At 47.9% G+C, this 110,738-nt stretch carries 101 protein-coding genes, 1 tRNA gene, 1 pseudogene and 2 riboswitches; of the genes and pseudogenes, 53 read left to right on the forward strand and 50 right to left on the reverse strand.

The window, feature by feature from the left end; all coding sequences use genetic code 11:
- Nucleotides 1-81: 81 nt before the first annotated feature.
- The 5 genes from Psfp_RS03760 to Psfp_RS03780 all read right to left on the reverse strand — a co-directional run bounded on the left by Psfp_RS03760 (nucleotide 82) and on the right by Psfp_RS03780 (nucleotide 9,465).
- Nucleotides 82-822, reverse strand: a complete 741-nt coding sequence (locus Psfp_RS03760; protein WP_134217220.1) for an RHS repeat-associated core domain-containing protein — start codon at nucleotides 820-822, stop codon at nucleotides 82-84.
- A gap of 246 nt (nucleotides 823-1,068) precedes the next feature.
- A complete protein-coding gene (locus Psfp_RS03765) occupies nucleotides 1,069-2,025 on the reverse strand; it encodes an RHS repeat protein (RefSeq protein ID WP_134217221.1) in 957 nt (318 codons plus the stop codon).
- A gap of 205 nt (nucleotides 2,026-2,230) precedes the next feature.
- Nucleotides 2,231-6,232 (reverse strand): kelch repeat-containing protein, encoded by a 4,002-nt coding sequence (locus Psfp_RS03770; protein WP_192895253.1) that lies wholly within the window; start codon nucleotides 6,230-6,232, stop codon nucleotides 2,231-2,233.
- A 5-nt stretch (nucleotides 6,233-6,237) separates the two neighbouring features.
- Nucleotides 6,238-8,316: a S8 family serine peptidase gene (locus Psfp_RS03775; protein ID WP_192895254.1), complete on the reverse strand. Its 2,079-nt coding sequence runs from the start codon at nucleotides 8,314-8,316 to the stop codon at nucleotides 6,238-6,240.
- Between the two features lie 333 nt (nucleotides 8,317-8,649).
- Nucleotides 8,650-9,465, reverse strand: a complete 816-nt coding sequence (locus Psfp_RS03780; RefSeq protein ID WP_134217224.1) for a hypothetical protein — start codon at nucleotides 9,463-9,465, stop codon at nucleotides 8,650-8,652.
- Between the two features lie 312 nt (nucleotides 9,466-9,777).
- On the opposite strand from Psfp_RS03780, the gene Psfp_RS03785 reads away from it, so the two are divergent.
- Entirely contained in the window at nucleotides 9,778-9,984 is a 207-nt protein-coding gene (locus tag Psfp_RS03785) for a hypothetical protein (RefSeq protein ID WP_153189494.1), read from the forward strand.
- 371 nt (nucleotides 9,985-10,355) lie between these two features.
- Here Psfp_RS03785 and Psfp_RS03790 read toward each other — a convergent pair whose 3' ends face one another.
- The 3 genes from Psfp_RS03790 to Psfp_RS03800 form a co-directional block, all read right to left on the reverse strand.
- Entirely contained in the window at nucleotides 10,356-11,819 is a 1,464-nt protein-coding gene (locus tag Psfp_RS03790; protein WP_134217226.1) for an ATP-binding protein, read from the reverse strand.
- Nucleotides 11,816-12,505, reverse strand: coding sequence for a response regulator transcription factor (locus Psfp_RS03795; protein WP_243120460.1), 690 nt, complete (start codon nucleotides 12,503-12,505; stop codon nucleotides 11,816-11,818). Before Psfp_RS03795 ends, Psfp_RS03790 begins: the two co-directional genes overlap by 4 nt.
- Nucleotides 12,506-12,647: 142 nt before the next feature.
- Nucleotides 12,648-13,469 (reverse strand): protein kinase, encoded by an 822-nt coding sequence (locus Psfp_RS03800; protein ID WP_134217227.1) that lies wholly within the window; start codon nucleotides 13,467-13,469, stop codon nucleotides 12,648-12,650.
- A gap of 92 nt (nucleotides 13,470-13,561) precedes the next feature.
- Here Psfp_RS03800 and Psfp_RS22115 point away from each other — a divergent pair, with 92 nt between their 5' ends.
- Nucleotides 13,562-13,753, forward strand: a complete 192-nt coding sequence (locus Psfp_RS22115) for a hypothetical protein (protein ID WP_243120461.1) — start codon at nucleotides 13,562-13,564, stop codon at nucleotides 13,751-13,753.
- Nucleotides 13,754-14,368: 615 nt separating this feature from the next.
- Here Psfp_RS22115 and Psfp_RS03810 read toward each other — a convergent pair.
- From Psfp_RS03810 to Psfp_RS03955, 31 genes and pseudogenes are all read right to left on the reverse strand, one after another.
- On the reverse strand, nucleotides 14,369-15,244 hold the full coding sequence (locus Psfp_RS03810; RefSeq protein ID WP_134217229.1) for a glycine betaine ABC transporter substrate-binding protein: 876 nt from the start codon (nucleotides 15,242-15,244) through the stop codon (nucleotides 14,369-14,371).
- Between the two features lie 93 nt (nucleotides 15,245-15,337).
- Nucleotides 15,338-16,180, reverse strand: a complete 843-nt coding sequence (locus Psfp_RS03815; protein WP_134217230.1) for a proline/glycine betaine ABC transporter permease — start codon at nucleotides 16,178-16,180, stop codon at nucleotides 15,338-15,340.
- Complete coding sequence (locus Psfp_RS03820; RefSeq protein ID WP_134217231.1) at nucleotides 16,164-17,366, reverse strand: glycine betaine/L-proline ABC transporter ATP-binding protein; 1,203 nt, start codon at nucleotides 17,364-17,366, stop codon at nucleotides 16,164-16,166. Before Psfp_RS03820 ends, Psfp_RS03815 begins: the two co-directional genes overlap by 17 nt.
- A 191-nt stretch (nucleotides 17,367-17,557) precedes the next feature.
- Nucleotides 17,558-19,543: an ATP-dependent DNA helicase gene (locus tag Psfp_RS03825; RefSeq protein ID WP_134217232.1), complete on the reverse strand. Its 1,986-nt coding sequence runs from the start codon at nucleotides 19,541-19,543 to the stop codon at nucleotides 17,558-17,560.
- A 288-nt stretch (nucleotides 19,544-19,831) separates the two neighbouring features.
- Nucleotides 19,832-21,418 (reverse strand): glycosyltransferase family 39 protein, encoded by a 1,587-nt coding sequence (locus Psfp_RS03830; RefSeq protein WP_134217233.1) that lies wholly within the window; start codon nucleotides 21,416-21,418, stop codon nucleotides 19,832-19,834.
- Complete coding sequence (locus tag Psfp_RS03835; protein ID WP_134217234.1) at nucleotides 21,415-21,831, reverse strand: GtrA family protein; 417 nt, start codon at nucleotides 21,829-21,831, stop codon at nucleotides 21,415-21,417. Before Psfp_RS03835 ends, Psfp_RS03830 begins: the two co-directional genes overlap by 4 nt.
- Nucleotides 21,812-22,795, reverse strand: coding sequence for a glycosyltransferase family 2 protein (locus Psfp_RS03840; RefSeq protein WP_134217235.1), 984 nt, complete (start codon nucleotides 22,793-22,795; stop codon nucleotides 21,812-21,814). The genes Psfp_RS03835 and Psfp_RS03840 overlap by 20 nt, the downstream gene beginning before the upstream one ends.
- A gap of 77 nt (nucleotides 22,796-22,872) precedes the next feature.
- Nucleotides 22,873-25,017, reverse strand: coding sequence for a glycosyltransferase family 39 protein (locus tag Psfp_RS03845; protein WP_134217236.1), 2,145 nt, complete (start codon nucleotides 25,015-25,017; stop codon nucleotides 22,873-22,875).
- 291 nt (nucleotides 25,018-25,308) lie between these two features.
- Nucleotides 25,309-25,968: a hypothetical protein gene (locus Psfp_RS03850; protein ID WP_134217237.1), complete on the reverse strand. Its 660-nt coding sequence runs from the start codon at nucleotides 25,966-25,968 to the stop codon at nucleotides 25,309-25,311.
- A 512-nt stretch (nucleotides 25,969-26,480) separates the two neighbouring features.
- The gene (gene trsS / locus Psfp_RS03855) at nucleotides 26,481-27,824 is read right to left on the reverse strand and encodes a radical SAM (seleno)protein TrsS (RefSeq protein ID WP_282434318.1); all 1,344 of its coding nucleotides are present in this window, start codon (nucleotides 27,822-27,824) and stop codon (nucleotides 26,481-26,483) included.
- A gap of 24 nt (nucleotides 27,825-27,848) precedes the next feature.
- Nucleotides 27,849-28,562 (reverse strand): annotated as a pseudogene (locus tag Psfp_RS22120) (DUF5714 domain-containing protein); the annotation flags it as partial.
- A 6-nt stretch (nucleotides 28,563-28,568) separates the two neighbouring features.
- The gene (gene trsM / locus Psfp_RS03860) at nucleotides 28,569-29,234 is read right to left on the reverse strand and encodes a DVU_1556 family methyltransferase (protein ID WP_134217238.1); all 666 of its coding nucleotides are present in this window, start codon (nucleotides 29,232-29,234) and stop codon (nucleotides 28,569-28,571) included.
- A gap of 53 nt (nucleotides 29,235-29,287) precedes the next feature.
- Nucleotides 29,288-29,680, reverse strand: coding sequence for a C-GCAxxG-C-C family protein (locus Psfp_RS03865; protein WP_134217239.1), 393 nt, complete (start codon nucleotides 29,678-29,680; stop codon nucleotides 29,288-29,290).
- A gap of 28 nt (nucleotides 29,681-29,708) precedes the next feature.
- Nucleotides 29,709-29,900 carry a DVU_1557 family redox protein gene (locus tag Psfp_RS03870; protein ID WP_134217240.1) on the reverse strand — a complete coding sequence of 64 codons (192 nt, stop codon included), beginning with the start codon at nucleotides 29,898-29,900 and terminating at the stop codon, nucleotides 29,709-29,711.
- 7 nt (nucleotides 29,901-29,907) lie between these two features.
- Nucleotides 29,908-32,211 carry a pyridine nucleotide-disulfide oxidoreductase/dicluster-binding protein gene (locus tag Psfp_RS03875; protein WP_134217241.1) on the reverse strand — a complete coding sequence of 768 codons (2,304 nt, stop codon included), beginning with the start codon at nucleotides 32,209-32,211 and terminating at the stop codon, nucleotides 29,908-29,910.
- 45 nt (nucleotides 32,212-32,256) lie between these two features.
- Nucleotides 32,257-32,649: a NifB/NifX family molybdenum-iron cluster-binding protein gene (locus Psfp_RS03880; RefSeq protein ID WP_134217242.1), complete on the reverse strand. Its 393-nt coding sequence runs from the start codon at nucleotides 32,647-32,649 to the stop codon at nucleotides 32,257-32,259.
- A 116-nt stretch (nucleotides 32,650-32,765) separates the two neighbouring features.
- Complete coding sequence (locus Psfp_RS03885) at nucleotides 32,766-35,618, reverse strand: molybdopterin cofactor-binding domain-containing protein (RefSeq protein WP_134217243.1); 2,853 nt, start codon at nucleotides 35,616-35,618, stop codon at nucleotides 32,766-32,768.
- Between the two features lie 255 nt (nucleotides 35,619-35,873).
- Nucleotides 35,874-36,779: a helix-turn-helix transcriptional regulator gene (locus Psfp_RS03890; protein ID WP_192895255.1), complete on the reverse strand. Its 906-nt coding sequence runs from the start codon at nucleotides 36,777-36,779 to the stop codon at nucleotides 35,874-35,876.
- Nucleotides 36,780-36,864: 85 nt separating this feature from the next.
- Nucleotides 36,865-38,208 (reverse strand): DVU_1553 family AMP-dependent CoA ligase, encoded by a 1,344-nt coding sequence (locus tag Psfp_RS03895; protein WP_243120462.1) that lies wholly within the window; start codon nucleotides 38,206-38,208, stop codon nucleotides 36,865-36,867.
- Between the two features lie 154 nt (nucleotides 38,209-38,362).
- Nucleotides 38,363-38,478, reverse strand: a riboswitch (molybdenum cofactor riboswitch).
- Between the two features lie 359 nt (nucleotides 38,479-38,837).
- Nucleotides 38,838-40,904 carry a sigma 54-interacting transcriptional regulator gene (locus Psfp_RS03900; protein ID WP_134217245.1) on the reverse strand — a complete coding sequence of 689 codons (2,067 nt, stop codon included), beginning with the start codon at nucleotides 40,902-40,904 and terminating at the stop codon, nucleotides 38,838-38,840.
- Between the two features lie 496 nt (nucleotides 40,905-41,400).
- Nucleotides 41,401-41,664 carry a hypothetical protein gene (locus tag Psfp_RS03905; RefSeq protein ID WP_134217246.1) on the reverse strand — a complete coding sequence of 88 codons (264 nt, stop codon included), beginning with the start codon at nucleotides 41,662-41,664 and terminating at the stop codon, nucleotides 41,401-41,403.
- A gap of 122 nt (nucleotides 41,665-41,786) precedes the next feature.
- Nucleotides 41,787-43,496: an aldehyde ferredoxin oxidoreductase C-terminal domain-containing protein gene (locus Psfp_RS03910; RefSeq protein ID WP_134217247.1), complete on the reverse strand. Its 1,710-nt coding sequence runs from the start codon at nucleotides 43,494-43,496 to the stop codon at nucleotides 41,787-41,789.
- Between the two features lie 46 nt (nucleotides 43,497-43,542).
- Nucleotides 43,543-43,659: riboswitch (molybdenum cofactor riboswitch) on the reverse strand.
- Between the two features lie 12 nt (nucleotides 43,660-43,671).
- The gene (locus Psfp_RS03915; protein ID WP_134217248.1) at nucleotides 43,672-44,274 is read right to left on the reverse strand and encodes a GPR1/FUN34/YaaH family transporter; all 603 of its coding nucleotides are present in this window, start codon (nucleotides 44,272-44,274) and stop codon (nucleotides 43,672-43,674) included.
- Between the two features lie 209 nt (nucleotides 44,275-44,483).
- Complete coding sequence (locus Psfp_RS03920) at nucleotides 44,484-45,638, reverse strand: iron-containing alcohol dehydrogenase (protein WP_134217249.1); 1,155 nt, start codon at nucleotides 45,636-45,638, stop codon at nucleotides 44,484-44,486.
- Between the two features lie 599 nt (nucleotides 45,639-46,237).
- Nucleotides 46,238-47,455, reverse strand: coding sequence for an ABC transporter permease (locus Psfp_RS03925; RefSeq protein ID WP_134217250.1), 1,218 nt, complete (start codon nucleotides 47,453-47,455; stop codon nucleotides 46,238-46,240).
- Nucleotides 47,452-48,207 (reverse strand): ABC transporter ATP-binding protein, encoded by a 756-nt coding sequence (locus Psfp_RS03930; RefSeq protein ID WP_134217251.1) that lies wholly within the window; start codon nucleotides 48,205-48,207, stop codon nucleotides 47,452-47,454. The genes Psfp_RS03925 and Psfp_RS03930 overlap by 4 nt, the downstream gene beginning before the upstream one ends.
- Nucleotides 48,208-48,313: 106 nt before the next feature.
- A complete protein-coding gene (locus Psfp_RS03935) occupies nucleotides 48,314-49,876 on the reverse strand; it encodes an efflux RND transporter periplasmic adaptor subunit (RefSeq protein WP_243120463.1) in 1,563 nt (520 codons plus the stop codon).
- Nucleotides 49,877-50,115: 239 nt separating this feature from the next.
- Entirely contained in the window at nucleotides 50,116-51,627 is a 1,512-nt protein-coding gene (locus Psfp_RS03940) for a HAMP domain-containing sensor histidine kinase (RefSeq protein WP_134217252.1), read from the reverse strand.
- The gene (locus Psfp_RS03945; protein WP_134217253.1) at nucleotides 51,624-52,307 is read right to left on the reverse strand and encodes a response regulator transcription factor; all 684 of its coding nucleotides are present in this window, start codon (nucleotides 52,305-52,307) and stop codon (nucleotides 51,624-51,626) included. Before Psfp_RS03945 ends, Psfp_RS03940 begins: the two co-directional genes overlap by 4 nt.
- 294 nt (nucleotides 52,308-52,601) lie before the next feature.
- The gene (locus tag Psfp_RS03950) at nucleotides 52,602-54,329 is read right to left on the reverse strand and encodes a glutamine--tRNA ligase/YqeY domain fusion protein (protein ID WP_134217307.1); all 1,728 of its coding nucleotides are present in this window, start codon (nucleotides 54,327-54,329) and stop codon (nucleotides 52,602-52,604) included.
- Nucleotides 54,330-54,618: 289 nt separating this feature from the next.
- Complete coding sequence (locus Psfp_RS03955) at nucleotides 54,619-56,010, reverse strand: stalk domain-containing protein (protein ID WP_134217254.1); 1,392 nt, start codon at nucleotides 56,008-56,010, stop codon at nucleotides 54,619-54,621.
- A gap of 655 nt (nucleotides 56,011-56,665) precedes the next feature.
- Between Psfp_RS03955 and Psfp_RS03960 the strand changes: the two genes are divergently transcribed.
- The 21 genes from Psfp_RS03960 (at nucleotide 56,666) to Psfp_RS04055 (ending at nucleotide 72,871) form a co-directional block, all read left to right on the forward strand.
- On the forward strand, nucleotides 56,666-57,220 hold the full coding sequence (locus tag Psfp_RS03960) for a hypothetical protein (RefSeq protein ID WP_134217255.1): 555 nt from the start codon (nucleotides 56,666-56,668) through the stop codon (nucleotides 57,218-57,220).
- Nucleotides 57,220-57,417, forward strand: coding sequence for a helix-turn-helix transcriptional regulator (locus Psfp_RS03965; protein WP_134217256.1), 198 nt, complete (start codon nucleotides 57,220-57,222; stop codon nucleotides 57,415-57,417). The genes Psfp_RS03960 and Psfp_RS03965 overlap by 1 nt, the downstream gene beginning before the upstream one ends.
- A 456-nt stretch (nucleotides 57,418-57,873) precedes the next feature.
- Nucleotides 57,874-58,452 (forward strand): helix-turn-helix domain-containing protein, encoded by a 579-nt coding sequence (locus Psfp_RS03970; protein WP_134217257.1) that lies wholly within the window; start codon nucleotides 57,874-57,876, stop codon nucleotides 58,450-58,452.
- A complete protein-coding gene (locus Psfp_RS03975) occupies nucleotides 58,445-58,993 on the forward strand; it encodes a helix-turn-helix domain-containing protein (protein WP_134217258.1) in 549 nt (182 codons plus the stop codon). The genes Psfp_RS03970 and Psfp_RS03975 overlap by 8 nt, the downstream gene beginning before the upstream one ends.
- 69 nt (nucleotides 58,994-59,062) lie before the next feature.
- The gene (locus tag Psfp_RS03980; RefSeq protein WP_134217259.1) at nucleotides 59,063-59,887 is read left to right on the forward strand and encodes an AAA family ATPase; all 825 of its coding nucleotides are present in this window, start codon (nucleotides 59,063-59,065) and stop codon (nucleotides 59,885-59,887) included.
- Nucleotides 59,808-60,779: a ParB/RepB/Spo0J family partition protein gene (locus tag Psfp_RS03985; protein ID WP_134217260.1), complete on the forward strand. Its 972-nt coding sequence runs from the start codon at nucleotides 59,808-59,810 to the stop codon at nucleotides 60,777-60,779. Before Psfp_RS03980 ends, Psfp_RS03985 begins: the two co-directional genes overlap by 80 nt.
- Nucleotides 60,780-60,865: 86 nt before the next feature.
- A complete protein-coding gene (locus tag Psfp_RS21465) occupies nucleotides 60,866-61,039 on the forward strand; it encodes a hypothetical protein (RefSeq protein WP_192895256.1) in 174 nt (57 codons plus the stop codon).
- 278 nt (nucleotides 61,040-61,317) lie between these two features.
- Nucleotides 61,318-62,028 (forward strand): Flp pilus assembly protein CpaB, encoded by a 711-nt coding sequence (cpaB, locus tag Psfp_RS03990; RefSeq protein WP_134217261.1) that lies wholly within the window; start codon nucleotides 61,318-61,320, stop codon nucleotides 62,026-62,028.
- On the forward strand, nucleotides 62,018-62,755 hold the full coding sequence (locus tag Psfp_RS03995; RefSeq protein WP_134217262.1) for a cobalamin biosynthesis protein CobQ: 738 nt from the start codon (nucleotides 62,018-62,020) through the stop codon (nucleotides 62,753-62,755). The genes cpaB and Psfp_RS03995 overlap by 11 nt, the downstream gene beginning before the upstream one ends.
- A complete protein-coding gene (locus Psfp_RS04000; protein ID WP_134217263.1) occupies nucleotides 62,752-64,143 on the forward strand; it encodes an ATPase, T2SS/T4P/T4SS family in 1,392 nt (463 codons plus the stop codon). The genes Psfp_RS03995 and Psfp_RS04000 overlap by 4 nt, the downstream gene beginning before the upstream one ends.
- Nucleotides 64,140-65,054 (forward strand): hypothetical protein, encoded by a 915-nt coding sequence (locus tag Psfp_RS04005; protein ID WP_134217264.1) that lies wholly within the window; start codon nucleotides 64,140-64,142, stop codon nucleotides 65,052-65,054. Before Psfp_RS04000 ends, Psfp_RS04005 begins: the two co-directional genes overlap by 4 nt.
- A gap of 16 nt (nucleotides 65,055-65,070) precedes the next feature.
- A complete protein-coding gene (locus Psfp_RS04010) occupies nucleotides 65,071-65,976 on the forward strand; it encodes a hypothetical protein (RefSeq protein WP_243120464.1) in 906 nt (301 codons plus the stop codon).
- Between the two features lie 111 nt (nucleotides 65,977-66,087).
- Complete coding sequence (locus tag Psfp_RS04015; RefSeq protein WP_134217265.1) at nucleotides 66,088-66,285, forward strand: hypothetical protein; 198 nt, start codon at nucleotides 66,088-66,090, stop codon at nucleotides 66,283-66,285.
- 80 nt (nucleotides 66,286-66,365) lie between these two features.
- A complete protein-coding gene (locus Psfp_RS04020) occupies nucleotides 66,366-66,575 on the forward strand; it encodes a hypothetical protein (RefSeq protein ID WP_099082892.1) in 210 nt (69 codons plus the stop codon).
- Nucleotides 66,576-66,622: 47 nt separating this feature from the next.
- The gene (locus Psfp_RS04025; RefSeq protein WP_134217266.1) at nucleotides 66,623-67,108 is read left to right on the forward strand and encodes a DUF4320 family protein; all 486 of its coding nucleotides are present in this window, start codon (nucleotides 66,623-66,625) and stop codon (nucleotides 67,106-67,108) included.
- Nucleotides 67,109-67,129: 21 nt separating this feature from the next.
- Nucleotides 67,130-67,615, forward strand: a complete 486-nt coding sequence (locus Psfp_RS04030; protein WP_243120465.1) for a hypothetical protein — start codon at nucleotides 67,130-67,132, stop codon at nucleotides 67,613-67,615.
- Nucleotides 67,612-70,734 (forward strand): hypothetical protein, encoded by a 3,123-nt coding sequence (locus tag Psfp_RS04035; protein ID WP_134217267.1) that lies wholly within the window; start codon nucleotides 67,612-67,614, stop codon nucleotides 70,732-70,734. The genes Psfp_RS04030 and Psfp_RS04035 overlap by 4 nt, the downstream gene beginning before the upstream one ends.
- A gap of 1 nt (nucleotide 70,735) precedes the next feature.
- Entirely contained in the window at nucleotides 70,736-71,149 is a 414-nt protein-coding gene (locus Psfp_RS04040; RefSeq protein ID WP_134217268.1) for an A24 family peptidase, read from the forward strand.
- 182 nt (nucleotides 71,150-71,331) lie between these two features.
- Nucleotides 71,332-71,940, forward strand: coding sequence for a hypothetical protein (locus Psfp_RS04045; protein ID WP_134217269.1), 609 nt, complete (start codon nucleotides 71,332-71,334; stop codon nucleotides 71,938-71,940).
- A gap of 4 nt (nucleotides 71,941-71,944) precedes the next feature.
- Nucleotides 71,945-72,571 carry a YodL domain-containing protein gene (locus Psfp_RS21470; protein WP_192895257.1) on the forward strand — a complete coding sequence of 209 codons (627 nt, stop codon included), beginning with the start codon at nucleotides 71,945-71,947 and terminating at the stop codon, nucleotides 72,569-72,571.
- Nucleotides 72,572-72,604: 33 nt separating this feature from the next.
- Nucleotides 72,605-72,871 (forward strand): helix-turn-helix domain-containing protein, encoded by a 267-nt coding sequence (locus tag Psfp_RS04055; RefSeq protein WP_134217270.1) that lies wholly within the window; start codon nucleotides 72,605-72,607, stop codon nucleotides 72,869-72,871.
- A gap of 631 nt (nucleotides 72,872-73,502) precedes the next feature.
- Here Psfp_RS04055 and Psfp_RS22125 read toward each other — a convergent pair.
- Complete coding sequence (locus Psfp_RS22125; RefSeq protein WP_243120467.1) at nucleotides 73,503-73,724, reverse strand: hypothetical protein; 222 nt, start codon at nucleotides 73,722-73,724, stop codon at nucleotides 73,503-73,505.
- On the opposite strand from Psfp_RS22125, the gene Psfp_RS22130 reads away from it, so the two are divergent.
- Nucleotides 73,723-74,064 (forward strand): TnpV protein, encoded by a 342-nt coding sequence (locus Psfp_RS22130; protein ID WP_243120468.1) that lies wholly within the window; start codon nucleotides 73,723-73,725, stop codon nucleotides 74,062-74,064. The two genes, Psfp_RS22125 and Psfp_RS22130, sit on opposite strands and share 2 nt — an antisense overlap.
- Nucleotides 74,065-74,153: 89 nt before the next feature.
- On the opposite strand, the gene Psfp_RS22135 is transcribed toward Psfp_RS22130, so the two are convergent.
- Nucleotides 74,154-74,315 (reverse strand): hypothetical protein, encoded by a 162-nt coding sequence (locus Psfp_RS22135; protein ID WP_243120469.1) that lies wholly within the window; start codon nucleotides 74,313-74,315, stop codon nucleotides 74,154-74,156.
- 3,924 nt (nucleotides 74,316-78,239) lie between these two features.
- On the opposite strand from Psfp_RS22135, the gene Psfp_RS22140 reads away from it, so the two are divergent.
- From Psfp_RS22140 to Psfp_RS04135, 16 genes are all read left to right on the forward strand, one after another.
- On the forward strand, nucleotides 78,240-80,750 hold the full coding sequence (locus Psfp_RS22140) for a DEAD/DEAH box helicase family protein (RefSeq protein ID WP_243120475.1): 2,511 nt from the start codon (nucleotides 78,240-78,242) through the stop codon (nucleotides 80,748-80,750).
- Nucleotides 80,751-80,831: 81 nt separating this feature from the next.
- Nucleotides 80,832-81,161, forward strand: a complete 330-nt coding sequence (locus tag Psfp_RS04065) for a hypothetical protein (protein WP_134217272.1) — start codon at nucleotides 80,832-80,834, stop codon at nucleotides 81,159-81,161.
- 75 nt (nucleotides 81,162-81,236) lie between these two features.
- Nucleotides 81,237-82,193, forward strand: coding sequence for a DUF3991 and TOPRIM domain-containing protein (locus tag Psfp_RS04070; RefSeq protein ID WP_134217273.1), 957 nt, complete (start codon nucleotides 81,237-81,239; stop codon nucleotides 82,191-82,193).
- A 53-nt stretch (nucleotides 82,194-82,246) separates the two neighbouring features.
- Complete coding sequence (locus Psfp_RS04075) at nucleotides 82,247-83,551, forward strand: hypothetical protein (RefSeq protein ID WP_134217274.1); 1,305 nt, start codon at nucleotides 82,247-82,249, stop codon at nucleotides 83,549-83,551.
- Between the two features lie 417 nt (nucleotides 83,552-83,968).
- Nucleotides 83,969-84,304, forward strand: a complete 336-nt coding sequence (locus tag Psfp_RS04080; protein WP_134217275.1) for a plasmid mobilization relaxosome protein MobC — start codon at nucleotides 83,969-83,971, stop codon at nucleotides 84,302-84,304.
- The gene (locus Psfp_RS04085) at nucleotides 84,297-84,641 is read left to right on the forward strand and encodes a hypothetical protein (protein WP_134217276.1); all 345 of its coding nucleotides are present in this window, start codon (nucleotides 84,297-84,299) and stop codon (nucleotides 84,639-84,641) included. Before Psfp_RS04080 ends, Psfp_RS04085 begins: the two co-directional genes overlap by 8 nt.
- Before the next feature lie 3 nt (nucleotides 84,642-84,644).
- Nucleotides 84,645-86,039, forward strand: coding sequence for a relaxase/mobilization nuclease domain-containing protein (locus Psfp_RS04090; RefSeq protein ID WP_134217277.1), 1,395 nt, complete (start codon nucleotides 84,645-84,647; stop codon nucleotides 86,037-86,039).
- A complete protein-coding gene (locus tag Psfp_RS04095) occupies nucleotides 85,990-86,802 on the forward strand; it encodes a PcfB family protein (RefSeq protein WP_134217278.1) in 813 nt (270 codons plus the stop codon). Before Psfp_RS04090 ends, Psfp_RS04095 begins: the two co-directional genes overlap by 50 nt.
- 153 nt (nucleotides 86,803-86,955) lie before the next feature.
- Entirely contained in the window at nucleotides 86,956-87,711 is a 756-nt protein-coding gene (locus Psfp_RS04100; RefSeq protein ID WP_243120470.1) for an ArdC-like ssDNA-binding domain-containing protein, read from the forward strand.
- A 12-nt stretch (nucleotides 87,712-87,723) separates the two neighbouring features.
- The gene (locus Psfp_RS04105; protein WP_134217280.1) at nucleotides 87,724-87,915 is read left to right on the forward strand and encodes a hypothetical protein; all 192 of its coding nucleotides are present in this window, start codon (nucleotides 87,724-87,726) and stop codon (nucleotides 87,913-87,915) included.
- Nucleotides 87,902-89,665, forward strand: a complete 1,764-nt coding sequence (locus Psfp_RS04110; protein ID WP_134217281.1) for a VirD4-like conjugal transfer protein, CD1115 family — start codon at nucleotides 87,902-87,904, stop codon at nucleotides 89,663-89,665. Before Psfp_RS04105 ends, Psfp_RS04110 begins: the two co-directional genes overlap by 14 nt.
- Before the next feature lie 21 nt (nucleotides 89,666-89,686).
- Complete coding sequence (locus Psfp_RS04115; protein ID WP_192895258.1) at nucleotides 89,687-89,995, forward strand: TrbC/VirB2 family protein; 309 nt, start codon at nucleotides 89,687-89,689, stop codon at nucleotides 89,993-89,995.
- Between the two features lie 237 nt (nucleotides 89,996-90,232).
- Nucleotides 90,233-90,490, forward strand: coding sequence for a hypothetical protein (locus tag Psfp_RS04120; protein WP_243120471.1), 258 nt, complete (start codon nucleotides 90,233-90,235; stop codon nucleotides 90,488-90,490).
- Nucleotides 90,491-90,554: 64 nt separating this feature from the next.
- Complete coding sequence (locus Psfp_RS04125; protein WP_134217283.1) at nucleotides 90,555-91,394, forward strand: hypothetical protein; 840 nt, start codon at nucleotides 90,555-90,557, stop codon at nucleotides 91,392-91,394.
- 20 nt (nucleotides 91,395-91,414) lie between these two features.
- Nucleotides 91,415-91,834 (forward strand): DUF4313 domain-containing protein, encoded by a 420-nt coding sequence (locus Psfp_RS04130; RefSeq protein WP_134217284.1) that lies wholly within the window; start codon nucleotides 91,415-91,417, stop codon nucleotides 91,832-91,834.
- A 39-nt stretch (nucleotides 91,835-91,873) separates the two neighbouring features.
- On the forward strand, nucleotides 91,874-92,461 hold the full coding sequence (locus tag Psfp_RS04135; RefSeq protein WP_134217285.1) for a hypothetical protein: 588 nt from the start codon (nucleotides 91,874-91,876) through the stop codon (nucleotides 92,459-92,461).
- Nucleotides 92,462-92,514: 53 nt separating this feature from the next.
- Here the strand turns inward: Psfp_RS04135 and Psfp_RS04140 are convergent, their stop codons facing one another.
- Nucleotides 92,515-92,925 carry a hypothetical protein gene (locus Psfp_RS04140; RefSeq protein ID WP_192895259.1) on the reverse strand — a complete coding sequence of 137 codons (411 nt, stop codon included), beginning with the start codon at nucleotides 92,923-92,925 and terminating at the stop codon, nucleotides 92,515-92,517.
- Between the two features lie 230 nt (nucleotides 92,926-93,155).
- Complete coding sequence (locus Psfp_RS04145) at nucleotides 93,156-93,404, reverse strand: helix-turn-helix transcriptional regulator (RefSeq protein WP_134217286.1); 249 nt, start codon at nucleotides 93,402-93,404, stop codon at nucleotides 93,156-93,158.
- Nucleotides 93,405-93,643: 239 nt separating this feature from the next.
- Here Psfp_RS04145 and Psfp_RS04150 point away from each other — a divergent pair, with 239 nt between their 5' ends.
- The 4 genes from Psfp_RS04150 to Psfp_RS04165 all read left to right on the forward strand — a co-directional run bounded on the left by Psfp_RS04150 (nucleotide 93,644) and on the right by Psfp_RS04165 (nucleotide 96,995).
- Nucleotides 93,644-93,841 (forward strand): hypothetical protein, encoded by a 198-nt coding sequence (locus Psfp_RS04150; protein ID WP_134217287.1) that lies wholly within the window; start codon nucleotides 93,644-93,646, stop codon nucleotides 93,839-93,841.
- 61 nt (nucleotides 93,842-93,902) lie between these two features.
- Nucleotides 93,903-94,268, forward strand: a complete 366-nt coding sequence (locus Psfp_RS04155) for a PrgI family protein (RefSeq protein ID WP_134217288.1) — start codon at nucleotides 93,903-93,905, stop codon at nucleotides 94,266-94,268.
- Entirely contained in the window at nucleotides 94,261-96,597 is a 2,337-nt protein-coding gene (locus tag Psfp_RS04160; RefSeq protein ID WP_134217289.1) for a VirB4-like conjugal transfer ATPase, CD1110 family, read from the forward strand. Before Psfp_RS04155 ends, Psfp_RS04160 begins: the two co-directional genes overlap by 8 nt.
- A 128-nt stretch (nucleotides 96,598-96,725) precedes the next feature.
- Nucleotides 96,726-96,995 carry a DUF6075 family protein gene (locus Psfp_RS04165; protein ID WP_243120472.1) on the forward strand — a complete coding sequence of 90 codons (270 nt, stop codon included), beginning with the start codon at nucleotides 96,726-96,728 and terminating at the stop codon, nucleotides 96,993-96,995.
- A gap of 98 nt (nucleotides 96,996-97,093) precedes the next feature.
- On the opposite strand, the gene Psfp_RS04170 is transcribed toward Psfp_RS04165, so the two are convergent.
- Nucleotides 97,094-97,438, reverse strand: coding sequence for a cupin domain-containing protein (locus Psfp_RS04170; protein WP_134217291.1), 345 nt, complete (start codon nucleotides 97,436-97,438; stop codon nucleotides 97,094-97,096).
- 303 nt (nucleotides 97,439-97,741) lie between these two features.
- Here Psfp_RS04170 and Psfp_RS22000 point away from each other — a divergent pair, with 303 nt between their 5' ends.
- Nucleotides 97,742-99,739, forward strand: a complete 1,998-nt coding sequence (locus Psfp_RS22000; RefSeq protein WP_205079460.1) for a peptidoglycan DD-metalloendopeptidase family protein — start codon at nucleotides 97,742-97,744, stop codon at nucleotides 99,737-99,739.
- Nucleotides 99,740-99,957: 218 nt separating this feature from the next.
- Complete coding sequence (locus Psfp_RS04180) at nucleotides 99,958-100,155, forward strand: helix-turn-helix transcriptional regulator (protein WP_134217292.1); 198 nt, start codon at nucleotides 99,958-99,960, stop codon at nucleotides 100,153-100,155.
- Between the two features lie 125 nt (nucleotides 100,156-100,280).
- Here the strand turns inward: Psfp_RS04180 and Psfp_RS04185 are convergent, their stop codons facing one another.
- Nucleotides 100,281-100,634, reverse strand: coding sequence for a helix-turn-helix domain-containing protein (locus Psfp_RS04185; protein WP_348981105.1), 354 nt, complete (start codon nucleotides 100,632-100,634; stop codon nucleotides 100,281-100,283).
- A gap of 200 nt (nucleotides 100,635-100,834) precedes the next feature.
- On the opposite strand from Psfp_RS04185, the gene Psfp_RS04190 reads away from it, so the two are divergent.
- The 7 genes from Psfp_RS04190 to Psfp_RS04220 all read left to right on the forward strand — a co-directional run bounded on the left by Psfp_RS04190 (nucleotide 100,835) and on the right by Psfp_RS04220 (nucleotide 106,673).
- Entirely contained in the window at nucleotides 100,835-101,218 is a 384-nt protein-coding gene (locus tag Psfp_RS04190) for a BlaI/MecI/CopY family transcriptional regulator (protein WP_134217294.1), read from the forward strand.
- Between the two features lie 238 nt (nucleotides 101,219-101,456).
- Entirely contained in the window at nucleotides 101,457-102,884 is a 1,428-nt protein-coding gene (purB, locus tag Psfp_RS04195; protein WP_134217295.1) for an adenylosuccinate lyase, read from the forward strand.
- A 65-nt stretch (nucleotides 102,885-102,949) separates the two neighbouring features.
- Nucleotides 102,950-103,291, forward strand: a complete 342-nt coding sequence (locus Psfp_RS04200) for a BlaI/MecI/CopY family transcriptional regulator (protein WP_134217296.1) — start codon at nucleotides 102,950-102,952, stop codon at nucleotides 103,289-103,291.
- A 461-nt stretch (nucleotides 103,292-103,752) separates the two neighbouring features.
- A complete protein-coding gene (locus Psfp_RS04205; RefSeq protein ID WP_134217297.1) occupies nucleotides 103,753-104,205 on the forward strand; it encodes a sigma-70 family RNA polymerase sigma factor in 453 nt (150 codons plus the stop codon).
- A complete protein-coding gene (locus Psfp_RS04210) occupies nucleotides 104,180-104,422 on the forward strand; it encodes a helix-turn-helix domain-containing protein (protein WP_134217298.1) in 243 nt (80 codons plus the stop codon). Before Psfp_RS04205 ends, Psfp_RS04210 begins: the two co-directional genes overlap by 26 nt.
- A gap of 563 nt (nucleotides 104,423-104,985) precedes the next feature.
- Nucleotides 104,986-105,219, forward strand: a complete 234-nt coding sequence (locus Psfp_RS04215) for a helix-turn-helix domain-containing protein (protein WP_134217299.1) — start codon at nucleotides 104,986-104,988, stop codon at nucleotides 105,217-105,219.
- 104 nt (nucleotides 105,220-105,323) lie between these two features.
- Nucleotides 105,324-106,673, forward strand: a complete 1,350-nt coding sequence (locus tag Psfp_RS04220) for a site-specific integrase (RefSeq protein ID WP_243120473.1) — start codon at nucleotides 105,324-105,326, stop codon at nucleotides 106,671-106,673.
- Between the two features lie 17 nt (nucleotides 106,674-106,690).
- On the opposite strand, the gene Psfp_RS04225 is transcribed toward Psfp_RS04220, so the two are convergent.
- The 5 genes from Psfp_RS04225 to Psfp_RS04245 all read right to left on the reverse strand — a co-directional run bounded on the left by Psfp_RS04225 (nucleotide 106,691) and on the right by Psfp_RS04245 (nucleotide 110,083).
- Nucleotides 106,691-106,778, reverse strand: a tRNA-Ser gene (locus Psfp_RS04225).
- Between the two features lie 210 nt (nucleotides 106,779-106,988).
- Nucleotides 106,989-107,495 (reverse strand): tRNA adenosine(34) deaminase TadA, encoded by a 507-nt coding sequence (gene tadA, locus Psfp_RS04230; RefSeq protein WP_206663747.1) that lies wholly within the window; start codon nucleotides 107,493-107,495, stop codon nucleotides 106,989-106,991.
- A 313-nt stretch (nucleotides 107,496-107,808) separates the two neighbouring features.
- On the reverse strand, nucleotides 107,809-108,123 hold the full coding sequence (locus Psfp_RS04235; RefSeq protein WP_134217300.1) for a DUF1294 domain-containing protein: 315 nt from the start codon (nucleotides 108,121-108,123) through the stop codon (nucleotides 107,809-107,811).
- Nucleotides 108,124-108,403: 280 nt separating this feature from the next.
- Nucleotides 108,404-109,219, reverse strand: coding sequence for an alpha/beta hydrolase (locus Psfp_RS04240; RefSeq protein WP_134217301.1), 816 nt, complete (start codon nucleotides 109,217-109,219; stop codon nucleotides 108,404-108,406).
- 309 nt (nucleotides 109,220-109,528) lie between these two features.
- A complete protein-coding gene (locus Psfp_RS04245; RefSeq protein WP_134217302.1) occupies nucleotides 109,529-110,083 on the reverse strand; it encodes a DUF3795 domain-containing protein in 555 nt (184 codons plus the stop codon).
- Nucleotides 110,084-110,738: the final 655 nt, after the last annotated feature.

Raw genomic sequence — 110,738 nt, forward strand, 5'->3', positions numbered from 1 at the left:
GCAAAACATATATTGTGCAATTTTTAAGTTTTTCCAAACAAAAATTGTGCAAATTTTGCAGTTTGAATAGAAATTTTAAGCCTAATTATTGTGCAAATCGCTAGGACAAAGATTCTGCAAAATTACAATATACCCATACCCATCCCTCGTCAAAAACCGCCCCAGTGTCGGGCTGTAATACCTGCTCTTGAGATAATACAACCCCGTCTCCTCATCATAATAGTAGCCTGCGTACCTGAAGGGCTGAGAAACACCGGTTGGCGTATTTAAAGGCTTGCCCCAGGGATCGTACTGATATTCGCTACGGGTAGCATTGTTATCACTCACCTCAACTATATCACCGCGTAAATTTTGATAGTAGAAGTAAGGACCGGATGATGGGGTTTTAAAAGTCAATAGGTTGCCATTCGGATCGTAATAGTATTCTCTCCGGATGGTTCCGTCGGCATTGCTTTCGCGTACCAAATTACCAAATACGTCCCAACTGAAATTTGTAACAGTTGCCTGTCCGCTTGTGTAAACGGTTTTACTGCGCCTCAGCCCGTTGTGGTTGTACGTATAGGTGGCCACCAGGCTGTTATCGGCAACCCTATTTACCTGAGTCAGTTGATTTTCCGCATTGTACGCGTAGGTATAAATCCTATCGCTGGTCATGTTCCCGTTGTCATCATAGGTGAATCCGGCGTTGGTAATCTCATTAGCGTTGTTGTAAGTATAGGCGCTGCTGCCTTTGGTTGTTAAATTACCTGCGGCATCGTAAGCATAGTTCTCTCTTAAAACTCCGTTATAAGACCAACTGTTCAACCTGTTATTATTTGTCATAAGTAAAGATGTCTTGGTTGGTTCTACTGGTGACTATTCTAACAATATTGCCGTTGTTATCGTATATAGCTGCATAAGGATCCGCTATAACGTATTTGCTCACACCAGCCATTTGGATAATAGCTAATTATCTTCCTTACCCACTCATAATTGTTATTGTCTTCCACATAAAAGAGCCGCCCGTTTTCATCATAATTATAATAAAGCCCAATATTGTTAGGTAAAAACACCTCACTGAGGATATTATTATTGTACTTGTAACTGGCTGAACCCATTGGAGGTCAGGTTGTTGCCCTTATCCCAGCGGTAACTCCTGGTAATATTAAAGGGGTCTGTGGAAGATGTAACCCTCCCAGCGCCGTCGTATACCCAAGAATAGCTCTTATTCAAATTATCAACGACACTGGTCAGGTTATTGTCGCCATCGTATCCATAATTGAAGTACCTGCCGCCGTCCAGTGTTTTTTTTGTAAGGCGGTTGGCATTGTCATACGTATAGCTAATGTTCTTACCGTTGGGCAATGATATATTTATTAAATGCCCTGAACGATCATAGGTATTAACTGTGTTTTCATCTTTGGGGTCGGTAATAGTTCCGGATTGGTTCAAAGCGTTAGGCGTGAATTGTGTTAAATATGTGTTGTCTGTACTATTTATGCTCCTGGGGTCACGGGAGGCTACCAGGTTGTCCACGGGGTCATACCCGTAATAGGCTGACTTCTGCGTCGGTTCCATGACTTGTATCAGCCGGTTTAAACTATCGTAATAGTAGTATTTATTGTATGAACGGGCGTCTGTGTATTGTGTTTCGTTGCCGGTGTTGTTATTGTAATAATGACGCGTCCGATGTAAAAGACTATCCTCAGTAGCAGTCAGGTAATTACCCTGAGAGTCATAATCGTACTTATCGGTCATGCGAGGGACCAGTTTGACATTGTCGAAACTTGCCGCGCCGGATCCGTTGAGAACGCAGGTTACCCGTCCATATTTGGCTCCCGCCGGAGCGCTTGCCAGACAGCTAAGCCTGGTCCAACCATGGGTACCGGTCAGATAACCCGTCTGAATGCTGCCAATAAGCTGAGATGAATTATTATAATAGTCTATTTTGTAGTAAGCTCCGTTGCCGGCAGCCACATTTGATGTCGCGGCCATCCCGGATAACGTCAACGGCTCACCGGGGTAAACCGGTACATCCTGGTACAATGTCGCCGTACCGCTTGTCGTAAGCGACCATATTTCAGGTGCTGTTGCCCAACTACTATAATAGCCACTTCCACAATACAGTAGTCGCGCGACTGACTGGTACCGTTACCGTACCCGCTGTGAAATCGGCTAATGATTTTGTTGGTCTCGGCACCCGTACTTTGGGAACCGGTTCCCGAACCTATCTGGATAACCCATATTTCCCTTAATTGGAATTTTGGTTGTCCGGTGGTTCTAATACTATTATACGAGGGGTAAAGGCATGTGAAGAACCATCACCCTGCTTAAGTACAACATGTCCGTTACTGTATTCGGTTAAGCTTGTATCAGTAGCCAAGCGCCAGCCAGTACCGAGAACGCCGCTTTCTTTACATATTGAGTTATAAGTGATTCCTTCACTGATGGGAATACCACGGCCAGGAATATAGAATAAGGGTTTATTTACAACCATATTCAAGTTCCAGGTATTGCTCGAAACGCTCCAACCACCACCTAGATTAGCTGTGGTATAATTCCAATATGGGACAACCCCAACACCGTCTGTATAATAGGGAATGTATTCTTCCACACTATTAAGGCTTCCGGTACTGTTGCAACCGCCTGCCAAATAAATCTTATCCCCCAGTAAGAGCGAACCGTAATACGCTCTGGGGCTAAGTACACTGTTCTTGGTTGACCAGATATTGTTTACAGCATCATATTCCTCCACTATGCTAAGGTAGTTGCTTCCGTTATATCCGCCTATAGCATAGACTTTTCCGTTAAAAGCTACTGCTTTCAAAGCATACCTGGCCGTTGGCATACTCAAACCCGTTTGCCATATATTAGTTGTCGGGTTGTATTTTTCGACAATGCTCAATCCTGCGCTGTTTTTCCCTCCTATGGCATATATCAATCCGTTTAGATTGGCTGTACCGAGATCATACCTTGCCGTAGGCATACTCGCTTTAGTGGTCCAGGTATTGGTAGCCGGATTATATTCTTCCACAGTCTTGAGGGAACCCCCGCTGTTGGAACCGCCAATGATATAGATTTTACCATTTGCAACAGTAATTCCAAAACCAGACCTGGCCGTTGGCATGTTTGCTTTACTTGCCCAGGTGTTCGTTGCCGGATCATACTCCTCGACGGTATTTAGATAATTACCGTTAAATCCTCCAACAGCATAGATTTTACCGTTTACAGCAGCAACACCCAAATCTTTCCTGGCAGTTGGCATGGCCACCTTGAGGCTCCATATAAAACCGTCATATTCTTCTACAGTATTAAGATACGTACTGCCATTATAGCCACCAATAGCATATATTTTTCCATTTATATCGATTGTACCCAGGGAACTTCTGGATGTAAGAAAATTCCTTTCGACGGTGTATATATCAGCTACCGGGTCATACACTTCAACCGTATTAAGAGTAGCGCCAATGGCTAAACCACCAATAGCATAAATTTTTCCGTCTACCGTGGTTGCTCCCAAGCCAGCGCGAGCAGTGGGCATAGACGTTTTTATAGACCATTTATTATTAACCGTATCGTATACTTCATTTGTATCCAGGCTTTTAACAGCATCAGCCCCACCTAAAGTATAAATCATGTCACCCACAACCGCTGTTCCAACCCCTGAGCGGGCTGAAGGCATTGCGGTTTTAGTACTCCAGGCGTTTGTTGCAGGATCGTATACTTCTACGGTATTGAGATATTGCCCGTTGTAGCCACCAATTGCGTAAATTTTTCCATTCACTACGGCAACACCCATGCCGGACCTGGCTGTTGGCATAGGCGCTTTAGACGACCACGTGTCAGTTGCTGGGTTATACTCTTCAACATTTCTTAAATAACTCCCGCCATAGCCACCAATACAATATATTTTGCCGTTTACGGCAGCTGCTCCCAATTGTTTTCTCGCTTTGAGCATATTGGCTTTTGCAGTCCATGTATTGGTCACCGGGTCATACATTTCTACCGTATTTTTATAATTATCTTGATAACCGCCAATAGCATAAACCTTTCCTTCAACAGCAACTACGCCCAACCCATCCCGCAAAGTGAGCATGCCTTTTTTAGTACTCCAGGTGTTTGTTACCGGGTTATATTCTTCAACAGAACTTTTATAATTATCTATGCCCTTACCTATGGCATATATTTTTCCGTTAACATCTGCTACTCCCAAGTAACTTCTGGCTGAGGACATGCTCGCTTTAGTGCCCCACCTAGATGTTCCGGGATCATATTCTTCCACCGAGTTTAAAACAGCGTTATTACTCCCGCCAATTGCATAAATCTTTCCGTTAATTTCAGCTAAAGCTAATTTATACCTGCCCGTAGGCATGCCTGTTATAGCGGCCCAGATATCTTTTCCCGGGTCATATTCCTCGACTTTGCTTAAAGTGCTACCATCGTTACTTCTTCCGCCCATGGCATAGAACTTACCACTAACAGCTGTTACACCAAGTCCATACCTTGCCAAAGCCATACTGTTTTTCGTTTGCCAAGTGTTTGTTTGCGGGTTATATACTTCCACAATATTCAGGATATTGTTATTGCTGGCTTGCCCGCCAATTGCATAAATCAGATTGTTGGTTGTAGCCACACCAAATTCATGCCTGGCCGCAGACATGTTCGCCTTGGTGCTCCAGGTGTTTGTTGCCGGGTCGTATACCTCTACGGTACTTAAGTATGTGTTACCGTTATATCCGCCGATAGCGTAAATCTTTCCGTTCAGGGCGATAATTCCAAGACCGCTTCTGGCCGTAGGCATGTTCGCCTTGGCGCTCCAGGTATTTGTTGCTAAATCATACACTTCGACGGTATTTAAGTAAGCATTACCGTTATAGCCTCCTACAGCGTAAATTTTACCGTCCAGGGCGGTGACCCCGAGTGATTGTCTGGCCGTAAGCATACTTGCCTTAGTAGTCCAGGTGTTTGTTTTCTGATCATATTCCTCTACGGTATTAGTGCAGGTAGTACCGTTATATCCACCGACGGCATAGAGCTTTCCGTTAACAGCAGCTGCGCCAAGCGCGAACCTGGCAGTTGGCATGTTTGCTTTTTTGGCCCATGGGCTCACAGTAGGGCTATATTCCTCTGTAATATTCAAATAAGTGCCGTTATAGCCACCCAAAGTATAAATTTTGCCATTCATTGAGGTAATTCCAAAATCTTCTCTATTTAAAGATATTTTTTCCTTGTTAAGTATTGTCCATGAATTTGCATTGGGGTCAAATTCTTCTACGATATCTAGATACCTACTATTGGAGCCACCGATAGCATAAATTTTTCCATTTAATGTTTCAACGCCCAACCCTCTTCTTTCAGTAGGAATACTGGTTTTAGTTATCCAGGTATTGGCCACTGGGTTATATTCATATACATTTTTTTGGAAGCTGCCATTATAGCCGGCAATGGCATACACCTTACCGTTAGTGGCGGTTACTCCCAAGTATCCTCTGGCCGATGGCATGTTCGCTTTGGTACTCCATGTATTAGTTGCAGGATCATATTCTTCCGTGGTATTTAGATAAGTAGATCCATTAAATCCGCCGACGGCATAGAGCTTCCCATTTACAACAGTTAAACCAAAATATCTTCTGGCCGTAGGCATGCTTGCCCTGGTAGCCCAAGTATTGGTTGCCGGGTTATATTCCTCTACAGTATTTATGCAGCTCCCGTTGTATCCACCAACGGCATAGATTTTACCATTCACAGCCGCAACTCCAAGGTTGCTTCTAGCTGTTGGCATGGTCGCTTTGGTACTCCAGGCATTGGTTGCCGGGTTATATTCTTCTACGGTATTAAGGTAATTGGTACCGTTATAGCCGCCAATGGCATAGATCTTCCCGTTAACTGCAGCCGCTCCAAGTCCGGCTCTGGTCGCAGTCATGCTTTGCAATGTCTTCCACTTGTTTGTCGGCAGGCTGTAGGCTTCTATAGTACGCAACCAGCCAGAGTTGTATCCTCCCAAAGCGTATACCTTACCGTTAGCCGCGGCAGCACTTAACCCTTCTCTGGGAGTTAGACAATAAGCTCTCTGTACCCAAATATCCGTATCTGGGCTGTATTCATAAACATCTTTTCCGTAGCGATCACTTGCGGTGCTCCCGCATACAATATATATTTTTCCATTAATGGAAGTAATCCCGAAGCTAGCCTTGGCCGTGGGCATACTCGCTTTAGTGGCCCAGGTATTAGTCGCCAGGTTGTATTCTTGCACGGTATTCACAAAACCACTGCCTTGGAGCCACCAATGGCATAAATTTTACCATTTACAACAGCGACTCCAAAATTAGATCTCGCTGTAGGCATACTCGCTTTGGAGCTCCAGGTATTCGTGGCCGGATCATATTCTTCTACATAATTTACTTGGCGACGATCCTTGTAACCTCCGATGGCATAGATCTTACCATTTACAGCTGCAACCCCGAGGCCGGTTCTCCTATTGGACATACCTGCCTTGTTGCTCCAAGTGTTCGTGGCCGGATTATATTCTTCTACATTATTCACATGGTAACTACCGTCAAAACCGCCGATGGCATATATTTTCCCGTTTGTGGCGGCAGTCCCAAGGCCCGACCTGTCAGTGTTTATACTACTTGCAAGGGTGCTTGAACCGGATATGGGATCGTATATTTCCACACTATCAATAACACCAACAAGATTTTGACTATTGAGCTTCTGACCGCCAATAGAATAAATTTTATCGTTTAAAACGGCAGTGCCAAAAAATTCTCTGGCCGTTAGCAAGTTGCCACCGGCATTCCACTCGTCAATAGAGAAAAGGCTATAGTCCCCGTTATCGGAAGTACCGGTTCCTTGCTCCTGCCCTTGCCCGTCGGGGATTTGGATGACGTTATCATTAATAATAATAGGCTCAGCTAAGGCTGACGTGCAGTTTATTTTATCAGACCCATATACTTTTCCTGTTACTGAAGACAACCTGTCGGAAGAAGCTCTTATCCTGTTCTTTAAATCGCTTAAGCTTAAATTCGGATACTTGCTCAAAACCAGGGCGGCTTCTCCAGAGACAAAAGCTGCCGCCTGGGAAGTACCGCCGCTTTCACCATAGCTGTCACCGGGTGTGGCGCTCAAGATGTTTTCACCTGGCGCCGTCACATCAACGGAATTTTGGCCGTAGTTGAAAAAAAGGGAAAGGTTACCTGTCTTGTTTATTGAAGCGACTGAAATTATATTTTCCAAGGTAAAAGCTGCCGGATAGACAGGGCTTTCATCAATATGCTTATAGCTGTTTCCCGCCGCGCAAATAAAGACCAGACCTGATTCCTCCATTGCTTCTTTCAAAGCCGGGTTTTCGCTGGTAGTTCCCCAACTGCAGTTGACAACCTTCGCTCCCATTTGCTTGGCGTAGCCAATGGCGTCAATGATATCGCTGGTATAGGCAACACCGCTATTGAATACCTGTAAGGGCATTATTTTTGCCTTTGGCGATACACCGGCAATCCCTTTTTCATTTCCTTTTTCTGCGGCGATAATGCCGGCGATATGAGTGCCATGCCATTCATCATAATCACGATCAGGGTTATGCACGGAGCAAGTGTCGTCAGCGAAATTCCAGCCGTTGAGATCATCGATATAGCCATTTCCATCGTCGTCGATATTATTGCCCGGTATCTCGGCTATGTTGGTCCAGATGTTATTTTTGAGATCCTCGTGGGAAATATCGATCCCAGTGTCTAGGACCGCTACGATAACATCCTCGCCTTCGGACTGCTGCCAGGCATCAACCGCGTCAATACCTATTGATGTGACAATGGTGTTTTGCTCCTCAACTTCTTCTTCAACCGGATGCTCATATTGATTTGACAGGAGCCACCACTGCTCGCTAAAATGGGGATCATTTACTTGGGCTTGGGTATTATCTATGAGCAAATCTTGAAAGCCTGCCGCTTTGTTTCCAGCCAAGTCTTTGACCGGGCTAACACCCGGAGTGTAACTGATTTTCAGCATATCCCCTGCAGCAACCGGTCTGTTCAGGCTAAGGATTTCCTTACTACCTTTTATGTATACGGACTGAATAACACTTGCTTGGAGACTATCATGCAAGGTAAGTCTAAAATCACCAATAGCCGGTATTGATTCTGGTTTGAGTTGTTCGTCATAATATAAAATAATATTGGATGCATTTAATGCTGCTCCGACTAATACCGGTGAAGTCCTGTCCAATTCCTTGGTTTGTTTCACCGTTTCAATGTTAGAACTGACAGTATTTTCATCTGTAATTGCTGTGTATTCAGCTTTTCTTTCATTAAATCCGGCTGTTTGGTTTCCGAACAGATCCAAAACCGGATTGGTTCCAGGAATATAACTAACCAAAACTATATCCTTTGCTGCTAAGATAGTTTGTAGTGTTAATGTTAATGTGTTTTTCTGGATGCCTACACTTTCAATCGTTATAGCTTGCCCATTATTCACCTGCACTAAATAATCAGCTAAGGAAGGTAAAGAATTAAAATTAAGATTCTCGTTATAAACAAGTTCAATTTTCGCTCCATTAAATGTCATGCTTAATAGTGATGGAGCTACAGTATCGGTTGTAATCTCTTTCGTTGTGTCAGTGGCTAATGGTGTTGTATTCTGTTGATCTGTCTGTTCTGTCCTGATATTTTCGAATATCTACGGTGTATCTTCCGAAGCCACTGTCATCTGGTAGTCTGGCTGTATATACTCAATGTTGGGGTTAGCGCCTTCCTGGTCCACAAGTTTTTTTAAATCACCCAAGGTCATTTTATTATTAGTAATAAATACATCAAAATGTTTATTGTTTGAGTGCATTGCTTGCTTAAAGCTACCATCTGCTTTTAACGCCTTATTGTTTTTAATATTTTTGTCTTTATATTTAATAATAAACCGATTCATCGTCTGGTTAGCAATTTCATCTTGGGGATAAACTTTATCTTCGACCGAAAGCATATGTTCGTTAATAATTTCATCAATCTCAGCTTGGGAGAGGTTATTTTGATTAGTTTCGTTCGTCACCAACTGCAAATCGGTATTTTGTTCTGACTCAATTGTATTTGTATCAATTTGCCCGCTTATCTCTAGCGGAAAATCAGCACTCATGGCAGACTCTTCTGCCACGTTGTTATTGTCTTGTTTAAATATCTCAGTTTTGACCTTTTTAGGCCTGGGTAAATACCTCTCTTCCCAAATATATAAGCCACTGTCATCCATTAAACCATTTTTTAGCATGGATGGCATAAATTGTTTCGGAAAAGTTATTTTGTTCTTGGTAACTATTGGTTTAGTTGCATTCTGTTGTTCGTTCCAAAATTCGCTGTCTAACGTATGTTCTAAATCCTCTTTGGCGATATTGCTTAGATTCTGCTCATTTGCCAATAGAACACTTGGTTGTCCGATATTGTAAGATGCAAAAATTGTTATTGCAAGAAAAATGGATATGCATTTCTTAAATCTTTTTGTAATTAACACTTTAATCCATCCTTTTCTATGATTATTAAGGCCAAGGAGGAAAAGCACAGCACAGCGGAGCCCCGGCCTAAACCACCATTAAGCTATCCTCACATCACTTGAGGAATTCTAATTTCCAGAAATACCCTATCATTTTGCCACAAATCTATATTTAGGCGATGTATACTCGGATAATTATTTTGAATTTAGAAACAATTATTCCACAGCATACAACATATTCCTGTAATTTACATGGAATTATTTGCCGTCAAGATACAGCAATATACGACATATCCAGCAGGTTGTACAAATACTCACGTGAAACATTCTGAAGTGTCCAGAACAATAGCTGACCTTGCCTGGAGCGAACTGCTTAAAGAGGTCCATGTGGCCAAGGTGCTGCAGTACCGTTGCATGGACATCAAGAACGACCACCAAGCATTCTTCTTTTATGATAGCTATGCCTTTCAGGTGCTTCCTAAGGGCGCATGTCTCTGTCCATGCAGGCACATTCATATAACCACTTGGGTACTGTTTTGAGGGGAGGCAGAACAAAGATTATGGTTCTTGGTCAAATGCTAGCTCTCTCCCATTAACAAGCACTATTGCATTAGCAGAAGTATATTTTTGGATATCGTTGGTATTTTTAAATGTTATATTTTTACAAAAAAGAATAATAAGCAATGTATTTACTAATTTAGGAAATACATTGCTTATTATTCATTCTCCCGTACATAAAATAAAGAAATATATATGGAAATACGCAAAAAGAACTACTATACCATGAAAGGGAATCTGGAAACCGGTTCCTTATTTTATTATCGCTACTTTGTTTAGAAACCACATAAGGAGACCATCCGAATAAGGCTAAAGAATACGTAGTTTCTACTTACATATCCAGCAGGCGGCTGTCAGCCCTTACTCAGTTTTTCCTCAAAAACCTCACCACCATCAAAGGGCAAACACACGGTAAACGTAGTACCACTGCCGGGTGCGCTGCTAACCTCGACATTGCCGCCGTGGGCTTCAGCGATAGCCGCGACGATGGCCAGGCCCAGCCCGCTGCCTTTGCTGCAGCTTCTGGAGGTATCGGCGCGCCAAAAACGTTCAAATACATGGTTAAGATGCTCAGCTGCGATACCCTCGCCGGTATTGTGCACCCACAGGCACACGCTCTCATTGCGTACACCTGCGCCCAGCGTAATATTCTCTCCGGACGCTGTGTGCCGCAAGGCGTTATCAACCAGGTTGTTTAATACCTGCCGCATCTTGTCCGGATCCGCCCGCAGGGGGGGCAGGGTTGGACACTGAACTGTTACACGCCGCTGCGGGGCAAGCAACTTAGCCCGTTGGGCCGCATCGGACAGCATGCCGGGTACATCCAGCGCCTGGCGGTGCAGAGGCGCGCCGGCGCCCAAACGGGCCAGGGTCAATAAATCATCAACCAGGCGGCTTAAGCGATCCAGCTCCGTTCTTGCCGCCGTCAGCACACGGGACTGCTCCCGGGGCTCCGCTGCCGCTCCCCGCTTCAGCACATCCAAATAACCTGTCACAACTGTAAGATGAGAGCGCAATTCATGGGAGGCGTCTGCCGCAAACTGACGGACCTGATCGGTGGCTCTCCGCTGGGCGGCAAAAGCGCTCTCCAACTGGTCAAGCATGGAGTTAAAGGCCACAAATAATTCTGTTACCTCATCCCCGCCGGGGGGCACCGCAACGCGGCCGGTCAACCTGTTTCCGGTGACGCCCCTCGCTGTGGCGGCCAGATTGGTCAACGGACGCAGGGCATAGCGGATGACCAGATATATCAGTCCGACCGCTGCCAACAATACCGCCAGGCCGCCGGCAAAAAGCAGCAGGCGCGTCCGCGCCAGTGGGACGTCCACACTAGACATTGAAGCACGGACCTCCAAAGCGCCCTGAACCAGCCCGCTGCTGTTAATAACCGGCGACAGGTAGACCAGCTCTCTCCCTGCCGTACCGGTCCGGATTTGGCTCAGGCTTTTGCCTTTCATTACCGCCGACAGAAGTGAGGGCTGCAGAGGTATCGCGTCTTCCAATGACTGGCTGTTGTTTGCCGACGGTTGGCCGTTTTGATTATATAACCGCACTTCAAGCCCCTGGGCTTCCAGTTCCTGCATCAGCTCGGCAGCAGACGAGTACAGGTCTTCACGCAGCGGGGAGCGCAGACCGGCGCAATACTCCAATAACGGTTCCGCCTGAACACGCAGCTTGGCTTCGGCTATCTCCATTAAATCGGCTTTCAACTCGGCATAGGCCAGCAGGCCGTAGACCAGCAAAAGCAAGGTTAAAACCAAAAGCAGCCCCAGTGCCAGGCGGGCACGCAGGCTGTGCAGATATTGGGGAACATTCACGTCTTCACTTCCTCCAGGACATAGCCCGCGCCCCGTACCGTACTGATCAGCTGTGGTTCACCAAGCTTGCGGCGCAGGTACCCGATATACACCTCAACGACGCTGGCATCCCCTCCAAAGTCATAGCCCCAAACATTTTGCAAGATGGTCTCTTTTGGCAGGACCTGATGCGGATGCTGCATGAACAGGTGGAGGAGAGCAAATTCCGTAGGGGTCAGAGCCAGGCGCAGCTGTCCGCGGTGGGCCTCACGGCGGGAAGGCCACAGGCGTACATCGGAGAATTCAAGCACATCTTTGTTATAAACTTGTCCCCGCCGGCGCAAGAGAGCCTCTAAGCGGGCCAGCAATTCTTCAAAGTGGAACGGCTTGACGAGATAATCATCTGCCCCGGACCTCAAGCCGGCAACCCGGTCAGCCACCTCGTCTTTGGCGGTAAGCATCAGGATGGCCGGGTCTGCCAGTGTGCGAAGCCTCTGGCAGATTTCCGGGCCGGAAGTATCGGGCAGCATCCAATCCAGTATTACCACATCGGGCGGCGCCACCCGGGCACGTTCAAACGCCAGGCCGCCACTGACGGCGCTATCCACGGCATACCCTTCATAGCGTAGTCCCAGGGAAAGAAAATCAATTATCCCGGGGTCATCGTCAACTATTAAGACCCTAAATTTGGGCGCTTCAATAGACACGCTGCTCCCCCCTATGCATTTCATCCAACTATCAAGTACTAACATCTATGTATTCTTCTACAGACTGTAAATTACCTGGTTAATCGTTCAGCCAAAAACAGTTTCTACAGCTGCAGCGCTATGGCATAATGCGGCCGGGTACTTACAATATTGATTCCAAACATGCCAAGGCCTCTCTGGCTGAACTGAAGCCATCTTTTTGACTTAAAAGCTTTTGCAGAAACACAATAAACTGTCCGGAGAGAGGAAGTACTTCCTGCCAGGACAGCTCAAACTGGGACTCATCCTCCACCCAGGTGGTAAAAAGATCGACAGCGGCGACGCCAACTCCAAAAAGGTCGCTGCGCGGCGAAATTTCCCTGCGCAACAGTTTATATGTCTCAGGGCCAGGTATCTTCTTTAAGGAGGGAAGTTCTTTGACTTTTTCAGGCGCCCTCTTTTCGGATCCGACGGCGGCGCTAAATTTATATTGCAACGGGTCAGGACAAAAAACAAACTGAGCCGGATCTAGAAATCTGGCATAGCCAAAATCAATCAGAAATACCTGTTTATCTTTAAGCAACAGGTTGGAGAGACGCACATCCCGGTGGATGACGGCGTTTTCCTTCTGCGCCGGACGGTGCAGCCCATTGAGGATGGAAAGAAGCTGCAAGACGATACCCTTGACCTCTGCCTCGTGAAAACGGCGGCCTATATCAAGGATGGAACTCAAAGGCAGTCCATCGATATGCTCCTGGACAATATAATGGACATCTCCTGCCGTAAAAGCCTCCACAAAACCCGGTACGCGCGGGTGAGCAATCCGTCTGAGAATTTCCGACTCCAGCTGAAAAGGTAAAATACCGGAATTTCGCTCATCCTTGATCAAAGCTTTAATGGCATAGCAGCGCCCTTTGCGCCTGGCTCTGATTACAACCCCATAGCTTCCTTTACCAAGAAAATCTTCTATCTCATAATCTCTGATCCAGGGATGTTCCCTTCAGGAAGAAAAGAGATTACCCAGAAAACCCCTGCGGTGACGACGTTTGTGTGAACTGCTGCCATAGTGATGGCCGTGTGAATATTGAGGCTGGTTGGTATTTTGCGGATAATGCTGCGGAGGCTGTGCCGGAATATTTTGGTTTGGCCTGCCTTTTAATGAAGCGCCGCAACCGGGACAGAAAACCCAGGTGGGATCAGCCTGTTTTCCGCATGAGGGACAGTGCGGATTTTTTGTTGTTGCCGTGCCACAGTGAGGACAGAATTTAGCATCTTCCTGCAGGGATTTCTGACAATTAGGGCAATTCATATAAAAACCTCCTTATTTTTGAATTCCTTAGAATAAATACTCCGCCGGCAAGGGCGCCACTTGACAGGGTTGTCCAGCCTTTTTTCCATTTTAAGTATACCCCGGCCGACTGAAAATTAGCTGAGAATAAGCTAAGAGAATGCTAAGAGATCCTCTCCCCTGATTATTACTGTAGTTTTTAACCACAAAGAAGCCCCGCGTTCAACGCGAAACCTCAAATATGATCAAGAAAGACTAATGCTAAATACCTCGATGACAATCTCTAAGCCGGTCACCTGCTCATGAGTTATATTTTTTACTTACTTTTAGCGATGTTCTCAACCTTCTCGTTAAGGTAAACCCATCTTTCCATCTTCTCATTAAAGTCGTTTTTCCAGATCTTCCTTGTCAATTAATAATTGCTGCAGCAGAACATAGTCGGAAAAGGATTCATTAATTTTAGTCATTAAATTTTTAAGCTTGTCTTCATGCTCAGCAACATCTATTTCCGCATATTCTTTTTACTCATAAAAGGCATACCACCAATTAGGCCGGGCCCTTCAAAAAGGCCCGGCCTAATTACCAAATTATTTTAATTATTTTCCAGTCCACTCTTTTACTTTGTCCTGGTTTGCTTCGACCCACTTGGCAGCAGCCTCTTCAGGCTTCATACCGTTTTCAATGTCCAGCATCACGGCTCCCATGTCGGATGCCTCCCAATGAAATTTGTCCAGCACTGCATACACTTCAGGTTTATCCTTTTGCAAGCCCTTGCGCACAATAGTGTTGATATATTCTTCCCCACCGTAAATATTCTTGGGATCCTCCAAATATTTCAGATCCCACTTGGCAAACTTCCAATGGGGCGTCCAGCCGGTAACTACAATCCAATCCTTATTATCCTCAGCCTTTTTCAGTGCGGCTACCATGCCGGCACTGCTGCTGCTTTGTAATTCATAGTTCAGGTCATAATCCTTAATCGCCGTTTCCGTAGCTATCATAATACCGGCACCCGGCTCAATACCGGTTATTTTACCTGCAAATTTGTCCTTTACACTATTTAATTCCTCAATAGAATTAATCGTCACATATGCCGGTACCACCAGCCCAATCTTGGCCCCCTCTAAATTGGGCCCCAGGTCTTCGATCTTGTCTTTTACGTTTGCATAATAATCCTTGTGAGTAGACGGCAACCATGCTGCAACGATGCCGTCAAAATTGCCTTCCCCCACGCCAAGCCACATGGCAGCAGCATCAACTGCAGTAATTTTTACTTCATAGCCCAAATCTTCCAATACTTTTTTCACGACATTGGTGCTTGCGATCTCAGAATCCCACTGAACGTAGCCAAGTTCTACCTGACCCTTTGCGCCTTGGTCTTGCTGTGACGCCTTCTGCCCGCAACCGGTTACTATCCCGGCCAACAACACTGCTACAGCCAGCAAAACAATCAACTTCAATGCCCTCTTCATTTTTAAAATCCTCCCCTTCGTTTAAATTTATTTATATAAGCACCTAAACACCACAGCCTGCAAAAAAAACATTAATGGCTGGGGTGCTGGGAACTACGATTTTATCTTCCTCTTTTCGCCATAACTTTGGGTAATCCGGTCAAGGATCATGGCCATGATCACAATGGCCAACCCCCCTTCAAAGCCTTTAGCGATATCAAGCCGTGAGATACCGGCCAGCACTTCAGAGCCCAGGCCGCCGGCTCCAATCATAGCGGCAATAACCACCATGGAAAGGGAAAGCATGATGCATTGGTTGATACCTGCCATAATAGTGGGTAATGCCAGAGGTATCTGTACCTTGATAAGCTTTTGCCATTCCGTGGAACCAAAGGCTGTTGCAGCCTCAACCAATTCCAACGGCACTTGCCTGATACCCAGTCCGGTAAGCCGAATACAAGGCGGCATGGCGAACACCACCGTAGCAATCAGACCGGGCACCTGGCCCAAACCGAAGAAAAGTACCGCCGGGATTAGATACACAAAAGACGGCATAGTCTGCATTAAATCCAGTATAGGCATCGTTATTCTGTGCGCCAAATTGCTGCGGGTGGTCAGGATGCCTAATGGTACACCCATTATCAGGGCCAGAACGGTAGCTACAAGGACCAGAGCCAGTGTTTCTACTGAAGGTCTCCATAATTCCATATTATAGATCAAGTAAAGGCCAACCGCAGTACCCAAAGCTGTCTTCCAGTTGGATATAAACCAAACCAGTGCAAAAACCAGGATCACAACCAATATCGGGTGTACGCTTAATATGGCATGTTCAATAACGGTAACAATTTTTTCGATCACCAGCGTTACTAAATCAAAAACCACACCCAAATTATCCTGCGCCCATTGTACGAGTATCTCTACCCACAAACCGATCGGGATTTTAGGTAACACTACCATTCATCCCTCCTTTCCTGACCATTCCTGCCAGCACCGAGCCCTTAACCAAAATCCCCATTAGTTTATTGTCTTCACGGGTTACTGCCACGGGGAACCTGGAATCGGCGATGATCGGAATAATCTCAATAATCGGCGTATCCATATTCACTTTCGGGATATCTTTATAAATAATGTCCATGAAATTTTCTTTTTGTTCTTTTACTAACTGTACCAAGTCTTCGACAAGAACAATCCCGATAAGCTTTCGGTCTCTGGACACTACAAAAATACTGGATATGCCATGCTCTTTCATAAGTCGTAAAGCAACACGTGGACCGTCCTTCAAAGATACGACAGGAACCGGGGCTTTCATGACACCCTCAGCCGTCAGCACCTTGGATCGATCCACGTCTGCGACAAACTTTTCTACATAATCATTGGCCGGATTGGTAAGAATTTCTTCAGCTGTCCCAGTTTGTACTATCGCTCCGTCATTCATTAGAGCAATGCGGTCACCGATTCTCAGTGCTTCATCAAGGTCGTGGGTAACAAAGATAATCGTCTTGTTCAGGGAGTTTTGCAATGATAGCAGCTCTTCTTGCATCTCTTTGCGGATGAGCGGGTCCAGGGCGCTGAAGGCCTCGTCCATGAGGAGAATATCCGGGTCGTTGACAAGCGCCCTGGCCAGTCCTACCCGCTGCTGCATACCTCCACTGAGCTGCGTAGGCATACTGTCTTCCCAGCCTTTCAAGCCCACCACCTCCAGCATTTGCGCTGCCTTTTCCCGGCGCTTTTCCAGGGAAACTCCCTGGATTTCAAGACCGTAAGCCACGTTATTCAATACTGTGCGATGGGGAAATAAGCCGAAACGCTGGAATACCATGCTTATTTTCTTCCTGCGTATTTCTCGCAGCACTTCCGGTTTAGCTTTGGTTAAGTCCTGACCGTCTATGTCAATGGTCCCACTGGTAGGTTCAATGAGGCGATTTAGACACCTCAACAAAGTTGATTTCCCACTGCCCGACAGTCCCATGAGGACGAAGACCTCACCTTTATTCACATGGAAGTTTATATCGAAAACTCCGACTGTCTGACGGGTCTTTCCCATAATCTCACTTTTACTGCAACCCTCCTGGAGCATTTTAAGTGCCTCTTCTGGATGGTCGCCAAATATTTTCACCAGGTCTTTGACTATGATTTGACTCATTCTAGACCTTCTTTCATTATTATTCTTTTGCTGTCCTCCTCCAGCAACTTACTTGTTCATCTTAAGTTGGCAGCTAGTTATATTATATATATATATTTCTTGGCTTGTCCAGGATAAGAAGTTGAGTAATTAAAAAAACCCTGTCAAGGGATTAGTCACCAAGCAGAGTTCATTTTTGGTTATATGCTGGTTCATTTTTTAAGAAAGCCGCAAAGATCGCTCAGTCTGCCAACCACTCCGGCTCCCGCCGGCAGCGCTTCCCGTACGACCTGTTCCCAAGGCGTCCCCTGTACCGGCTCCAGAACGGCGATCACACCCCGGTCATCCGATTTCCGGATCAGCCTGCCGCAACCCTGCTTCAATCTCAGGCCCATTTCCGGATAGTCCACCGCAGTCAGCGGATTGAGCCCTTTTTCTATCGCCTCGTGACGCCTTGCTTCGATCAACGAGTCCCTTGGCGGAAAAGGCAGTCGCCAGACCACAAGGAGAGACAGTGCGGCGCCAGGCACGTCAATTCCCTCCCAGAACCCTGAGCCGACGAGCACCGATGAGACTTCCTCGCGAAACCTGCGGACCAGATATCCCCGTTCGGCGCGATCCTCCCATAGCAACTCAAAGGGTAGCTGGTACTCCTTGAGGCCCTTGCGAAGCTTTCGCACATCGGATGGAGCGCTGGTAAGCACCAATGCCCGCCCTCCAGAAAGCTTGAGCAGTGAAACCAGCCGTTTCAAGGCCAGGGGAAACCAGGTTGCTTCGTCACCTGGAGGCAAGCGCCGGGGCAGATAAATCAAAACTTGCTTCTCAAAATCGAAGGAACTATCTACAGACGAGCCCGACGGCTCCTCTAAACCAAGAGTGCGCGCGAAGTAACTGAAATCGCCTCCGGCGCTTAAGGTTGCGGAGGAAAACACTACAGGAATTTTTTTTGCAAAGAGGCGTGTCCTTAACAGCCCGCTTAAGTCCCTGGGCACAACCCAGAAGCTCCTGTCCACCCGGTCAACCCAGACGATGGCCTCTTGACCCCTATTACGGTAAAATCTGGCAAGCGCCGCCGTCGTCCGCTCAATTCTGGCTTCAAACGCCTGCAGCTGAGCGGTGGATAGTGACTCGAGGTGCAGCTCCTGTTCGTACTGCAACTCTACGTATAAGACATCCAGAGCCCGCCGCAAGGCGCCGGCCGCTTCAAGCAACTCATCGCCTACCTGGACGGCAAGCCTGTCCGTTCCCTCATCCTGGCTCGCCGCCTCGTAAAGCGTCTTGAAGAACTTGGCGGTGGCGCTTCTCATGGCAAAAGTAATGGAAACCAGGGAGGTCCTGGCTCCCTGGATTTGCTCGAGCAGGGAAAGCATGCTGTCGATGTCCTCCTTGACCACCTGCTGGCCGGCCCTCATCGCTGCCGGAAGCATCACTTTGTGCCCTTCGTCAAGAATTACCGCTGCATAGTCTGGCAGGAGAGGCAGCTTACCGTCAGCGATTCGTTCGTCACGCGTCCACAGATCTTCAAAAAATATGCCGTGGTCACAGACGATCAGATCCCGGGCCGGCCGGTAATGCTCTCTTGCCTTGACAAGCTTGCAAAAGCCCCGTGAAGAACATACCTCGCAAGACTCGGTCTCGTCCCAGGCGATTTGCGCCCACACCCGGTCGGATACTTGCGGCATCTCGGAGCGTTCACCCCGCTTGGTCACCTCGGCCCAGCGCACAACTTCTTCAAGCGCTCTGCCTGGTTGTCCCAGGGGCTGGTTTACAAGCCGGTTAACTCTTTCATCACAGATATACTGGCGCGGATCCTTTGCCATGCGGACATCAAGGTCCAAGTTGAGCAGGCGCGACAGCGTTTCGATATCTCCTCCGGACCCGACAAGCTGTTCCTGGAGCGCCGTTGAAGCGCATGCAATCACCACAGGCTTGCCGGTAAAGCGGGCGTAGGATATGGCCGTCAGCAAGTAGGCAAAAGTCTTGCCGGTACCGAGTCCGGCCTCCGCGAAGTGTACCTTCCGCCTGCACACAGCGTCGGCAAGCTGAAAAGCCGTGAAGATTTGTTCCTCACGGATTTCATAGCCATGGTCCGGCAGGACATCGTAGAACACATGTCCGATCCACCCGGCAAGCCTGGCCGGAAATTCATCTTTGCTGTGGTACTCAAAAGGCGCTTTGGGTCTGAAAATAGCGCACAAAGAAAAGCCCGCCTTCCAACGTTTTAAGGCTATGATGCCGAACGATATTACTTCGCTGCAACGGTCAATTATCCCTCTACTGTGAAATCAAATATAAGTTCCCGTACAGTGTGTCATACGCTGATCAGCAGTTGCTGTCTTTCCCACTGCTTGCTTTCTACTACCATTTTTTCCTTTTTTGGCTTCATTCAACCGGTTCCAGTTGATACAAATAATCAGGCCAAGATACAAAAATGATTAAAGGAGCTATCGCTGCTAAAGCGATAACCCCTCCTTCATCTCACATCTCTATGTTGTTTGCTGTTGCGTTACAGGTATATTTTTCTTTGTTATAGCAATATCGTATAAAACTTTAACAAGGTAACCGAACAACAGCATATTCAGAAGTGAAGTGATTACCAGCGCGGGACTATAAGGCGCTGCATGGACTCCTTTACTCGTCCAATAGAGAATATAATGGGTATTCATATAAACGGTAGCGCTGAACCCGGCAGATAACAGGAGCAGCCTCTTATCCTTAAGATAGATGAAAGCCAGAATTGACAGAGCCACCGCCGGGAACAAATACCGCTCGTGAATCCTTGAAGAAAAAGTGAACACGCCTGCTATTTGGAGCAGCGCTGCTGCGGCTATGAACAGCCGGCTATTCCCTTTTATGTAAATAAGCCACGAAAATATTGTGATCATGACAATAAAAATCATACCCCAGCTATGGTAGCTGAATAAAAACAGGGTGGATATATCCCTGGTATAGTTCGCTCCAAGTAAACTGAAAAAATTGAAGGCGTTTACAGAGGCGTAGGGATACTTTGCCAGAGTATCGGAAAAGAGCTGAAAAATCCACATGGCGCCCTGGCTCAGGGCAAATGGCAGGACAATGAGCACGGCCGTGCTCAAGGCGATGGCTGCCGCCGACGCAAAGCTTTTCAAGTTTTTTTGTCTAACCAGCTCAAAGAATAGTACGGGAAGGAAGATAATCCCCTGCGGCTTCATCAGTACGGCGGCGGCAAATAGAGCCGCTGCGAGGCCGGTTTTCTTTTCTGCCAACAGAAATATTGCAGCAGTGACGATAAGGGTGAAGAAGGAATCCACCTGCCCCCAGAAGGTTGAATTGATCAAAACAGCCGGGTTGAAAACATAAAATGAGGCTGCCAGGACGCTGATTTCCGCAGACAGATATTTTCTGGCCAGCTTGTAAATGAGGAATGACGTGGCTATATCGGCCACTATTGACGGCAGCTTTAACAGCAGGGTGAAATATGGACTCAACGCAGTAATGCCGGCAAGCTTGCCGATTAAATACAATACATACATATACAAGGGCGGGTAGTCGATTGACCTGGAGGCGGCATAAACTTGAAAGAGATTATGCGCGGCGGCAGTCGCCCAATTCCTGAAGAGACTAAGATCAAAAGGATGCCCGTCCATCAAGGTGGCGGAGGAAACGCGCAAAAGCAACCCCAAACACAATATAGTCAGTATTAATATTTTCTCATTGCCGGGATGGACTTCCAGCTTTTTATAGGTGATAAGATAATAAGCTGCCATAAACAACCCTAAAAAAATGACGGAATAGGCGATTAATTGAGGAGCGTAATCAGTCCCCCCGCCTGTATTTCCTCCTCCCACGCGTCCACCGGAAGGCTCAAAAGGCCGCTGGATTGCATTCCGCTCCGGGGACTGGCCTCGAGGTGTTTTATTGGTCATCTCAGGCTGCTGGTTTCTATCAACAGGTTGGGAATTTCGAGGAGCGGCAATGTTTTGGTTCGGAGCGGCGTTGCTATGATCATTCGATACCGCGTAGACGCATAAAATTCCTGCCGCCGCCAGTATCAAAACCAGGCTTATTCTAAATATGTTTGTTTTGATTTTCAAGAAATTTCACCACTTGCTTTCCGGTTTTCTGAAAATACCCAAAGCCGGTTTCCTATATAATTGACAACCAGGCCGCCCCCTGTTGCTATAAACTTGCTAAGCCAAAGACTCAACTGATTTTCATCATGCAAAACGGCCAGCAGGCCGAGTGACACCAGCAAGGACAGCCCGTTCACGATGATAAAACTCCCGGCCTCCAAGGCGTTAGCTTTCCTTACAACCCGGAAGGTCCACCTTCGATTGAGAAAATAACTATTCACAATACCGGCCACATAAGCCAGCGCCTGGGCCAGTAGATATGGAATCCCGCCTAAAGTCAGAAGAAAAAAGGCGGTAAAATCTATAGCCGTATTTCCTAACCCTACCGTGCAAAAACGCAAGAACCGGGCAGCTCTATGCTTGTTTGCGAACACGCCAGGTCACTCCCTTAAGCTTTGAACTATCAGCTTTTTCCTGATTCCGAAGAATATACAGCGGGCGGTTTTTGGTTTCATCATAGATTCTGCCGACATACTCCCCGAGGATCCCCAAAATGATCAGGATTACACCGTTGAGCAACAGCAGGCAGGCTATTAACGATGACCATCCGGCGACCGTGTTGTTCGTAAATAATCTTTGGCCCAAAGAGATCATCAGGTAGATAAAACTTGCCAGCGAAATTATAAAACCTAGATATGTGGCCAACTTCAACGGTTTATAAGAAAAAGAAGTGATCCCGTCCATCGAGAAGCGAAGCATTTTCTTCAGCGGGTATTTGGTCTCTCCGGCAAATCGTTCTTCCCGGACATACTCAACGGCTGCAGAACGAAAACCCACCCAACTGACCAGCCCGCGCACAAATCGATTTTTCTCCCGAATGCTGCGCATGGCGTCGCACACTTTCCGGTCAATCAGGCGAAAGTCGCCGGTATCAAGCGGAATATCCACTTCTGTCAGCACGCGCAGAGTACGATAGAACAAAGCCGCGGTCCATTTTTTGAACAGTGTCTCCCCTTTACGTTTTGAACGTTGCGCGTAGACGATATCATAGCCTTCCCGCCATTTGTCAATCATTTGCGGGATTAGCTCGGGCGGATCCTGCAAATCGGCGTCGATAATCACAATGGCGTCCCCGCAGGCATAATCCATGCCAGCGGTGATCGCTATTTGATGCCCGAAATTACGAGAGAAATCTAAGAGCTTAACACAATTGTCCGATTCAGCCAGGCCTTCTATAATTTCTGCCGTCCGGTCCCGGCTGCCGTCGTTGACAAACAGCAATTCATACGGCTCGCCGATTACCTGCATGACTCGTGTCAGCCTGCGGTAGGTTTCATGTACAACGGCCTCTTCGTTAAAGACCGGTATGATTATGGAATAGCAAACGTTTCTTGTCATCAATCTCATCCTCGTTAAATATTTTGCCAAGGCGAGTCAGGGGACGGTTCTCTGTCTCATTCATCCCCTTTAGGTTTTTAAAGAGTTACCTCATATAATACGTTTTCGTTCCCCCTGCCCATAGGACCACTACTCTGGGAAGAGCCTGTTTGCCAATCTTCCCTTGGCACCTCCGTACTGTTGGCCCGGATCCACTCCATCACTTCGTTCGAGCCGCCTCTGCCGCCGGAACCGGAGCCCGACGGAATCAAGAAGTATTTCACTTCCTTGTTGGCCACCATTTGCTGCAGCTTCTCGACCGTGAGAATGGGGTCCGAACCACTATATCCCCCCATAGCTATGACCGCTTTGCCGGTTTCAATGATATAAGACTCGGCCGTGGAGGCCTCGGTGGTGGCAAACAGGATAGTTTCCCCCGTATTATTCCTGGTCACATATTCAAGTAATTTATCGTTAACACTTAAACCCTGCCTCCCACCGTTGCCCTGTCTTTGGCTGAAGCCCTGTTGGCTGGGGCCGGCTTGAGGCAGATGGCTGTTGTCGCCATAGAGAAGCGGCGTAGCCGACCAGTAAAGTGGCGCCACCAGCAGTACCAGCATCCCGGCCATGGCCGTCAGCTTTTGTTTTTTGGATACCAGGACTAAGACCAGTGCCAGTCCAAGGCCTGCGGCTCCGATGCCGATGGACCAGCCTGCACCGATTTGCTTTTGGTAGGGCTGCAGTATATACAGTTCAAAAGCTGTTGTCACCAGAATACCCGCCGGTAAAAGCCACTTTTTCCAGCCTGCCCGGTCACGATAGTGGTTCCAAAGCTCAACCCAGCCTCCTCCGGCGAGCGCCGCAATAGGTGGGGCAAGCATGATCATGTAATAGTGATGGAAAAAGCCCGCTACGCTGAAAAACACCATTCCCGGGATTAACCAGGCCAGCCAGAACAATGTCTCTTTTTCTTTGTCCGTAAGCTCTCTTCTCCGGCGCAAGCCTGCCAGCAAGCCTGTGCAGGCGAACGCTACAAAGGGCAGCAGCCAGCTGATTTGTCCGGAAAGCGCGGATTGGAACAGGCGCAATGGACCGGCCTGGCCGGTACCAAACATACCGCCGCCCCCTTCGGGCATTTGACCCGGTCTTCCATTACCCTTACCCTCTGGGTCATAGCCTTGCGGACCGTTGTTACCAGCTTGACGCGGCTGCCCATTGGGCATGTTGCTCCCGTCCTGTGGTGGCTGCTGGTTGGACATGTTGTTTCCCTTCTGTGGCATTTGCTGCCCGCCAGGCGCGCTGTTTCCATCCTGCGGAGCCTGCTGCACTTGCTGCTGGCTGGACGTATTGTTTTCGTCCTGCTGCATTTGCTGCCGGTCCGGTTTTGTGCCCCCGTCCTGCTGCCTTTGCCCTTGCTCCGGAGCAGCGCCACCTGTGCCCATGCCACCCCTGCTCATTCCCTTCAGGCGCTGGATCCCGTTATAGCCGAAGGCCAGCTCCAATACGGAATTCGTTTTGCTGCCTCCGATATATGGGCGGTTTTCTTGAGGGACAAGCTCTACGGCAACAGCATAGGACACGGACACTCCGACCAGGACAACTGTTGCCGCCGCAAGGATAGCCAGTTTCTTTTTCCAGGCGCCCTTGAATGCAAACAGGTACAATAAGTAAAAAGCCGGTACGACCATGTAAGCTTGCAGCATTTTCATATTAAAGCCGACACCAATCATGGCAAAGGCTCCAAGCAACCAGGGCAGTTTCTGATTGCGAATCCCCCGGAACAACATCCAGGCAGCGACAAGGAGCGTAAATACCAATAAACTGTCTATATTATTAGTACGGCTCACCGCGACGGCAATCGGGGTACAGGCTATAATCAAGCTCGCGAGCCGGGCAGCCGTTTGACCGAAGGTCGGTTTGACCAAAATATACATCAGCAAAACGGAGCCGACACCGGCCAAAGCCTGCGGGAGAATTACGCTCCAACCATGCACCCCAAAGACATAGGCGAATACTGTCTGGACCCAAAACGTGACCGGTGGTTTATCCACCGTAACGTACCCGGCCGGATCAAGAGAAGCGTAGAAAAAATTGTGCCAGTTTTGCAGCATACTGGTTACGGCCGCAGTGTAATAGGCATTGGCGTACTGCTCCTGCCAGATGTTGAAAATATTTAAGAAAGCGGCTAGCAAGGCAATGCCTATCAGGAGCCAGTCTAAGCTTCGGCCTTGTTCCAGTCTCATGGTCATGTCCCCCCACTTAATTCCTCATGTCCATTTATACGATGAATAACCCATCGTAATATACGTGCCTTATATCACAATAATAACCAATTTAGCTGAATTGACACTTAACAGCAACTGAATATTAATTGAGAGCCAGCTGAATATACGCTGAAAACAAAGCCCTGTTTTTTGATGATGCAGGAGGTTTCCTGCCGCAAACAGCAAAACGGCATTCACGCACTGGTAAACCGTGCATAAGTGCCGTCACTAAAGTTGTCGATATAGACAAAAAATATATTTTTAAAATAACTAACTGTTGGCTTTCCTTTTAGCAAAGGAAAGGATCCCACCCAAAGCAATACCCAAGGCAGCCGCCGCCAAAACCCTGTACACAGGTGGAAGCATAAATACAATGGTATGCGCGGGTACCCAGAAGAAAGGTAATGTTTTGGCATAAACAAATTTAATAAGATTATCAAGGTTCATGTTTTTAATAACTTCATCTACAGTCGGTTTGGCGCCACCGGCAAAAGACAAATCTATATACGTATCTGTGAACCTGTGAACACCCATCAACGTTACTCCGAAGGTAATGTTCATAATTAAACTTGTAAAAAATGCTGATACGATTTGATAGCCGTTGCCAGGCAAAAGCCCATTTGCTAATGCTGCAGTAACACCAGCATTAAAAATTGTAAATGAAAGCGTAATTCCCATACCAAAAATACCCCAAAGGATCGATTTATAGATGGCGCCTTTCGGTTTAACCCATTCACCGGTTACAATTCGCGCGCCCAACCAGTCACCCATTGAGGCTAAGATAAAAAACTTAATAAAGCCCATGGAATAAGGATGTGCTGTCGTTAGTGTTACAAAAACAGCATGAGTTGACGGATAGATTAATAATGCTGCAATGACCGCCAGTATCGCTAACCAAATAATATCCCCTATATTCAATCCCTTTTTCATTGTTACCACTCCCAAACAAATACTGCCAAGATTCTTTCTCGCAATAAATTCATAACTCATCTCACAAATGAACTATTGTAATAGGGCTCATTAGTATTATAGTTTATCTTTAATACTATTAGGAGCCCGTTATTTGATAAATAAAATTGCAGGTCCACCTCCCCATCCTGCTAGCAAATTTATCCTGACGTTAATAAATAAGCAAGTTATATGCCAGCAAAGGCTTTTGGCTACTACATAAACCATACATCCTGAAATCCTGAGTATCTATCAATAACGGGGGCCTTGCCAATCACTCCATGCCGGAACTAATAAAACCAACAAAAATTTATGTGTATAATTTTTTAACACCTTCAGTGCCTGGTCATTATTTGTACAATTAATTGTACTGAGCTTATGGACTCACAATACACAAGGGAATTTTATACGGCCGGCTTCCTGTGACGCCGGCGCACACTGCTATCAATCGGGCGCTTTGTCCTTCTTTACTCCAGGCATCTTAAGGAGTGACCCTACCTGTTTACTCCCCTATACAAAGGGTCCCCCGTAATACTTGTCAAGTTATAAGCGCAAAACGGGATGATGCGCCTATCCGGACTCACCACATGTATATAGCACTCCTGCAACCTGGTCAAATCAAGATTCCAGGCATCCTGAAATGCCATACCGGATACAGCCAAGGTATACAGGGCTCTGCGTTCCAAAAACTCATCAAAAGATCCGGGCGCCGCATACCTGGAAATCACCCACTTGGGTTCCGGCGCGCTGCTCCATTGACGGGCCACATACTCTCTGGCTTTTTTCGAATCCCCGGCCGGCTTTTGCTCCGTGGAACTACTGCAGCAGCAGTTTTGTGTCTTTGGCAATACCTTGAGCGTGCCGTCGGGTTGCAAAAGGAAGCTGGCATTGAAGGAACAATAGGAGTTTTCAGCCGTACCCGGTCTAAAGTCTTCCACCTTCATCTGTCCACCGGTCTGTTCTTCGATCGCGCGCAACACATCTGGTATCGTTATGCGCTCGTTTTTCTTTTCTCCATACCTGCCAAAATAACTGACCGGCTGGAAATGAACTCCCCGTATATGTGGCATGTTTTCTATAGCAAAGCGGATGATCGGACCGATTTCATTTTCGTTCAAGCCGGGCACGAGGGTGGGGACCAAAACCACCCCCAGGCCCGCGTCAATGCAGTTTTCGATGGTCTGAAGCTTGGTTTCGAGCAACTTGCGGCCTCGTAAAGCGAAATAAGGCTCATCGCTCATTGCATCAAATTGCAAAAACACACAATTAAGTCCCGCCTTTTGCAGCGTTTCTACATAGGCAGGCTCTTCGGCAAGGCGCAATCCATTGGTATTGAGCTGAAAGAAAGAAAAACCTTTTTCCTTGCCCAAACGGATGATGTCTGCGATGTCATCACGCAATGAAGGCTCGCCGCCGGATAATTGGATGTTAAAAGGTCCGCCGCAGCGCATCAAGGTATCATACCACGCGCCAATCTCCTCCAATGACGGGTCCGGGGCGGCGTTTTCCTGCGAGGAAGCAAAACAGACCGGGCACAAAAGATTGCATCTGTTGGTAATCTCAAGCAATACGCAACAGGTATTCTGACGATGGCCGGGACAAATGCCGCAATCATAAGGGCAGCCCTTGTCCACTTTTGTGATGCAGCTGACAGAGGGAGAAGGCTGTCTGATAAGCTCCCATGATTTATAGTCAGGAGGACCGTTCCAGATGATAGTTTTATAATCACCATGTTGCGGGCAGGTTTTTTCCAAATAAACTTTAGCGCCATATTTGACCTTTTGCGCCGGAATACGCGAAAGGCAAACCGGGCAAAGGCTTTCTGTTTCCCCCAACACGATCTTTTCGGGAAAATACGGGCATTGAGACTGGATGCACTTTTGATTATTCATAAACTGGCTGCAGATGTAGCGGCTACGACCATTATTATCAAACTCTTTGATGTTTCGTTTGGCCGTTTCAATTGAAATCATCGCATCCCGTTTACAACACCTTGGTCCACCAAATCGACTGATTTCTAATAGCGCCAAAGCTGTCAGGCGGTTGGCAGCACCTCTTTCCTCCTTGGAATAAGGAGTTACCTGATGGATGATAGAATAAGCGACTCCCACGCCGACCCCGGCCCCACAGGCGCCATGAGTCCCGCATACCCCGCCTTTAATGTCTTTACCCCGCTTTATGGCTTCTTTTATTGCCTGCGCTTGTTTGTCTTTTACTGAATTGCCGTATGCAGTCACCAACACTGCAGCAACGATACTGTGATATTCCGGGCCATGCATGTGCAAACCAGGCAGTTTAAAAATCTGTAAGGCAATTTCTACAGGATCTGTTAAATTTGTAGCAACACATACCCGCTCCACAACATCAAGAATTTTTTCTCTATGACACTCATCACAAATATAATGACCATTTACACATATAGTATTGGACTGTTCTTCCTTACCGCAAATCACGCATTTAACATCTATAGCAGAATCAGCATTATAAAATAATTCTCCCCCGCATACCAAACAACCGGATGCATGATCAGTATTACAGCTACAAATAATCTCCTTTTGCATTTTTACATCTTTCATCACTCTCTAAACACCCTTTGTTGAAACAGATAAAAAATAGCCCGGTTTGGCAAACTTGGCATGGCGCCATTGCTTGCAATCAAATAGATTCTCCAGGCTCCCATATTCCCAAATCGCCCTAATGGCAAATTCCGTGAAGGCTTTGGAGCAATCAATAAATTGAATACCCGAAAACCCGCATTGCTTTAACAATTCCACCCATTGGTCTTGCATCATCAAACTGACGTCCAGCGTATCCAGTCTCGTGGTTTGCGGTTTCCGGCGCACATATAAATCGGATATTAAGACCTTGCCGCCGGAAATCAAAAGCCGGTTACACTCTTCTAAAACATGTTGAGCCGGCATCACGGAAAGACTGCATTCACAAATCACGGCATCAAAAGAGCCCGCATCAAATGGCAGTTCAGTTCCATCAGCGACCTGCAAATACGCATCAGGGTATTTGATACGGCCTTTTTCGATCAGTTTTTGAGAACTATCCACGCCTATTGCCTGAAAACCAAGCTTGTTCAATTCAGACACCGTACTTCCCAAACCACAGCCAATATCAAGTATTCTCGCCCTGTTTTCCAGTGCCGCCAATTCCAGCAATTGTCCGGTAAGCTGCAATCCGCCCGGCCTCATGGCGCCTTGCGGCATTTGCATCCAGGTATTGCTTTCATATTTATTCATGGGCTGCCCCCCAAAAAATTTGTGTAGATGAGGCTGTTTTATGGATGGATACTTCAAATAAAGTCATGCTCCTGCAAAATTTCCAGGCATTTTTCTGTGGTTTGCAAAAGAGCATCATTGCATATCCAGGCAGGCTGGCCTCCCGGACCCAGTAGATCGACACAGTTGACTCCGCCGAAATGAGCATCAAACCAATCCACCAGTTCCGCACATACTTTCCGCAAGGTTTCCTGATCGAAATCATATAGGGCCAGCGCGCAAACTCCTCCTGATAAAACACCGCAAGTATGCTGCGCATACATGCCATAACACAACCCGCGTATTGACTGCACCAAATCAGCGTTTTCCTTTCCCTGCGGCTCCAACCCCACAAGGACAAGTATCATCTGCGCACAACAAAAGCCTTGCATTTTCAGTTCCACGATGCGCTGTTGTACCGAATCCATTACAGACTTTCCTCCCTGAAAAGCTATATTATTTATCTTCCAATTCTCTTTCTATCTGCTGCATTTTACCCATCACAACCTCTTCCGGGATATAAACAAGCTTGCACACCGGGCATGTTGGAAATTGATGCGTCATCCTGTGACCAAGGTATTCAAGATTGATACTTGTCAGCTCCAGTTCCCTATTGCACTTCGTGCAAATGAGTTTGTCCGGCTCCATCACCACATCACTCTCCTTCTATGTTCAGCCTGTGGCAATACGCGTTAATAATTCTATAGGCCCCTTCCTCAACTTGATAAATCACCCAGTATGTCATAACACCCTGCCTTTGATGACCGATATAATAGCCCTTTGCAGGATTAAAAATTTTGTTGCCTGAAGACTCGCAGTATTCTATTGTTTCACGTATATCGTCTTCAACGATCAGTTGTTTATTTAACTTCTCCATAAGTTCCGGTGAAATCAATATGGCTGGCTTTTGCCTTTCTTCATAGCTCTCCTCTTGCCAGATATTTTTCAAAAGAGAGGCTTTTAAAGCCACCCGGTTGTTCCTGCGGTCCGTGAGAGAAGGCGGTTTGCGCAACTCGCCATTGATGTCAAAAAGAACATCCAGCACATGGCGGCAAGGCTTGCCCATATCAGCAAAAATATCCCTGCAATTTGTACAATAGGTGATATATGGATTTTGGCCAAGCTCAATTCTTTTCCTGGCGATATCCTTTGCCAAAGCAGGATTGGCGGTATAAATATGTCCGCCATAACCGCAGCACTGAGCCGTTTTCTCCCTGTAGGGCAACTCATCGATCGCAAAACCGGCCTTTAAGACAAGTTCGCGCACGCTTTTTTGCATGGATTCATCGTAACGGCTGGAACAGGGATCAAATATGGAAACGGCGGCATTACTTACGATATGGTTTAAAGGCAGTCCATGCTCTTTGATAAAGTCATATAAAGAAATCTTCTTGATCTGGGGCAGGTATTTGGTAAACATCTTTTCACAAGTTGGACAGGCCAATATGGCGACAGGCTTTCCCATATCCTCCCATTGCTTTCGTATCCCAGCGGTTATTTCTTTCGTTAAGGGCTCATCCCCTGCCCATTCGGCGGGTGCGCCGCAACAGCTCAAAATTATGCCGGACTGAGGAAACTTTTTTAATAAATAGGCATACGGCCTTTCTACATATGCCGGCTCCGAAGCTCCCAGTTGACAACCCGGGAAAAATATGTATTCACTTTTTTGATATCCGGGCGCATTTTTAGCCACATAGGCTTTTTCACTTGCCGCGAATTTCATATCCCGGATCCAAAAATCATGAAAGGCGGGCGGCAAGGACCCTTCCCGGTGCATAATGCGGCGCGCTTCCAGCAAAAAATCGCCCATATCGATGTTTTCAGGACAGACGGTTCCGCATAAACCACAATTATTACAAGAACTAAGCATCCTTGTTGCCACTCTCGGCTGCAGGCTTTCCACCGGATTTAAAGTCATCCGCACGTCGCCGGCGATGCGTTTGGGCATTTTATTATACCGCTTTATCATATCGCAAGCGTTTATGCAGTCCCTGCAATCGCATTTCAAACACCGTTTCGCTTCGTAAACGGCTTCTTCCTTAGAATAACGCTCGGCTTTTACCCCTTTGGATGGCTCTATTTTACCGATATCCATTCTAAGGCGTGAGGTTTTGTCGAGATCTATGCCCAGCATCACATGCATACGATTCGTTTGTAAATAAGATTCTATGGATTGAGCGGCACGTATGCCCTGTTCGATGGACTGCATGGGAGTGGTTCCAAGCAAGAAACCAGCCAAAAAAATCCCCTTTATCGCGCTCCCCAGCGAATCCCTGTTCAATCCCTCCAGCAGGCCAAAGGATGCCCCGTCTTTCCCGGTAGCAATCAGTACCGCATCAAAATGATTTTGAAGTTCACCTATATTTTCAATTTCCGTATCCAACTTAAGGGTATATTCAAAAAACTGCATCTGGTTTTCGATTTCCGGAATAAATATGTCAGGGGAAAGCAAATCCCACAATCTTCCGCCGATCTTATCTTTCTTCTCAAATATGGTCACATCATATCCATGCGAAGCGAGCTTTACGGTACAGCTTAAGCCGCAAAGGCCCGCTCCCAGGATTGCTACTTTCTTATTTTTTTTAAGCACCCTATATTTAACCGGTGCGGTGGACCGGGTATAATCTACTATTGCTTTTTCCAATTTTAACATGTCAATAGCATCATCTATGTCTTTTCTCACACATACATTTAGACAGGGCTGATCACAAATTTTAGAAACAATGCCCGGAAAGAGGACCTTGTCCCTGTACATGGTGTATGCGCTATTAAAATTTCCCTTTTGCAATTTAGTGTTCAACATAACGACATCCAGGTCCAGCGGACAGACACACCGGCAGGGAGGTTTTTCCCCGTTGCAACAATCCTTTACATATTTGTCCATGTCTTTGGACAATATCCTGCCGCTGGCCGGCGCATTGAGTAAGCCTTCCAGTAATTTCGCATCGCTATTACCCATAATAGATAATTCTCCTTTTACCGGGGGCGTAATAAAGCAAAGGCATCAGTGTTCACCGCAGCAGTTTTTTGTTTCATCGGTATCCGACTCACTGGGGCAGCCTGTGCCGCCGATGCAATCGGTTATTAAATCCAGCATACTCTCACAGTTTAGCGCATCTGTAACGGAGAGCCCACTTCCAAGTGATCGGGTCACATGATTGTCCGCCAATATCTCAAAGGGTATTTTCTCAATTTCACCACAAATCACCAACTCGCAATCCCTGTCTACAATTTTTTCTGCCAGTTCTGTGTTTTCCACGTCACCCTCACTTTTTTCAATCGCCTCAACAATGCATTGCTTATCCATGTCCACAATTAATAGCCACCGGGCATCAGCAAATTTCTCTGAGACCTTGCTATTGCCACCACAGCCATCCGACATTACTGCGATTTTCACTTTTCACTCCTCCTGTTTGCCATTTATTGGTAGTGCTGCAGCCATATGGCTGCAGCACTACCGCCGGCAATTACTATTATCATTTGTTTAAATGGAATTCAGGCTCACATCGCGCCCTAAAGAGCCATGTCGGGACCTGTAGATTCAACCGGATTTTCCGCGATATCATCAAGCGCTTCAAAGAGGTCGGAGCCGAGGAAGTATTTTTCAGGTTTAAGTTCTTTTCCTTGCGCCTTTGCTTCCATGGCTGCTTTCACTTTATCCGGAGTGGCGGGGAGATCGTAAATCCTTACGCCGGCGGCATTATTGATAGCGTTAATTACTGCCACATGGCCTGCAGACTGGAATCCTTCGCAACAACCGACCGAGCCAAAGGGAGCGGTTTTTCTGGGGGAAGGGACGCTTTCCAGATATATATCATCAGGAATATCGTCCGCATACAGGAAGCCGCACCGCACAAGGCTGCTGTATTTATTATTGTCAATGTACTTTTCCGAAAGCGCAAAACCGATGGAGTGGGTCAGGGCGCCGTATGCCTGCCCTTCAACCGCTTGGATACTGCCTATAGCGCCGATGTCATAGATCATTTTCATGGCCACGACTTTTGTTTTACCTGTGGCGACTTCCACTTCAACTTCCGCAAGGAAAACGGCGTAATTGTAAACAGGAGTGGGATCGCCGACGCCTGTGTTCGGATCAAGGTCGACAGTGATATCAGTGGTATCAAATACTCCAAGATATTTAGTCGGGATTCCTTCGGCAACCATTTCCGCATGGGTGCGGTAAGTGCCATCATCTTTACGCATCGCGTTAAGCAGTTTCTTCGCTGCATTAATGGTAGCATTGCCTGCCATATAATGTGAACGGTTGGCTCCGGCAGGACCTGTTTGCGGACACTGTGCCGTATCGTTTTGCACCAGTTTGATTTGCCTGTAGTCGAGATTCAATTCTCTCAAGCTTTCATGGGTAAGGACCAGTGTACCCACATCGCCGCCCTGACCCTGGTCTTCCCAGGTATTGTAATGGGTGATCGTACCGTCTTCATTCAGCTCAAGAGCAACTTCCGCATGGTCCGCCGGCCCCCCGGTAACATTGTAACCGCCGAAAGCAAGACCTACGCCACGTTTCTTTTCAGGCGTGCTCTGGGCTTCCGCCCTGGCCTTAGCCTCTTCGTATAGGGGACGGAGCCTGTCCATAAGTGTGGTAAAGGGATATTCTTTAAATGGATAACTGTTGATGTTGGTATCCCCCGGCCTTGCCAGGTTTATATACCTGAATTCAAAAGGATCGATACCGGCTTTTTCCGCCAGCATATCAACTATTGCTTCAGACATGGTGTAAGCCTGTGAATTGCCATAGGAACGATAAGCGGTACCAAAAGTCTGGTTAGAGAAACCTACTCTGGCCAAAGCTCTTACATTGGGGATGTTATAACTAAAGCCTGCAAAACGAATGGCTTTTGATGCAAGAATGGCAGCCATTTCAGTATAAGCGCCATGGTCATAGGCAAAATCAAATTCAAAACCGGTAATTTTTCCGTTTTTGTCACAACCCATTCTGGCGTTGGAGTAATGGGCGGCGCGTTTGCCAGAAAAGGCATTGTGTTCCGCATAGCTCATGGTCAGGGTGACCGGGGCTCCATCAAGGGCCAGGGTGCAGGCCGCCGCTAGAGCGGAGCTGGCTGGAGATATACTAGAACCAAAGCTGGCGCCCGTCGGATTTTCGATAACCCTGATCTTACCATCAGGCAGTCCCAGGCCTGGTGCAAGTGTGATGAGCGGGAAGAGGAGAGCAAGTGTTTTGTTATGAATACATACGTTACCGTCTTCATCGATATAAGCCTGGGTAACATCCGGCTCCATGATGAGGTGAGGCTGGCTGGTACTATAGAAACTGCCTTCAACAACATAATCGGATTCAGCCAGAACATCACGGGTATCTTCACCTTTGAAAAGAGGCATTCTCAGATACTCATTGGGTATACCTTCATGAATTTCTGTTGCCCCAGGGGCAACGGCATCCAGATAGCTCATGTAGGCCGGCAATTCCTCCAAATCAAGTTTAACCTTTTTCGCTGCGGCACGGGCGCGTTCTTCCGTTTCCGCCGCTACAACGGCGACTACATCGCCATATCTGAATACTTTCGTATCCGCGATAATAGGACGCTCAAAACCATCGGCTTTAGAGCGGGGATGGGCTACCGGCAGCATAATCCTGTTGGTCCCTTTGATATCTTTGGAGGTGATCACTTTTACCACGCCGGGCATTTTTTCCGCTTCAGAACAATCAATACCTTTAATAACGGCATGGTTCAAGCCAGGCTGTACAATGGCCAGGTGCAAGGTGCCGGGCGGCATTTTCAGCTTGATATCGTCGCCGTAATCGCACAAACCGGTAACTTTGGCAAGCGCGGCCGGGCGCGGGACGTTCGTGCCGTAAATACGTCCATCCGGGGGAGCCTTGAAGGTAATGTCTTCCATAGTGGCTTCGCCACGCATGACTTTGGCCGCTTCCATAACCGCGTCAACAAGCGGTTTCCACCCCGTGCAGCGGCAGGCATTGCGGTGCACCGTGAACCAATGGCGCACCTCTTCTCTTGTGGGATTCGGATTTTGATCTAGAAGCCCCTTTGCAGATACGATAAACCCGGGGGAACAAAAGCCGCATTGCACACCACCGTAAGTAATCCAGGCCTGTTGCAGCGGATGCAAATTGGTTGGAGTGCCAATTCCTTCAATGGTTACTATTTTACTAAAATCAGGAACGTCTTTAATTTTCTTGATACACGAGCGTACAACTTCACCTTCCAATATAACACTGCAAACACCGCATTGTCCAGTTTTGCAACCTAACTTCACCCCCGTCAGGCCAACTCTTCTGAGCACATCCGCCAGAGTGTCTTTCTCAGGATCACAAACCATCATTCTGTCTGCTCCGTTTAAGTTCAACCAAATTTTCCTTAAAGCCATAAATTCTCCCCCTTTCATTTTTTGCACTTTGCAGTTGGTGTACTTACGACTTTAATTAAGAATAACTTGAACATTCATAAAATAATTGGATATTTCGGCGAAACCAACTTATGGCTACCACCCATAGAAAGGGGTTTGATATCTGTCAGATTTAAAAATAAAGAAACCGTCCCTAACCTGTTGCTGGTTAATGGGCGGTTTATAAATATCACGCATGAAAAAGCATAACAAAACCTGTCTTTTTTGCCGGCAATTTTACAGTGCTGCTTGTGAATAATCTTCGGCGCCAGTATTACAAACATTAATCGCAGTTTTATTTGTTCTATTTTTATACAATAAATTCATATATATATTTCTAAACCTGGAAGGTGAAGTCATGGAAAAACCTTTGAATTCGTTGATAAAGTGAGATTGATCAAAGTAGCCTAACTCATTTACTATATCAGGAACACCCTGCCAGTCCTCCTGCATAACCATTCTTAGCGCGTTTTGGAAGCGAACAATACGGCTATAGTGTTTAATGGACACACCATAAGTCCTTTTAAAATTTTGCCTGCAATATCTTTCAGAATAACCGGTCTCTCTTTCAATATCTTCAAGTTTAATATTTCCGCGCGATAAGCAGATAAGGATAGCGCAGTATTCTGTGAAATCGGGGAAATATGTCTCATCTATCAAGTTAGACATGGCATAGTTCTGGAAAAGCTTTATCCGCTCACTCATGCTATCTTTCATAGCAATTTTTTCAATAATGGATGAATTAACAAAAACATCTTCCAGTTTTAATACGTTGTTTTTTAGATCACCCAAGCGGGCCTTGATATTTTTTATGCCTACCACAGAATAGGGCTTAAAACCAAAATAAGTCGTATTTGGCTCAAGCATGATTTTAGCCCATCCTTCATGTATGCCCCATATCAATGCGGCTGGATTGTTGGGGTTGCACTTAAAGATTATATTCACACAAGCATCCGGTACGATACCGATAAAATCATCCTGTGTATCCCTCGTAGTAAACTGATAGTATACGGCATTATTTTTTATGCAGATGGGATTCCAATTTACTAATTTTTCCCGGTAATTATACATAGCGGAACTAAGCCAAGGCTGGTGGGGCGGCGGTATCGCGCGTAATTGGGCGTTAATATTTTTATACTCCATAAAATCAACAACCCTCCTGTCCATCAATTACCCCTGGCAAGGGCTTTCTTTGGTGTTTCCTGTTCATCAGCCAAATGCCTGCATCTTAGTTTTTGTTGCGGTTGTCCCGGATAATTCGCTTTGCCGGTTTCCAGAGTTCCGGTGATGTATCTATTTGAACTGGCGCCAAGATTAAATTTCCCTTCTTGATGTTTCTGGAAAGCACAGGAGCAGAAAATAGCGCTTTTTCAACCAATCCCGGTATTTCTTCAGCAGCCCAGGCGGCTGCCAGTACTCTGACAGCCAATCGGTCCCTGCCGTTTTCCGGCAGTAAAGATGCCTCAAAGTCCACAACACCGTTTACTGCAAAAAGGACCTCGTCCAGTATGGACAAACTAAGCAGCTCGCCCCCCGTTAAGGTGATTCTGCCCTGAACCCGGTCCCGCACGCAAGACATAAGCTTCAGCACCGTACCGCAGAGGCAGGGTTCGGGCATAAACCGGGCAATATCTCCGGTACGGTAACGGATCAGGGGCATACCCCGGCGGGTTAGCGTTGTGAAAACCACTTCCCCTTCTTCCCCTTCCGGCAAAACTTCGCCGGTCACGGGATTGATTATTTCAAAAAGCAAATCCGCCTCCCGCAGGTGATAGCCTGCCCGTGCTTCACACTCGACGCCGCCCCCCAGGCCCATTTCAGTCATGCCATAATGGTTGAAAACACGGCAGCCCCACGTTTCCTCCAAAAACCTTACAATCGCGCCGGGAACGTGGTCCGTACTCAGCAGCAGGCTTTTCAACCTGATCTGGTGTTTTCTTTTGTCAGACTGCCGGCAGCGGGCGAGTGCCAATACTTGAGTCGGAATCCCGACCAGAGAGTCAACCTGTTCCACGGCCATAATCTCCAGGACAGCCTCCGGGTCCCGGACCACCCCGTAGGGAACGGGTTCCACCTGCATGCGACGCAAACCATCAGCCAGCAGGTCGCCCACACTGCCGGGCGAGTATCCGGGCAGCAGGATTAACACCTTGTCGCCCGGCTGAACCAGGGTGGACATACCATGCTGAAAAAAGTCCCTGGTCAGTTCCTGATCCGAGGCTGTAAAGTATATTCTCTTGGGCAAGCCGGTGGTGCCGGAAGTGTCCAGGGTTACCACCCGGTTAATCTGATCCTGTGAAACACAAAGCAGTTGCAGCGGGTTTTGTCTGATATCCGCAGGAGTAGTAAAAGGTAATCCGCCAAGATCCTTTAAGGACTGGAATTTATCTATGCCGCACCGCGCCAAACGGCGCCGGTAAAAGGGGCTCTTGTCGCGAGCGAGGGTCAGAGTCTCCCTTAGTTGCTGAATTTGATAAGTCTCTATCATGGAGCGGGTTAACCCGCCCAAACTGCCATTGTGCCCTTCTATCTTCGCGAGTATCCAGCTTTCCAGAGGTGTTTTTTTGTACAATTTGCCGACCGCCTCTATAAGGTCATATTGTTATGCATGCCCATGGCATCTTTTTTAAGACGTCCAGTTCAGAGGACATCTATAATAAAAATGCAGTTACCCCTGTAGGAAACTGCATTGCTAAAAAGGATATATCTATATTATTATATAGAATATATACTTATAAGTATTTCCTTTCCAACAGGAGGCGCAAATGTTTCCAGCTACACCCTAACGGTTAACAACCATGGCAATCGCTGTAGGTTGGTTAACTCGGAAATAAATATTTCATTATTTAAATAAATTAAAAAATCTTTTGCTATTTATATTTTACACACTAGCAAAGCATATGCCAATCAACGGACTCACTCACAAAATCCCAAAACATATATACTTTGTGATGAATTTTTATAGACCCGTCCCTGACTGGTCAACAGTACAGGATATTTTTTGTGTCTAATTTTTGTACATATTTTTGAGGTTTTTAATTATTGAACAGCAACACAATTAATCCCAATTTTTAACTCAGTCCAAAGCAATACTTCTTCAATCAACAAAAATGCATTTTCATCTGGAATCGGCGGCATCAATCAAATGTATGAAAAGAGCTTACTTCCCTCGTCCGGGAGGTAAGCCCTTTTCATGGCAATCTAGCCAATTTTATGTTTACTAAAAAGCATTTTCAGTTTCTTACTACTATTAATTTTATTATATAATGTTGTCCTGCTAATTCCTAAACGTTCAGCAGTCTTACTTAGATTGCCGTTTTCCTCACTTAACAGCAGCTCAATAACTATTTCCTCACTCATTTTCATTAAATTATTGGATCCATTTTTTGTGTTTTCGATTACTCTTATTTTATTCTTCAGGGTCTTGTAATTATAGGCTTTAACTATTTTCTCAGGAAGATCACAGAGAGATATTTTTGTCCTGCCACTTAATAAAACGATAGCTCTTTCAATTACGTTCCTTAATTCCCGTATATTGCCACGCCAGGAATAACAGGTAAGCGCCTCAAAAAACTCTTTATTAATTTCCTTCACATGCAAATTGTATTCTTTACAAAACATATCAATGAAATGTTTTGCCAGTATGGGGATGTCGTCATCTCTTTCGCGCAAAGCAGGTAGTTTTAGTGTAATTATTCCGATTCGGTAATACAAATCCTCTCGAAAATTACCTTCATCAGCTTCCTGCAACAAATCTTTTTTTGTTGCCGAGATAAGCCTAATATCTATAGGTATCTCTTTAATCCCACCAATTCTACATATTTTATTAGTGGAAAGAGCACGCAATAATTTAATCTGAATATTCACGGGCATATTTTCAATTTCATCAAGGAACAGGGTCCCGCCGCAGGCTACCTCCAACTTGCCCGGCTTGCCATTTTTAGATGCTCCGGTAAAAGCGCCGGACTCATAACCAAATAATTCACTTTCCACCAAATCATGCGGTAAAGCACCACAATTAATTGCAACAAAAGGATTATTTTTTCTTGGACTCTCATTATGAATAGCCTGAGCAAACAACTCCTTGCCAGTACCGCTTTCCCCAAATATTAAAACTGGCGAAGAAGATTTTGCGACTATTTTAGCTTGGCTCTTGACTTCCCATAAGCTTTTATTTTTACCTATTATGTTGCTGAATGTATAGTCAGCATAATTCCCCTGAAGTCTATTGTTGGAATTTTTTGCATTTTCGATAAAAATAATTTTTTCTTCATTACTCGTATGGTTAAGTATTTTCTTTGTTGATACCAAAAAAAGTTTTTTTCGACCATTGACGTCTAAATATATTTCTTTTTTCTCTGTGGAATCATTTACGATATTGTTTTGTAAAGTAGAAATATATTTTGCAAGATCGGCTTTAATGTTTGACTTATCAAGCCCCAACATCTCTACTATCTTATCATTATAATGTTCGATTTCGTTATCATTATTAACATAAACCATACCATGAGGCAAATAATCAATGGTGCTATTCATGGCAAGACTAATTGTATCCAGTTTTCCCATGGTATCCATAATAAAATTTATGCTGTCAAAGGTTTTAGCTAACAATGTCACCAACATTAAGGTGTCTATAGTATGCCTATGGCTATAACTTGAAATATTTATTGCCCCAATCACCTCGCCCTTAGAGTTATGAATAGGTGCGGCAGAACAATAAAAGTTATGGAAATAAAAGTTAAAATGCTCAGGTCCCAATACTTGTACTGATTTATTCTCCCGTAATGCAATGCAAGCCGCATTAGTTCCCACCTCATTTTCCGCTAAACCAGCTGGGATCGGACTTCTAACACCCAATTCCCGGTGTAAAAAATTAGTATGGGCAATTAATTGAAGAGTCTTTGCCTCGCTATCAAATATTTGCACAGATAAACCCTTTTCCCTGGCCAAACTTTGTACTTCTAAAAGAATATCGCCAAATTTTGTGATAAAGTCATGATTATCTAAAATTTGCTTCTTAATTTCCTCTTTAGACAGAAATCTTCTGTTTTTTGAATATGGATCAACTCCATATTCCATACTCCTTTGCCATGACTCATATATTGTTCGTGGCACTATATTTTGATTTACCGGTTTACCTTTAACCAAGTTATTCCATTCTTCCTCGATTTTATCCAGCCTTGCAGGAGCCTTTTCGCTAATTGCCCTTCCTGTTTTTAGTATTTGAGCAAGATGCTGTTGTAACGACAAAGAGCCATTAACATCCATTTTCTCTGCCACCTTTCCCTCTGGATAATATAATTATGTCCATCAAACTGAAAAGGTAATGAGTGTCAGCGCATCCTATAACAACCAGACCGCGAAATTATAAACCACTATCCGACTATATGATACCACAACTTGTCCAACAATTCTAACATTAATTAATTTTGCTGCCATATGTTTTAAGTTGCCTATTGCCTGTTATTATTTAGTGATGTATCCCAATTAAATTGAGTATTTATAGCTTTATATTACACTATAATTATTTATGTTATGTTTTTTGAACACAGTCCATATGTTGAATTACCAGGGGAAAAGCCACCCGGAGCAATCCAGATGGCTGAATATTTACCAACTAACATTTATCGGGGATATAGATGGATACCTGAACCAGAAGAATATCGGAGGGGCGCTTCCTGCGACATTTGTTTAAGCTGCTGCCCAAACAAAACAAGCCCCTCTTCGCCGTTACAAGACCGTCCCTCCAACATCTTGACACACTTTAACCGCCACCCATGAGACGGTATATTTCTATTAAATCCCCGTCTGATAAAACTTTATCTTTTACGACTTTCCCGTTGACAACCTTGAACCCTATATGATTTCTATTTTTACTGAATAACTTCTGAACTAATTCCTCTAATGTAATGGCAGCACGCAGCTTTAATGGAAATTCCTTACCTGATTCAAATCCTTCAACATGTTCTGATGGAGTCACATATGACTTGAATTTAACCGTAATTGGACTGGCAGGTTCAGAACCCACATTCATTCTCCTCCCTGCAATTCATTCAATGCACACATCAAGGGCGACGGTCAAAGACCTCACCCTTTGATGTTTGCAACGAAAAATTAACAATGTGAACTTGCTGATTGAATACTAATTGCTTAGAAAGGTATCGCTTGATTCAACTCTTCATCTATAATATCAAACACGGCGCCTGATGAAGGCAAAATTTCAGTCTTGAAGAAATCAGCCACCTCAATTTTGGCAACCCCGGCTGCCTCATTAAATTTTTTCTCCAGCGCTATCGCTTCGACGCCCAGGCCCATCAATCTATCCACAGTCCATTCACCGCCGAATTTGCCTGCGAACATATCAACTAGTGCCAGCAGGTATGGTTCTTCTGTGGTGCAGAAGCTGTTAAACAGACACATACCCGTACAATCCACCATGCAAAAAGCTACCTGCAGCATGGTCGATAATTCAACCTGTCCTGCCTTATCGTACGGATTAACCTGTTCAACTGTGCCAAGCGAGTTGCCGCAGGTGTGGTCGGCGCCCTGCGGGGCAGTGGCATAAGTTACACCGGTTCCTTTTAAGCCCCTGGGATCGTAGGCTGCCAGGCCCTGTCCTTTGGCTACCGGGATTCTCTTTACGCCGAGGTATTGCCCTGTTGCCAGCGTGCCGTTGCCGAGGATATTGCCAAATTCTGTGCCGTCGGCTATTTCCTGGACCAGTTTGATGGCCGCTTCCTCATCGCCCCAGGCGATTTTCCCCGACTCCATCACAACACCTATGGTTGTACCCGTATCCATGGTGTCAATACCAATGTCGTCGCACATACGGTCAATTTTTGCAACCGTATCCAGGTTGGCAATTAAGCAGTTGGAACCAACCAGACCTATTGTCTCGTATTCCAGACCTGAGGTCAGGTATTTGCCGTCCGGGCCGTGGTAAACGTTGGAGCAATGGATGATGCAGCCCGGTTGGCAGGCGTGGCCGGTCCGACCGCCTCTTTCACTGCAGTTTTTAGCCAGGGTTTCGCCGCTGATCTTTTCTGCTTGATCCCACCTGCCGTCGCTGAAGTTCTTAGTCGGCAGGGCGCCCAGGGCGTTTACTCCCATGACTCCGGCTGCTGTGCCCAGGGCTGGATAGCCACCTCCGGAAATGGGGTGATTTTTAATACCTTCAACGAATTTCCGATTAGCTTCCATGAATTTTTCTTTGTCGGCATACTCGGCCTCAAGTTTAGCGCCTTCCGTATCCAAGACGATGGCCTTGATCCTCTTGGAACCCATGACCGCTCCGACGCCGCCCCGGCCGGCTGCACGGGCGGTATGGCCGCTGGGATCACTTACCTGGACTGAAGCCATTTTATAGCCTCTTTCTCCAGCTGGGCCTATGGCCATGACACTTACCTTGTTCCCATAATCTTGCATTAACCGTTCAGCTGTGGCATAAGTACCCAAACCAACATATTTATCGGCCGGCAGTAATACCGCACCATCTTTGTTAACCTTTAAAATATACCACTCGTCTCCTGCGGGTGTGTTTTCAATGATAATGCATTTAAGCCCCAATCTGGCAAAGGCCGCGCCCGCAGTGCCGCCGGCGTTTGCTTCTTTAACGCCGCCTGTCAGCGGGCTCTTGCAGCCAACCGAGATCCTGCCGCTGGCCGGCGCTGCCGTGCCGTTTAAAAGACCTACGCAAACGATCAGCTTGTTGCCGGAGCCCAGGGCGTCACAGGCTGGGTCTACTTCTTCGGTGAGAATTTTGTCAATCAGTCCGCGGCCGCCATACAACTCCAAATCTTTTCTATCTTCGTATTGTACTACTTTGGAATCCATGTCTACCCTTATAAATTTGTCAGCCATTGAAATCGTAGTACCTCCTTTTTAAAAATTCCATCTGAAATCATGTTTTATGAAATCAATATTTCCTTTCCAAGAAGGGAGGCACAAACGTTTCCATTTATACCTAGCGGTTAACAACCATGGCAACTGCTGTAGGCTGTTTAACTCGGAAATAATTGTTCACTTAAATATGCTTTTATGCAGATACTCCTTCTTTTGCGGGCAATGTCTTAATCCAGGGCGGACCGAGGGAAACGACTTCTTTGCCATAAGCGGTATTGAGTATGGTTGCGACTATAATCCAAATTAAAGAAATAACGGCGATAATTTCAATGTATCCGGCTGCTTTTGTTAACACCGGCATGCCGAGAAGGTTGCCAAAGCCCATGAGTCCAAAGAAGATATCGGTGATGATGAAGAAAAGTCCGGGTACAAAACCTGCTCGCATCGGAAGCCCGGTGAGGAACAGCAAAATGACGCCCATGCTTAAAAATACCCAGCCGTCTACTGCTGAGGTGTCTTGCGGTCCAACGTTTAAGAATTTGAACATAAAGGAGATAGCCCCATAGAACATAAAGGCACTGAAGGCCAAAGTTATGTTGCCGTTTACAACATCACCGCGCTTAAGCTCAATGGCTCCGGCGATAAACTGCACGATACTGCCTACCAATCCCAGCGGCACAAGTATGATGAGGGCTGAAGCCGGGGCAATGCCTATTAGCACTGGGAGAAGGGCACACAGGTAAAAAACCATCACAATTAAACCTGCTGGATTTGCAGTTGCATGAGAATCAGACATCCAAAATACCTCCTAATTATTTTAAACATTTAGACAATTAGACCAATAACGTTCTCCTACACACCATTTTTATTATAATCGCCATGATATAGTAAGGATGTACGGTCAGTTGGGTGGTACAGGGGTTGCATATTGGTGATGGCAGTTTTGCAAACCTGTGCCACCCCAATTAACCGCTGAAGTCAAACTGCTTTTTGCGAATAGAACTTTTATGCGTAAATTTTCTTTAAGATTTCAAGAGCGTCAGCAGCAGTCATCTTTCTGGGCTGGAAATTCTGGAATATATCCGCTTCAATGATCTTTGCAGCTTCTTCGAACTTGCTTTCATCGTAACCGAATGATTTAACAGATCTTAACCCTAACTTGTTGTCTCTAAAATCAATGAAAGCGTCTCTTGTTTTTGCACCGATTTCTTCCGGTGTTTCCTTGCCTGTGAACGTTGCTCCTAAAGCTTTACCTATAAACTTGGTCCTTTCAGGCACTGCAGGCGCATTGAATTCCAGTACCCAGGGCTCTGAATATGCAACACAGTGTCCATGCGGTATATCAAATAATCCGCCGATTGTTTGTCCGATTGAGTGCCCGGCATTAGCGACACAGTGACCTAACATCCAGCCTGCCAAAGACGCTGATATAGCCATCCTGCTTCTTGCTTTTACATTGCCCGGATCAGAAATGCATATCGGCAAGTACTCCGCAATAGTCTCAATAACCTTTTCGCAGATCATATCAGTAAAGTCAGTTGCGAGCGTATCCGTATAGTCTTCTACAACGTGTGTTAACGCGTCCAATCCCGTAGCTGCTGTCAATTCAGCAGGTAATCTTGTCTGCATAACGGGATCTAAAATTGCATACGCCGCATTAGCATTATGTGAAAGAATTGTATACTTTGCATGATCAGGGCCCATAAGGATCATTCCCTGAGATAATTCGCTGCCTGTTCCTGCAGTAGTAGGTATTAAGACGCAGTTGGGTGAAAATTTGATATCGTCCATACGCTCTACATAGTCCAGGATCTTCCCGTCATTAAATCTCAAGACGTTGACAGCCTTAGCGCTGTCCATTACGCTTCCGCCGCCGAGACCTACTACTGCATCACATTTTTCTTTGTTACAAATCACGCTGGCCTTTTCGATGGCGTCTGTCGGCGCATTCGGCAGTACTTCATCAAAAGTAACGTATGGGATGTTTCTTTCTTTCAAACCCGCTACTGCTTGATCGAGGATACCCATATTTACCATGCTCTTATCTGTAACAATCATCGGCTTCTTAACGCCCATATGCTCTATTAATTCACCTAACTGTTCTAGACTTCCCGGTCCAATAAGCATACGAACCTGGTTATACAATTGAAAATTTAACATGCTACTTCCTCCTTTTGTGATTTCACTACTCAAATTTTTGTGTCAAGCAATACACCATAAATATCCTTTTCAATCCCTGCACACCTGTCAAGCCTTGGACCTTTTTTAGAAGAACTCAAATCCCGCTACGTCACGCAATCAAAAACGAGGCTGATTTTAGAAGGTTTTGTATTTCCCCCTTTTTATGGATTTTATATGACGTCACGATAATGTATAGAAGCAAAGCTCATGCCAGCCAAGGTTATTTTTCTGAAATATAGTTACCAAATGTGTCTATCTTTAAAAAAAATTTTGATTATTATGCGAACCGTTATGAAATAAGGCTCTAAGGTTTGTTCAGCACCCGCTATAGTTACTGCCGTTTTTGTTTTCACTTATAATGAATGGGATTATTTACATGTGTACTTACGAAAAACCTCATTGCAAATGAAAGTCAACTGTTTAATATTTGGACACTAAGTAACATTTATAATCATCTGTACATTTACTATCCGTCACTTCCCCAAAGCATTAAAATTAGTCCTCTAAAAAAAAATTCAGGGCCGGCGTTTGAACATACCGGCCCTGAATTTCATCTGGGTTTATATAGATATACACATCTACTTTTCAAACCGCAGTGCTTCAATGGGATCCAATCCCGCAGCCTTCTTGGCAGGATAATAGCCGAAGAAAATTCCGATTGCCGCGGAAAAACCCGCGGAGATTACTATTGAGTACGCCTTGACCGACATCGTCATACCGGCCACCATGGCAATGATTTTAGACCCGGCTACACCCAGGAGAATCCCTATAATCCCCCCTGACAGACACAGCACCAGCGCCTCCACCAGAAACTGGTTGAGGATATCGCTTTCACTTGCCCCGACCGCCATGCGCAAACCAATCTCCCTGGTTCTTTCAGTTACAGAAACCAGCATGATATTCATGATCCCGATACCGCCCACCAGCAGTGATATGGAAGCCACCCCGGCCAGAAAGAGCGTCAATATGGCAGAGGTGCTCTCAACCGTTTCAAGTACGGAAGCCAGGTTGCGCACGTTAAAATCATCAGAGGCAGTCCCTTCCAAGCGGTGCCGCTGCCTTAAAAGGCTTTCTATATTACTCTGGACGGCAGCCATGTTCTCCGCCTTATCGACCTGAACATCGACTAGACGGACACTCTTTACACCCAATAGTTTTATTTGAGCAGTGGTGATAGGAATATATATAACATCATCCTGATCCTGACCGCCCATGGAGGATCCTTTGGAGGCAAGGGTACCTACAACGGTAAAGCTTATTTTATCAATTCTAATTTTTGTGCCTATCGGATCTTCTCCGGAGGGGTAAAGGTTGTCTACCACCGTTTTGCCCAGAACTGCCACCGGCGCGATGTTCGTTACATCATCATCGGTAATAAATGACCCTGCGCTGATTGTCCAGTTTTTGATCGACAGCAATTCGGGGGTGGTTCCGTTGTAAGTAGATGTCCAGGTTTGGTTGTTGTACCCGATGGTGGCGCTTGAACTTAGCTCAGGCGCCACATAGAGCGCCGAATCTATTTCAGCGATTGCTTCAGCGTCTTCCAGGGTAAGGGTTGCGACACTGCCCCCGGAGCCCCTGACCGGCCCCTGCCCGGTTCCGGGATAAACCATCAATAGATTGGAGCCCATGCTCGAAATCTGATCCTGTACTTTTTGGGTGACGCCCTGCCCCACGGCAATCATAATAATAACAGCCGCAACCCCGATAATGATGCCAAGCATGGTCAGGGAAGCCCTTAACTTATTTGCCTTGATCCCGTTAGCGGCCACCTCAAAGTTGTTGGCGAGATTCATAGTTCCACCTCCGCTTCTACCGGAAAGGCCGCCAGATCCGCAGCGGCATTCCTCTGGCTTAATACCGGAGCATCGTTGATAATGTGGCCATCCTTGATCATAACTAAACGCCGGCAGTAAAGTGAGATTTCCTGATCATGGGTAACTACCACCACGGTTATCCCTTTTTCTTGATTCAGCCTCTGCATAACCCCAATAATCTCTATGCTTGTTTTTGAATCCAGGGCTCCGGTGGGTTCATCCGCCAGGATCAAAGAAGGGTTGTTTACCAGAGAACGGGCAATGGCGACTCTTTGCTGCTGACCTCCTGACATCTGGTTGGGATAGTGGTTAAAATATTTTGAGAGGCCGACCCATCTCAAGGCATCTTTGGCCCTGGCTGCCATTTCTTTCTTATCTACTCCGGCATAGATCATGGGTAGCTGAACATTAGCGCCTACGGTCATCCTTCCCAAAAGGTTGAAACCCTGAAACACAAAACCAAGCTTTCTTTTACGGATGTCAGCCAACTGACTCTTATCTAATTCGGATACATTCTCACCATCGATACAATATGTACCTTCAGTAGGCTTATCCAGGCAGCCCAAAATATTTAACAGCGTGCTCTTGCCAGATCCGGAGGAACCCATTATCGCAACCATTTCTCCCTGCTTGATGGTTAAATCTATACCCCGCAAAGCGAAGACCTTGTTTTCCCCCATATCATATATTTTCTTAATGCCCTTTAGTTCAATAGTAGTTTTATCCGGCATACGGCACCACCATTCAATAATAGATTACTCACATCGTAAGCGGCGTCAACGGAGGATGTATGACAGAAGCCAAAATGGTCTTCAGATTAGTTTGACAGATTGCTGATTAGGGTCCTCCCGGGGGTGGGCCACCGCCCATCATGCCGCCGCCCTGGTTACTCCTGGTACTGCTATTAGTAGAAGTAGAAGTAGAAGTTGAAGTTGAAGTTGAAGTTGAAGTCTGGCTGAGAGAGCCAACTACAACTGTTTCTCCTTCGTTAAGGCCGTTTACAACTTCATAGTTGCTTAAGTCTGACATTCCCAGGGTCACCTGTCGCGGTTCCGGTTGTCCTGACTGGCCCATCACCAAAATCGTCGATTGCTGCTCCTTGGAACTTGTTGCAGCGCCGGCAGCCCCATTACTGCTACTGCTACTGCTACTGCTACCGCTAGCGGCGCCTGCACCTGCACCGCTGGTTTGTTTATTATTTTGAATTTGGCTGTTGCCGCCACCTTCAACATTTGCCGGTTTTGCGGCCCCGCTCTGACCTAGTTTGTTGAGGTAATTTGCAGCATAGGTTACGGCCGCTTTGGAAATGATGAGGGTATTTTCTTGTCTTTCAACAATGATGGTTACGTCTGCAGGCATCCCCGCTTTTAACCCCTGCTGGTTATCATCAATTTGGATGATAACATCATAAAGCTGGACGTTGGACGACGTATATGCCTGCGGGGCTACACTGCTGATCTGACCTGTAAAGGTTGTATTGGGGAAGGAATTAACTGTAAATTCAACCTTTTGGCCAACCTGTGTCTTGCCGATGTCTGCTTCATTCACCTGTGCGGTTACCTGCAAAGCCTCCGAGATAACAACCATGAACCCGCTGGACCCGCTGGTGCTGTTGTTGTTGGCCGTAGCCCGTTGCCCTACGGCGCCGTTTATCTCACTAACGATACCATTAATGGGGCTTGTCATCGTGGCTCCTGTCAAATCAATTCTAGCCGCTTGCAACTGCGCCTGGCTGCTCGCCAACTTTGCCTCGGCTGATTTAATATCCTCCGCCTTGCTGCCTGACAGCAGCGCTTTGTAAGCTTCCTGCGCTTTTATTAAATTACCTTCGGCATTGGCATAACTTGCTTGATATGTTTCAAGATCTGTCTGGGATAATGCTTCCGCCTCAGCCAGTTTCTGATTGCGCTCCAGGTTAGACTTGGCCTGGTCATACGACGCCTGGGCTATCTGCACACTGGCCTCGGCCTGCCGCAATTCCTCCTGGGTGGAGCCTTGTTGCAGCAATTCCAAACTGGCACTGGACTGATCCACGCTTGCTACAGCCTGTGTCACCGACAATTCCAGGTTTTCACTGTCCTGATCGGCCAGCACCTGACCGGGTGTTACATGATCTCCTACCTTGACATAAATATTTTTAATGATTTCAGCGTTTTTAAAGGACAGGGAAACCGTGCTTACCGGCTCGACCGTGCCGCTTGCCGAGATGGTGTTGGTTATTGAGCCTTTTTTGACGTTTTCAGTAAGATAACCTCCCGACGCTTTTTTTGAGTTGCCCAGTAAGAAATATCCCCCCAATGCAATAACCACAATGATTAAGACGCCTAAAAGTTTTTTTCTCTTATAGAATACAGGAGGCAAACTGAATTTTTTTATTCCATGATTGAGTGTGTTTTCCACTGTCTTATTCCCCCTTCAGACATAGTCGTTGTCCTTACACCATCTCATTGTGATGTTCATCCTTTCACGTATTATGTATGTCCAGGCCTATTTTCTTAAAATGATATGCGCTTTAACTGAATTTCCCCTTAATGGTAACTGAGTGTTGATTGAATAATAGCTGAATATATGCTGAAAGAAAAAACGACATTCACACACGATAGATCGTGCATGAATGCCGTTTCGTTGGAGCTTTCCGGTTACGCGGGCAGCCAGACATAAAATGTGGCGCCCTCTCCCTCCCGGCTTACAGCGCTAATGGTTCCGCCGTGAGCGCTTACAATGGATTTGCTGATCGCCAGGCCTAAACCGGCTCCGCCATATTTGCGCGTCCGGGAGGAATCACTGCGGTAAAAGCGATCAAATACGTGGGGGAGATGGAGCTCACTGATCCCCGGTCCATTATCTTGAACGGATAACTGCACGCCATTGTTCATTCTCAATAATGAGACCCGGATATGCCCTTTTTCAGGATCTGTGTGCTGCACCGCGTTTTGAAACAGGTTCAGGATCACCTGTTTCATCTTATCCGTATCATATTTGCATTTTAGGTCCAGTTCTATATTCAAGTCCAGTTTTCTGCCGCCGGCCAGAATACGCAGTTGCGGTTCCATATCCCGGAGAACATTGTCCAGCGCGCCTTCCGTAAGTTCAATGCGCGGCGTGCGGTCGAGTTTAGCCAGGAGAATCAACGCATGTACCAATTTATTAAGGCGTTCCGATTCGCTGTGCATGCTTTTTAATGATTTATACAACTGCTCCGGTTGATTGGCCGCGCCGCGGAGCAGCACCTCCAAAAACCCATGAATGGAGGTCAGCGGCGTCCGCAACTCATGAGAGGCGTCCGCAATAAAACGGCGCATCTGTTCCTGGGTCTCTCTTTCCGCTGCAAAGGAAGCTTCCAACCGCTCCAGCATGCCGTTAAAGGATTCCGCCAAACGGTCAATTTCCAGCTGCCCTTGCCGGGTAGGAAAACGCCTGGCTAAATTCCCGGCGTCGATTTGCTCCGCGGTATCCACCATGTTGGACAAGGGGACCAGCGTTCTTTTCAGTAGCGGTAAAAAGCCAAGCAGCCCAAACAACAGGGCAATGATGGAAAGCAACAAAAAAACCAGTAGTTGACGGACAAGCAACTCCTTGAGCGGAGCTGTAAAAGTACTTACTTGAACGACGCCAAGCGCCTGTCCGGGTTCTGCAAAAACCGGCTGCAAGACCAATATTTGTTCCGAGCCTCCGGCGCCGACAATTTTATAATTCGGCCATGGTCTTTTCTTCCTGACATCCAAATTCTCTTGCCCGGAGAACTCTTCGTCGACCGGATTTCTCATGATTCTTCTCTTCATGACATCCAAATACTCTTGCGCATCCAATTTCGGAGTGCTTCCGCTGTCGGGACCGCTGGAGAATACGAAATAGTTGCCCTGCAGATCAATAAATGCCAGGTTTTCCTCAGGAGTCAAGAAACGCGGCGGACGCAAATCGCCATATTCCTGGCTCGTACCGGAATGCTGCCAGACATCGGGAGAAATAGACATGATCTGACTCTGCATGCTGGAAGCTTTATTTCTGTAAATAACCTCCCGCATAAAAACATATTGCAGCAAACCAATGAGCGCCAGTAAAACGGCAAGGATGAGCAGTGAGCGGGATAATAGTTGAATCCGGAGTGAATTAAAAGCAAAAAAAGAACGATCGTTTCCTTCTTGCTTCATGACAGATCGATCCGGTAGCCTGAACCACGCAAGGTTCGTATTAATTGATGGTCCTTGTCGTTTAATTTGTCCCGCAAGGAGCGGATATACACCTCAACAATGTTTTCCTCTCCTCCGAAATCATAACCCCATACTTTATCCAAAATCATCGTTTTGCTTAAAACCAATCCGTGATTGAGAACCAGAAATTTAAGGAGTTGATATTCCGTTGGAGACAGTTCCAAAACCCGGTCCTTAAGGCGGATTTCCTTACGGCGGTCATCAATATGAAACGACCCGATCACTACTTCCCCAAACAAGTTTGGGAATTGATTGCGAATTCGGGCATAGATTCTGGCGAGCAGTTCCTCAAAACTGAACGGTTTTACCATGTAATCGTCGGCCCCGAGCGTAAGACCCTTCACCCGGTCATCCACTTCATCCTTGGCCGTCAGCATAATCACCGCCACGTTCTCCGATTTTTTGATCATCCGGCACACTTCAAAACCATCCATGCCGGGCATCATAACGTCGAGTATAACGACATGCGGCTGAAATTGCTTCAGCAAGGTAATGGCTGTCATGCCGTCCTGGGCGGTCTGCACTTCAAACCCTTCATTTTGCAGGCCGAGCTCCAAAAACTGCAATATATTCGGTTCATCATCTACTAATAGTATTTTAATCCCCTTCAATTGTTGCATGCCTGGACTACCACCTTTATACACATTAACCAAATAGCATCCACCCAGAACCTTCGCGCTGTGGAACATTCCCTGAAGGGGTATGTTCCCGTTCCAGCATTCTTCTTACCTATTAATATTATCCTTGCAATACCTGAAAACGTACTGAATGAAAACTGAAAATTAGTTGAATCTTAGAATTGGCAAAGGGGTTATCGTAAATCAAGACGATAACCCCTTCAATATATATGCATATTAATGCGCAATACAAAAAACAATCCATAGACTATTTGATATGAGCCGCGATCATTTCTGTTACTGTCCATCCTGCCTGGCTTTCTGAATTTTAGCCCAGGTATCCTTCAATGAAACAGTCCGGTTGAAAACCGGTTTTGTTTTTGTTGAATCAACAGTATCCACACAGAAGAAGCCGTTGCGCAGAAACTGGTAGCGGCTGCCGGGCGCCGCTTCCGACAAGCTCCGTTCAAGCATGCAGGAGGTCAGCTTCGTCAGCGAGTCCGGGTTGACGCAGGCTCTGAAGTCCTTTTCCTCATCCGGGTTTTCTTTTAAAAAGAGATGGTCGTATAAACGCACTTCGGCTGGCATGGCATGGTCCGCCGAAACCCAGTGCAGCGTTCCCTTAACCTTGCGGGAACTGGCCGCGCTGCCGCTCTTTGTTTCCGGATCGTACGTGCAATGCACCTCAAGCGCCTCACCGGATTTTTCGTCCTTCACCACCGACTCACACCGGATAATGTAAGCGTTCTTCAAGCGCACCTCCTGTCCGGGTGCGAGCCGGAAAAATTTCTTGGGCGGATTTTCCATAAAATCTTCCTGCTCAATATACAGCTCCCTGGAAAAGGGTAGTTTGCGCGAGCCCAGGCCTGGATTTTCCGGGTTGTATTCGGCCTCCAGCTCCTCGACCCGCCCCTCCGGATAGTTGTCAATAACCACCTTCAGCGGCCTTAAGACACCCATCACGCGCGGCACACTAGAGTTTAAATCTTCCCGGATGCAGTGCTCAAGCATGGCGATATCGACCATGCTGTTGCTTTTGGCCACCCCGATCCGATCGCAGAAGTCACGTATTGATTCCGGCGTGTAGCCCCTCCTGCGCAGTCCCGATATGGTGGGCATGCGCGGGTCGTCCCAGCCGCTTACAAAGCCCTCTTCCACCAGCATGCGGAGCTTCCGCTTGCTCATCACGGTGTAGGTGAGGTTCAAGCGGGCGAACTCGATCTGCTGGGAATGATAAATGCCTAGAGTATCCAGCGTCCAATCGTACAGTGGGCGGTGGTCTTCAAACTCCAGCGTGCAAATGGAGTGGGTGATCCTTTCCAGCGAATCCGAAATTGGATGGGCGTAATCGTACATCGGATAGATGAGCCACTTGTCGCCGGTCCGGTGATGAGTAGCCCGCAGTATGCGGTAGAGCACCGGATCCCGCATGTTCAGGTTCGGAGAAGCCATGTCAATTTTAGCCCGCAGGACACGCGAACCATCCGGAAACTCACCCGCCCGCATCCGCTCAAACAGGTCCAGGTTCTCCTCCACTGACCGGTCGCGGTAGGGGCTTTCCTTGCCCGGTTCCGTCAGGGTGCCGCGGTACTCTTTAATTTCCTCCGCGCTCAGGTCGCATACATAGGCTTTACCGGCCTTAATCAGCTGCACCGCGTAATCATACAGCTGGTCAAAGTAGTCGGAGGCGTAGAACATCCGGTCATCCCAGTCAAAGCCGAGCCACCGCACATCTGCCTTGATCGAATCGACATATTCGACCTCCTCCTTGGCGGGGTTGGTGTCATCAAACCGCAAATTGGTGATGCCCCCGTTTCTGGCGGCAATACCGAAGTTGAGGCAGATGGATTTGGCGTGACCGATATGAAGATAGCCGTTCGGCTCGGGTGGAAAGCGGGTATGGACCCGCCCGTTGTATTTGTTGGTACTGAAATCATCATTAATAATGTTCTGGATAAAGTTTGCCTCCAGCGCGGAAGGTTCCGCAAAACCTTCCCTGGCCAGCTCGTCATTTTTCTTGATCATGCCGCTTGTTTCTGTCTTAGGCGTGCCCATATAACTGTCGTTCCTTTCGCAATGGATTAACCGGTAACTCTTGGTTCATATTTCCACAGATTAACCAAAAATCCTCTTATTTATGCTTATTGCATACTTTAAGCAGAGATGAAACCACCGGGAGCAGGTTTTCCCATAGTAAAATCAAAGGGGATTCACACCATCGATGGTGTGAATCCCCTTTGATTTTATAACTACTCATCAAAATCTACTCTTTCAAGTTTCATATGTGGAGGTCATTTCCAATGTGTTATTCTTTCTAATACAGATCCCCGTCATCCACATCATAGTCAAAACTGTCCAGCAGGTCAGAGTCTTCATCATAAAAGTAAACAGTAACAGTATCAAGGCGAATATCCGCATCATCATCAAAAGCGTCAGCAATTTCCTCGCAAATATCCGTTACATCACTATCAATACGGCTGCTGCTTAAGTATTCCCACTCCGAGGAAGCGTCGTCGTCAACCGCATCAAGATAAGCAGTAACACTTTCGTCGTCGTCATCATAAGAAATATCCATTGTGAATTCTATGTCATCCACATAAAAACTGTCATCCTCAAGGCTGTCCAAAACATCTTCCAGATCGGAGTCCGAGCTGCCTCCCCGATAGTCTTCATCTTGAAATTCCACGTCAAGACTGTAGTCCCCGTCCTTATAGAATTCCACCAACACATCATCACTGTCAGTATCTATAATTTCTCCACTAACCACCGTATCATCCGATAATTCATCCTGAATACTGCTTACCAGATCTTCAATCCAGTCCTCAATGTCACTGTCGTCCAACTCTTCCCACTCATCCCCATAGTCATCCAGGTCAACATTAATAGTCGCATCAATATCGCCTTCGTCGCCATCAAGACTGATGTCTTCAATATTTACATCTTCCAAATAGTCGTATTCGGATATTAAGGCATCTTCCAGATCGCTAATTTCATCATCATCATCTTGAAATTCCACGTCAAGACTGTAGTCCCCGTCCTTATAGAATTCCACCAACACATCATCACTGTCAGTATCTATAATTTCTCCGCTAACCACCGTATCATCCGATAATTCATCCTGAATACTGCTTACCAGATCTTCAATCCAGTCCTCAATGTCACTGTCGTCCAACTCTTCCCACTCATCCCCATAGTCATCCAGGTCAACATTAATAGCCACATCAATATCGTCTTCGTCGCCATCAAGACTGATGTCTTCAATATTTACATCTTCCAAATAGTCGTATTCGGATATTAAGGCATCTTCCAGATCGCTAATTTCATCATCATCTGCCTCAAGAGAGTCTATTGTATTTTTCAAACTCTCGATTTCAAGTTTAAGATCCTGGATTTCTTTTTCCTTTTGAGTTAATAAATCAGTTGTTGCACTATTCTCACCGGAAATTTTCACTGCTTTGATTGAATCAATCCATTCAACATTTTGGTTTAAGGCCTCAGACACCATTCGAATGGGAACAAAGGTTCTACCATTGTAAATAAATGGTTCCTCATTATCTTGCAAACTGACCGCATTGCCATTTACATAGAGCTGTATATCCACATAATCAACAGTGATTGGCTTTGTGGCTGTGGTAGCTTCCGCAGCCACGGTCATCAACAGTACTATAGCCAGTGACATCAACACTGTAATAATTCTTTTCTTCATTTTTTCAACTCCTCACAATAGCTTTTTTCTACTAACTAATTTCACTGTAAATCAGCCTAAAACCTTGGTTTGCTTAATATTATCAGGCAGTGCACCCCCTGACATTTGGTAGTATTGAATACAAAAAACTTTTTCAGCAACTTCTCCTCAAAAAAGTTGCGAGAAAAATTTTAGCATTATATTAACTTTACCTAAACAAAGGTGAATCCCAACTGAAAGGCAACTGAATATTTACTGAAAAATATGGTGATGAAAGGTAATGAAGGCTTTTTATATGTTAAAACCTTCTAATGCCTCACTCCAAAACCAGCTAACAAACCAACAAAGGGATTCTACCTAAATAGTAAGAATCCCTTGTACTTCATGATATTTATCTCGCGGAGAGGGTGGGATTCGAACCCACGAGACCGCTCATCACGATCTACTGGATTTCGAGTTTTGTCAAAGCCCTTTCAATGATTTTAGAGACTTCTATTGACTGGCAAAACTTATTGCTTGTGACAGGTACCTTTATATGCGTAAAAAAATTCTTCTATTACCTTTCTTTGAATGGTGCATATGTAAAATATACGATATAAAAAGTAAAATATTATTTACATTTAGAGTAGTTTATAATACAATCTAAATTATAAAGTTCCAAAAGGAGGAAACTACTATGAAGAATAAGATTGTTTGGTTTATGGTATTCTCGGTAATATTCCTGATTATAAGTGTTATACTCCAGTTCTTCAAGGATGGTATTATCGATCCAGTTCGGCTTTTGGCATCGGCTGGTGGAATTGGTATAGCTTTTTTTATTAATATAGCACCAAAAAAACCAATTGTATTATGGATTGGATTGGTTCTTACCGCACTTAGTATGCCCATTATTCTGGTAGGAGTGGTTTTATTGATTCTTTCGATATTTTCTATTCATCCTACCGGGGGTAGCATGCTTGGTATTTATGTCTTAGGAATTGTTATCATTTTCTATCTCGCCAAAAGGTTTGGAGTCAAGCATTTTTTCCCCGACCCGGTTGTGGACGAAAGAATTGTGCTGCATTATGCCTGGTCGGGCTCTTTGTCGTTTATATTCCTTAATTTCCTGATCATAGGGGCAATTATACAACCCTGGATAGCTCTTGACCAATTAGGGTTATGGATAGGTATTTTAATCTCAGGATTACTTTTTTGGTTTGCCAGCTTGGTTCTTTTGGAGATGAAAAAATAATGAAAAATAAGCTGAAAGTCTACCGCGCAATGCATGACTTGACACAGGAGGAATTGGCAAATAAACTGGGAGTTACTCGCGCCACCATAAACGCGATTGAAAAAGGGAGGTACGACCCTTCCCTTAAACTGGCCTTCAAAATAGCACGCTTTTTTGAAGTAGCTATTGAAACTATATTTATTGAAGAAAAGTTATAGTGTATTTTATTAAGAATTTCTTTAGCTTCTCAAGGCCGATTGCATTTGTGTTGGTTTTTTTGATTCCTTGAAACTATATAAAAATAAAAATTTTACCCCTTAAACAACAAGAGATAAAATGTAGCTTTTAACATGGCGGAGGAGGTGGGATTCGAACCCACGTGCCACTTCCATGACAACCGCATTTCGAGTCTAGCCGCCTAAGTATACTTTAACGGTAAATGGAAGTTAATACATGTAGATAGTATTCCCCGGAAGCCTTGTAAAATCAGGGTTTCCGGGGATTTTTTTCGTGCTTGCAAGGGAAATTAGGCATTGCAGAAATCAGCGAAAAAATTGCTTCCAACCCTGTTTTGGATAGAACTCGGATAGAACTAGAAAATTCTATTATTCTTACCGGTAAAACTCGCTTCACCACTTGCCGTTGACACAAATTTAAGAAAGTGAGTGAAGCAAATGAATTTTAATGAATATTGCCGTTCGGTAATTGATCGTTATCCTGAATATGTCACGCAAAAAGAAATGTGTGCCATCTTGGATATTTGCAAATCAACAGCCTACTCTCTCCAAAAAAAAGGCTTGATACCCTTCGATTATGTTAGCACATCAGAAGGCAGGAGACAACGGATAAAAATTACTGACATCCTGCTGTATCAATATAAAAAGATGTCCTTTGATGAATTAGAAAATGAGTATACTAAAGATTTACGCCGTTATTACCAAAAACAATTGTGCGATTTCCCCCTACTGCTTTTAGTTCCTGATGTAATACGTTTTACCGGATATTCAGAAACAACGGTAAGCAATTGGATACTGCGCAATGAATTAAAGCCTCTGAGCTATAAAAACAAACGCATCCGCTCATTTCATCGAGGCAGAGGAACATTTATCACAAAAGAATCATTCCTTGATTTTTTGACCGGCCTGTATTATCGAAGCATTACAAGAAAATCAACCGTGCATAAAGAGCAAGCCAGACAATACGAGCAGCTCTTTGACACTTTCATGTCAAAGCGAGGTGCTGTAAATGTCTGACTATAGCTTTCTTATAAATAGGTATCCCGAATTTGTTACGAAAAATCAGTTTTATAGGATATGCCATATAAGCAAAAATACCGCGCTGTATTATCTGCGGAATGGTTTTATTCCTTGCATTGATTCCGGGAAAAAGACGCGCAGATATAAAATTGCAATCAAAGATATTGTCTTCTTTTTGCAAGACAGAGACGAAAACCCTGAAAAATACTATCTGCCGAACCATTATAATAACCCGTTTTTGCCGCGTGAAATTAGGCACTATAAGGCCAAACCGAGGTCTGATAATAGGTTTGCTCACTGCAAGTTAAAAGGCATAAATGAGGTTAGGGATTACCTGCAATATCTTGAACTGCAATTTGCAGATTATCCCGATATGCTGACGACTAAACAAATACAACAAATTACCGGCCATTCACCAACAGTAATATCTTTGTGGTGCAAGTCCGGCAAAATAAAATATATCAAACAATATAATATTTACTTTCTTCAAAAAAAGAGTGTCATTACCTATTTATTCAATCGTGAGTTGCAGCAATGAGTATTAAGCTACTTGCTCTATTTCTGTTATAGAGCAAGTGGCTTTTTTACATGAAAGGAGGAAATTTTAGTGTCAAAAGTAATTGCCCTTGCCAACCAAAAAGGCGGGACGGGCAAAACGACCACAACGGTCAATCTGGGTATCGGCCTTGCAATGCAGGGAAACAAGGTGCTTTTGGTGGACGCGGACGCGCAAGGGAACCTAACGGATTCATTGGGCTATAAGGAACCGCATGAGATACCCGTTTCGTTGGCTACCATCCTATCAAAAGTCATTCTTGAAGAACCCTATACGCCGGACGAGGGTATCCTCCGCCATGCGGAAGGTGTTGATCTCATGCCGGGCAACATCGAACTGTCGGCCATTGAGGTATCCCTCGTCAATACCATGAGCCGGGAAACAGTGTTGCGCAGCTACATCAACACCGTAAGAAACAGGTATGATTATGTGCTGATCGACTGTATGCCGAGTTTGGGCATGTTGACCATCAACGCTCTCGCTGCGGCAGACAGCGTAATTATTCCTGTTCAAGCCCACTACCTGCCTGCCAAAGGAATGACACAGCTTTTACAGACCATTGCCAGGGTACGTAAGCAAATTAATCCCAAACTGACTATTGACGGTATTCTTCCGACGATGGTAGATACCCGTACCAACTTTGCCAAGGATATTTCTTTTGTTCTGCGCCGTGATTATGGCGACAAACTGAATGTTTTTAAATCAGAAATTCCCCTGTCTATCCGTGCGGCAGAAACCAGCGAAAAAGGTAAGAGTATTTATGCTTATGACCCGCAAGGAATAGCGGCAAAAGCCTATGAAGCCTTTACAAAGGAGGTGCAGAACATTGGCGAAAAGCAGCGCAAGAGACAGCATCAAGCTGGCCTCAGTAGATGACCTGTTCACCACCGAGGAAAGCCGCACAGATAATCAGCGTGAAAAGGTGCTGGACATTCCCCTATCGGAAATCAGTGATTTTCCCAATCACCCGTTTAAGGTGAAAGCAGATGAAGACATGCTGGAAATGGCAGACAGCGTAAAGCAGTACGGTGTTTTAGTCCCTGGCCTTGTGCGGCCCAAAGCGGACGGCGGCTATGAAATGGTGGCCGGACACCGGCGCAAAAAGGCAAGTGAGCTTGCAGGCAAGGAAACAATGCCCTGCATTGTCCGTGAACTGGAAGACGACCAGGCCACTATTATTATGGTTGACAGCAATCTGCAAAGGGAAAGCATTTCTCCAAGTGAAAAAGCCTTTGCCTACAAAATGAAATTAGAAGCCATGAAACGCCAAGGAGAAAGAACGGATTTAACTTCCGCCCAACTTGGGCGGAAGTTAGACGGAAAAGAATCACGGGAAATACTTGCGGAACAAGTAGGAGAAAGCCGCAATCAAATTTCCCGATATATCCGCCTTACCTCCCTGCTTCCCTCCATTCTTGAAATGGTGGACGAAAAGCAAATCGCCTTTAACCCTGCTGTGGAGCTTTCCTACCTGGCCGAAAACGAACAACAAGACCTGTACAACACCATGCAGTCGGAGGAATGCACCCCGTCCTTGGCGCAGGCACAACGGATGAAAAAGCTCAGTCAGGACGGACGATTGAGTGTGGATGTTATTTTTTCTATTCTCACTGAGGAGAAACCGAATCAAAAGGAAAAATTCAATATCCAACGGGAGCGCATTGACCGGTTTTTCCCCAGTAGCTTTACCGAAAAACAGAAAGAGGACCTAATCGTTCAGTTGCTTGAAAGCTGGTACAAAAAGCGGCAGCGGGAGCAAGAACGATAAATCGGTATTTGACCGCTACGTACAGCAATCCCTTCTTTAATGAATGAGGGGTTTTTTTGTGCCTTCTTTTGAAAGGAGGTGCTTTCATGCACTTTACAGAAGGCCCTCTGCGCGCATACGAACGCATGATGCAGGAAAAACCGGGACATGACCGCAAACCCGTTAAAGTGGCGGAGGAACGGGATTGCAAGCATTGTCTGCACTTTGACGAGTATAAAGGAAAATGCGGCAAAAAAAAGTGCGTCATATTCGATGATTAAAAAAGTGGTTTTACACCAAGGGGGTAGCTTACGAAAAGTGCAGACAGCGCCGCCTTTTCTTCATCCCCCTCTCCACACCTTTCTCTGAAAAACTTACCTGCCGAAAAAAATACGTTGCTCTTCGGCTGGGGTAATATTCTTGAAATCCATACGTCACCAAATAAGCCTGCCGCAAAGAAAAAGAACAATATACATGAAAGTCAGCCCCCTTTCTTTTTCGGCAGGTAGAACCTCCCCTTCCCCCTATTTTAAAAACTCGAAAGGAGGAACAGAACAATTTGAAACTACTCAAGAATCGGATATTTTTAAGCGCCCTTTGCCTAATCCTAGCGGCGGGCGTTTCTTTTTTGCTCCTGCCTCGCTTTTACGAAAGCAAAAGTGCAACGGTCATGGTGTTAAGAGCGGCGCAGGACATCCCGTCAGGGACGGAAATTCAGGACAAACACCTTGTTTCAGCGGAAGTCGGAAGCTATGGCCTGCCGGAGGATGTCATGAATGACAAGTCCCTGATTATTAGAAAAATCGCCCAGACGGACATTACCAAGGGGGATTTTTTGTTTCCGCAAAAACTAGGCGGAACGATTGCTAGCGAGCTGCTTGACCGCATTGCCGCAAATAATCAGCGCCTAGTTACTATCAGCGTGCCCAGCATCGCGGCGGGATTATCCTCCCACCTGAGAAGCGGCGATATCGTAACGGTGGCCGTGTTTACAGATAAATCACCCAACGGCCAAAGCGCCTCTCCGCAGGTGATCATCTATCCCGAATTGCAAGGGCTTGAGGTTTACAGCGCAGAAAATGCCCGTGCCCAGGATGCTTCCCAGGTCCGGAAGCAGCAGGCCGAAAGCCAGTCCTCCACCGGAGACCCCATCGTGAAAGCCGTGACACTGATTGTCACCGAAGCGCAAGCGGAGAGGCTTATCCAGGCTGAATACACCGGCAAACTGCATTTGGTCTTTGAGAAACGGGGTGTAAGCCGTGAGCAGTAAAATCATCGCCGTCTGGGGCGGCAGCAACAGCGGAAAAAGCACCTTCGCAAGCAACCTGGCCTGCGCCCTTTCCACCCGTGATCAATTGGTGGGCCTCATTTCTTCCAATTTGGTCTTCGGAGAGCTGCAAATCTTCTTCGGCCAGAATGTCCCCCCGGATAAGGGCCTGTTCCGGGCACTAAGCGAAGACAACCCCAACATCGGGGAGAAATTCGCGGAGTCGGGGGAGAGCAAAAACCTATTTTTCCTGTCTGCTCCCACCCGGTATACCGGGCTTCTCTGTGACACCGTAACCCTTGCGCAGGTGGAACAAATGATAAACGCGGCATCCGTAGCGTTCGACATTCTGGTCATCGACGAAGCCGCAGAGCTGACAAACCCGGTGTCAAGCGTGGGCCTGTGGCTGGCGGAAACAATCTGCACCCTGCACCGACCCTCCATTTCTGCGCAGATGTGGCAGCAGGGCGTTTCCGATTTTGTGCGGGAACTGCACATAGCGGAAAAGCAAATCCATATCCTGCAAGCGCCGGACGGCGAATTCGACGATCAGACCTACCGGGAGATGACTGGTCTTTCCTTTTCCTTTGAGCTGCCTTACGTCAAGCGAGCCAGCGAGCTGCAAAACGCCGGAACGCCTTTGTATTTCCACCGCGACCGGGCCTGCCGGGATTACGGCAAGGTGTTGGAACAGATTGCGGACAGAATCTGCGGAGGTGGGAAGCCATGAACAGCCGGTTTTCCATCCATGACCTGATCTACCACGCTAATAAGCGGCGCTCCGCCACCGAGGAAAGCAGCCTGGAAGCGCGGGACTACGGTGAAATATTAGACAGACTGCAACGGATCATTGCTCAAAATCATTCCACGGAGCTGGCCCAGGTCCTGTACTCCCAGGAGGCGGAAGCCAAGCTCAAAGACCTGATTATGCGCTACTTGAACAGTGAGCAGTTGGTGTCCAAAGACCTGCGGAACATTTCCGAGCTGGTGGACGCGGTGTATAACGACATGGCCTTTGTGGGGCTTTTATCCCCCTATTTGCAGGACCCCGATACTGAGGAGATCAATGTCAACGGCTATAGCGGCGTTTGGGTGCAGTACAAAGATAAAAAAGTGCGCCTGCCGGAAACCTTCGGCAGCCCGGAAGCCTGCGCCAACATCGTCAGGAAAATGAGCAGGTTTGGCGGCGTGATCCTGGACGGCTCCAAGCCTGTCGGGGACAGCTATATTTCACGGGGTGTCAGAATGTCGGGCGCAATAGAACCCTGTGTTGACGCGAATGCCGGGGCCATCGCCTCTATCCGCAAGCAAAAGCCGTCTTTCATCACCAGGCAGAACCTGATTCGCTGGGGGACGGCGACGGCGGAGGAATTGGACTTTTTAACTACCTGCGTCAACAACGGCGTTTCCATCGCCATTGCCGGAGCTACCGGCAGCGGCAAAACGGCGGATATGGGCTACATCCTTAGCTCCGTGGCTCCCGAGAAGCGCATCGTTACCATCGAGGACACGCGGGAATTATCGCTGGCCAAGTACGATGAAAACGGCGTAATGCTCAATGATGTGGTTCATCTCCTAACAAAGGAAGCGCCGAATGAGATTACCCTGCTGGATTTGCTGAAACTCTCCCTGAGACTCCATCCCACCCTGCTTGTCCCCGCCGAAATGCGGGGAAAGGAAGCTATGGTGGTTCAGGAAGCCGGACGGACGGGGCATACGGTTATTAGCTCGTTGCACGCCAACAGCGCCAGAACCGCTTACGACCGAATTTTGACGATGTGTTTAGAAGCCGGAACCTCATTATCCGAGGGAAGGCTAATGAAAAACATCGTGGAAGCCTTCCCGGTCATGCTTTTCAAAATGCAGCTCCCGGACCATTCGAGAAAATATATGGAGATTTTTGAAGCCACCGGGGTGCAGAACGGTGAAGTCACCGGTGACACCCTTTTCAAATATGTGGTGGATCACTATGAACGGGATAAGGCTGGGAGGATTACAAAGGTTGTTGGAAGTCACCAACGTTTGGGAAACATCTCCCCAACGCTGGCCGAAAAGCTCTTGGTGTGCGGCGTCCCGCAAAAGGAGATCCGCCGCTTCGCGGAAGGAGGCCCCGCATGAACCCGATTCACCTATCCTTTATTCTGGTATTCGTTCTTGTGAGCCTGGCCCTGTTCCTGCTGCTCAAGCTGAACCCTTTTGCGGTAGAGCAGAACCCGCTGAAAAAACGCCGCCTCTATCTGGCAGGCGCAAAGCTGAAAACCGCCGAGCGGATCGCCATCCGGCTGCAAACCCTGTTCCGCCAGACCCGCTGCACGCAAAAAAAATTCCTCATGATGATGCTGACAGCGGCGGCAGGCGGTTTTCTGGCCGGAATGATGCTGTTTAACAGCCCCGACCTGGCGGCGGTAGCGGCGGCATGTCTGCTTCCCGCCCCCTACATCTACCTGACCGTAAAAAGCGCGACGGTGGCACGGGAGGAAATAGAAGGATTGGAGAACACCATGTCCGTCATCACCAACGCCTATGCCTCCTGCGACGATATTGTCAAAGCCATCGAGCTGTACGTTGAAGAAAAAAACCGCTACCTTCCGCCCCATCTGAGAACCATCACGCCCTTTGACGAGTTGGTTTCGGAAATAAAATACATCAATCCCAACATCGAACACGGGCTGTACCGTCTGTCGGCCAAGATACGCAACCGCTATTTTGCCGAGTGGACCAAAATACTTATCCTGTGCCACCACGACCGGCGGCTGAAGTTCGCCCTGTTCCCGGTGGTCAAGGCCATGAACGACGCCAAGTCCATGCAGGTGGAGAGCGACGGTATGATGGTGCGCGTCTGGCGGGACTACTTATTGACGGCGGGCCTGATGTTCTCCGTCATTCCCATGATGCGCTTTTCAAATGCTGAATGGTTTTCCATCCTGACCACAACCGCCATCGGCAAACTGCTGGTTGTCCTCATGCTGCTGACCGCCCTTGGCACGGCGTTTTACGTCATGAAGGCGACTAAACCTTCCAACAGATAGCAAAGGAGGTTCACCGTTGTTTTACCAGATTATCATTTTCATCCTGCTGCTTGCGGCAGGATTTCTTATTTGCCGGGAGCTTTTGAAAATCCCCAGGGCCAACATGAAGAAAAACCTTAGAAACTTGCAGACCGAGAAAGAAAAGCCGGGCCAACGGCTGCTGAACCGCTTTGTCATGCCCCTGGTCAAGCCGGTTGCCCGGCTGATCCGGCTCGATCCCGTACAGGAGGCAAGGATGCTCTCCATGCTGCGGCGCGGGGGGCTGGCCCTCACGCCCCAGGAATACCAGGCCAGGGCTCTCGTCTGCGCCGCCTTCACCCTGCTGCTCCTGATTCCCCTTTTGTTAATGGGTGCCGCAAGCATCGCATCGATAATCATCATCTTCGCGGTGGTCGTCTATTTCCATTTCACGTCCGACCTCAAAGATCAATTAAAAGCGAAAAAGAACCGCATTGAAATGGAAATGCCGAGTTTCATCCGTTCCATCCTGTACAAGCTGGACGATATGCGGCAGGACGGTCAAAAAACAGTCGTCCAAGTAGACCTGGTGCAAATTTTTGAGGACTACCTGCGCGTTGCCAACGATGTGTTTTATGACGACATTTCCATCCTGGTCCTGGAGATGAAATCCATCAGCATTGAAGCCGCGCTGCGAAACTTCAACGCGCGTCTGGGGCTGACGGATATTTCCTTTCTCGTTAACGCCCTCATCGGTCTGCACCGGGGCGAGCATCAAGGGGAGGCTCTGGCCTACCTTGCCCGAGACATGGACATCAAAGCCAGGGAAGCCCTGAAGACAAAACTGAATAAATTGCCCGGCAGGGTCAAGATCGCGTCCATCCCTCTGGTAGCGGTGACCCTGGCTACTTTGTTGTTCGTTATCGGCTCCCACATGACCAGAGCAATGGGGGGGCTTTTTTAACACGCTGAAACGGGGAAAACCCCTTTCAAATAATCCATTTTTCAGGGGGGAGCGCACATGTAAAAGAAAAAAACCGCAGCCCCATCATTACCGAAGAAAGGAGGAAATTCCATGAGAAAGAGGATGGCAAACGCTCTTGCAAAAGCCAAGAGCGTGCTGGCAAACCCCTCCGGCGACCAAATAACCGGCTGGCTGATTGTGGTGCTGGTTGTCGTGGTGGTAGGCGCAATCTTCATGACCCTGTATCAGGGTTCCATCACCGACATCTGGAACAGCATCGTTGCCAAAATCACCGGCCTTTTGAACTAATTGCAGCCAAAAGGCGGCGCAGGGGAAGCATTGCTTCCCCTTTTCAACCCAAATCTAAAAAATAAACGGAGGTATTTATCATGATGACTGCTTTAAAAAACAAAATCAGAATGGCGGGCCTGAAAGCCCGAAACGTACTGGCAAATCCGTCCGGGGATCAAATGACCGGCTGGCTCATCGTGGTGCTCATTGTCGTTGTCGTGGGCGCAGTGTTCATGACCCTGTATCAAGGCTCCATCACCACCATCTGGAACAGCATCGTCACCAAAATCACCAACCTGTTGAACTGATGAAAGCCGCAAAAGGCATATCCGCAGACGCGGGAGGTGCAAGACCAATGAACAGACAGCACCGGGGCTTATGGGGGAGAGCTTCTCTCCCCCGGCCTTTTCCAAAGCTGCTGAACAAAGAAGGCAGCAGCTATTTCGATCTGATCATCAAGACCCTGGTGGTGATTACGCTCATGGCCACGGTGATCAGTTTTTTGGGCGTTTTCACCACTTATTTGAATTTAAATCACATGTGTCGGCGCGTTGTGCGCGTGGTTGAACTGGAGGGGCAAATAGCCGAACCCGCCTATGACGTGTTTTATCGGTTGAAGCAACAAACCGGCCTGTCGCCGGAAATGACCATCGAGGACGTGGTATATTGCGACGAGCAAAGCCAAAAAATCCAGTTAAGGGACACTTTCACCATCACAATGACCTACAGCCACGCCTTTACCCTTTTCAGGCCGTCCTTTACGGCCCCCATTCAAATCCATATTCCCATGCGCGTAAGTATCACCGGCATGTCGGAGAAATACTGGAAACTGCCCGAATAAGCGCCGGAAAGGAGGAAAGCCGTGGGCCATTTCAAGCGAATGATGAACAACCGGAAGGGCGACGTTTTTTTGTTTATCCTGATCCTCGTCTTTTTCATTCTAACCCTTTCCGTAATCCTAAGCGAATACTTCCGTATAGAAAGTCTCTACCAGCAAGCGGAGTACGTCATTCAACGGGGCGTAAACAGCTCCGTGGAATACGCCATGCGGGACAATTACCGTCGGGACGGCTATTCCCGGATGGACAGCGCCCTGGCCCAAGAGATGCTGTACGCCTATTTGTACGAAAATATGGGGCTGGATTCTGAACTAAACAAGTATGCCGGGAATCAGTGGGTTTACCAGCTTGAAGTTGAGCGCATCGACGCCACCGACAGCCCACCCGGCCTGACGCTGACCGGGACGCTGAAAACCCGCAGCGCCTTTAATTTTCTGAGCGGCACGATCCGGCTACCCTTCACCATATCCAGCGTCAACATCCGCATTGAGGAAGGAGGTTCCCCATGATTAAAAAGCTCATCTTTACCATTCCACTTGTGCTTGTCTGCTGCCTGCTGCTGTCCGCCAAAGCCTTTGCTTTGTCAGAGAGCGACATTGCCATCAATATCGCTTCTCCCATAGACAGCCTGGCAAGCGAAAGCGGAGTGATTGCCGTGGAGCAGTTCCCGGCTCAGATTACGATAAACACCACGGCCAAAACCGGCAGCCTCACAGAGGTCCGGCTGGAGTATGGCGGCCAAAGCCAAGCGATAACCCCAAACTACACATTGACGATTGAAAATAAGGAAGCTTGCGGCCCCTACACCATTACCGCCCAAACGGATCAGGGGGCCGTTCTTGTCGTTACGGCCAATGTGGTGTTTCAAGTCCGGGCGACCTATGACACCCGATACCGCACCATCGGCATGAACGTGAAAGAAATCTACGAGGGCGAAACGCTGTTGAAATCCTTCCCGGAGCCGCAAGGCATCGACCTCATAAACGCCAACACCGTGGCCGACCATGAACGGGAACGGATTTCCGGGTGGATCGGCAAACATGACGGCGGCACCTACACGCTAAAAGGAAGCCTGGTGGTGGAAATCCACAATATTTCAACGGGTGAAATCTACGGAACCTATGACACGGGCACGAGTTTTGAACCGCTGACCACCCGTTTCGACTGGACGCCCCAAACTCTGATTGCCTTTGAAACCACGGGCAATACGGCGCTATCCTATCAGGCCCCGGTGAAAATTGATGTGGAAGCGACCTGGTGCGACGAAAGCAAGCAGGAGATTTTCGGGAAGCTTACCGCCCAAGACAAAGGAGTGCCGAAGCTGCTTTACCCTTATCAGACCACCTCCGTCACCTTTGCCAAAGACGATATTTCGCTTTCCCGCAACTTCATTTATTGCGGCCTGGAATGGGACTACACGCCGGAAACTGCGGAATACACCGATGGGGAAAGCGCAACCCGGACCGAAATCACGCAGAAAATCCATTATCAGATTCCCGCCGCCGACTTCTATTTTAAGTTTAAAGCATGTGACGGGAACGACCTGTCGGTTGCCATCCGCGCCCCGGCCATGGTGAACCGGGGCGACGATTATTCCTTCACCGTCATTTACATGAACAGCGGAAAGAGTCCCGCCTATGACGTGCCCCTTAAAGGTGCGACGGACGGCGTTCTGATAGAGGAAATTCCTGCTGTGCGGGACTTCCAGCCCAATACAAGCCAAACCTATGTTGTCAAACGAACCGCCGACACCGCCGCCGGTGAAATCCATTTGTGGGCCAACATCGGTGTGCCGGAGGGCTTCCATGACGGCAATCTTAGCAACAATACCGCCACGGCGGTGATCAAAATCGTTGACCCCGCGCCCGAAGCAACGCCCGAGCCCGGAGACCAGCCCGACCAGCCGGATAACCCGGACAATCCCAGCGACCCCGGCAATCCCCCGGACGAACCGCCCGTCCTGAAGGAATCCTGCGACCTGTCGGCAAGCATCCTGGCCCCGCCCACGGTTTACGAGCATGAGGCTTACAGCTTTACCGTGAGCTTTCCCAATCATTCCGATATGGACCTGAAAGCTGTACCCTTGAAGGGGAAACGCAATGAAAATACGCTGTCGCAAATTCCAAAAACGGCTGACTTCAAGCCGCAGGAAACCAAATCCTTTACCGTCACGGGCACGGCGGGGAACGCGGGCGAGGTATACCGCCTGTGGGCCAATATCACAGCACCAAATGGATTGACAGATGAAAATCCAATCAACAACACCGCGATTTCAAGCATCACGGTAGTGGAAAAACCTGCTGACAGCCCGGATAATCCGCCGAACCCCGATAACCCTGATAATCCCGAGGAACCCGGCAATCCCGACGATCCGGATGATCCCAATAATCCCGATAACCCGGATAACCTGCTGTGCGACGTATGGGTCAATCTGTCATCGCCGCCGATAGCCTACCAACAGGAGGAATACGACTTTACCGCATACTTTGCCAACTCCACCGGTAAGGCATTAACTGATGTGGGCCTGAATGTCACCATCGACGGCAAGGCGGTTTCCGCCGTGCCCGCCACGGCCAATTTCAAAGCCTATGAAAAGAAATCCTTCCTTATTACCGGCACGGCAGGCGAAAAAGGAACAATCATCCGGCTTTCGGCACAGGTATCGCCGCCCGTGGACTACAAAGACACCAACATGGGCAACAACCAGGCAGCGGCGGAGATCGCGGTATTGGAGCGCCCCTATGACCTGGACGTGCAGCGCATCACTCCCGACCGATACAAAGAAAATCAATCGGTCATTACCACCGTCAAGGTTTCCAACCGTGGAAGCCTCGACTTTACACCGGGGCAAAACGTCATCGTGCTGTTTGAAATCCCGGAATTAGCTTTTTCAAAGCGCATCAACACGATAGTGATGGAAAAGGACACCTGGAATGTCGTATCAGTCAGATGGGATACTCCGAGCGTCCAGACAGATAAAAACATCACCCTGATTGCCACCATCAACCCCGATAAGATTTTGGATCATGAAACCTCCACCGCCAACAACACCTATACCCAACAGGCCGTCATTAAAAACGTAACCTATGAGGCACCGGAGGAAAGCCGGGCGTTGCCCGACCCGCCCCAAAGAAATGAACAGCCCAGGGTGACATGGTGGGAGCAACGATATGAAAACGGTCAGTTTGTATGGCGGCAGTTTTACGCCGAATTACGGGTAAATGCCACGCTGGACTATGACACCAAAGCCAAAGGTTATCTCAAATCGGGCTATGGCTATGCCATCCGCGTCACGGCCACTGTGAACACCAACTACGACCGGCCGGAGCTGATTACCGCCCCGCAGACGGCGGAGGTCTATTTGCCCGAACACCGCTATGAAACCGCCATCCCCTTGGTAAAGGAAGGCGGGCAATTTATTTTCCGGGAGAATCCCTCCTCTCCCTTCCGCTATAGGAAGCAGTACATCCCGGTCTGGTTCCCGGATTTCAGGGATTACATCGTACAGCTCCTTGTGACCGATGTGCACACGCCTGCGGGAACGCTGTCCAAGTGGACTACCGGAGGGGAACTGAAAATCTATGTGGTGGACAGCATGTACGACGATGATACCACCGTGGGAAATTGATATGCTGCCGTTTTGTGTTATCCCTCTCCTGTGGGCGGCTTTTATGGATTGGAAAAAGCGGATTATCCCCGACTGGACATGGATAATAATCCTTACAATCGGCGGCGTATCCGCTTTTTTGTTTCCAGAACCGGCCCCGGCCCAGCGAATTGCGGGATTTCTGCTGCCGGGTGCTTGCCTACTTTTTCTGGCCGTGAAATACGGAGGCGTGGGCGGGGGTGATATAAAGCTGACGGCAGCGCTGGGGTTTTGCTTTGGCCTGAACGCGCTGGCGGCCATCCTCCTTTTCGCTTTGCCCCCCGCCTGCGTCTATGCAAAGGCAACCCGGCAAAGGAGCGTACCGTTGGCCGTCTTTTTGTGCATCGGCTTTTTTATATATGCCGGTGTTCTTTTTATATACGGACTGACCTGCTGACTTAAATACAAGGGAGTGTTTTTTGTGGAGTTGAAAACGATTTTAGCCGTCGTGCTTTGCCTGGTGATTATCGGCGGCACAGTGTACCTGCACCTCAAGCGGAAAGAGAAATAACGGACCTGCGGAAAAAGGACGGATAACCGCCCCTTTTCCGCTGCCCGTAAAGGAGCGTGAACCTACAAATGACTGAAAAAAAACGCATGGTGGATACCTACGAGGTAATACACGCCATCCATGTTGGTGATAGAGAAATCCTTTTTGCGGTTGACGACGGGAAATCCGATTGTCCGTACCTGGTATGCGACTGCAACTGGGATAACCCGTTGGGCATCGAGCAATTTTTTGACGCTGCCGGAAGCGACGACTACTTGGAAATGATGACCGAGTTTACCAACCGGGTGCAGGCGCAGCTTGAGGCGGTTAAAGCGGAACGGGATAAAATTACCGTCCCACTTCCGCCCTTCACACCGGAACATTGCACACCAAACAATTACGGCGAAAGCATTGAAAACAAGGTTGTGGTCATCAGGACGGAGCGCCTGCGTCCTGAATACCGCACCGCCGATAATCAGCTTGTGCTGGCCGTGGGCGGCTTTGGCACTTATGCCAATGCCAGAGGCCGGGCGGTCTACACCGTCAATCTTTACTCCGGCAAGGAATCCCGCTGGAATCGGGAGGATATCCTGGGCGTTCTGAAAACCGAATATATACCCGATTGGGCAAAGGAACAGCTAAAACAGATACTGGCCGGGCAACAGGCCAAGCACAAAAAACAAGTACAGGAGCGATAAATTTATGGATAAAAAAATGATACGTTTTATCGACAGCAGCTACAAAGACTTGTTTTCCATACCGGATGGCGGGAATGTGGCCTTAACCCTTTTTGACGGAGAAACAATCATTCGCCCTTGTCAATATATGGATGAATGCCACGCCAAAATCGGATATCGTGTTTTTCACATCTGCGAATTTGCCGAAATTATGGAGCGCAACGGCACAATTTATGCACCGGAGGTTATGCAAAAAGGTGATATTTTTGGCACCTATGAAATTTATCAGATCAAAGATGTACGGAGTACGGATTATTGTTTCCGCTCCTATGCGGAGGCCTCCCCAAAAATCAGCAGAAGTGATTATACGCGAATGTACGCAGGGATGCTTGCTCCCAACATGTCCTTAGACCACCTATATGCGAAACATAACATGGATAACCGCCCATTTGGAGATAGGATGCGTTCGTTGTCTATGAGTGATGTAATCGTAATAAACCGTGACGGAAAAGCAACCGCTTATTATGTGGATACTGGCTTTAAGGAAGTCCCGCAGTTTTTATATATAGATCGGCGGGAACGGCAACAGGAAAAAGACGAGGATGCACCACAGCCCACTATCCCGAAAAAACGGCACGAGCCGGAACGTTGAAGCCACGTACTTTCTTAAGGAGGGAGGGAAAACATGAACGATCTGACCAGATACAGGCTGTGCGCGGGCCTCCACGCCCCCGCGTCGGCCAAGCTCCTCTACTGCTACCTGCTGGATATGGCGGGAGGACGCCACCACAGTGTGGTCATATCCATCAAAAACCTTGCCCAAAGCGTGGGGCTTTCCCGTTCGGCCACCAGCCGCAATCTGAATCGTTTGAGGCGGGTGGACATGATCAGCATTGTTCCCCGGTACTCCGAAGACGGCGGCAGGCTGTCCAACCAATATACATTAAAATAGGGAGGGATGCGCATTGGCAACCAAGCTGCAACTGATTACAGAGCTTTCCGAAAGGACAGCCCGCAGTGTCACCAGAAGCCATGCCAACTGGATCTCCTTCCTGAAAACCGCGGCCTGGAGTTACAAATATCCGTTTCAGGATCAGCTTTTGATTTACGTACAGCGACCCGATGCGACGGCCTGCGCTTCCATTGAAGTGTGGAACGAAAAACTGGGACGCTGGGTAAACAAAGGCGCGAAGGGCATTGCCCTCATTGACGACAGCGGAGGCCGGTTAAGGCTCCGCCATGTGTTTGACGTGAGCGACACCAACAGCCGCTACAACCGTCCTATCCCACTGTGGGAAATGCGGGACAAATATGCCGAAGCGGTAATGGAATCCCTGGAAAACACCTTTGGGGAGCTGGACGACAAGACCAATTTGCCCGCCGCGCTCATTTCCGCAGCGCAGAATGCTGTGGAAGATAATTTTTCCGATTACCTTTCCGAACTGATAGATTACCGGGAGAATAGCGTTCTTGAAGATGTGGACGACCTCAATATAAAGGTTGTCTTTAAGGATACGCTCAAAATCTCCGTGGCCTGCATGCTCTTAACCCGTTGCGGCTATCCCGCCGACAAATATCTGACTTTAGAGGATTTCCAGAGCGTTATTAGCTTCAATACGTTGAATACCGTTTCCCGCTTGGGCGCGGCCACCAGCGACATAGCCGAAATGCTCCTGCGGGAAATCGAAGCCACGGTCAAGGACTTGCAAAAAGCGGAGCGAAGCCAAAGCCGCACATTTGCCAAAAGTCGAGGACCGGCGCACAATAAAAGCGTAAAGCAAATTGATGAAAGGAGCGGTGAGCATGGAACTGACCTACACACGGCAGGGCGATTATCTGATACCCGACCTGGCCCTGCCGGAAGAACAAACGCACATCGGCAAATATGGGATGTTGCGCAGAACATACCTGAAAAACCACCAGAAAGGAATGTACGCCAGCCTGATGCTGTCGGGCAAACTGGACGGCCACCTGGCGGAAATCGACCGGACGGCGAGGGAGCGCGTCGAGCGGATCACGGCGCAGCTTCTGGAAATGAGCCCCGCGCCGGACAAAACGAGCGATCAGATGGCCTGGGTAGGCCACATGAACAGCCTCAAGCACCAGGCCGAGGAATCGGTACTGACAGAGTTGATTTACAATTAGAATGGTATGACCGAGGAACGGAGGACAAGAGTCTTCCGTTTTTTCATTCCACCCCTCTTATCAACGAAATCCTGCGCTCCACCCCGCACTTACAAGCGACAAAGCAGGAAATCGTTGATTTTTTCGCCGCCCATGAGGACAGCAACGAGCGAACCAAATACATCAAAAGCATTTTTAACAATGACCGCACGGAGCTTTTCATCGGTGCGGATCAGCGCGTCGGATACAAGACCTATCAGAACGTCCTGCATCTTTGGGAAGGCAGTTTTTCCGAAAAAACATCCCAGAGCTACTATGATTGGGGCGTCATCGCCGGGCACTTTGCCAGCATGATATTACTAAACGAATTTCTTGACGAGCCACCGGCCTTGCCCTCCATGCAGCAGCAAATGAGCCTGATCCAGCAGGCGGAGGACGAAAAAACCTCCGCTTTTTCCATCCCCCAGGAAGCCATTGACGCGGTTTTGCGGCAAGGAAGCGGTGTGCAGGACGGAAAGTACCGGATTTATCTGCACTTCCAGCAAAACGCCTCCGCGAAAGAAAACGCCGATTTTCTAAAAAATGAGTATGGTACGGGCGGGCGCTATCCCGTCTTGGTTGGCACCCATATCGACGAATGGCACGACAGCAAGGGAATCGCCCTCACCAACGAAATCGGATTGGATAAGAAAATTATTCTACCGTGGACAAAGGTACAAAAGCGAATCGGCGAGCTGATTGCCGCCGACCGCTATCTGAACGATAAAGAAAAGGACCATCTGCCCGCCTACCGGCAGCAGATGGAGGAACGCCGCCAGCAGCTTGCCGAGGAAGCCTACGCCCGCGAAATCCTGAACCGGGAGCCTGCCCCCGCCGCACCACCGGAACCGCCAGCACGGGAAAATGCGCAGTATGCTTTTTCTCTTGGCGACACCGTTTATCTTGGCGCGGATGAATATGAGATTTTTTCCTTTGACGACGGCACCGTGCATCTCCGGGACATAAGCTTCCCGCTGTTCGGCAAGGAGCTTGCGCGGAGCGACTTTGAGCGGATGCTGCGGGAGAACCCCCTCAACGACCACCTTATAACAGCCGGGGAAGCACCGGAGCAACCAGCCGAAGAAAAAACGGAAAAACCGTTAGCCCGCGCGCTGTACCGGGAATACCTGCCCCAGGTTATTGACAGGGTGCGAAAAGATGAAATTTATCCCTACCTGCGGGACCGGGACACCGCCCCGGACAGCGCCAAGCAGGAATTAGACAGCGCCCTTGATCGTATTATTCTTTCCATGCGGGAGGAACATCCGGACTTTTACGAAGCTTACGCCACCCTGCCCCAGTTTCGGGAATGGCTCCAGGAGGACGTGTTCCAGCGGACCTATCAGGATTACCTGACGGAACCCCGCGACCTGGTGACCATCCACGCCGACGACCCCGACGCGCCGGAGTGGGTGCGGCAAACCAATATTACCGTCACCCGCGTGGTCGATACATTTACCTTCGACAATGAGGACGACGGGGACGAAAAATCCGATGTGGAATTGGACCAGGAACTACCGGACGGTCAAGCCGGGGAAACGGAAAAGCAACCAGCCGAAAAAGAAATAACTGTGGGCCTGGAATTGTCCATCGACGGCCGCCGCTTTGCCATTGACACGATTGACGAGGAGGCCGGAACGGTCAGCCTGCGGGACATCACCTTCCAAAACGGCGTGGGCTTCCCCATCTTCCGCCGGGAGAGGGTTGGCTTCGTGCGCGGCATTTTGGAGCAGCAGACGGGACCCGTCTGGCAGAAGATACAGGGCGGCGAAGCAACCAAAGTCCGCCTTGACCTTGTGCCGGAAAAACCGAAGCAGCCCCGCGTCAATTTCCATATTACCGACGATGAATTGGGGCACGGCGGCCAAAAGACCAAATACGGCTGGAATGTCGCGGCCATCCGTCTCTTGAACCAACTGGAGAAAGAAAACCGGCTGGCCACGCCGGAAGAACAGGAGATCCTGTCAAAATACGTCGGCTGGGGCGGCCTGCCGCAAGTCTTTGACGAGGCCAACCCCCAATGGGGGAAAGAAAACGCCGAACTGAAGGCGTTGCTGGATGAGGACGAATACAATTCCGCGCGGGCCTCCACCCTCAACGCCCACTACACGTCGCCCGTCGTTATCAAGGCCATGTACGCCTGTCTTGCCAATATGGGCTTTCAGACCGGCAATATTCTGGAGCCTGCCTGCGGCATCGGCAACTTCTTCGGCCTGGTGCCCGAGAGCATGAAAAACTCCAAGCTCTACGGCGTGGAGCTGGACGGCGTCACGGGCCGGATCGCCAGGCAGCTCTATCAAAACGCGAGTATTGCCGTACAAGGCTTTGAGGAAACCAACCTGCCCGACAGCTTTTTCGACCTGGCCGTCGGCAACGTGCCTTTCGGCAACTATGGTGTAGCAGACAAAAAATATGACAAGCATCATTTCCTCATCCATGACTATTTCTTCGCCAAGACCTTAGATAAGGTACGTCCGGGCGGCATAGTGGCATTTATTACAAGCAGCGGTACGCTGGATAAGCAAAATCCTGAAATCCGTAAGTACATCGCACAGCGGGCGGAGTTTTTGGGCGCTGTAAGGCTCCCGAACAATGCATTTTTGAAAAATGCCGGCACAGAGGTCGTCGCGGACATCATCTTTCTGCAAAAGCGCGACCGTGTGATAGATATTGAGCCTGATTGGGTGCATCTCGACAAAACCCCCGAAGGTTTCACCGTCAACAGCTATTTCGTCCAAAATCCCGATATGATTTTGGGACAACTCACTGAGGAAAATACACAATACGGACGGCAGGAATGTACCTGCCTGCCCCATGAAGACGCTGACCTTGCCGAGCTTCTCCGCGAGGCGCTGGAAAATATCCATGCCGAGATTACCGAGTATGAAATCGACGACATCAGCGAGGATGAGGATACTTCCTCCATCCCGGCAGACCCCAGCGTCCGCAATTTCAGCTATTGCCTGGTGGACGGCGAAATCTACTTCCGGGAAAACAGCCGGATGAACCGGGTGGAAACCTCCGTCACGGCCCAGGGCCGCATCAAGGGCATGATCGAGCTGCGGGACTGCGTCCGCGACCTGATCGAATACCAGACCGAGGATTACAGCGACGAGGCCATTTTGCAGCAGCAGCGCAAGCTGAACCGTCTGTACGACGCCTTTACCACCAAATACGGCCTGGTCAATAGCCGGGGCAACAGTATGGCCTTTGCCGACGACAGCGCCTACTGCCTGCTCTGCTCTTTGGAGGTGCTGGACGAAAACGGCGAGATGGAGCGCAAAGCGGACATGTTTACCAAGCGCACCATCCGGCAGCGTACCAGCGTGGCCCATGTGGACACCGCCGCCGAAGCTTTGGCCATCTCCATCGCGGAAAAAGCCTGCGTGGATTTAGGTTTCATGCACAGCCTGACCGGGCTTTCCGAGGAACAGCTTGCCGACGACCTGCAGAGCGTGATCTTCCGCAACCTCGGAGATCAAGACCCGGATCAAGTGCCGAAAGCCTTTTTCGATATCACCCGCTGCCCCTTCGTTACTACCGATGAATATCTTTCCGGCAATGTGCGGAATAAGCTCCGCCTGGCCAGAGGGCTTGCCGAAACGCAACCCGACCTTGCGGAGCAGATCGCCTCCAACATCAAGGCGCTGGAAGCGGTGCAGCCCCAAGACCTATCCGCCTCTGAAATCGACGTGCGGCTGGGCGCAACCTGGCTGCCTCCCGATGTGGTCAAGGACTTCCTGTTTGAACTACTGGAAACGCCGCCCATGTACCAGCGCTTTATCGACGTTTTTTATTCAAACTATACTGCCAACTGGAACGTCAAGGGCAAGAACGATGACCGCAGCGACAACATCAAGGCCAACGTCACCTACGGCACCAAGCGCGTCAATGCCTACAAGATTATTGAGGATACTCTTAATCTGCGTGACGTGCGCATTTTCGACACCATCTATGAGGATAACGTCGAAAAAAGAGTTTTGAACAAGAAGGAAACCGCTATCGCCCAGCAGAAGCAGGAGGCGATCAAGGAAGCGTTTCGGGATTGGATATGGAAAGACCCCCAGCGCCGGGAACGGCTGACCCGAATCTACAACGATCGCTTCAACGCCATCCGGCCCCGCGAATACGACGGCAGCCACATCCGCTTTACCGGCATGAACCCGGAAATCACCCTGCGCCAGCATCAGGTGGACGCGGTGGCCCATATCCTCTACGGCGGCAACACCCTGCTGGCTCATTGCGTGGGGGCAGGCAAGACCTACGAAATGGCCGCCGCCGCGATGGAAGGCAAGCATTTGGGGCTTTGTAGCAAGAGTATGTTTGTTGTGCCCAACCACCTGACGGAGCAATGGGCCGGGGAATTCTTGCAGCTTTACCCCAGCGCCAACATTCTTGTGGCCACCAAAAAGGACTTTGAAACCAAGAACCGCAAGAAATTCTGCGCCCGCATCGCCACCGGCGACTACGACGCGGTGATCATCGGGCATTCGCAATTCGAGAAAATCCCCATTTCCGCAGAGCGTCAAAAGCGCCAATTGCAGGAGCAGATATGGGAAATTACCGATGGCATCCAGGAAATCAAGGCGGCTAAAGGGGAACGCTACGCCATCAAGCAGCTTGAAAAGACCAAAAAAAACCTGGAATTAAAGCTGAAAAAGCTCAATGACACCAGCCGCAAAGACGACGTTGTGACCTTTGAGGAATTGGGCGTTGACCGGCTGTTCGTGGACGAGGCGGATTTTTACAAAAATCTGTTCCTCTACACCAAGATGCGCAACGTGGCGGGCCTGGCCCAGACCGAGGCCCAGAAATCCAGCGACCTGTTTGCCAAATGCCGCTACCTCGATGAACTGACGGAAGGCCGCGGCGTTGTTTTTGCCACGGGGACGCCTATTTCCAACTCCATGACCGAGATGTATACCATGCAGCGGTATCTGCAATACGAAGCCTTGCGCAAACAAGGCCTCCAGCATTTTGACTGCTGGGCCTCCACCTTCGGGGAAACCGTGACCGCCATCGAGCTTGCGCCGGAGGGTACGGGCTACCGGGCCAAAACACGCTTCGCCCGGTTCTACAACCTGCCTGAACTCATGAGCATGTTCAAGGAGGTAGCGGACATCAAGACAGCCGACATGCTGGACCTCCCCGTACCCAAGGCCAACTACCGCAACGTGGCCGTCAAGCCCAGCAAGTTTCAGCAGGACATGGTGGCCGAACTTGGCGAGCGCGCCGAAAAGGTGCGCAACCGCAAGGTGGAACCATATGAAGACAACATGCTGAAAATCACCAACGACGGACGCAAGCTGGCTCTTGACCAGCGTCTGATGAATCCCATGCTGCCCGACCATGAAGAAAGCAAGGTAAACGCCTGCGTGGATAATATCTTCCGCTTCTGGCAGGACCACCGTGACCAAAAGCTGACCCAGCTTGTGTTCTGCGACCTATCCACCCCGAAAAACGACGGGAATTTCAACGTCTACGACGATGTGCGCCAAAAGCTCATGGCGCGCGGCGTTCCCGCCGACGAGGTTGCTTTCATCCATGAGGCCAACACGGAAACCCGCAAAAAGGAGCTGTTTGCCAAGGTGCGCACGGGGCAGGTACGCGCCCTGTTGGGCTCCACCTTTAAGATGGGCGCGGGCACCAATGTCCAGGACCGCCTGATCGCGCTGCACGACCTGGACTGTCCCTGGCGGCCAAGGGATTTGGAGCAGCGCAGCGGCAGGATTGTCCGCCAGGGCAACAAGAACGACGAGGTGCATATTTTCCGGTATGTGACGGAAAATACCTTTGATGCTTATCTCTATCAAATTTTGGAGAACAAACAGCGGTTTATCTCCCAGATTATGACCAGCAAATCCCCTGTGAGAAGCGCCGAGGACATTGACGAAACGGCGCTGTCCTACGCGGAAGTCAAGGCGCTGGCGACGGGCAACCCGCTCATCAAGGAGAAAATGGATTTAGATATCCAGGTTTCCAAGCTGAAGCTATTGAAAGCGAACCACCTCAGCCAGCGTTACGCTTTGGAGGACAGATTGCTCAAACAATTCCCCCGGCAGATTAAATCCACCGAGGAACGCATTGCGGGCTATGAGAAGGACATTGCCCGGTATGAAAAGTACAGCGCAAAGGCCCCCGCCGTGGAGAAGACCGAGGAAAGCAAATTCGCGGGCATGACGGTCAAAGGCATTTCCTACCCCGAAAAGGCCAAGGCGGGCGCGGCCATCCTGGATGCCTGCAATCTAATGACTTCGCCGGAGCCGCAGAAAATGGGCAACTACCTGGGATTTCCGATGCTGTTTTCTTTCGATGTCTTTAACAAGAAATATCAAATTACGCTCCAGGGCGCTCTCAGCCATACGGTGTCCTTGGGCGCGGACGTTCACGGCAACATCACCAGGCTCAACAACGTCCTGGCCGATATACCATTGGAACTGGAATATTGCCGGGAACAGCTAAAAACCCTTCGCCAGCAGATGGAAACGGCCAAGAAAGAAATCGACGTCCCCTTTGAAAAGGAACAGGCGCTGCAAAGCAAATCCGCGCGGCTACATGAACTGAACATCCTGCTGAATATGGACAAGGCGGAAAACGAGATCATGGACGACCAACCGGACGAGGATATGGATATTCCCGAAAAAAAAGCCGTAGGCTATGAACGGTAATGGCTGAATAATCTTTAGCAGTTTTGACTTTCTATTTTCCCAGGCTTACAGTAAAACAAAAAACCAGGAAGGAGGCGCGTGATGAACGAACCTTTTATATTCCAGACCCTGCCGGAACGGATTACGGCGCTGTTCCCCGAAATTGACAGCGATACCGCCATTGACCTGCTGCACAACAATGACGAGTATGGACAACTCCATCAAAGAAAAGGGGAACTCACGGAGCGGCACCCTTTTATTTCGGCTGTCCTGGAGGGCGAGGGGCCGATTGCTCTGAGCGCGGAAGAACATAAAATCCTTACGGACTACCTGGATACAGCAACCCGAATGGAGGACATGGAGCGTATGCAGCTTTATTTTCGCGGGCATACGGACGGCTTTTCCTATCTCAAAAAAATCGGCGCAATATAGCCGCATTGCAAAAATTCCTTGAAAAAGCATCGGAAGACAAAATCCGGTGCTTTTTCATGTTTGGAGGTGATCGCTATGCCTTATGTGGCCCCGGACCAGATTAAGCGCGCCAAACAGATGGATCTGCTGACTTATTTGCAGCATTACGAGCCGCAGGAACTGGTGCACTTTTCCGGCAACGTCTATACCACCCGCACCCATGACAGCTTGAAAATCTCTAACGGGAAGTGGTGCTGGTGGTCCCGCGGCATCGGCGGGCGCTCCGCCCTGGATTATTTAATCAAAGTCCGGGGTATGACGCTTCCCGAAGCGATCATGCGGATAGACGGCCAGGTGACCATCGCACCGCCTGTTCCGTCAAAGGCACGGGAACCCGGCGAGCCGAGAAGGTTGCTGTTGCCGGAGAAAAACAAAAGCAACGACCGCGTGATTGCTTATCTCACCGGGCGCGGCATACACAGCACCTTGATTGATTACTGCATCCAAACCGGAAGGCTGTATGAAAGCCGCTACCGGCACAACGCGGTCTTTGTCGGCTTCGACCGGCAAGGCCTTCCCCGGTACGGTGCGCTCCGGGGCACATCCGGTAGACGGTTTATGGGGGACACCGACGGCAGCGACAAGCACTTCTCCTTCTCTGTTCCGGCAAGAGATAAATCCACAAAGCTGCACCTGTTTGAAAGCGCCATCGACCTTTTGTCCTACGGCACCTTGGAGCTGCTTTCCGGTAAGGATTGGCGGCGGGAAAACTGCCTCTCCCTGGCAGGTATTTACAGGCCGAAAAAGAACATTGAGGAAAGCACCCCGCCTGTCGCTTTGATGCAATACCTCAAGGATTACCCGCAAATAACCGAAATTGCTCTGCATCTGGACAATGACACACCGGGAAGGTTGGCGGCGGAGTCCATCAAAGCCTTCCTTCCCTCCACCTACGCCATTACCGATGAGCCACCCCAGCGCGGAAAGGATTACAACGATTATTTGAAAATAGCGTTAGGGATAAGACGGCCACAGGAAATAGAACGTCTGTAACGAATAAAATAATAGGTAACTATTTTTAAATTAAAAAGGGGAGAATTTGATGCATGATTATCAATGAGAAATGCATATATTGCAACTCCACCGAAAATTTAACAGAATCAGATATCATCACATATGCACTAACAGGAGCTAAACTAAAAAAAAGATTTGTGTGTAAGAAGCATAATAGTTATACGAATGATAAATTTGAAAGTGATTGCGTAAAAAATTGGGACTTTTTTAGAAATCAACTGGGTTTTACAACTAGAGAGGGGAATATAGTAAAATACAAAGGTAATATTGTCATAGATGATATTGTAATAAAAGATGTAAATTTGAGTGATAAAAAAACATTTTATACTAGTCAAATACTTAGTACAACACATAATGGGCACAAGGTGATATTAGGAAATAGTAATCTTTTACGAGATAAACTTAAGATTGAGCCAACTGAAATCGATTCTAATAAGATATCAATGCAATATAAATTTTCTCTTAAAGAATTAATTATTTCAGCAAAAATGAAAAGAACCATTGCTAAAATAGCATACGAATGGTATTGCTACACGCATGATATTAATGGTTATCAAAATCAATATGACGGCATTGTTTCATATATTTTAGAAGGTTGCGAGCAAGAAAGTATTGTTGAGTGTGTCGTCGATGCATATGCATTTATGGTTGCTAATCAGTTATGTGAGATTGGGACTAATAGTATTTATGATTATATTGATAAATTTGGCAATTGCTATGTTGTTTTCAACTTCTGGAATATTGTAATTTACAAAATTAAGATACATCAAAATAATACACCAGTTATTAAAAAAGAAAACTTCATTACAATGGAACGTTATAATGTTGATGGTACTAAGGATCATGTTACTTTTGGAGTATATAGCCTAAATGGAGGATTTGATGTAATTTCTGAATCATGTGACGAGGCATTAAATCGATTATATAATTTATACATAAAAAATCTTGAACTTCTCTCTACGCATACTGTTCTTACAATTTATACGCTCAAATGCATGATAGATGATCTGTTTGATGACATTACAGGTTTAGAGAAAGGAAAATTAACACTTTCAGATTTACTTGAATACGAAGAAAGTAAAAGGATCTTTATAATTCAATTGGCATTACTCTTTAATGAATCATTTAGCTACAATTATGATGAATCATTTAATTCAAATCTTAAAAACTTGCTTAGCTCAGACGAGTATTTTGTTGTAAACAAGGATGAATTAAGTGAGTATGCGAAAAAGATTGTTAAACTATATGAAGATGGACTGCTTATTCAGAACTTAATAAAGGGAATAGACTATTTTTATAATTGCTATGAACATGAAATGAAAAGGATTAATATTTAACTTATATTCATTATCCATAATATAGTCGGTTTCTAATAAAGTCGTCAAAGGCATTGAGAAATCAGCGCCTTTTTCTTTTGCCCAAAATTAAGGAAGGAGGATTTTCCTAACAAGACAACGTGACCACAGGCAGGAGCGATAGGCCTCCTGCTCTTTCTTTTTCGGCTGGTGATATAAGAACAATCGTAACCCACACCCAACACAAGACTGCTGTCTTGTGTTGCAGCAAGCACTGAATTTGGATAGCCAAATTCGCTTGTTAGGGGCTCTCGCCCCTAATACCCCCTTCATACTGCACTCCTATTCATCAAGAAAAGAGGTGCTATGAATGAACGAAACGCAACAAAAGTGGCGGGAGGAATTTCGCGTTCTCATTGAGTGCAAGAACATCCATCCTGCGCGAAAGGAGCCGGAACGATGAGAAAACGGAATATCCAAATTATTGTACGGCTGAACGCCAAAGAACAACAGAATATTGCCAAGCAGGTAAAAAAATCAGGGCTTTCACAGGAAGCATTTATTCGCTCACTTATCAACGGCTATATACCCAAGGAGTTGCCCCCTCCCGACTATTTTGCCATGACGCGGGAGCTGCACGCCATCGGCGGCAACCTGAACCAGATTGCGGCCAAGGCCAATGCCACCGGGCATATTGACAAGACGGTGTTTCAATACGAAGCCAACCGGCTCAGAAAGGCAGTCCAAAATATTATGGAGGCGGTCACAGCGCCGGAAAGGAGAACCGATGGATAAGGAAACACAATTAATAAACCGTATCAACCGAAACTTTATGGACTACAAGGCAAAGATGCTTAAACTGGACGGCCAGAAAATCTTTGAAAAAGCCGAGGAAATCGCCGCCTATACCCAGGCCCACTGGTATTTGACAGTGGATCATCACTATGAACCGGAGGAACTGGATTATTTCCTGCTGCTTCAAAATCCCCTGGAGGTTGTGACCGACCAATACCAAAATGAAGTGCGGTGCGTAAACGACGTGCTTGAACTTGTCGTAATAAATACCTGCGACAAGCGGGAGGCTCTTGCGGATTACCCTTTGATGAAAAAACACGGGGAGCCGGAGCGATGAGCGATGGCAACCACAGCGATATGGGACGTGACCGACCGTCTTGACCGGGTAATCGACTACGCCGCCAATCCTGAAAAAACCGAAAACCCCGATTTTAACAGTCCCGACTTTCAGGGCTTGCGCAAGGTGCTGGATTATACCCAGCAGGATGTCAAGACTGAAAAGCAGTTCTATGTGACCGGCATCAACTGCGACCCGGCCACCGCCTGCCAGCAGATGGGGCGCACAAAGCGGCAATATCAGAAGCCGGACGGCATCCTGGCCTTTCACGGCTACCAGGCCTTCGCGCCGGGGGAGGCCACCCCGGAAACCGCCCACGCCATCGGCGTAAAGCTGGCAAAAGAGCTTTGGGGCAACCGCTTTGAGGTGGTGGTTTCCACCCACCTGGATAAGCAACACCTGCACAATCATTTTGTGTTGAACTCCGTTTCCTTCCGGGACGGCAAGCGGTACTACGATAACAAGGCCGCCTACGCCTTAATGCGCAAAACCTCCGACCGGCTGTGCCGGGAACATGCCCTTTCCGTCATCGAAAACCCGCGGCGCGGCAAGTCCAAGCACTACGCCGAATGGAAAGCCGATCAGGAAGGTAAACCCACCTGGCGGGGCCTAATCCGGGAGGACGTGGACCAAGCCATTGCCGCCGCCATGACCTTCACGCAATTTATCGCCGCCCTGCGCAAACAGGGCTATGAAATCAAAACCGGCGTGAAACACCTGGCGGTGCGTCCTTTAGGCAAGGAGCGGTTTGTTCGGCTGAAAACCCTGGGCGGCGATTACACTGAGGAAGCCATCAAGCAACGCATCCTGCAAAATCGCGCACCTAAGCGGCCCTCTCCCTCCTTGCCGGAGCCGAAGCGAAATCGCTGTACCTTCAAAGGCTCCCTCAAGACGGCGAAAAAGATAACCGGCCTGCAAGCGTTATACTTCCACTACCTCTATAAGATGGGCATCCTGCCCAAGTCCCGCGCGTCCAGTAAAAGAACGCATTTTTTATTGCGCGAGGACCTCCGCTATTTGAATGAACTCACCGCGCAGACCAAGCTGCTCTGCAAAAACCATATTTCCAGCAAGGAGCAACTTGTCGCCTACCGCTCAACCGTGGAGCAGGAAATGAGCGCCTTGTCCGCCCAACGCAAGTCCCTTTACAACCGCATACGCCGGTGCGGGAATGACGGGCAGGTGACGGCCTGTAAGGAGCAAATCGCCGGGCTGACCAGGCAAATCAGCCAGCTTCGCAAGGAAGTGAAGCTCTGCACGGGCATCCTGTCCCGTTCCGATGAGAAAAAAGAAAAGCTTCATCGGGTTAAACAGGAAGAAATCCAACAACGAAAGGAGGCCAAAGCCTATGAACAGCGAAACAGCCGCCGCGGACCAAGTCGTCAACATGAGCCTTAAGGGGATCGAGGTAATAGCCAAAATCTCCGGCGAGGGGGCCAAAAACCTGGCCACCTATTTATATGCCGTTCTCACAGACCAAAAGAAAACCAGAGGGAAAATCCGGCTGGAAGGGCTGTTGCGCAGCGGCAAGGAGCTGAAAGTCTTCGCGGTCAGGAACGAGGACTTGCAGAAATTCACCCAGGAGGCCAAACGCTACGGCGTCCTCTATTGCGCCCTCCGTGACAAAAAGGACACGGACGGCATGTGCGACATCATGGTGCGGGCCGAGGACGCCTCCAAGATCAACCGCATCGTGGAACGCTTCAAGCTTGCCACCGTGGACACCGCCAGCATCAAGAGCGAAATCCAAAAATCCAAAGCCGCCAGGCAGGAGGAAAAAGCGCCCGCCGAAAAGGAAACGCCCGCCGAAAAAAGCGCGGACGATTTTCTGGACGAACTCCTGGCCAAGCCCGAACAGCCGGAGCCGGATCAGGAGCGGACCGACAACCCAAACCCCACCACGGACCCTACGGCGGCGAAGGCGGAGAAATCCCCTCCGTCCGAGCCTACTTACGAGCGCAGCGGGAAAGCCGCCGGGGGTACGAGTGAGCCGGAGCGAAAATCCGTCCGGCAGGAATTAAAGGAAATCCGGGAGGCCCACAGGGAGCAGGCGGAACCCAAGCGCGAACAAGCCAAGGAGCAATCCAAATCCACCGGCCAGTCCGCCAAATCGGGCCAACCGAAATCCAAAACCAAAAAATCCAAACCGAAAGAGAGGTAAATCCAGATGAGCAATTTCGACGATCTTTTCCGGCAGGAACAAGGCCAATCCCCGCCCATAAGCGACCAGCCCTTCGACAAGGAGGCCTGGGCGCAGAAAAAGCAGGAGCAACGGGAAACGGTGTATGCCCTGATCGACGAAACGGCGACAGCCGTGGCGCAGGACGGAGACACCTTCCAAAAGTATCTGAACGTGCAGAGCCGCTTTGACCGCTACAGTGTTTCCAACGCCCTGCTTATCCTTGCACAGCGGCCCAATGCCACAGTCATTAAAGATTTTGACACCTGGAAGGACCAGGGCGCGTACATCCGCAAGAATGAATCCGGCTTTTACATCATTGAGCCGGGCGAGGAATACCAGCGCCAGGACGGTTCCACCGGCATCAGCTACAACCCCAAAAAGATGTTTGACATTTCCCAAACCGGGAACAGCCGCAAACGGGAAACCGCAGTCTATCCCGACGAGCGCACCCGCATCAAGGCGTTGCTGGCCCACGCTCCCGTGCCCGTCCGCATCAGCGATACGCTGCCAAGCGGCGTGAACGCCCTATACCAGCCGAACACGCGGGAAATCCAAATCCGGCGCGGCCTGGACGCCAATCATATTTTCCGCGCTCTCGCTCAAGAGTTGGCCCAGGCGGAAATGGACAAAGGCGACGGCAGCTACAACCGTTCCGAGTACGGCTTTCACGCCTATTGCGCGTCGTATATGCTCTGCAAGCAGTACGGCGTGGAAACGGACGGCTTTTACCACTTCGAGGGCGTTCCCCAAAGGCTGGAGACTTTGGAGCCGCAGGAGATCCGCGCCGAGCTGACCACCATCAAGGAAGCGGCGGGCGAAATCTCCGGCAGGATGAACCGGACGCTGAACCAGCAGCGGCAGCAAAAACGGCAGGAGCCGGAACGTTAGGAGGGATGGTTCATGAAGGAAGAAGAAAGAGTGCTGACCCTGGACGATTACGAATACGGCGTGGTGGTGAACGCCCTCAATGAACTGCGAAACGACCTGATTAAAGAAGAAAGGCCCACCGACGCCGTGGACGAACTGCTTTTGAAAACCATCGACGCCCCAACCAAAAAGCAGAAACGCAGAGATTTCGATGAACCGCGCTGAAACCGCCAAGAGCAATCTCATCCTCTGGGCGGTTTTTTTAATTCCGGTGGTGTGGGCGGCCTTGCTCACCGCCCCCTCCCTTTCCGGCGGGCTGCCCGAAATCCTGGCAAACCTTACGGCGGCGATGAACGACCCATTCAACATCCGATGGACGGACAATTCGCCCAAATGCGTTTTGCTCTTTGTCGCCGCCTACGGGATGGGTATTGGGATTTACCTGTCCACCAAGCGCAATTACCGGCCCAGGGAGGAACACGGCAGCGCCCGCTGGGGCGGCGCGGCGGCTGTCGATAAGAAATACCGGGACAAAAATCCGCAGAAGAACAAAATCCTGACCCAGAACGTCCGCATCGGGCTGGACGGCAGGAAGCACCGGCGCAACCTAAATGTCCTGGTAGTAGGCGGCAGCGGCTCCGGCAAGACCAGGTTTTACGCGAAACCCAACGTTATGCAGACCAACACCTCTTTTGTAATCCTCGACCCCAAGGGAGAGATTTTACGGGATACCGGAAGCCTGCTCCAAGCCAAGGACTATGACATCAAGGTGCTGGATTTAATCAACATGCATCTCTCTCATTGTTATAACCCTTTCACCTATTTGCAGGACGACAAGGATGTCTTAAAGCTGGTCACCAACCTGATCCGCAACACCACCCCCAAGGGCAGCAACACCAACGACCCCTTTTGGGAACGCTCCGAAACCGCGCTCTTGGAGGCGCTTATTCTCTACCTGCTTTACGAAGCGCCGGAGGATGAGCGAAACTTCCCGATGGTCATGGAGATGATCGCCGCCGCCGAGGTCCGGGAGGAGGACGAAACCTACCAAAGCCCCCTGGACGAACTGTTTGAGCGGCTGGCCATGCGGGAACCGGAACACCTGGCGGTCAAACAGTACAACATCTTCAAGCTGGCGGCGGGAAAGACGGCCAAGTCTATTTTAATCAGCCTGGGCGTCCGGCTGGAGAAATTCAACCTGTCCACCATTGCCGGAATCACCACGGTGGATGAAATGGCCCTGCCCGCCATGGGGGAGAAAAAGACCGCCCTCTTTGCCGTGATCCCCGACAACGACAGCAGTTTCAATTTCATCGTGGGGATGCTCTACACCCAGCTTTTCCAGCAGCTTTACTACCTGGCCGATCATGTTTACGGCGGCAGGCTGCCCCTGCATGTTCATTTCGTGATGGACGAATTTTCTAACGTCGCCCTGCCGGATGAGTTCGACAAGCTCCTTTCCACCATGCGCAGCCGGGAGGTCAGCGTTTCCATCATCCTGCAAAACCTGGCCCAGTTAAAGGCCCTGTTCAAAGACACCTGGGAGTCCATCGTCGGCAACTGCGACGAATTCCTCTACCTGGGCGGCAACGAACAATCCACTCACAAATATGTGTCCGAGCTTTTGGGCAAGGAAACCATCGACTTAAACACCTACGGAAAAAGCTCAGGCAGAAACGGCAATTATTCCACCAATTTTCAGTTGTCGGGCCGGGAGCTTCTCACCCCCGACGAGGTGCGCATGCTGGACAACCGCTACGCCCTACTATTCATCCGGGGCGAACACGCCGTCATGGACGACAAGTACGATATTCTCAAGCACCCGAATTTAAAGCTGACGGTTGACGGCGGCGACCAATCCTACCGGCACGGCACCACGGAACACGCCCTGGACTGGAAAGCCGTGGCTTTAAAGGAAGACGGCGATTACGAGCTGCTTTCCGAGGAAGAACTCGCAAGCCTGTCCCCATCATAAAAACAAGGAGGAATGATCCTGATGAAAATGTTTGGAAAAACCAAAAGGGTTTTTGCCGTTTGCTGCGCGCTGGCGCTGCTGCTGGCCCTTTTCGCTGTCCCCGCTTACGCGGCCGGCGACCCGCTTCAGGTGGTCAACAACCTGTCGGAATTTATCTTCGGGCTGATCCGCGCCATCGGAATGATCCTGCTGGGTTTCGGCATCGTGCAGATCGGCCTGTCGCTGAAATCCCACGACCCAAGCCAGCGCGCCAACGGCTTCCTGACCCTGGCGGGTGGCGTCATCATTACCTTTGCCAAGGAAATCCTTAATCTCATCACGGGAGGTTGATTACCATGTTAAATGACAAAAAAGTCTGACAAAATGACAAATAGTTTGCCAATTAACAAAAAAGATTGCCACTAACGGATTTATCATAGCCGCAATTTGCTTATAGCACAAGGGATTTATCTGTTTTTATTGGCAATCTTTTTTGTAATGCCAACTTCCCAACAAGACAATGGGCAGATACGTCATGCAAAATTGTCAGACTTTTTTGTAAATAATCCAAAGGAAAGAGAGGTATCAGTGACAATCTTTTTTGTCACTGAACATACCATGTTTAACAAATTCCCCATCACTGAAAAAATGCACATTCATTCCCTGGACGGCGAACTGCGGGAAGCTACCATCCTGGGGCGGCTGGGCGACAACGATTATCTTGCCGAGTATAACGGCGTCAGGTGCCATGCCATCTACAACCCCTTTGTCAATCATTTCTATGTGGATGACAAGTATGGTGTCATCAAGGACAAAAACCCCGGCAGGGACGCACCATGCCGGTAATGATCACAGAAGCAAAGCCCGCGTTTCATGCGCGGGCTTTGCCTTGGAAACGAGGTGAGTTTATTTGGAAAGCGGCAACTGGGTGGTTGAGAACCTGAACAACGCCCTGGGAACCTGGAACGAAAAGCTGGCGGAAATCTGGCAGCTTGTCACCCAGTCCCCCACGGAATTCCGCGGCGGCGGCATCTGGCACGTCATTGCCAATATTCACGGCGCGTTGCAGGCCATCGGCCTGGCCCTGTTGGTATTGTTTTTTGTGATCGGCGTGGTCAAGACCTGCGGCAGTTTTGCGGAAGTGAAAAAGCCGGAACACGCCCTGAAGCTGTTCATCCGCTTCGCTTTGGCCAAAGGCGTTGTCACCTACGGGCTGGAGCTGATGATGGCGTTATTTACCATTGCCCAAGGGATCATTTCCACCATCATGAGCAGCGCGGGCTTCGGCACCACCAGCCAAGCCGTTTTGCCGCAGGCCATCGTGCAGGCCGTTGAGGAGTGCAGCTTCTTGGCGAGTATTCCCCTGTGGGCGGTAACGATCATCGGCAGCCTGTTTATTACGGTGCTGTCCTTCATCATGATCTTGGCGGTGTACGGTCGTTTTTTCAAATTGTTCTTATATACCGCCATCGCCCCCGTGCCTCTGGCCTCTTTTGCCGGGGAGCCGAGCCAGAGCATCGGCAAAGCCTTCCTCAAAAGCTATGCCGCCGTCTGCCTGGAGGGGGTCATCATCGTCCTGGCCTGCGTCATCTTTTCCGTCTTTGCGGCCGCCCCGCCGGTGGTGGATGCCAGCGCCAGCGCCGTGACGATGGTGTGGAGCTATATCGGGGAGCTGGTTTTCAACATGCTGATACTGGTCGGCGCGGTGAAGATGGCCGACCGGGTGGTGCGGGAGATGATGGGCCTGTAATAGAAAGAAGGGATTAAAAATTGGATATAAAAACATTGCAATTCAATTGGAAGTATAGGAAGAATCCTATAAAACTGGCTATACAGGTTCAATCTTATCAAATGAACGGCAATCTCTATATCGGATTGTGGTGGAAAAATGGTGGCCGCTTTGAATCATTTACTGACCTGACCGTAAATCTTGGAAAGACGCTAAAACCAAATGAGACTTACGTTAAGACATTCAACGAAAACGAAGGCTTGCTGGATTTTATTTTGAAAAACCAGTTGGGGACGCTTCTGCCGGAAAAAGGATATTCGGGATTTAACGAGTATTTGAAAATCGCTTTTGACATGGAACGCCTTAAAGAGTTTGACCCGGACGGCGTTAAGGAGCATATGGAGTCACACGCCAAAGCGCAAAACAGGTCAGCCAAGAAAAAATCCGAACCGGAGCGGTAAGCCGCAACCACCTTATATGAATGAACGGAGGAAATCACAATGTCATATAACAATGCAATATCAGCCAGCGATCCAAATGCTCTGGAAAAGCTGAGCGCGAAGCTCGAAGCCTGCGAGAAACGGCAGGCGCATATGAAAGAGGTCAACGCCCATTACCGGAAGCTCGGCACTTGCAAGGGCTGCCCCGGGGTATCGGACGAGATGGCCGCGAAAATAGACGCGAAAATCGAACAATCGTCTTATTCCTGGGATAAGCAGCCGTTTTCAAGCTACGAGCTGACCAACAACAATTCCGAGATAAGACGGATCAAGCAGCGTATCAATGAGCTTGAAAAACATCGGGATGTCGGCTTTGTGGGTTGGAAGTTTGAGGGTGGCGAGGCGGTAGTCAACAATGACATCAATCGCCTGCAACTTTTTTTCGACGAGAAGCCGGATAAAGAAAGATGTTCCGTTTTGAAGCGCAAGGGCTTTCATTGGTCGCCGCGAGAGGGCGCGTGGCAGCGGCAGCTTAACGACAATGCCATCTATGCCGTGAACTATATCGATTTTGTCAAGCCGCTTGACGGCAGAAGGCCGACGGACTTGCAGCCGAAAGCCCCGCAGCGGGATACTGGGGCACGGTGATAATAAGTGATGTGGATTATAAAAAGGATACCGGACATGAAAATCCGGTATCCTCACATATCCTTGAACGGAACGCCATCCCCGTAAACAACAGGGTTCCCTGTTCTTGGGTCAAGCAAATCCCTCTGCTCGTTAAACTGAACTTGGTCAAGCGGTACGCCCATCTCTCTGGCTCGGCGGATCTGCCAAGCAACATCATCTTCAAAGAATTTCTCGTCCCGTTTGCGCCGTATCGCCTTTATCAGAGACACAATCCAGCTTAACACGGTCAGGCCGAGCAATGAGAACAGGATGATGTACGCTAAAGTCTCATGTACCACCGCCCACTTGTTCAGCACAGTGCCGAAAAGCAGGAAGCAAAGGACGGGAATCGTCAGCCGGAGCTTTCCTGCCACTTTGAAGATGAAAGAAAGAATGAGCAGTCCCACCGTAAGGCAAAGAGAAATAAGGGCCGCGGCTGCCATAATGGTCACTCCTTTCCACATAATCCGTATATTTCCATTATATCACCCGGCGCAAATATATAAATAAGAGCGGAAAATCGATGTGGTCTTGAACATGAAGGTTAGCAGGAGCATCAGCGGAAGATGAATATAGACGCATGCAGCACAAATAAAACCTCCTTTCTCACACTTGTTATTTTGAAAGGAAGGAAGGATGCAAACGGATTACTTTGGCGCATATTGTTTTTAATTTACCGCTTTTTCCCTAACAATTCTTCAACAGAAATATCCAATGCTTTGGCAATAGCAACGATCTCATAATCCTGGGCAAGACGGTATTGTCCTTCAAGGCGAGAAAGACTCGTCGGGCTGATGTCCAAGCCCACGGTTTGCAGTTTCGCCAGAAAATCCTTCTGCTTCATATTCTTTGCTTTCCGAAGGGCAACAACCTTGGCTCCGATCATGTTTTTGTTGCCGGGCGGGTTCTTTCGTGGTTTCATACCCTCGCACCTCACTGTTCTTCCCATCAATTTTAGGTGAGGGCGCGATGGTTTTAATGCGATTATCGCAGTAAAATAAAAAATAAGTCGATATTCGCAGTAAATTGAAAGGAGTATGACATAAAGATGAAACAAAAATTGGTTGTTTCACGGGATACAAGCACATCAAACTGCATTATGAGTGATAAAGAACACTCCATTTTTATCCAGCTTAAAATCAGGCAAAGGAGATTTCGGCCATGAAAAAGGCATCTCTCAATGACAAGCTGGAAAAAGAGCAAGAAAAACTGCGTAAACTTGGGGAGGAAGTCTTGAAAAACGGTATCCCCCTCACCCAGGATGAGGCGTTTATGGCGCAGAACCGCAAGGTTGACGCCTTGGTAGTCAAGATAATTAAGAAGCAAGAACGGCATAGGAAAAATCAGCAGGAACGATAAGGCAAGCAACCCGATGGCGCTTCGTTAAGAGGCGCTATTTTTTTATGGAGGTGATGATATTTTGGAAGTCAAGATCAACCGGGAAATCCGGGATTATACGGAAAGCATGTTTTTTGGACTGTCCCTGCGGCAGTTCATTTTTTCTGTCCTGGCCGTCATCGTGGCCATCGGCATCTACTTCGGCCTGCGCAGCTTCTTTGGCACGGAAACCGTAAGCTGGATGTGCATTTTGGGGGCCGCTCCTTTTGCCGCCCTCGGTTTTATCAGCTACCACGGCATGACGGCGGAGCAGTTCTTATGGGCTTACATCAAGTCGGAGTTTCTCCTGCCCAAGCGCCTGACTTTTCATCCGACCAACATCTATTACGAAGCCCTGAAGCCCGCCCTGGAAAAACGCGAAAAGGAGGCATGGAAACGCCGTGATTAAAACTCTACAAAAAATCATGAAGCAGGACAAGGAAAGGTTTGTCGTCCCCAAGGGCGTGCAGCAGGCCATCCCCATTCGCGCCATCTGGCCGGAGGGGATTTTTCAGGTAGGGAACAAGTTTTCCCGGACCTTTCGCTTTGAGGACATTAATTACGCCGTGGCCTCCAAGGAGGACAAGGAAGCCATGTTTCTGTCCTATTCGGAGCTTTTGAATTCCTTTGACAGCGGCGCGACCACCAAAATCACGATAAACAACCGCCGCCTGAACAAGACGGACTTTGAAAGCTCCATTCTGATCCCCCTCCGGGAGGACCCCCTGGACGAGTACCGCAGGGAATACAACCGGATGCTGCTGGAGAAGGCCACCGGCGCGAACAGCATCGTGCAGGATAAATACGTCACCGTATCGGTAGCGAAAAAGAACATTGAGGAAGCACGAAACTACTTTTCCCGCATCGGCACGGACCTCATCACCCACTTTTCCCACCTGGGCTCCAAATGCGCGGAGCTGGACGCCACGGACCGCCTGAGAATCCTGCACGACTTTTTCCGCTCTGGCGAGGAAACGTTTTTTCGTTTCGACCTGTCCGAGACCATGCGCAAGGGGCATGATTTCAAGGACTACATCTGCCCCGACACCTTGGAGTTTGAGCGCGACTATTTTCGCATGGGCAACAGGTTCGGGCGCGTTATTTTCCTGCGGGAGTACGCCAGCTTCATTAAGGACAGCATGGTGGCCGAGCTTTGCGACTTAAACCGCAACATGATGTTGTCTTTGGACATCATCCCCATCCCCACCGACGAGGCCGTGCGGGAGGTGGAGAACCGACTGCTGGGCGTGGAAACCAACATCACCAACTGGCAGCGAAGACAGAATCAGAATAACAACTTTTCCGCCGTGGTGCCCTACGACATGGAACAGCAAAGGAAAGAGAGCAAAGAGTTTCTGGACGACCTGACCACCCGCGACCAGCGCATGATGTTCGCCGTTTTGACAATGGTGCATGTGGCGGACAGCAAGGAGCAGCTTGACAGCGACACGGAAACCCTGCTGACCACGGCCCGCAAGCACCTATGCCAATTCTCCCCCCTGACCTGGCAGCAGATGGACGGCCTGAACACGGTATTGCCCTATGGCCTGCGCAAAATCCACGCCATCCGGACGCTGACCACCGAAAGCACGGCGGTGTTTATTCCCTTCCGGGCGCAGGAAATCGCCCACAGCGGCGGCATTTACTACGGGCAGAACGTTATTAGCAAGAACATGATCATTGCCAACCGGAAATTATTGTTGAACGGCAATTCTTTCATATTGGGTGTTTCCGGCTCCGGCAAATCGTTCACGGCCAAGCGGGAAATCGTCAACCAAATGCTTGCCAGCGATGACGACATCATCCTGATCGACCCGGAGCGCGAGTATTCGTCACTTGTAAAGGCGATGGGCGGCGAGATCATCCATATCTCCGCCACCTCTAAAAACCACATCAACGCGATGGATATGAGCAAGGACTACGGCGACGGCGCTAACCCGGTCATCCTGAAATCGGAATTCGTCCTGTCCCTGTGCGAGCAGCTTATCGGCGGGCAGAATCTGGGCGCGAAACAGAAATCCCTGATCGACCGCTGCACGGCCAATGTCTACCGAAAATACCTGCAAAGCAATTTCAAGGGGAAAACGCCCACCTTGCAGGACTTCCATGCCGAGTTACTGAAGCAAGCGGAGCCGGAAGCTCAGGAAATCGCTCTAGCCATCGAGCTTTTTACCTCCGGCAGCCTGAATACCTTTGCCAAGCCCACCAACGTGGACGTGACCAGCCGCCTGATCTGCTACGACATTCTGGATTTGGGCAAGCAGCTTCTCCCCATCGGGATGCTGGTCGTGTTGGACAGCATTTTAAACCGCATCACCCAGAACCGGGCCAAAGGAAAAAACACCTTCATTATTATTGATGAAATATATCTCCTGTTCCAACATGAATACAGCGCCAATTTCCTGTTCACCCTCTGGAAGCGGGTGCGTAAGTACGGCGCATTTTGCACCGGGATCACCCAGAACGTGGACGATCTTTTACAGAGCCACACGGCCCGGACCATGCTGGCCAACAGCGAATTCATTGTCATGCTCAACCAGGCCAGTACCGACCGGATCGAGCTGGCCAAGATCCTGAACATTTCCGACCTGCAACTAAGTTATATCACCAATGTGGACGCGGGCAACGGCCTGATCAAAGTGGGCAGCTCCCTGGTGCCCTTCACCGACCAATTCCCGCGCAACACCAAGCTCTACAACCTGATGACCACCAAGCCGGGCGAACAGGCCCAGGGCTGAATTAAGCCGCCAAGCACCAACGGCTGGCCGTAATTTTCCGGCCAGCCGTTCATTCATGATGTTAAGGAGGCAAACACAATGGAATCTATCCGATTTGCAGACAAAGAGCATAAGGTTTTTTCTGTCAAATGCTTGCCAAAACCCACAATAGCGACGCCTATCATCAGGCGTTTTTTTACGCGATGGGAATCTGCGCGGAAACAAGGCGCAATATCCATACCCTCTTTGATTTCAAGGAGGACGGCATCAGGCCGGAGGGTCTTGCGGCACCCTGGCAGACGGGCGGACCCCGCCGTCTGTGCCGCCTGGCCTTCAACCTCTGGAACGGCTGGACGGAGGAAGGAAAAGAGTGGCTTTCCGCACCCTGCTTTTTTGGAGTCTTCGGATTATCGGGTTGAAATTAGTAAAGCAATTACCAATTATTTGCTGCGCACAATCTTTGTTTATGCGTAGCAAATAATCCTTCTACTCTCGCTTCTTCGTTCAGTTATATAATTCAGTCTTTGTAATCCTCCCTAGGAGGAGAAAACACATCAATTGCCAAAGAATCGTTCAATGCTTTTGCACTATGTAAAACCCCTCCTAGTATAACATAACTATCTAGAGGATTTAGGATCTTAATATCGTCTCCAATCGTTAATTCTATTCTACCGGACACAACAAAGCCAGCTTGTTCTTGAGGATGCGCATGAGCTGGGACTATGGCATCTTTTTCATAAATCATTGTCGTAATCATCATTTCTTTTCCAAAGGCGAGAGTCTGATAAAGAACTCCTTCTACTTTTTCACCTGTAGGCAGATACGGTGTTTTTTTTGGGGCCTCGCTGATATTTTTAAACAAATTTATCACCTCTACTAATTTTTAATATCATTATACAATAGCTTTGCATAACTTCAACTGTATTATTTCGCTCTCGCTTCCCGAGAGTTGAAGATGCTGCACATTTTGGACATACTGCGCAGTACCTTATTTACCCATTATGGGCCTGCAGATTTTTAAATCAATCCAATAATCCGAAATCCCCTTTTTGAAGCCATCCGGCTGCGCTATCCCGAATATTGCCGGAGTTTGGAGCGACCCGCGCCCCGGTTTTCCGAAAAGGCGCGGTAACAATCGGCGAAACTCTGAAAGGAGGTGCGCGTGTTGAAAGAAATCAAGACCAAATCCACCGTCAAGGATATTAAGGTGCTGGACAAAAGCCTCGATGTGACTCGCAGGGCGAAAAACGCCTTTGTCCGCACCAAGGAGCGGACCGAACAGACGCAGCGACCGGAACGTGACAGCTATGTGGAGTATGCCGGGGATAGGGTAAAGGAAAGCGTGGAAACGGTCGGCAATGACACTGTTCACACGATAGGGCGTCAGGGCAAAAAGGCGGTTCAAAAAATTAAGGAACGCCGCAATCCTCCTTCGGACAGCCATCACGCCGATGCTGCCGACGGCCATGCGGCGGAGCAGACCTCCCGTTCCGAAACCGGCAGTCCTCAAACGCGTCGGAGCACCGCTGCCTCTCAAGGAAAGCAGGCTGCCTCGTCCAAGGCTGGAAAAATACCTGAACAGTATCATGCTCCCGTGCAGGCAAGGCAATCGTCCCAGCGAAAAGCCGCCCAAATCAAAGCTAAGGAAAGAGTAAAACGGAAATATACCCTTGCCAAGCCGAACGAATTGGCAAAACGGCGGTTTGTTCAGAGCCGGGCGAAGGCACGGTTTACCCAAAACAGAGAAATTCAGGCGGTGGAAACCAAAACCGCACAGGCTCTCCCAAGTCCCGTGTTCAGATCAAGCGAAAATACAACATGGCGTACCGCCCAAACCAGCATCAGCGACACTGGCCGCACCATCCGGCAATTTGCCCGGTCCGGCAGCAAAGCGGTCAAGGGAACTGCCAAGGGCACCATTAAAACGGCGCAAAAATCGGTTAAGACCGCCGGAAAAACTGCCAAGACCGGTGCAAAAACCTCTCAGACGGTGGCTAAAGCCGCCCCCAAAACCGCACGGGCCACCGCAAAAGCGGCGCAACGGGCAGCGCAGACAGCAAGAGGCACCGCCAAATTCACGATTCATATGGCGAAACTGACCGTCAAAGCTGTCGCCGCGCTGGTCAATGGACTGATCACCCTTGTGGGCGCGGGCGGGGCCGTCCTTGGCCTGTTCCTGATTATTATCACCGTGGCTGCCTTGTTCGCGTCTCCCTTTGGCCTTCTCTTTTCCGACGAAAACAAGGACGCGGAGGTAACGCCCGTCTCCGTGGTGGTACAGGAAGTAAACGAGGAATACAACCAGCGGATAGAGGAAATCAAGAACGACAACACATGGGATACGCTGGATGTTCAGTACGTCGGCACCGGAGGTAGCCGGGGCAATATCTGGATAGACATTCTGTCCGTGTTCGCCGTTAAAACCGCCCTGACCGACGAGGGCATGGATGTCGTCACCATCGACCAGACCCGTATTGACCTCATCCGGGAAGTGTTTTGGGATATGACGGAAATTGATCACTGGATAGAAACCGTGGCGCATACCGACAGCGACGGAGGAACATGGTACGAGCGCGTTCTGCATATCATCATCACCCAGCGAACCGCAGGGGAGCAAGCGGAAGTCTATCGCTTTAACGACGACCAGAGGGAAGTGCTGGAGGACCTTCTGAGCGGCGACTACGACCAGTATTTCATAGCCCTGATCACGGGTTTGAGACACCTGGGGGACGGGACGGAGGTTATTGCGGAGGGCTTTTATATCTGGCCCAGCGCCGCCAGTGACTATGTAACTTCCTTTTTTGGCACCAGGCTGCATCCCATCCTGGGCATTTACAAAACCCACACCGGCATTGACATCGGGGCGGGATATGGAACGGCGATATTGGCTGCCGCGGACGGCGTGGTCACAACCGCCGCTTACGACGCGGGCGGCTACGGAAACTATATCATCATCGACCACGGCAACGGCAATAAGACCCTTTACGCCCACATGAGCCAAATGAGCGCCGGTGTGGGACAAACGGTGACACAGGGCCAAACCATCGGTTTCGTAGGCAGCACGGGATTGTCCACAGGCCCGCATTTGCACTTTGAGGTTTATGTCGGCGGCACCAGGGTTGACCCCCTGCTGTATTTCTCCAATTATACGGCAGCATGGTAAACATTGACTGATTAAAAAAGAAAAGATAACGTGAGCAAATACTTGCCATTTCAGTTCATGCGCAAACAGGATCATCCTCGAATTTTGCGAACCGCTTCAATACACTTTTCATTCGGCGGTTTTGAATCATATAATCAAAGCCGCCGTTTTCCTTTACCTTATTTTACTTTTCTCTCACTTTTCTCTGAATAATGAATATGTAAAGCATGCAATATAAAATGAAGAACAAGCTTAAGGTTTACCCTGCCATGCATGACCTGACCCAGGAGGAATTGGCAAATAAACTGGGCGTTACGCGGGCCACTATTAACGCCATTGAAAAAGGAAGATACGACCCTTCCCTTAGACTAGCTTTCAAAATAGCACGTTTTTTTGAAGTAACAATTGAAACTATTTTTATTGAAGAAAATTTATAGTGCAATTAACTAACGCAGGAACACAATTTTTTTCTCTGATTTTGGATGCAGAAAAGAACGCCGCAAGCATGATGTGTCACGGCGTTTTATACATGAGATTTCTTTAAAAAAGAAAGCGGGAGATTTTATTCCCCCGTTCCTTTGGCTTCCTGTATTCCCTTTGCGGTAGCCGCCATGATAATTAAATCCGCTTCCCCTAATTCGTCAAGCTGACTTTCAAGCTGGCGGCGGCGCGTTGTTTTTTCCACGTCGGTATCTGGAAAAAAAAATTGATCTACCGATATGTGAAATAAGGTGACAAGCTCATAAAAAACCTGAAAGCTTGGGTGCTGCCCTTTGTTTTCAATGGACATAATGTAACGAGGCGCAAGAACCACTTCCTGTGCCAACCGTTCCCGTGTCCAGCCTTTGCTTTCCCGCGCTTTCTTTATGGACTGTCCGAAAGCCGAAAAATCGTATTTATCTTCGTGACGCATTATCATATCACCCTATATCATTTTACAAGCTACATTTCCAAATCTAAACGATGCACAATATTACATTATATACTTTTTCATAGCCTATTCTCGAATGCGCACATAGAACATGAAAATTTTTCCAAAAAAGTATTGACATATTTACCTATGTGTTGTAGATTAATATTGAACTACATAGAATAGGTTAATTAGGATGAAATTTCATGAAGAAAATTCAGCGTATGTCAGATGCAGAAAAGCAGATTATGAACTTTATTTGGAAGACTGGACGCCCTGTTACAACTGCGGAAATCATGCAAAATTTACCGGAAGAAAAAGAATGGAAGCAAAATACGGTGATAACTTTTTTGGCCCGGCTGATGGAAAAAGGGTTTCTCAAAGCCACAAGAATAAGCAAGGCAAATTATTACGAGCCTTGCTTAACGGAACAGGAATACCGAAATTTTGCGACAAAGCAATTTATTGCCGATATTCATAAAGGTTCGGTATTAAGGTTTATAAATACCCTGTGTGATAATGGCGATTTAACAAAGGAAGATATTGAAAACCTTATAAAGCGCCTGAAAGAGTATGTGATGCTATGCTAAAGAATCACGCCCTTTACAAAACTAAGAGGGTGAATAGACTATGTAAATCTAAGATAAATTTTGGACTGCCGAACAGAAAAGCTCCTGCATACCCCCTAACGACAGAGTGTTTTAATAGTCAACCTTTTAAAAAATATTCCAATTGTTTCTTTGTTGATGAAAATAATAAAAGTATTGATACATTAACCTACGGAATTTCCCTTTTCAATTATATAGCAGATAACGGAGGTCGCTCATTTTGAAAAATACTTACGAGAGTCCCTTTAATGCCCGATATGCCAGCAAGGAGATGCAGGAGCTGTTTTCCGGCGATATGAAATACAAGACCTGGAGAAGGCTGTGGATAGCTCTGGCGGAAGCAGAAATGGAATTGGGACTTGGGGTCACACAGGAGCAAATTGATGAATTGAAAAAATTCAAGGATACTATCAACTATGAAGTAGCCGAGAAAAAAGAGAAGGAAGTACGTCATGACGTCATGGCGCATGTACATGCATATGGAGAACAATGCCCCAATGCAAAGGGTATAATCCATCTTGGTGCGACTTCCTGCTATGTAGGCGACAATACAGATATAATCGTAATGACGGAAGCCCTCAAGCTTACCAAGATAAAGCTAGCGGCAGTGATAAAAATTTTGTCGAAATTTGCTTTAAAGTATAAGGACCTACCTACGCTGGGATTTACCCACTACCAGCCTGCTCAGCTTGTGACCGTAGGCAAAAGAGCCTGTTTGTGGATTCAGGATCTTCTGATCGATCTGGAAGATCTGGAATATGTGCTATCCGGAATGAAGCTTCTTGGAAGCAAGGGAACCACCGGAACACAGGCAAGCTTTATGGCCCTCTTTGACGGAGATGGAGAAAAGGTTAAAAAGCTGGAGGAGTTAATTGCCAAAAAAGTCGGCTTTGACAATGTTTATCCTGTGTCCGGTCAGACCTATACCCGCAAACAGGATAGCCGTGTTCTTAATGTTTTGAGCGGCATAGCTCAGAGCGCATATAAATTCAGCAACGATATAAGGCTTCTGCAAGGCATGAAGGAAATAGAAGAGCCTTTTGAATCCAAACAGATAGGTTCATCCGCCATGGCATACAAACGAAATCCCATGCGCTCGGAGAGAATATCCTCTCTTGCCCGGTATGTTATTGTTGACGCCCTGAATCCGGCTATTACAGCCTCCACCCAATGGTTCGAAAGAACCCTCGACGATTCGGCAAACAGGCGTATAAGCGTTCCAGAGGCCTTCCTGGCGGTGGATGCGATTCTCAATATTTATATGAATGTAGCCGACGGCCTTGTGGTTTATCCGAAGGTTATTGAAAAACATGTCATGGAGGAGCTTCCCTTTATGGCTACGGAAAATATACTGATGGAAGCCGTAAAAAGGGGAGGCGACAGGCAGGAACTCCATGAGAGGATAAGAATACATTCCATGGAGGCTGCAAAACAGGTCAAGCTTTTGGGCAATGCCAACGATCTGATTGACAGAATTGCGGGCGATACTGTCTTTGAAATGAGCTTTGATGAAATTATGTCCGTAATGGAAGCAAAGAATTATATCGGCAGGGCGCCGCAGCAGGTAGAGGAATTTGTGAACGAGCACGTTTTACCCGTACTTTCGGGCATTCAAACAGGGAACATAAAAGCAGAACTCAAAGTATGATGCAAGACATTCTAGCGGACTGTGGAGCTTTTTATGTAGATATTTTAGGAGGAAAATTTTGAATTATGAATAAAATTAAGCAAATGTCAGATGCAGAAAAACAGATTATGGAATTCATATGGGCTGTCGGTCACCCTGTAACTACGAGGGAAATCATTTCGAATTTGCCGGAAGATAATAACTGGAAGCAAAGCACTGTTATTACATTTTTGGCTCTGCTGAAGGGAAAAGGGATTCTTAAGGCCACAAGAATAAGCAAGGCCAATTATTACGAGCCTCGCATAACAGAACAGAAAAACCGAAATTTTGAAACAAAGCAATTCATAGAGGATGTCCAATTACTCTTGAACGATTATAAGTATTTATTTCACCAAGGCAATAAAACCGTTGTTTTAGCGGGAGAATAATCATATACATATAAAGATAGGCTAATGTCAGACTAATGCCAAACGGCGGTTTTGAAATAAAAAAATTCAAAGCCGCCGTTTTACTTTTCAAGGAATGGGATTGCGGAGGATATTAAAATCACCTCTTTCCCTCCATGAAGTTACCTGGACCGGCGGCACAAGGAGGATGCCGCCGTGTTTCTTTTCTTTCGACATAATCCGATACCATTCTGCTTATCAAAAAAAGCCTTTATGCCTTATGGGACTATTGCGGTTATGAAGTTACCTACACATATTACACATTAAGATATATAAGCTCCTATGCCCGATTGGATATTTTCCAGTCGGGCTTTTTTGCATTTTTTTGCCAAACGTCATTTGAAAAACGCAACAAACAGCCCTTGCCAGTTGGGATAAAGAGTGAAAGGGAAATAGGGACAAGTTTAATTCCCTCCATTTGGAACAGGAAGGAGGTGAACTCTATGGAGCAATCTTCTTCCAATAACAAGGGAAAAACTGTCCAACATCAGTTTGACAGCTTTTGCAGGAAAGTCCTGAAAGGCGAAGCCAGCAATTACCGCAAAGCACTTGCCCGGCGCTTACAGTACGAAGTGACCTTTTCTGAGCTGTCAGAGAAGGAGTTGAACCAGCTTTATGCTATGGATGAATATGCGACTGATTATTACTTGTTCCAAGTAATGGGCTACGATGTCGAGGTCAAGGACGCGTTGATAGGTGAAGCGTTGGAAGCTCTGCCCGAGGAAAAGCGCAACATTATCCTGCTGTCTTATTTCATGGATATGTCGGATGCGGAAATCGGGGAACTGATGAACCTGGTGCGCACCACAATCTACCGTCATAGGACAAGCTCACTGCAAAAAATCAAAAAGTATATGGAGGGAAAAGCCGATGATGAAAACAAGTCCGAGCTATAAAAATCTGCTGCCTTTTCCCGTCATTGCGGCTGCGGCAGGCGGCAACATCGACGCGATCAATGCCGTGCTAAAACACTACGAAGGGTATATTGCCACGTTGTCCACTAGGCAGCTTTACGACGAAAACGGCAATCCCCATCTGTGTGTAGACCCTGAATTGCGCCGCAGACTGGAAACCAAGCTCATTGCCAAAATCCTTACATTCAAGGTAGCCTAAGCCTTGCCCGTACGGGAATGTGCCCCCTTTCCACCTTCCCGATGCGGGCTTTTCGTGTTTGCCATTCTGCAAAAGTGCATCCATAGACCAATGTGCTTTTGCAGGCTGACAAACGCCTTTAGTTCTTTGAAAAAGAAAGCGCGGAAGATAACGCCGCAGCAGCATAGGGCAAATCGGATACTTTCGGTCTATGCCGAGCCGGACGGCGGGTGCGCCACGACTTCCCCAGGGAACGAGCGATCACCACCCAGGCCGCAAAATGAGCGTGGCAGCTTGTGTGGCGAAGACACATAGACCGGTACAATGATACTTCCGTCCAGCCACAGTCCGAGCGTTAAAAGCGTCGCAGGCAATGGGGATGGCCCGTCAGTATGGGGGGAGGTGAAATTCCTATGAGGACGGTTCGCCGCCGTCCGCCGATAGGCCCATAAAAGATAGAACCGAAACAAAAACGCAGGTCAGGGGTGCGCCGTTTGAGCGAGCGTATATGCACGCCCAATTCAGGGCGCATCCTTTTGCTGCGTGAATTAAAAATAGAATGTAACTGAAAAGGAGGCTGATCTATGGCTAATGTAAAATTGTCACAAGAAAAAGCCTACCGGATCATGCTGAAAAAATACCCCGACGTGCTTGACATCAAGCAAATGTGTGAAATTCTTGGCATTAGCCTTAAGACAGGCTACGGTCTCATACAGGAAAATAAAATCGAGTGTCTCAAGGTTGGGCGAGCATATAGAATCCCCAAGCCTTTTTTATTAAGTTACTTGAGAATCGGTTCGAGCCGTGACAGCCAATAAGATGCTATTTGCACATTTTACGAGCCTTTTTTATTATGTTACACTCATCCTGTCAACGGCAGGTGAGGTGAGCGAGTAATCTGAAAGGAGGAAATGAGGAACATATGGAACTCACCAAAATGCTGAAAATGGTCGGACTGACCGAGGATGAATTTATTGGAGGATTCACGACAACCAAAAAGGGTTATTACTATACCGTTCTCAACCGAAAGGATCAGAACGGAAAGCGTAAACCCCTTTGGATTTCAACCGGGCTTTCTGCCATTGAGGAAAACGAAGCGGAAGCTGAAAGCAAATGCCTGGCGGCCAGAATCCAATATTCCCTTGACTTGAAAAACGGCGTGGCTGATAAGGCTGAGAAAACGCTTGCGCATGAAGAGCCTGATGAAGACAACAGTGTTCAGAATGATTCCGATGCAAACCAATCAGCAAATCCCCTATTTGCGGATTTGCTAAAAGAGTGGCTTGCCTTCAGACACCCGGATAACATTGTTGTGGGCGAAGATTTTAATTTTGATAGGAGAATCAAGCTCAATACCTGGGCCGGATATGCGGATAACATTGAGCGCAACTTATATCCGACCTTCAAGGCATACGGCTGCACGGTCCGGGAGATCACGCCCGATCTGCTCAAAGGACATTACGCTTACCGGCTAAAATCCGGCAAGAAGAAGTCCACGGTTGTAAAGGATTACACCATTATCAACCAGGCATTGAATTATGCCGTCAGCAAAAAGATGATCAGTGTGAATCCGAACAGTGCCATCACCCTGCACAAAATCGAAAAATACAATGCTGCTACGCTCAATGCCGAACAGATGTTGTATTACCTTGAATTTATTGTCGGTGATGTTATTGAAATCCCTATATTACTGGGTGGCTTTTATGGGATGCGGCGTAGTGAGTGCGTTGGGACTAGAGAATGCCAGTTTGATTTCAGGTATAAATTCTTTAGGGCCAATCACACCGTAACCACAGCAAAGATTAACAAAGAAAAGATATATATCCCATCCGACAAGCTCAAAACCGATTTAAGCAACCGTACTTATCCCTTGATCCCTTATGTCGAAGAAAGGATAAAAACAAAAATAGCGGAGAACAAGGAACTGAGAGAACTTTGCGGCAACTCCTACAGCAAGGAATGGCTTGGGTATCTATGCGTTCATCCTTTGGGAGAAATCATTGACCCAGGATATATCACCAACAGGCACGCTGATTTACTCAAAAAAGCCGGATTGCCCCATGTCAGGTTTCATGACCTTCGGCATTCGTGTGTAGGCTTGATGATGGCTAATGAAGTACCGATGGAGCGGATCAAGGATTGGGTTGGCCATAGTGACATTCGGACTACAGTCAACACTTACGGCCATCTGGAATATCAGTCCAAGAAAAAAACAGCCAAGATCATTCAGAAATCGTTGCCGCTTAAAAAGGTAGGAGCTGCTAATCTTTAAGATCAGCAGCCCCATGATGGCGGAGGGTTAGGGATTTGAACCCTAGATACCTTGCGGTATACCGGTTTTCGAGACCGGCTCCTTAAGCCTCTCGGACAACCCTCCGAATTATTAACTATCTAAGCGCCTCGGATAGAATTCGGATAGAACAGCTCAAAAATCCATGTTTATTTGAACTCCGGGGGCAGTAAAAACCGCATAAATACAAGGTTTTCGACTACATGTCTTCCACTTTGCTCACTCGATTTCGAGTGCGGCGCGTTACAGCCACTTCGCTACTCCTCCATGTATAATTATTCAGTTTTTATGCACTCATCACTCGATTTCGAGTCGAGCGCCTTCGGCCAGCCCGGCCACTTCTCCAGTATCTTTTTTCTCCCTTAATTCCCGAAAGAAGCGCCTGATAATTGACCGGCATTCTTCCTCCAGCACCCCTGCTACGACCTCAACCTGGTGGTTGAACCGAGGCTGCCTGACCACGTCGATAACCGAATCCACCGCACCCGCCTTGGGGTCCGCCGCGCCGTAGACCAGGGTCTTGACCCTGAACTGCACCATGGCTCCGGCACACATCGGACATGGCTCAATGGTGGAGTACACCACGGTTCCGTTCAGCCGCCAGTCACCCATGCGGCTAGCCGCCTCCCGCAGGGCCAGCACTTCCGCGTGCGCGGTGCTGTCCTTCAAAAACTCGCGCAGGTTGTGGCCTCTTCCAATAACCTCTCCGTCAAGCACCACAACGGCGCCGATGGGCACCTCTCCCAAAGCATAGGCCTTTTCAGCTTCCGCCAGGGCTTCGCGCATGTAGCCGGCGTGGTCCACCGTATTTCTCCTCTAAGAACAAAATGGTACGCCCACAGGATGCCGATCCCTAAAAGGACCAAGCAATCCGGTACCAAGCGTATCCTCAAAACGTCCACTAAGCATTATAAGTCACATTGTTTGCGATGTCAAGCTGTAACCCGTGTGCAACATGCCTGAAGCCTTCAACATATACCGTGCTAACCGGGAGCTCGAAAACGTTACTGTAAAAACTAGTGAATGAAATTCGCACCAATATTTTGGTCGTTATCTTTCAGGTTAATATTGGTTGTCAACCGCTGGATTTTGGCTTGTCCCAACTATGCCGCTTTGGTTACTTCATGTAGAAGATTCGATATAAAATTACCTGTAAAATAATTATTACCGGTATTAAAACCTTAAACTTTAAATCTTTTGTTTTGTGCCTGAATATTTCCATTCCCAATAATACACCAACAGCCCCGCCTACGATAGCAATTAAAAAGATTCTACTCTCCGGCACCCTGTATTTACCCGCCTGGGCCATTTTTTTATCATACCACATAGTACAAAAACCAATAACATTTATTAACAATATGCTATATAACAGGCTTATCCCCCCACAGTAGATATAAATAGCTTGAACAATCCCTGCATCTATGATAATCATATACCAAACTTTTTGCTATATCCAGCCGGCAGCTATCCTGAAAATATAAATTTTCATTTCTGCTGGCGCCCCCGCAGGCGGCATGGGGGTCTAATGTGACAGATTCCTCCAGACATCAAAGCTGCCTGTTCTACCTCGTAACCTCACCAGGGGACCTACTCCTCAAACCACTATACAACATATTGACCAAAAATAAAAAGGGCTGGCTTAGGACCTGTCCTTTTGTAATATTCGGTTTTGTCATGAAAGAGATCAGAAGGATTTCAGGCTCTAAAGGAATTTATCCTTCGATGAATTGTACCAATTCCTTATTGAATTTTTCAAGCTGATCATAAAACAGAAAATGACCGCAAGAATCAATCGGCACTAGTTTCGCATTTTGGATCCCTTTTTTTTGCGCGATTGCCAATGGGTAAAGACAAACCCTGTCGTTGAGACCGTGAAGAATCAGGGTCGGGACATGAATTGTTTCCAAATCCTTAAATAGGCCTTCCTCATCCAGCCATGTATTGGCAATCGCCGCGGTAGCCCAACTTGAAGCCTGGAGACCCAATTGGAAAATCCAATCGGCGAGGGCAGGGGTAACGTAATTATGGAAAATCATATTACCAAAGCTCCTGAGCATATTAGGGCGGTCATTGTATGTACCTTGTATAATGTCCAGTACCGACTGCTTCGGTAACCCATATGGAAAATAGGGGCGCTGGATTAAGCTGGGGGCTGCCGCCGCGAAAGGAGCAAGTCTGGATACGCCGTGGCCCTGATGTCTGGCCATGTAGCGAATCGCGATCCCTCCACCCGTTGAGTGCCCACCAAGTGTGATATTATTTAATTGCAACGCGTCCACGACGCCACGGACATCATCGGACAATCGGTTGTAGTCATAACCGTCCCATGGCCTGGCTGACAGGCCAAAACCCCGGATATCCATGCCAATGCATCGGTATCCCTGTTTTGGCAGTTGATTGTACTGATACTCGAAAAGATTATGATTCCCGGGCCAGCCGTGGATAAACAGAATGGTCTTGCGGCCTGTCGGATTGATATCCTCCACATAAATGTACACATTGGGTTCTACGTTTACATAATATCCCACGTCAATACCACCATTTTTTTTAGTAATTCATACAGGATACTCATCACGGGGTAAGGAAGTGACGGACTTGGTAAAAATCATGAACTGTGCATGGGAAAATTTTATTTTGTAAATAAAAATTACCCATCCTTATTCTGTTTCCGTTTGGCAAACGAATAAAGGCAGGACACGTTTCAATATTAGGCCACGCAAGCTCCGTTCGACATAATTAAAAAGAATAAAATAAGCCATGTACAAGAATTAAACCTGCACATGGCTTTCCTGAAAAGTTAGGTGAATATAGATGCCAATGCTTTTTACGCAAAATACTTATTTTCTCAGTTTAAAGTTAATATTTTTACTCTTTGCTTTTTCATTGAACCATGATTCTACCATTTTCACTTTATCTTTTTGGGGAATTGTTTCGTCACATTTTTTAATATGTTCTTTTATATCATTTAAATCCGCAAGATCCAGAAGATTGATGGCAATACAAAAAAAGTTCTTTTTTCTGCCATCGTTAAAATTACTGATTAAGTATTCTAAAAATAATATTTTTTCATTAAGCTCCGCTTGATACTGTTCAATCCCGTTGTCAATGGCCTTCTGCATATCATTTATAACATTGCGGTAGGTGATGAACGAATCTTTTTCGCTTGGGCATTTATATCTATTACATGGATAATTTTTGCACAGGAAGCAATACTCAACATCACCATGCTTTTTACTGCACGTAATCACTGCACAGCTTGGGTGTTGCAGATGAAAATCTTTGCCACCGCATCCGGGGCACCTTGTTGTTCCCTCACTTTGATATCTTGGGCAAAGTCCACAGTTAAGACCACATAAAGAAAACAAGGGATATTCTCTTTTATATTCCTTCATGATTTATCACCATTTTCATCTCTTCCTTACACAAAAAATTTATTGTTAGCACACGCACCCATGCACGTCCTGCTTCGATAGCTTTCCGAGGTCGGTTGTCTTTCGGGTACTTCTCCTCGAACTATGGGAATACATGCTCGGTGCAGTCAGTAGCCCAGAGCATCAATATTCTGTGGTCCCGCTTGCTCAGAAGCCTGCGATTGACTTATCATGTTTATAACTGCAGTTTCTTAAAGGGAGCTTATTAAATCAATGTATGTTGAAACTGCATCCAATCTCGCAGACATATATGTAGAGAAAACGACTATACATCGGCTGAATTGCTGCTGCTTAGGGTATTGGACATCGACCCGTACAATGAAGACACCTGTATGGGGCTTATGGGCATTTATGAATTAGCAGGCCGTAAAGGCCGAGCTGTTAAAGTATATTCATCCTTTATTTATAGACTAAAAAAAGACTTAGACATAGGGCCAAGTCCAAACCTTTTAAATGAATATAAGTTCTGAAAATAGGAGGATATTGCATCATCCGTGATCGGTTTACCATAATATGTAATTAACAAGTCATAATAATTATATGGTTATACTAACCAATAGTGGAAACTGAGGTTTACTTCGGTTCATATGTTGTCCAGGGATCAATTAACCGTTCC

The sequence above is a fragment of the Pelotomaculum sp. FP genome, from assembly GCF_004369245.1.
Taxonomy (GTDB): domain Bacteria; phylum Bacillota; class Desulfotomaculia; order Desulfotomaculales; family Pelotomaculaceae; genus Pelotomaculum_C; species Pelotomaculum_C schinkii.

Bases quoted from the DNA above. Each gene is read 5' to 3' on its own strand.
- Psfp_RS04095 (WP_134217278.1), top strand. From the start codon at position 85,990: ATGAACAGCGAAACAGCCGCCGCGGACCAAGTCGTCAACATGAGCCTT.
- Psfp_RS03820 (WP_134217231.1), bottom strand. From the start codon at position 17,366: ATGAGTCAAATCATAGTCAAAGACCTGGTGAAAATATTTGGCGACCAT.
- Psfp_RS04090 (WP_134217277.1), top strand. From the start codon at position 84,645: ATGGCAACCACAGCGATATGGGACGTGACCGACCGTCTTGACCGGGTA.
- Psfp_RS04080 (WP_134217275.1), top strand. From the start codon at position 83,969: ATGAGAAAACGGAATATCCAAATTATTGTACGGCTGAACGCCAAAGAA.
- Psfp_RS04200 (WP_134217296.1), top strand. From the start codon at position 102,950: ATGAATAAAATTAAGCAAATGTCAGATGCAGAAAAACAGATTATGGAA.
- Psfp_RS04210 (WP_134217298.1), top strand. From the start codon at position 104,180: ATGATGAAAACAAGTCCGAGCTATAAAAATCTGCTGCCTTTTCCCGTC.
- Psfp_RS04165 (WP_243120472.1), top strand. From the start codon at position 96,726: ATGCTTGCCAAAACCCACAATAGCGACGCCTATCATCAGGCGTTTTTT.
- Psfp_RS03930 (WP_134217251.1), bottom strand. From the start codon at position 48,207: ATGCCGGATAAAACTACTATTGAACTAAAGGGCATTAAGAAAATATAT.
- Psfp_RS03965 (WP_134217256.1), top strand. From the start codon at position 57,220: ATGAAAAATAAGCTGAAAGTCTACCGCGCAATGCATGACTTGACACAG.
- Psfp_RS22140 (WP_243120475.1), top strand. From the start codon at position 78,240: ATGAACCCGGAAATCACCCTGCGCCAGCATCAGGTGGACGCGGTGGCC.
- Psfp_RS03845 (WP_134217236.1), bottom strand. From the start codon at position 25,017: ATGAGACTGGAACAAGGCCGAAGCTTAGACTGGCTCCTGATAGGCATT.
- Psfp_RS03945 (WP_134217253.1), bottom strand. From the start codon at position 52,307: ATGCAACAATTGAAGGGGATTAAAATACTATTAGTAGATGATGAACCG.
- Psfp_RS04055 (WP_134217270.1), top strand. From the start codon at position 72,605: ATGAACGATCTGACCAGATACAGGCTGTGCGCGGGCCTCCACGCCCCC.
- Psfp_RS03940 (WP_134217252.1), bottom strand. From the start codon at position 51,627: ATGAAGCAAGAAGGAAACGATCGTTCTTTTTTTGCTTTTAATTCACTC.
- Psfp_RS03760 (WP_134217220.1), bottom strand. From the start codon at position 822: ATGACAAATAATAACAGGTTGAACAGTTGGTCTTATAACGGAGTTTTA.
- Psfp_RS04140 (WP_192895259.1), bottom strand. From the start codon at position 92,925: ATGGCAGCCGCGGCCCTTATTTCTCTTTGCCTTACGGTGGGACTGCTC.
- Psfp_RS03950 (WP_134217307.1), bottom strand. From the start codon at position 54,329: ATGATCAAGAAAAATGACGAGCTGGCCAGGGAAGGTTTTGCGGAACCT.
- Psfp_RS03910 (WP_134217247.1), bottom strand. From the start codon at position 43,496: ATGGCTGACAAATTTATAAGGGTAGACATGGATTCCAAAGTAGTACAA.
- Psfp_RS03870 (WP_134217240.1), bottom strand. From the start codon at position 29,900: ATGGAGCCGGACAAACTCATTTGCACGAAGTGCAATAGGGAACTGGAG.
- Psfp_RS03925 (WP_134217250.1), bottom strand. From the start codon at position 47,455: ATGAATCTCGCCAACAACTTTGAGGTGGCCGCTAACGGGATCAAGGCA.
- Psfp_RS04000 (WP_134217263.1), top strand. From the start codon at position 62,752: ATGAACAGCCGGTTTTCCATCCATGACCTGATCTACCACGCTAATAAG.
- Psfp_RS03975 (WP_134217258.1), top strand. From the start codon at position 58,445: ATGTCTGACTATAGCTTTCTTATAAATAGGTATCCCGAATTTGTTACG.
- Psfp_RS03815 (WP_134217230.1), bottom strand. From the start codon at position 16,180: ATGGTAGTGTTACCTAAAATCCCGATCGGTTTGTGGGTAGAGATACTC.
- Psfp_RS03970 (WP_134217257.1), top strand. From the start codon at position 57,874: ATGAATTTTAATGAATATTGCCGTTCGGTAATTGATCGTTATCCTGAA.
- Psfp_RS04145 (WP_134217286.1), bottom strand. From the start codon at position 93,404: ATGAAACCACGAAAGAACCCGCCCGGCAACAAAAACATGATCGGAGCC.
- Psfp_RS04205 (WP_134217297.1), top strand. From the start codon at position 103,753: ATGGAGCAATCTTCTTCCAATAACAAGGGAAAAACTGTCCAACATCAG.
- Psfp_RS04245 (WP_134217302.1), bottom strand. From the start codon at position 110,083: ATGAAGGAATATAAAAGAGAATATCCCTTGTTTTCTTTATGTGGTCTT.
- Psfp_RS03875 (WP_134217241.1), bottom strand. From the start codon at position 32,211: ATGGGTAATAGCGATGCGAAATTACTGGAAGGCTTACTCAATGCGCCG.
- Psfp_RS04085 (WP_134217276.1), top strand. From the start codon at position 84,297: ATGGATAAGGAAACACAATTAATAAACCGTATCAACCGAAACTTTATG.
- Psfp_RS22130 (WP_243120468.1), top strand. From the start codon at position 73,723: ATGGAACTGACCTACACACGGCAGGGCGATTATCTGATACCCGACCTG.
- Psfp_RS03840 (WP_134217235.1), bottom strand. From the start codon at position 22,795: ATGACAAGAAACGTTTGCTATTCCATAATCATACCGGTCTTTAACGAA.
- Psfp_RS03865 (WP_134217239.1), bottom strand. From the start codon at position 29,680: ATGGATTCGGTACAACAGCGCATCGTGGAACTGAAAATGCAAGGCTTT.
- Psfp_RS03900 (WP_134217245.1), bottom strand. From the start codon at position 40,904: ATGGATGTTAATGGCTCTTTGTCGTTACAACAGCATCTTGCTCAAATA.
- Psfp_RS04180 (WP_134217292.1), top strand. From the start codon at position 99,958: ATGAAGAACAAGCTTAAGGTTTACCCTGCCATGCATGACCTGACCCAG.
- Psfp_RS03960 (WP_134217255.1), top strand. From the start codon at position 56,666: ATGAAGAATAAGATTGTTTGGTTTATGGTATTCTCGGTAATATTCCTG.
- Psfp_RS03955 (WP_134217254.1), bottom strand. From the start codon at position 56,010: ATGAAGAAAAGAATTATTACAGTGTTGATGTCACTGGCTATAGTACTG.
- Psfp_RS04015 (WP_134217265.1), top strand. From the start codon at position 66,088: ATGAGAAAGAGGATGGCAAACGCTCTTGCAAAAGCCAAGAGCGTGCTG.
- Psfp_RS04075 (WP_134217274.1), top strand. From the start codon at position 82,247: ATGATTATCAATGAGAAATGCATATATTGCAACTCCACCGAAAATTTA.
- Psfp_RS04215 (WP_134217299.1), top strand. From the start codon at position 104,986: ATGGCTAATGTAAAATTGTCACAAGAAAAAGCCTACCGGATCATGCTG.
- Psfp_RS03985 (WP_134217260.1), top strand. From the start codon at position 59,808: ATGAAGCCTTTACAAAGGAGGTGCAGAACATTGGCGAAAAGCAGCGCA.
- Psfp_RS22125 (WP_243120467.1), bottom strand. From the start codon at position 73,724: ATGCTCACCGCTCCTTTCATCAATTTGCTTTACGCTTTTATTGTGCGC.
- Psfp_RS04135 (WP_134217285.1), top strand. From the start codon at position 91,874: ATGTCATATAACAATGCAATATCAGCCAGCGATCCAAATGCTCTGGAA.
- trsM (WP_134217238.1), bottom strand. From the start codon at position 29,234: ATGAATAAATATGAAAGCAATACCTGGATGCAAATGCCGCAAGGCGCC.
- Psfp_RS03810 (WP_134217229.1), bottom strand. From the start codon at position 15,244: ATGAAGAGGGCATTGAAGTTGATTGTTTTGCTGGCTGTAGCAGTGTTG.
- Psfp_RS04065 (WP_134217272.1), top strand. From the start codon at position 80,832: ATGAACGAACCTTTTATATTCCAGACCCTGCCGGAACGGATTACGGCG.
- Psfp_RS03920 (WP_134217249.1), bottom strand. From the start codon at position 45,638: ATGTTAAATTTTCAATTGTATAACCAGGTTCGTATGCTTATTGGACCG.
- Psfp_RS04190 (WP_134217294.1), top strand. From the start codon at position 100,835: ATGAAGAAAATTCAGCGTATGTCAGATGCAGAAAAGCAGATTATGAAC.
- Psfp_RS03915 (WP_134217248.1), bottom strand. From the start codon at position 44,274: ATGTCTGATTCTCATGCAACTGCAAATCCAGCAGGTTTAATTGTGATG.
- Psfp_RS22135 (WP_243120469.1), bottom strand. From the start codon at position 74,315: ATGCAGGACGTTCTGATAGGTCTTGTATCCGACGCGCTGATCCGCACC.
- Psfp_RS04110 (WP_134217281.1), top strand. From the start codon at position 87,902: ATGAACCGCGCTGAAACCGCCAAGAGCAATCTCATCCTCTGGGCGGTT.
- Psfp_RS04150 (WP_134217287.1), top strand. From the start codon at position 93,644: ATGAAAAAGGCATCTCTCAATGACAAGCTGGAAAAAGAGCAAGAAAAA.
- Psfp_RS04115 (WP_192895258.1), top strand. From the start codon at position 89,687: ATGAAAATGTTTGGAAAAACCAAAAGGGTTTTTGCCGTTTGCTGCGCG.
- Psfp_RS21470 (WP_192895257.1), top strand. From the start codon at position 71,945: ATGGATAAAAAAATGATACGTTTTATCGACAGCAGCTACAAAGACTTG.
- Psfp_RS03890 (WP_192895255.1), bottom strand. From the start codon at position 36,779: ATGGAGTATAAAAATATTAACGCCCAATTACGCGCGATACCGCCGCCC.
- Psfp_RS04020 (WP_099082892.1), top strand. From the start codon at position 66,366: ATGATGACTGCTTTAAAAAACAAAATCAGAATGGCGGGCCTGAAAGCC.
- Psfp_RS03850 (WP_134217237.1), bottom strand. From the start codon at position 25,968: ATGAAAAAGGGATTGAATATAGGGGATATTATTTGGTTAGCGATACTG.
- Psfp_RS04070 (WP_134217273.1), top strand. From the start codon at position 81,237: ATGCCTTATGTGGCCCCGGACCAGATTAAGCGCGCCAAACAGATGGAT.
- Psfp_RS04005 (WP_134217264.1), top strand. From the start codon at position 64,140: ATGAACCCGATTCACCTATCCTTTATTCTGGTATTCGTTCTTGTGAGC.
- Psfp_RS04045 (WP_134217269.1), top strand. From the start codon at position 71,332: ATGACTGAAAAAAAACGCATGGTGGATACCTACGAGGTAATACACGCC.
- Psfp_RS04235 (WP_134217300.1), bottom strand. From the start codon at position 108,123: ATGATTATCATAGATGCAGGGATTGTTCAAGCTATTTATATCTACTGT.
- Psfp_RS04105 (WP_134217280.1), top strand. From the start codon at position 87,724: ATGAAGGAAGAAGAAAGAGTGCTGACCCTGGACGATTACGAATACGGC.
- Psfp_RS04025 (WP_134217266.1), top strand. From the start codon at position 66,623: ATGAACAGACAGCACCGGGGCTTATGGGGGAGAGCTTCTCTCCCCCGG.
- Psfp_RS04035 (WP_134217267.1), top strand. From the start codon at position 67,612: ATGATTAAAAAGCTCATCTTTACCATTCCACTTGTGCTTGTCTGCTGC.
- Psfp_RS04040 (WP_134217268.1), top strand. From the start codon at position 70,736: ATGCTGCCGTTTTGTGTTATCCCTCTCCTGTGGGCGGCTTTTATGGAT.
- Psfp_RS03885 (WP_134217243.1), bottom strand. From the start codon at position 35,618: ATGGCTTTAAGGAAAATTTGGTTGAACTTAAACGGAGCAGACAGAATG.
- Psfp_RS04220 (WP_243120473.1), top strand. From the start codon at position 105,324: ATGGAACTCACCAAAATGCTGAAAATGGTCGGACTGACCGAGGATGAA.
- Psfp_RS21465 (WP_192895256.1), top strand. From the start codon at position 60,866: ATGCACTTTACAGAAGGCCCTCTGCGCGCATACGAACGCATGATGCAG.